The sequence below is a fragment of the Streptococcus parasanguinis genome, assembly GCF_016648855.1.
In the GTDB taxonomy this organism is placed as follows: Bacteria; Bacillota; Bacilli; order Lactobacillales; family Streptococcaceae; genus Streptococcus; species Streptococcus parasanguinis_L.
In genome coordinates this window covers 56217-137129 of the sequence record NZ_JACLQU010000004.1, presented here as the reverse complement: position 1 = coordinate 137129, position 80913 = coordinate 56217, and the positions used below count along the sequence as shown (strand labels likewise).

Below are 80913 nucleotides of genomic sequence, written 5' to 3'. Positions count from 1 at the left end.
AGCCCACTCAACCACTGCGTCTTGCTCGACAATCCAAAAATAATTGAGAGGCTAGGACTTTTGTCCCAGCCTCTTTTAGTCTGTTTTATTAGTAATTTGATGGAAAATCTTTTGCCAAGTTTCGTGGCGACGCCAGAGACTGGTATGGATTTGACCGTCTAGTTCATAGCGTATGAGTTTGGTTTTTTGACTGATGGACTCCAGTTCAAAGTTTTGGAATTGAACTTGGTCGCTTGCGAGAGCCTCTATTAATTCTGCCTTGTTGTGTTCGTGACCGGTATCGTCAATCAAGGTATAATTGTCCGCTAGCAATGTATCAAACTCTTGCTTAGCATAGAGGCGTTTTTCGTAGGTTAAGAGTTTCTTTTCAACGTTTTCGATCAACTCATCCTCAGGAATTGAGCTAGGTTCTACATGGACATCAATGTCAAAGACTCCAAATTCTTCTTTCAGGAGATCCTCGACTTCTTCTGTGATCGCATGGCTTTCATAGACGGAAAGATCGGGATTCATCTCCAAGACAACGTCCAGATAGATATTGCTTCCGTAGGTCCGTCCGCGTTGGTATTTCACACGCGCAATCTTAGGGAGTTTTAAAATAGCTTTTTCGTAATCTTCGAGGAGACTATCGTCAAAGCCATCTGAAAGACTAAAGGAAGATTCCATAAAGATATCGTAGGCTGTTTTGAGGATAAAGAAGGTGATGATGATGGCTACGATTTTATCGACAATTGGATAGTTAAAAGCACTAGCAGCGATCGCGATCGACGTTCCAAGAGATGTGACGACGTCTGAAAGATTGTCTTTTGCGGCTGCTTTTAAGGCTTTAGATTTGGCTCGTTTGGCTAAGCGAAGATTGTAGAAATAAACGCCTAGCATAACAAGGGCTGAAACCACTCCGACACCAGCGCCAAGTGGATCAATGCTAACTGTTTCATTGCTGAAGATCTTTTGGAGGGTATCGCGTAAGACATCAAAACCGACATAAAACATAATGATGGAGGTGACTAGACTAGCTAGATCCTCAATTTTCCAGTGACCAAACTTGTGATCACGGTCAGCTGGTTGGCGAGCGAGACGAATCCCGATGAGCAGGGCAGCATTGCTGATAATATCTGATAAGTTGTTAAATCCATCGGCTACCAAACTAGAGGAGTGAAGCAGATGACCAGTAGCTAATTTTGCTGAAGAAAGTAGTAAATAGGCTAAAATACTGATGACGGCACCACGTTCGGCCAGTTTTAAGTTACTGTATGGTTTTTCCAAAATTTCCTCCTACAACCTCGGATATGAACCTGTTTTCTTTAAGCTACTATTATATCGTTTTTGGAAGGGAAATTCAAATGAGTCCTTTTTTAAAAGAAGCTAGGCAGGTTTTTGTGGTATAATAGAACGATTGAATGAATGAGGAGTATGAGATGAATCCTTTATTGAATGGTATGAATGATCGCCAGGCAGAGGCGGTCCAAACGACAGAAGGTCCCCTTTTGATCATGGCGGGAGCTGGTTCTGGTAAGACACGTGTCCTGACCCACCGCATCGCTTACTTGATCGATGAAAAAATGGTCAATCCTTGGAATATTTTGGCCATTACCTTTACCAATAAAGCCGCTCGGGAGATGAAGGAGCGGGCTTATCAATTGAATTCAGCCACTCAAGATTGCTTAATTGCCACCTTCCACTCCATGTGTGTGCGTATCCTCCGTCGAGATGCGGATCACATTGGCTACAATCGGAATTTTACCATTGTCGATCCAGGTGAGCAACGGACCTTGATGAAGCGGATTTTGAAGTCCTTGAATTTGGATCCTAAGAAATGGAATGAACGGACCATTTTGGGGACCATTTCCAATGCCAAGAATGACTTGATCGATGAAGTGGCCTATGCTGCCCAGGCTGGAGATATGTATACCCAGATCGTCGCCAAGTGTTATGAGGCTTACCAAAAGGAACTGCGTCAGTCAGAAGCGGTAGACTTTGATGATTTGATCATGCTAACCTTGCGTCTTTTTGACCAGCATCCAGATGTGCTGACCTATTACCAGCAGAAGTTCCAATATATCCACGTGGATGAGTACCAAGATACCAACCATGCCCAATACCAATTGGTCAAACTCTTGGCTTCACGTTTTAAAAATATCTGTGTCGTTGGGGATGCGGACCAGTCTATTTATGGCTGGCGTGGAGCAGATATGCAGAATATCCTGGACTTTGAGAAGGATTATCCTGAAGCCAAGGTCGTTTTGTTGGAGGAAAATTATCGTTCCACTAAAACCATTCTGCAAGCTGCCAATGATGTCATTAAAAACAATCGCCACCGCCGTCCGAAGAATCTATGGACACAAAATGAAGATGGGGAAGAGATTGTCTATTATCGGGCTAATGACGAGCAGGATGAAGCAGTCTTTGTTGCTAAAACCATTGAAGAGCTTAGTCGCGAAGCTGGCTACAAACACCGTGATTTTGCCGTTCTCTACCGGACCAATGCTCAGTCACGGACCATTGAAGAAGCGCTACTCAAGTCTAACATTCCCTACACCATGGTAGGGGGCACCAAGTTCTACAGCCGGAAGGAAATTCGGGATGTCATTGCTTATCTGAACTTGATTGCCAACCTCAGTGACAATATCAGTTTTGAGCGCATTATCAATGAACCCAAGCGGGGAATCGGGCCAGGTACAGTGGATAAGATTCGCGACTTTGCCCAAATGCAAGAGTCCTCACTCCTGGATGCTTCAGCCAATATCATGCTCTCTGGCATCAAAGGAAAGGCAGCCCAAGCCATCTGGGACTTTGCCAATCTCATTCTTGATTTGAGAGAAAGATTGGACCAGCTGACCATTACAGAGTTGGTCGAAGAAGTCCTTGACAAGACAGGTTATATGACAGCCCTAACCAATCAGGGAAATTTGGAAAGTCAGGCCCGCATCGAGAATATCCAAGAGTTCCTGTCTGTTACCAAGAATTTTGATGAAAATGGAGAGACCGTCGACGACGAATCAGGTGTGGAGACCTTGAGTCGTTTCTTGAACGATTTGGCTTTGATTGCCGATACAGATGATGGGGCCCAAGAAACTTCAGAAGTGACCTTGATGACTCTTCATGCAGCCAAGGGATTGGAGTTCCCAGTCGTCTTCTTGATTGGGATGGAAGAAAATGTCTTTCCTCTTAGTCGTGCGGCAGAGGATCCAGATGAGTTGGAGGAAGAACGGCGCTTGGCTTATGTAGGGATCACGCGGGCAGAGAAGGTTCTCTTCTTGACCAATGCCAACTCACGTTTGCTCTTTGGACGGACCAGCTACAACCGGCCAACGCGTTTCATCAATGAAATTAGCTCGGATTTATTGACCTACCAAGGATTAGCCCGTCCAGTCAACACTAGCTTTAAGGCTTCGTATAGCAATGGAGGCGGAACGACCTTTGGAAAAGGCATGAGCCTGTCACAAGCCCTTCAAGAGCGCAAGAGACAAGCAGCTCCAAGTACTCTCACATCATCAAGTCTCCCCTTTGGCAATAGCAACCGTTCTAGCGCCAAAGAAAGCGTCGCATGGGCCATTGGCGACATTGCCATTCACAAGAAGTGGGGCGAAGGAACTGTCCTAGAAGTCTCTGGTAGTGGTAGTACCCAAGAACTCAAGATCAACTTCCCAGAAGTGGGGCTAAAGAAACTCTTAGCCAGTGTCGCGCCAATTGAGAAGAAATAAACTGAAACCAGTAAGCTTAGCTTGCTGGTTTTGTCCTTTTATCAACTTCCCTTAGGTGAGGACGGACGGTAGCGACTCCCTTTGGGATTCCATACCTTAGATTTGAGCCTTCCGTCTCAAATCTACCGAGCAGGAGAAACAAATCTGTTTCTCCTGCTTTTCTCACGGCGGGAAGTTTTAATGGTCATTGTTCTTCTTTCTCAAATTCTCTCATTTACTCTATTCACTGTCATAAACTAGGGAAATAGTAGGAGCAAGCCTCGTTTGCTGGTTTTGATTTTACTGGTGGCATGATATAATATACTAAGAATAGAGAAAGAGGCATGCTATGAACGAAATCAAGTGCCCCAACTGTGGGGAAGTCTTTACAGTCAATGAAAGTCAATACAGCGAACTCTTGTCACAGGTACGGACAGCAGAGTTTGACAAGGAAATTCATGAGCGAATTCGGCAAGAGTTGGCTTTGGCTGAGCAAAAGGCCCTTAATGAGCAACAAGAGAAGTTAGCCAAGAAGGATCAAGAAATTGCCCAGTTACAAAACCAGATTCAACAGTTTGATACTGAAAAAGAATTGGCTAAAAAAGAGGTGGAGCAAACCGCTAGCCAAAGCTTGCTAGAGAAAGAAAAAGAAGTGCAAGCGCTGGAAAATCAATTGGCCACCTTGCGCTTGGAGCATGAGAACCAACTGCAAAAGACGCTTTCTAATTTGGAGAAGGAGCGTGATCAGGTACAAAACCAATTGCTCCTTCAAGAGAAGGAAAATGAACTGTCCCTAGCTTCTGTTAAACAAAATTATGAAGCCCAGCTAAAGGCGGCCAATGAACAGGTCGAGTTCTACAAGAATTTCAAGGCCCAACAATCTACAAAAGCTATCGGTGAAAGTCTGGAGCAGTATGCGGAAAGTGAATTCAACAAGGTTCGCAGTTTTGCCTTCCCAAATGCCTATTTTGAAAAGGACAACAAGGTCTCTGCGCGTGGGTCTAAAGGCGACTTTATCTTCCGCGAGTGTGATGAAAATGGAGTGGAGATTATCTCCATTATGTTTGAGATGAAGAATGAAGCCGACGGGACCGAAAAGAAACACAAAAATGCGGATTTCTACAAAGAGTTGGACAAGGACCGTCGAGAAAAAAACTGTGAATATGCGGTTTTAGTGACCATGCTTGAAGCAGATAATGACTACTTCAACACAGGGATTGTCGATGTTAGCCACGAGTATGAGAAGATGTATGTGGTCCGTCCTCAGTTCTTTATCCAGATCATTGGGCTCTTGCGCAATGCGGCCCTCAATTCCCTTAAATACAAGCAGGAACTGGCGCTTGTTCGTGAACAAAATATCGACATCACCCACTTTGAAGAAGACCTGGATGCTTTCAAAGTTGCCTTTGCTAAGAACTACAACTCAGCTTCAGTCAACTTTGGCAAGGCCATCGATGAAATCGACAAGGCCATCAAGCGAATGGAAGAAGTCAAGAAATTCCTGACCACATCAGAAAATCAACTTCGTCTCGCTAACAACAAGTTGGATGATGTTTCCGTTAAAAAATTGACTCGGAAGAATCCAACCATGAAGGCTAAATTTGATGCTCTGAAAGGAGAATAATCTTTGTATTCAGCTAAGAACGCTACCTTGTCCATGAATGGGAAAACCATGGACTATGTGACATTTGGAAAAGGAAAGGACCCTCTAGTAATTATACCAGGCTTGGGGGATGGATTGCAGACCGTTAAAGGAAAGGCACAGCTCTTTTCTCTCTCGTATCGTCTACTTGCTAAGCGATATAAAATCTATGTTTTTTCTCGAATCAATGAGTTGAGACAGGGCTATACGACGCGGGATATGGCAGCAGATGTAGCAGAAGCAATGGAGACACTAAACATAGATACAGCCTATGTCATGGGGATTTCACAAGGTGGAATGATTGCCCAATGGTTGGTGGTAGATTTCCCTGAAAAGGTTCAAAAGCTCATCTTAGCCGTGACTACTGCAAAACCTAGTCAACTTGCTAGAGAGCGAATTGAGCATTGGCAAAAGCTTAGTCAATCTGGAACTTTTAGAGACCTCATGCTGGATATTGCAAAGCATTCTTACACGCAAAAGAGTTATCAAAAGTGGCGGTTGCTTTATAATATTATGGGTCGCTTGGGGCGAATCAAAGATGAAAATAGAATAGCCATTCAGTCTCAGTCTTGCCTGGAACATAATAGCCTTGAGGTCTTAAAAGAAATTCAGTGTCCAACCTTGGTCCTTGGTGCGCTTGAAGATGATGTGATTGGTGTGGACGGATCCAAGGAACTAGCAAAAGCGATTTCGGGTTGTCAACTCCTCATTCTTAAGCATTCTGGGCATGCTCTTTATGAAGAAAATAAAGTATTTCAAGAGGCTGTCTGTGAATTCTTAAACTAAAAAAAGCTGGAATATTTTCCAGCTTTTTTATTCTATTTAAATCGCAAAGAGATCATTTAGGTTTTCTGCCATGGTTGGGTGAGTAAAGATTTGTTTTGCGATGTAAGTATAAGGGATCTTGTTGTCCATGGCCATGGTGATCAGGTTGATGATTTCGCCTGCAGCTTCTCCAAAGAGCGTCACTCCAAGGATTTCTTTGGTTTCTGAGTTGACAACGGCTTTGAAGGCACCTCGAAGGTCTGCATTGACGTGACCGCGTGGCATAGCAGCAACTGGCAATTCTTTAACAGCAACTGGAAGTCCTTTGTCACGTGCTTCTTGCTCGGTCAAGCCGACTTGGGCAAGTGGAGGAGCAATAAAGAGTGTTGTCGCATAATTTCTACGAGTTTCGAGATTGTAGCTACCATCGCCTGTAAGGTAGTTGAAGACAATGCGGAAGTCATCGAGTGACATGTAAGTGAACTGAGGACCACCATTGACATCCCCAACTGCAAAGACACCAGGGACGCTGGTTTCCAAATGACGGTTGACTTGGATCGCTCCACGATCAGTGACTTGGATGTCTGTGTTTTCAAGACCAAGTCCAGCTGTGTTTGGCTTACGACCTGTTGCGTAGAGAAGGATATCAAACTCGAAGTCTCCCTTATCTGTGACAACCGTTAAGCTGTTTTGGCCATCTTTGATTTCTTGGGTATGAACGCCTTGCAAGAATTGAATACCGTCTTCTTCAAGGTAGCTTTTTGCAAGAGCTGCAATACTTGGCTCGATCCGTGGCAAAAATGTTTCAGAAGCATCCAGCACCGTTACTTGGCTGCCCAAGGTATTATAGAGATGAGCAAATTCCAATCCGATTGGTCCACCACCAAGGACGCCCAGGCGTTTAGGTAGTTTTTCCAAACGTTGAATACCGGTTGAATCCACTGCAAATTTACTTTCAGCCAAACCTGGAATCGGAAGGACATTTGGCACAGCACCAGTATTAATAATAATGGTTTCAGCTGTCAATTCTTCCTTTTCATCTCCAGCTTGAATTTCGATGACCTTGTTAGAAACGAAACGAGCCGTCGCATCGATAATGTCTACGCCGGTTCCAGCAATGGTTGCGTAGTTCTTGCCGTTGAGACGAGTAGTGACCGCATTTTTCTCATTCATGGCTTGGTCAAAATCCAAGCCTTTTTCTGCGGCAACAATCAAGGTCTTGGTTGGAATACAAGCGATATTGATACAAGTACCACCGTACATAGACTTGCTCTTTTCAATCAGAGCAACTTTTTTTCCTTGGCTTGATAATTTCGCTGCGAGTGTTTTACCAGCTTTACCAAATCCAATCACAATAACATCATACATTAACATATGTTACACCTTCTTTCGATTTCTATTGTATCAAACCCGTTTTAAAAAGTCTGAAATCTGCTACGGGATTTTTTAGGAGGTCATGGGAAGGGGGAAAGAGGGACAAAAAGTTTTGTTTCATGGTATAATGAAGGGTCGGTAGCCCGGATGGTCACACAAACAGTTAGAAAGAGCAAATCAGATGGACGGAATTATCAATGTAAAAAAAGAAGCAGGCATGACCTCACATGATGTGGTCTTTAAACTGCGAAAAATCTTAGGAACTAAGAAGATCGGCCATGGGGGAACGCTGGATCCAGATGTGGTGGGAGTACTTCCGATTGCAGTTGGAAAGGCGACCCGGATGGTCGAATTCATGCAAGATGAAGGCAAGGTCTATGAGGGAGAAATCACTCTGGGATTTTCTACCACGACGGAGGATGCCAGTGGGGAAGTCGTAGAGCGGACCCCAGTGGAAGCCCCTTTAGATGCAGGAGAGGTCGATCGTATGATTGCCCAGATGGTGGGAGAGATTGAGCAGGTACCGCCCATGTATTCAGCGGTCAAGGTCAATGGACGTAAACTCTATGAGTATGCACGGGCAGGAGAAGAAGTGGAACGGCCTGTCCGGCAGGTAACCATTTATGAATTCACGCGCACCAGTGAGATTAGCTATGAAGAAGGACTAGCCCGTTTTCGTTTCCGGGTCAAATGCAGTAAGGGCACCTATATCCGGACCTTGTCTGTGGACCTTGGTCAAAAACTGGGCTACGCAGCCCATATGTCTCATCTGACCCGAACCAGTGCTGCCGGTTTGTCACTAGAAGATGCCCTGACCTTGGAAGAAGTGGCTGAAAAAGTAGCCCAAGGAGATTTGAGCTTTCTTCATCCACTTGAAATTGGCACCGGGGATCTGGAAAAAGTAGATCTGACAGTAGAAGAGGTTGGCGAAGTCCAAGTGGGACGCTTTATTCCAGTTGAGAGTGACTCCAAAGAGTTAGCTGCTTTTTACCAAGGAAAATTGGTAGCCATTTTAGAAAAAAGAGAAGAACTTTACAAACCTCGAAAAGTCTTTCTAACAGAAAGTGTGTTACAATAAATTCATGAATATTCGTACGATTACTACTGCTAACCAGATCCATTTGGAGAATGAGACAGTTTTGGTTCTGGGCTACTTTGATGGCCTGCATCTGGGGCATCAAGAACTCTTTAAAAAGGCGCGTCAGATAGCGGATGAAAAAGGCTTGAAGGTCGCTTTGTTAACCTTCCCTGAATCTCCTAAGTTAGCCTTTGTTCGCTACCAACCAGAATTACTGCTTCATTTGCAGAGTCCTGAGGATCGGTTCCAAAAATTAAACGAACTAGGTGTGGATGAGCTCTTCCTCATTGATTTTACGACCGATTTTGCTTCTAAAACTGCCAAAGAATTTGTTGATCAATTTGTCAAAGCCTTGAGGGCCCGAGTTTTAATTGCTGGATTTGATTATAGTTTTGGCTCTGATAAGAAAACGGCCTCTGACTTAGCTGATTATTTTGATGGTCAAGTGGAAGTCATTTCCCCTGTATTGGATCAGGGTGAAAAGATTAGTTCGACCCGCATTCGTCAAGCTATCCTAGAAGGACGCGTCCACGAAGCTGCCCGTCTACTTGGTCACCCTTTATCCAGTCGGGGAATCGTGGTGCACGGGGATGCGCGTGGCCGCACCATTGGCTATCCTACTGCCAATCTAGCACCGATTGATCGGACCTATCTACCATCAGATGGGGTTTATGTAGTCGATGTCGATTTTAAAGGGCAGACCTACCGTGGGATGGCTTCTGTCGGGAAAAATGTCACCTTTGATGGAAAAGAGCTTCGTTTCGAAGTCAATCTCTTTGATTTTACAGGAGATATCTACGGTCATACCCTGACCATTCATTGGTTGGATAAGATTCGAGAAATGGTCAAATTCGATGGGATCGATCAACTAGTGGCTCAACTAGAAGAAGATGAAGCAGTTTCACGAAACTGGACCAAGAGGCTGGGACAAAAGTCCTAGCCTCTCAATTGTTTTTGGATTGTCGAGCAAGACGCAGTGGTTGAGTAGGCTCTACTACGCTGATTTCATCAGCTTTCACAGCCCTACTCAACTGTGCGGAGGTGGGACGACGAAATCGAATTCTAACGAATGACCGATTTCTGTCCCACTCTCTTTTTTCGGGCCTCTTCTTGGGAAAAATGAAAGGGATTTCTTTTTTCCACTGAAATTCAGAAAAATCGTCTAGAAATCAAAAAAGCGCTTTTCAAGCACCTATTTTTTTTGTATAATAGAGTCAGATAGTTATATATAAAAAAAGAAGTGAACCACATGATTACATTATTTTTATCACCGAGTTGTACATCATGTCGAAAAGCTCGGGCTTGGTTAAAAAAGCACGATGTTCCATTTAAAGAACACAATATTATGACAAGTCCTTTGAGCAAACAGGAGTTGACAAGTATATTGGCCTTGACCGAAAACGGAACAGACGACATTATTTCAACTCGTTCAAAAATTTTTCAAAAATTAGATGTTGATGTTGAAGATTTATCGATCTCAGCCTTGATTCATCTGATTGAGGAAAATCCAAGTCTCTTACGGAGACCGATTATTTTAGATAACAAGCGCATGCAAATCGGCTTTAACGAAGACGAAATTCGTGCCTTCTTGCCACGGAGTTATCGAAAACAAGAGTTACGCTCTGCCACTCTAAGAGCAGAAATAAACTAAGAAGTATGTCGAATGCAAAAAAATTATAGTTACCCACTGGACTTATCGTGGAGCACTGAAGAGCTTGCTTCAGTGCTTTCTTTTTTCAATAAAGTTGAAGAAGCCTATGAAAGTAAGGTAGAGGCCAAAGAATACATGGAAGCCTACCGCGCTTTTAAGAAGGTCGTACCTAGTATCGGAGAAGAAAAGCGTCTCGGACGAGAGTTTGAAGAAGTGAGCGGTTATTCTCTCTATCGCGCGACCCAGGCTGCAAAGCAAAAAGAGGAAGGATGGTTTTCTCTTGAAGAATAAATTAGAGTTTGCTAAACAAATCGTTTTAGAGGCTGGAGACTACTTGCGTCTTCATCTCCATGATGACTTGATGATCTCAAAAAAGACTGGGCCGACAGATTTAGTAACCCAGATGGACCAACAGGTTCAAAATGATTTGGTTGAAAAAATTACAAATCGCTACCCAGAAGATCGGATTTTTGCGGAGGAAGATGGCCTTCGATCCCCGATTTCAGAAGGATCCGTTTGGGTGATTGATCCTATTGATGGGACCAATAATTTTGTGACCCAAAAGGAAGATTTTGCGGTGATGGTGGCCTATTTTGAAGACGGAATTGGTCAGTTTGGCCTGATCTACGATGTGATGCGGGATCACCTTTTTTACGGGGGTGGAGAATTCCCTGTTTATCGCAATGAGGTTGAACTGACGCCCTTTGTGGACCAACCTCTGGAAAACCTTTTGATTGCTTCAAATGTCGGCATGCTTGAGAAAAATGACTGGGGCATGGCCGATCTTGGTATGGACTCTCTTGGCATTCGGGTCTACGGAAGTGCCGGTATTAGTTTTTCAAAAATTCTCTCAGGTGGGATTCTAGCTTATTTTAGCTATATCTGGCCTTGGGATTATGCCGCAGCTGCGATCATGGGGGAACAGTTGGGCTATACCGTTTTAAATCTAAATGGAGATAAACCTAATTACCAGTCAGTGGAACCCATTATGATGGTTCCAAAAGTGAAGTTAACAGAAATTCAAACCTATCTTAAGAAAGGGAGAAGTTAAATGAATTTTCCCAATGGTTTTAAAGAAAAATACCAGCATCTTCTAGGTGAGGATGCTGCTGCTTTTTTTGCGACCTTTGAGCAAGAAGCAGTATCGGCCTTTCGGACTAATCCTTTGAAAGAAACTCAAAAAGCATTTGATGATCCGATTCCCAATACCCCTTGGGGACATTATGGAAAGGTCTCAGGAAAATCCATCGAGCACGCAACGGGCTTGGTCTATTCGCAAGAGCCAGCAGCTCAGATAGTGGCCCAAGTCGCCCAGCCTAAGCCAGGAATGAAGGTCTTAGACTTGGCCGCAGCTCCTGGGGGAAAGACCACCCAACTCTTGTCTTATTTGGACAATCAGGGACTCTTGGTCTCCAATGAGATCCACAAGGGCCGCTCGAAAATTCTTGTAGAGAATGTCGAACGCTTTGGTGCGCGAAATGTGCTAGTAACCAATGAGTCTGCCGATCGTCTAGCAAAGGTTTTCTCAGGCTTTTTTGATCTGATTGTACTAGACGCCCCTTGTTCAGGTGAGGGGATGTTCCGCAAGCAACCAGATGCCATGGACTATTGGTCTGTCGATTACCCTCGAGAGTGCAGTCTCCTTCAAAGAGAGATTCTAGAGGATGCCCTCAAGATGTTGGTTCCAGGTGGTTCCTTGGTGTATTCAACCTGCACCTGGGCTCCTGAGGAAAATGAAGAGATCGTATCCTGGCTTGTGGAAAACTATAATCTGGAGCTGGAAACGATCGAGAAGATCAATGGTATGGCAGAAGGCATTGACTATCCAGAAACGGCGCGCATGTATCCTCATCTCTTTAAAGGGGAGGGACAATTTGTTGCTAAGTTCCGTTATCTAGGAGAGAATCGACCTGCCAAAATCCCTTCCAAAAAGGACCAATTATCTGCAGAACAAAAGAAATGGTGGCAGGAGTTTGCTAAGAAACACTTGAAGATCACTCTAGAAGGTGTCCTCGAAACCTTTGGGGACGAACTCTACTTGGTTCCACTTGGTTTACCAGATTTGCGAAAAGTAAAAATCGCCCGAAATGGCTTGCATCTAGGCACCTTCAAGAAAAATCGATTTGAACCTAGTTTTGCCCTTGGCCTTGCTCTAAAACCGAGTGAGGTCAAAGAGACCGTTTCGATCACGCCTGAAGACTTTGTTCATTATGTGGCGGGAGAGACGGTTCAATTAAAGGAAACGCATCCAAATGGATGGTACCAGGTCCTGGTTGAAGGCAATGGTTTGGGCTTTGCCAAAGTGACCGGACAGACCCTGAAAAATTTCTATCCAAAGGGGCTTCGTTTTAGGTAAAATGCTGGGCAAAGAACCCGTTCTATGATATAGTGGAAGTACAGGTTTTTTTGAAAAAAACTTGTCAAAATCATAAGTGAAATAGTGAAATATCAAGGAGACATGATTTGAAAAAGTCTAAAAAGCTGATCCTAGGACTAGCGACGATCGCATTAGCAGGAAGTTTATCTGCTTGTGCGTCTTGGATCAATCGCGGAGAATCCATCACTGCTGTCGGATCGACTGCCTTACAACCCTTGGTTGAAGGAGTAGTAGATCGCTACATTGAAGAACATCCTGGTAAGATTGTGAATGTACAAGGAGGAGGTTCTGGTACAGGACTTTCACAAGTTCAATCAGGCGCTGTTGATATCGGAAATAGTGACCTTTTTGCAGAGGAAAAATCTGGGATTGATGCTTCTAGTCTGGTCGATCACCAGGTAGCCGTAGCAGGGACAGCCATCATTGCCAATAAAAATATCTCAGTAGATAATTTGACAACAGAGCAATTGCGAAAGATCTTTACGGGTGAATATACCAACTGGAAGCAATTGGGAGGTCCAGATCTTGAAATCACGATTGTGAACCGAGCGGTTGGTTCTGGTAGCCGTGCTGTCTTTGATGCCATTATTATGGATGGCAAACAACCCAAGCAGGCTCAAGAGCAAGACTCTAATGGAATGGTGAAAAACATCGTTTCTCAGACGCCAGGAGCCATCTCTTATCTAGCCTTTACCTACTTGGATAGCAGTGTTAAAACCATGAAGCTTAATGGCTATCAACCAACTAAAGCCAATGTCGTCAACAATAACTGGCCAATCTGGTCTTACGAACACATGTATACTAAGGGAAAACCTAATGAGTTGTCTAAAAAATTCATTGACTACATGATGACCGATGAGGTTCAGCAAAAAGTTGTTGGCAAGATGGGTTATATCCCGATCAATGACATGAAAGTTACCCGTGATTTAAAAGGGAATGTGACAAAAAAATAAAAGAATTAGGTAAAAAATGAACGAAGTAGCAAAAAAAATGCTGACGAAATCAAAAAACTCCCGCCTAGAAAAATTTGGCAGAACCATTACTTTTCTATGCATGAGTTTGATTGTCGTGGTCGTTGCCATGATTTTGATTTTCGTGGCCCAAAAAGGTTTATCGACTTTCTTTGTCAATAAAGTCAATATCTTTAGTTTTCTATTTGGGAGCTCTTGGAATCCTGCTGCAAAGGAATTCGGAGCCCTACCAATGATTCTAGGTTCCTTTATTGTAACCTTGCTTTCTGCCCTTTTAGCAACGCCGTTTGCCATTGGTGCAGCAGTTTTCATGACAGAAGTCTCTCCTAAAGGAGCTCGTTTCTTGCAACCAGCCATTGAGCTCCTAGTGGGGATTCCTTCAGTTGTTTATGGATTCATTGGCCTTCAAGTGGTCGTCCCATTTACGCGTAGTCTCTTTGGAGGGACTGGTTTTGGGATTCTCTCAGGGGTCTTTGTCCTCTTTGTTATGATCCTGCCAACTGTCACCTTTATGACGACCGATAGCCTCCGAGCTGTGCCCCGTCATTACCGGGAAGCTAGTATGGCCATGGGGGCGACACGCTGGCAAACGATTTGGCATGTCACGCTCAAGGCAGCCCGCTCAGGAATCTTTACAGCGGTTGTCTTTGGAATGGCGCGTGCCTTCGGGGAAGCCTTGGCGATCCAGATGGTGGTCGGAAACTCGGCAGTGGTACCAACCTCGCTCACAACACCAGCTTCCACCCTCACCTCTATTTTGACCATGGGAATCGGAAATACCGTCATGGGTACGGTCAATAACAATGTTCTTTGGTCACTCGCCTTGGTATTGCTCCTCATGAGTCTTGCCTTTAACAGTGTGATTAAACTGATTACGAAAGAAAGAGGTAAGAAGAACTATGCACGCTAAACGAATGGATAAAATTGCAACAGGAGTGCTGTATGCTATTTCCGGGATCATCGTTGCGATTCTTGCCTCATTGATCCTTTATATCTTGGTCCGTGGCTTGCCCCATGTATCTTGGCACTTCTTGACTGGGAAATCTTCTTCTTACCAAGCAGGAGGAGGGATCGGAATTCAATTGTATAATTCCTTCTTTCTCTTAGTCATTACCTTGGTGATTTCCTTCCCACTTTCTCTTGGAGCTGGGATTTACCTCTCTGAGTACGCTAAAAAAGGTCGCTTGACCAATTTGGTTCGTACCTGTATTGAGATCTTGTCTTCTTTGCCATCTGTTGTTGTAGGTCTCTTTGGTTACCTGGTCTTCGTTGTCCAGTTCAAATATGGATTTTCGATCATTTCAGGGGCCTTGGCCTTGACCGTCTTTAACCTGCCACAGATGACCCGCAATATCGAAGATAGCTTGCAGCATGTCCACCATACGCAGCGCGAAGCAGGTCTAGCACTGGGCTTGTCTCGCTGGGAAACTGTGATCCATGTCGTGGTACCAGAAGCTCTTCCAAGTATTATCACTGGGGTTGTCTTGGCCTCAGGACGGATCTTTGGGGAAGCTGCTGCCTTGATCTATACTGCAGGTCAATCGGCTCCAGCCCTTGATTGGTCAAACTGGAATATCTTTAGTGTGACCAGTCCAATTTCGATCTTCCGTCAGGCTGAAACCTTGGCTGTCCATATCTGGAAGGTCAACAGTGAAGGAACCATTCCAGATTCGATCGAAGTCTCAGCCGGTTCTGCCGCCGTTCTTTTGATCTTTATCTTGATCTTTAACTTTGGAGCGCGCAAACTCGGAACTTACCTCCATAAAAAACTAACATCTGCTTAAAGGAGAAGAAATGTCAAAATACAATTGGGATGAGAGACACATCATTACTTTTCCTGAAGAAAAGGTAGTCCTATCGACCAAAGATTTACATGTCTATTATGGAACGAACGAGTCCATTAAAGGCGTCGACATGCAGTTTGAAAAGAATAAGATTACAGCCTTGATCGGTCCGTCAGGATCTGGAAAATCAACCTACCTTCGTAGTTTGAACCGGATGAATGATACCATCGATATTGCGCGTGTTACGGGTGAAATTTGGTATGAAGGAATCGATGTCAATCGTCCGGATATCAATGTTTATGAAATGCGCAAGCACATTGGGATGGTTTTCCAACGGCCCAATCCTTTTGCCAAATCGATTTACAAAAACATCACCTTCCCGCATGAACGTGCTGGGGTGAAAGACAAGAAGATCTTGGACGAATTGGTCGAAACTTCTTTGAAACAGGCGGCTCTATGGGATCAGGTTAAGGATGATCTTCATAAATCAGCCCTGACACTTTCAGGTGGGCAACAGCAACGACTTTGTATCGCGCGGGCTATCTCTGTGAAGCCAGATATCTTACTCATGGATGAGCCAGCATCAGCGCTTGATCCGATCGCGACAGCGCAATTAGAAGAAACCATGCTCGAGTTGAAGAAAGATTATACCATTGTCATCGTGACCCACAGCATGCAACAAGCAGCCCGTGCTAGTGATTATACTGGTTTCTTCTACCTTGGAAACCTCATTGAGTACGATAAGACTTCGAATATTTTCCAAAATGCGAAATTGCAATCGACCAACGATTATGTATCTGGTCACTTTGGATAAAGTAAAATGACAACAAAAAGGAAAATAGAATGACAGAACCAATTTTACAAGTCAAGGACTTGTCGGTTTATTACAATAAAAAGAAGGCTCTAAATAGCGTCTCCTTGGACTTTGCTCCAAAAGAGATTACAGCCTTGATTGGTCCTTCAGGATCAGGGAAATCTACCCTTTTAAAAGCCATTAACCGCATGGGTGACCTCAACCATGAGGTCACCACCACAGGAACCATCCTCTACAATGGACATAATATCTATGGACCACGGACCGATACGGTCGAATTGCGTAAGGAAATCGGAATGGTCTTCCAACAGCCCAATCCTTTTCCAATGTCCATTTACGATAATGTGACCTATGGATTGATGATTAATGGTGTCAAGGACAAGGCTGTCTTGGATGAAGCAGTTGAAACCTCTTTGAAACGCGCGTCCATCTGGGATGAGGTCAAGGATCGCCTGCATGATTCAGCGATCGGACTTTCCGGTGGTCAGCAACAACGGGTCTGTGTGGCGCGGGTCCTTGCGACCAGTCCAAAGGTTATCCTTTTGGATGAGCCAACTTCTGCACTAGACCCGATTTCAGCTGGGAAGATTGAAGAAACCTTGTATGGACTAAAAGACCGCTACACCATGCTTTTGGTGACACGCTCCATGCAACAAGCAAGTCGGATTTCCGATAAAACAGCCTTTTTCTTGGATGGGGATTTGATTGAGTACAATGACACCAATGAAATGTTCTTGAACCCAGCTAAGAAAGAAACAGAAGACTATGTCTCTGGTAAATTTGGATAGGAAGAAAATAAAATGTTACGAGTTCAATTTGAAGAAGATTTAGAGAAGTTGCATAACCAGTTTTATGCAATGGGAAATGAAGTGTTGAGTCAGATCAACCGTACGGTCCGCGCTTTCGTGACCCATGACCGTGAATTGGCCCGCCAAGTTATCGAAGATGATGCGGAGATCAACGACTACGAAGTGAAGTTAGAGCGCAAATCCTTTGAGATTATTGCCCTTCAACAGCCCGTTTCACAAGACCTTCGTGTCGTGATGACTGTCTTAAAAGCGGTCTCTGACTTAGAGCGGATGGGTGACCACGCAGTATCAATTGCCAAGGCAACCATTCGCATGAAAGGGGAAGTCCGCATCCAATCTGTTGAGGAAGAGATCAGCAAGATGGGCCGTGAAGTCAAAGATTTTGTCGAAGCGACACTAGATGTTTACCTCAAAGGCGATGTGGATTTGGCCTATGAAGTTGCGACACGAGACGAAGTCATCAACCATTACTTCGATAGCATCCAAGAATTAGCAACAGAAGAAATTCGGAAAAATCCAGAGTCCATCGTGACTGGACGGGATTATTTCCAAGTGATCAACTTCTTGGAACGTATCGGAGATTATGCAAAAAACATCTGTGAGTGGGTGGTTTACTTCGAAACAGGTAAAATTATCGAAATGTAAGATCATAAAGTCTTTTCGATATCAGACAGGCATTCTAATGCTTGTCTTTTCTTTTATCTTGACTTTGTGATAAAATAGTTTTATGAGGGCTTTTCATTGGAAAGCATGAAACATTTAAAGGAGGAAATTATGCAAGCAGTTGCACATTTTGTAGAAACATTCGTTCCAGAACATTACGAAGTGTTTTTGGATTTAAGTCGTAAAACCAAGACCTTTAGCGGTCGTGTGGTGATCACAGGTCAAGCCAAGGCGGACAAGATCTCGCTTCACCAAAAGGATTTGATCATCGAAACAGTAGAAGTAGCAGGTCAAGCCCGTCCATTTACGGTTGATAATGACAATGAAGCAGTCTATGTTGAATTGGAAGGAACAGGTCAAGTGACAGTTACTCTGACCTATTCTGGTAAGATCACAGACAATATGACAGGGATTTACCCATCTTACTACAGCATTGATGGCGTGAAGAAGGAAGTCCTCTCTACCCAGTTTGAGAGCCATTTTGCGCGTGAAGCTTTTCCAAGTGTGGACGAGCCTGAAGCCAAAGCAACTTTCGATCTTTCTGTGAAGTTTGACCAAGAAGAAGGAGAAATCGTTCTTTCTAACATGCCTGAAATCGATGTGGAAAACCGCAAAGAAACAGGTATTTGGAAGTTTGACACAACTCCTCGCATGTCTTCTTACCTCTTGGCCTTTGCGGCTGGAGACCTCCAAGGAGTGACAGCTAAGACTAAGAATGGAACCCTTGTCGGAGTCTACTCAACAAAAGCTCACCCATTAGAAAACTTGGACTTCTCATTGGATATTGCCGTTCGTGCTATTGAATTTTATGAAGACTACTATGGCGTGAGGTATCCAATCCCTCAATCCCTTCATATCGCCCTTCCAGACTTCTCTTCAGGAGCGATGGAAAACTGGGGCTTGGTAACCTACCGTGAAGTCTACCTTCTAGTAGATGAAAACTCTACGGCCCAAAGCCGTCAAACAGTAGCCTTGGTGGTGGCTCACGAATTGGCTCACCAATGGTTCGGAAACCTCGTGACCATGAAATGGTGGGATGATCTCTGGTTGAATGAAAGCTTTGCCAATATGATGGAATATGTCAGCTTGGATACCATTGAACCAAGCTGGAATATCTTTGAAGACTTCCAAACAACTGGAGTGCCTGCTGCCTTGAAACGCGATGCTACAGATGGCGTTCAATCCGTCCATGTGGAAGTCAAACACCCTGATGAGATCAACACCCTCTTTGACCCAGCAATCGTTTACGCCAAGGGTAGCCGTCTCATGCACATGCTTCGCCGCTGGTTAGGCGATAACGCCTTCCGTAAAGGGTTGAAGATCTACTTTGAAAAACACCAATACGGCAATACTATCGGTCGTGACCTTTGGGATGCTCTTGGGCAAGCTTCAGGTCGTGATGTCGCAGCCTTTATGGATTCTTGGTTGGAGCAACCAGGATACCCTGTTGTTTCAGCTTCTGTGGAAAACGATACCTTGATCATCCGTCAAGAGCAGTTCTTCATCGGAGAAAGAGAAGAAAAAGGACGCAAGTGGGTTGTTCCGTTAAATAGCAACTGGACGGGTATTCCAGATACCTTGGAAACAGAAGTTTTAGAAATTCCAAACTACAGTGCCTTGAAAGCAGCTAACAGCGGAGCTCTTCGCTTCAATACAGAAAATACAGCTCACTATATCAGTGACTACCGTGGGGAATTGTTGGAAGACATCCTTGCTGACCTTGCTAGCTTGGATAGCACTTCAAAATTACAAGTGGTTCAAGAACGTCGTCTTTTAGCTGAAAGTGGTCAAATTTCTTATGCAAGCCTCTTGCCAGTGATTGAACACTTGACAGAAGAAAGTTCCTACTTGGTTGTTTCAGCTGTTTCGAGCGTCTTAGCTGGAATCAGTCTCTTTGTGGATGAAGGAACTGAAACAGAAGCTGCCTTCCATGAGTTGTTGAAACGCTTGAACCGTTACAACTTTGAACGCTTGGGTCTAGAAGCTAAGCCTGGTGAAACAGAAGAAGACGAAAAAGTTCGTCAGCTAATGATTGCTAATATGATCAAGGCCAATGATGAAGCTGCAAAAGCTCAAGCGAGCGCTATCTTTGAAGCACATGCAGATGATTTGGAAAAACTTCCAGCTGCCATCCGCCTGCAAATCTTGGTCAACCAAATCAAGCACCAGGAAACCAAGGAACTTAGTCAACAATACCTGGATACTTATGTTAAGACGGTAGATGGAAACTTTAAACGCCAGTTGGCGGCTGCACTTTCTTATACCAAGGATGAGGAAACTTTGGAAGCTCTATTGAAGGAGTGGAAGAACAAGGATGTGGTGAAACCTCAGGACTTGGCTATGAGTTGGTACTACAACTTCTTACACGATGACTTTACCCAAGGAAGAACTTGGACTTGGGCGCGTGAAAACTGGGATTGGATCAAGAAAGCCCTTGGTGGTGATATGAGCTTTGATAAGTTTGTCATCTACCCAGCTAACTGTTTTAAGACCCGTGAACGCTTGAATGAATACAAGGCCTTCTTTGAGCCTCAATTGGATGATATGGCGATCAGCCGAAACATCAGCATGGGTATCAAGGAAATTGCAGCGCGTGTGGATTTGATCCAACGGGAAAAAGCATTAGTAGAAGCTGCTATCCTTGCTACGAAATAAATGAAATAAATTTATAAAAGATGCTACAGAATTCATTCTGTAGCATCTTTTGTTTTTCAATGAATCATTTGTATTGGATATCGAAGGAGAAGGATCATTAGTTTATTGGACTTGGTAAGAGAATCTCCGTTCGATAGTGGCCATTTTCTTTGAATCGCTTGATAGTTCCTTGGTATTCTTGTACTAGAGCATCAACGTTTCGTAAGCCCCAACCATCTCTTTGACGTGTTTTACGAGTCTCTTGTTCTTGTTCATTAAAGGTATTGTTGATCGAAATAAATAGGTTTTGTTGAAAATAACGTATATTTAGAGCCAATGTTCTCTCCGATTTATCAGTTAATCGAAGACAGGCTGAAATACTATTATCTAAACAATTTCCTAAAATAACAGCTAGAATATCAGGCTGAATAGATAATTCTTGAGGGACAAAGCAGTCAATTTCCAGTTCAATTTCATCTTCCACATCGTGCAGTTTTTGATTCAGTAAAAAATTAATTGTTGGATTTTTGGAGTAAAAGGTTTGTTTTCCTGAAATACTATCGGTTAACGAGTGAAGATACTCTCTAGCCTCATCTGGATTTTCTTCTAGAAGTGCCAATAGAGTTAAATGTTTATTTTTTAAGTCATGCCGAAGACTTTGCAATCGTTGGTATTCCTCTTGAGACTGTTGTGTTTCTCTTAATTGGAATTGAAGCTGTTCTTTATCTAATTTATTTTGATAATAAGCGTGCTGTTGTTGAGAAAGATGTAGGGTAAAATACAGCGAGGAAAACGACAATACAATAAGAGACAAGAGTGAAATGACAGAAAGATAATCTGGTCCAAATACTTGCCCTTGAATAGCTGATACAGTAAAGGCAAAAATAATCGATAAAATCGGCACGATAAATAGATACAGCCAATTTCTTTTAGATGTTGCCATGCCTAACTTTTGATGTGTTCGAAATAACTGTCGAAGAACAAGTGTTAAGACGGTTGAAAAAAGAAAACTAATGGCAAGGTAACCACTAATCAGTCCTAAATTTTTCGATACTTTTGACAGTGGAAGAAAAAGTTGGATAGTTTGATTGAGGACAGCTCCTGCTAATAATGTCAGGCTTGTCTGTATGAATATCCAAAAGGAAGAATCACGAAAGGAGTAGCCAAAATAGAGTCCTACAAGAGAGGATTCAACAATACTAAGGAGGAGATTGCTCACTAAAAAAACGCGACTTTCTAAAAAAATAAACACAAGAGCCACATGAAAAAGAAAGCAACAACAAAGGACTAAAAGTGTCTCTTTTGATTGTTTACTTTTGGATATTGGCCTAAAAAATAAAACACTTGCCAGAAATAAGTCGAACAAGATACTAATGATCCGCAATCCTATTAGCATTAGAAATTCCTTTCACTTAGGTAGTTATAGTATTTTTCTTTAAAAGAAGACTGGAACTTACGACTAATTGGAAGTGAATGCTCCTCGGTTCCATTTAGCAAAATAGTCACTGTTTTCGTATCAAAATCTTTGATATATTTAGGATTTACAATATAAGAAGCATGTATTTGAATAAAATAATCAGGTAGTTTATCTAGAATGTCTTGGGTTTTCAGTAAGGACTTATAGGTATCTGCTAGTGTGTAAATAAAAACGGAACGCTTATCTTTCTCAAAATAGGTAATGTCACTTAAAGGAATAGAGTAACTTTGTTTTCCAAATGAGAAGTTAAAGATGGTTTGTCCTAAATCTAAATAACGTAAAATTCTATCTACTACCTTATTTAGCCTTTGAGGTTCAATTGGTTTTACTAAGTAATCAAAAGTCTGTACTTCAAAAACTTGTTCCATATAATCACGATAGCTAGTCACAAAAATAATAGGGATAAAAGGATTGAACTGCCGAATTTCACGAGCAAGGTCAATTCCAGTAATTTGTGGCATATCAATATCCAAAAAGACACAATGAGTATCCTTTGTTAACTGCTCTAACATCTTTTGAGGATTGGTATATAGTTTTGTTTCTACAGGAACCTTGTCGTAAGAAAGTAAATACTGTTCTAACTGACTAGCATCTCTAGTTGAGTCATCACAAATAACGACGTTTAACATAAGTCCCCCTTATCAAATTGAGTTGGCTAATTATGACACTAAAATGGTAAATCATGACGTAAACCTTGGAAAGTCATATGTTTATTATACAATAATCTTATCAAAAATGAAGGAAGCTGGGAAAATCTTCTCAGTCTTGAGTGATGAGATGAAGACATTTGCGACACTGACTATTAGAGATTTGACAAAATCATTCGATAAGCAACATTTTGCTAATAATCATATTTCTTTAGAAATAGAAGCTGCTAAAATTACAGCTTTTTTAGGACACAATGGCGCTGGTAAGTCCACCCTCTTAAATCAAATGATTGGTTTTACCAAACCTGATCAAGGAGACGTTTGCTATGGAGATATTTCTTTTGTTCAAAATCGTAAACAAGCTCGCTCAATGATGAGCTATATGTCTCAACAGTATGCCCCACTTGAGAAATTGACGGTGGAACAAAACTTAGAAATTCTTGGAAGAATGAGAGGGTTAAACACCTTGGATTTGCAAAAAGAAATGGATCAGCTCTTAACCGAGTTGGAAATTAAGGAGTACCGGGCAAAACAAGGAAAGGACCTTTCAGGTGGTTTAAAGCGTCTGACCTCTTTTGCAATGGCTTTAATCGGATCTCCGACCATCATTCTTCTTGATGAGCCGACGAACGATGTTGATCCAATACGTCGTGAAAAACAATGGCAATTATTACAGAAGCTAGCGCATAAAGGTCATACCATTATTATTGTGACGCATAATCTCTTAGAAGTTGAAAAATATGCTGACAACTATGCCTTATTTAACCATGGGAAGTTAATCAAATCAGGACCAGTTCAGCAAATAACCTATCAAAAACAGTATCAAATATCTTTTGAGTTTAGGAATAAAGATAGCTTAGCTCTATTTCAAGATTACACCATTATCAACGGTTCAATTTGTCGTATTGAAATAGAAGAGAAGGAGTTAACGAGACTGCTACCAAAAATCACGCAGGAATTGGATAGAAAGAATATTTTAAATCTGTCACTTACTCAGAAAAACATATCCATTTCAGATCTTTATAGAGAGGAGTTGACAAACTGATATGACTCAATTTTTTTACTTACTTCGTTGGAACTATCTTCGTCAAAAAGATTTATTTTTACTCTTTACGCTAGCTCAAGTTCTGTTATCCATTTCACTTCTTTTTGGTTATCCACTAGTGATAGGTGAGATTGATACGACTGCTGCCTACTATCTCTCTTCTGGTTCAGTTCTGATAGGAATTATTTCTATTGGATGTACTATCTCATCACCTGTTATAGCAAATGCGAAGTCAGAAGGACATGTAGACTATGTACGAGCCCTTCCAATACCTCGAATTCTTATTTCCTTAGCAGATCTATGGATGTGGATGATTGCTATTTTACCTGGAGTATTCATTTCTGTTATACTGGGCTATTTTCGTTTTTCTGTCCGCTTAAATGTATCTATTCTGGCTGTTTTCATCCTATTTCTTATCTGTCTTACAATGATCAGTCTTGGATTTGCCATTGCGTATACTTTTTCTCCCAATATTGTCACGCTGATGTCTCAGTTGATTCTTATGATTGGTTTGATGTTTTCACCAATCATGTACCCTGCAAGTCGTCTTCCAGATTGGATAAACCATCTCTACCATGTTCTTCCATTTGTCCCTTCTGTCAACCTCTTACGAGCTTGTGTCTATGGCCATGACCGCATCTCATTGTTTGACTTCACTATTCTGATTATTTGGATTTTGCTAACACAGTTACTGATCTTGAGAGTTCTTTATAAGGAAAAATAAAGGAAGGAGGGTAGATAGAAGGTTCTTCTTCGAAACAGTAACCCATTTAAAAGTAGTTCAATTGAAGAGATATTCCTACAACAAAAAGCAACAACTGTGTTCAGATGTTGCTTATTTTAGTATGTTTGTACCCTTTGTATCTTATTTGAAATACCAGTGGTGTTTGAGGCTGGCAAAAATTGCCTTGCTGGTGATCGTGATGATGATCAGTTTGATGAGGTCGGCAAGGATAAAGGGAGCAACGACCAAAGCAAATGCTTTTTGGATATCGGTATGCGTGACCAACATAAAGCCGATAGCTCCAGCTACAAAGAGAAGAATACTACTGAACAAATTAGCAAGGAAAATGGTCAGCACGCTGGATTTAGCATTGGTAAATAGAGACGTGATCCATGCTCGGAATGGGAAGAAGAGGAGGAAACCAGCAGTAGGGCCAAGGAAATGCGAAGCGCCACTAGCACCACCTGCCAATACTGGGAAACCTAAGAAACCAAGAAGTAGGTAGAGGCAGACTGTGACAAAAGCATGACTGGGTTTATAGATGGTCCCGATAATCCCGATCATGAGCGTTTGCAGGGTTAAAGGAATTGGACCAAATGGAATGGTGAATTGAGATAGGACGGAGATCATGGCCACTCCAATGGAGATGAGAACTAAGGGAAAGATTTTTTTCATAACAGTTAACCTCTTGTTTGTTTTATGGTAACTATTCTACAATAAGGGGCTCAACCTGTCAATAGCCCACACTTGTTTTAGAATTTTTTAAGTAAAAATTTAGGCAAGCTTAAGACTCCTAAAGTATAATCGCCTTACTAAAGGATCGAGCTCCCTTTAAATTTTAAAAGGCAAGTACTTGTACAAAAAGATAAAAGGTAAAAAGATGAATCAAAAAGAAACAAAACAAGTAGTCGAAACGCAAGAGTCCAAAGAAAAAATGGTTGTCCTCAAACGAAGTCCTAAGTGGTGGATTGGCATGGCAGCAGTTGGTGGATTGTTGGTCGGTGCTGGAAGTGGCTTTGGTGTCGGTGTCATCGCCTCTCAATCCTCCAATAACCAACAATTTTCTCAACCGGTCCAAACGGCTCAGAACCAAGGATCCAATCAGCAACAAAATAGTCAAAATGGCCATGCTTCACAAGGAAACCAGCAAAATGGTGGCCCACAGGATGGTGGCCCACAGGATGGCGGTCCTCAAGGCGGTGGTCCACAAGGTGGTGGCCAAGGACAAGGTGGTGGCCAAGGACAAGGCGGCCCGCAAGGTGGCGGTCCGGGTCAGATGCCACAGGAAGGTAATGGTGGCCCACAAGGGAATGGTCCAGATAACGGCATGAACCAATCTGGCGGACAAGAAGGGAACCAGGGGTCCTCTAAAAAGTCCAATAAGAAGAATTCAAAAAATAAAAACAAGACGAGTGACAGTCAAAGTAACAAAGAAAACACGACAAACTCATAGAATTAGCCTTCCTCAGGCAGGCTGAATTTGATCATAAAACCAGGTTCTAAACTATAGGAAATGAAGGCAAGTCGTGTTATAATGGTTAAGAATAGATTAGAAAGACTCACTCACGAAAGAGAAGAGGATACGACGATGATTAAAATTCTAATGGTCGAAGATGACCTTGGTTTATCAAATTCAGTATTTGATTTTTTAGATGATTTTGCGGATGTCATGCAGGTCTTTGACGGAGAAGAAGGTCTTTACGAAGCAGAAAGCGGAATCTATGATTTGATTTTGCTGGACCTGATGCTTCCTGAAAAAGACGGTTTCCATGTCTTGAAAGAATTGCGTGAAAAAGGCGTGACAACCCCTGTTTTGATCATGACAGCTAAAGAAAGTCTGGATGACAAAGGGCACGGCTTTGAGCTAGGGGCAGACGATTACCTCACCAAGCCTTTCTACCTAGAAGAGCTTAAGATGCGGATTCAAGCTCTCTTGAAGCGCTCAGGAAAGGTCAATGAAAACACCCTTAATTATGGCAATTTGAAGGTCAATTTATCTACCAATTCGACTTATGTGGATGGGAAAGAAGTGGAACTTCTTGGGAAGGAATTTGATCTTTTGGTCTATTTCCTTCAAAACCAAAATGTCATCCTTCCAAAGACCCAGATCTTCGATCGTCTCTGGGGCTTTGATAGTGACACAACCATCTCAGTGGTTGAAGTCTATGTTTCAAAAATCCGTAAGAAATTAAAAGGTACTGATTTCGTTGAGAACTTGCAAACATTGCGCAGTGTGGGGTATATCTTAAAAGATGCTAACCAGAATTAAGAAAACCGTCGGGGAAGATGATTTTTCCTACTTCATCCGATATTTTGGGCTCTTTACTTTGATATTCTCAGCCATGACCCTGATAATCATCCAGGTCATGCGCTCGAGTCTCTATACAACGGTCGATGAGAATCTCAAGACTCTCAGCCAGGATCCCTACTCGCTTGTAGCGATTGCTTATCGAGACCAGCGACAGTCAAATACCAAAAGAGATGATAATGATCATGAGATGATGATCCCAGATCATGATAAATCAGAACCTAAAGGGGATGTCACATCCAATACCACTGTTGTTTTGCTCAATAAAAAATATGAAAACTTGACAACCGGTAATGGGTTTTTAAACTTCAAAACGGTGACGTTTGGTCGAAAGCTCCTCAACAAGGTTTCCCAGCTTCAAATTACAAATAGCTATGGGAAAAAAGAAAGTTACCGGGCCTATATGGCAGAGTTGAGTTTATCTGATGATGAAAGTGATAGTGATATCAAGTATGCGGTTGTCATGACCAATATCAGTCAGCTAGAGCAGACCAGTGAGGAGCACGAAAGCCAGATCGCCCTCGTCATGATTTGCTTCTGGGGAATCTCCTTGTTTGCGAGTCTCTTCCTTGCCCGTCTTAGCGTTAAGCCGCTGCTTGAGAGTATGCAAAAGCAAAAGGCTTTCGTGGAAAATGCTTCCCATGAGTTGCGGACGCCTTTAGCAGTTCTGCAAAATCGCCTCGAAACGCTTTTTAGAAAGCCTGAAGCGACCATTATGGAATCGAGTGAGAATATTGCATCCAGCTTGGATGAAGTTCGAAATATGAAGCTTTTGACTACCAACCTTCTCAATATCGCCCGAAGGGATGACGGCTTGAAGCCAGAGATGGAAGATATCGAACCAAGCTTTTTCGATCAGACCTTCTCGAATTTTGAGATCATTGCAGAAGAAAATGGCAAAATCTTTCGAGGAGACAATCAGGTGGACAAAGTCATTTGTTCTGATAGAACGCTCCTCAAGCAATTGATGACCATTCTCTATGACAATGCCTTGAAGTATACCGATGAAGATGGTGAGATCCAGTTTGAAGTTCAATTGAAGGATAAAAATCTTCTTTTGAGAGTGCTGGATAATGGTCCAGGGATTCGAGATGAGGATAAGAAACGGATCTTTGATCGTTTTTACCGGGTCGACAAGGCCAGAACCCGTCAAAAAGGTGGATTTGGCTTGGGGTTATCCCTCGCTAAGCAGATCGTAGAAGCCTTCAAAGGGACCATTCAAGTCAAAGATAATAAACCAAAAGGGACCATCTTTGAAGTGAAATTATCCATTAAGACGGAAAGTCGTAAAAAAAATCGTTCATAATCTTTTAAAAATAGAAAAGAGGAAAACCTATGAGTTCAAAAATGTTGCACACTTGCCTTCGTGTGGAAAACATAGAAAAATCAATCGCTTTTTACCAAGATGCTTTTGGTTTTGAAGAAAAACGTCGGAAAGATTTCCCAGACTATAAGTTTACGATTGTTTATTTGGCCTTGCCTGGAGATGACTATGAGTTGGAATTGACTTACAATTATGATCATGGTCCATATGTGATCGGAGATGGCTATGCTCACGTCGCCTTGAGTACTCCTGATCTAGAAGGTTTGAATGCGGAACACAAGGCTAAAGGCTATGAAGTGACGGAACCAAAAGGTCTTCCAGGAACACAACCGAATTATTATTTCGTTGTAGATCCGGATGGGTATAAAGTAGAAGTCATTCGCGAAAAATAAGAGGGATTAACAATAAGGGCCGCTGTCGGCTACGACAGTCGCCCTCTTTTTTATGAAATCATTTACAAAAAAGGAATGTTTTTTCGAGAGAAATTTGCTATAATAAAGTTATGAGATTCAAACACACGAAAACTATTTTATTAATCATTACAAATCTCCTTTTTCTGAGTCTTTTGTATATCGGCTATCAAAAGATTCAAAGGGTTCGTGAACAAAAAGCCTATCAGGATCAGTTTGCTAAGGTTACCCAACTTGAGAAAAGCTCTGAAAAAGGGAAAGATGTTCAAGTTCAGGAAGGGATTTTAGGAACTTCTTATGTGACGGCTTATTATCCTACTAAGGATGGACAGCCTGTTGAGATTGTGAAAGAGAAGATCCAAGAAGACCTTCAGCGTCTAGGATCCGATGAAAAAACCAAAGAACCAAAGCATTTGACCTTCTACCATAGTGAAGAAGCAGAAGCGCCTTTTGTTGGTTATCACCCGATCCAAATCAAACGGGCTGAATACCAGTACAAAAAAGGGAAATTCATCAAAGATGAGACGGTGAAGTTGCCCCTCTTTTACTTGGATGATGAGAACAATCCTCTGACCCTGAGCCAAGTTTTTGCGGATCCAGATGGAGCCAAGCAGATCTTTTTGGAGGAATTACGGGGAAATCTAGCCTTTCGTCAGCTGGACGAGGAAAGCATTGATCAAATGGTTGCCCACTTCTCAGAGTTGGATTTGAGCCAATGGGAATTCCAATATGAAAAAGGAAATTTCACCATTCCATTTCCAACCAAGGTTAAGGGAGATGATACCTTCACTGTTCCCTTGTCTAAATTCTATGACGTGATCGATTCAGAGCGCTTGCTTCCTGATGATCTAGCTTCTTACCAATCCTATATAGAAGAACGCCACCGTAAGATGATTGCCTTGACCTTTGATGATGGACCGGATCCAACGACGACTCCTCAGGCACTGGCTATCTTGAAGAAATACAATGCAAAAGCTACCTTCTTTATGGTCGGAAAAAATGTCAGTGCGAATCCTGATATTGCTAAGCAAGTCCGCAAAGAAGGTCATCAAATCGGGAACCATACCTGGGATCACCCTCAATTGCCAAAATTGAGCTTGGATAATGCCAAAAAAGAGATCTTGGATACCCAAGAAGCTATTCAAAAAGCGACAGGCGTTCAAACTAAGATCACGCGTCCTCCGTATGGAGCCATCAATAACGCCATCCAATACAGTGTAGACCAGTCCTTCATCATGTGGGATGTGGATAGCCTGGATTGGAAAACTCATAATACGACGGCTATTCTCAATGAAGTGAAAAAAGAAGTCAAACCGGGTTCGATTATCCTCATGCATGATATCCATCAAACCACGATTGATGCTCTTCCGACCGTCCTTGACTACCTTAAATCACAAGGTTATACCTTTGTAACGGTAGATGAATTGTTGGATTATCAACTTGAAAGTCATCGCATTTATTACAATGGAAATTAACTAAAAAATCCTCTGCAGTAAATTTACTAGCAGAGGATTTTCTTATTCATTTAAAAAGAGTTCTGAATTTTTTAAAACCAGTTCACGGACAGAAGCGTATTTTTTTAAGGATTTGAGTTCTTCTGGGTGGGTGATAAAGGTAATCACATAGCCATCATGCCCCATTCGTCCTGTACGACCGGCACGGTGGGTATAGGTCTCTACATCACGAGGAATATCGTAGTTAATCACACACTCAAGATGTTCAATATCGATGCCACGAGCGACTAAATCGGTGGCAAGTAAGAGGGTCAGCTGATGGTCTTTGAAGCGTTCCAGAATGACCTTGCGGTATTTTACATTGACATCGCTTGCGAGCGATACGGCCTCAACACCACGGTATTGTAGTTTTTCTTCAGCACTACCCAGATCAGACAGGCTATTGAAAAAAGCCAGACCACGAAAATCTTCGATGTAGGCGAGTTTGCGGAGCAATTCGACCTTGTCCCGCTTATCCACTTGCATATAAAAATGTTGGATATTTTCCAAAGAAACTCCATCAACCGTAATGCGAAGGGTATTTTCTTCTAGCTGGTCTGGATCGACCTTGGCTGTGGCACTCATATAGATATATTGGTGGTCGCGGGGAGCATAGTGGCTGATCTTGTCGACGAAGTGGTACTGAGAATCGCTCAGTAATTGGTCGAATTCATCTAAAATGATGGTTTCCACATTCATCATTTTGATCTTTTTCAGCTTGATCAGTTCAAAGATCCGACCAGGCGTCCCAACCAGGATTTCGGGTCCTTTTTTGAGGCGTTCGATTTGCCGTTTTTGACTAGATCCTGAAAGGAAGAGTTGTGTCTGGAGACCGAGAGGATCTGCCCATTGTTTGGTGACATCAAAAATTTGTCCTGCTAACTCTGTGTTAGGAGCCAAAATCAAGAGTTGTTGGGCCTTCTTCGGTTTGAGTTTGAGCAAGCTCGGAAAGAGGTAGGCAAGTGTCTTACCAGTACCGGTAGGACTGATCCCGAGGACATTTTCTCCTTCATAGATAGGGGAGAAGATCTGTTCCTGAATTTCAGTGAATGCATCAAATCCGAGTGTTTCTAACTGGTCTTTCCAGGTTTGTGGAAATTGTTCTTTCATTCTTTTTCATCCTTAAATTGTATTCCAGCGCTTTGACGCATATGGTAGAGGGTTTCATGGACCTGCTCAGCTGTTTGTAACCATTCAAGATAAGCAGCTGGCTTTTGATGAGCGATGGCAAGGGCAAAGGCTTCCGCCTCTTCTTGCATTTGGTGCGGGCAGGGCTGGATCGGAAGGTCGATAACTTCCCCAGAATGGCTGACGAAGCGAGCCTGGTTGATGGCTGCTACAGCATTGAGAGTCAGCGTTCCAGTCTTGGTGTAGATTTCAGCAGGTAGATGGCTGGTGATATTTTTCCCTGCCTGAATGGCAACCTGAAACTCTGGATAAATCAAGACACCTTGACCATAGAGATCAACCGAATTGGGTAATTGCTGAGCGGTGTAGTGACTGGAGATCGGTTCTCCAAAGAAGCCAATCGCCAAGTAGAGGCAGTAGACACCCAGATCCATCAAAGCTCCACCTGCATAGACATCTGAGAAAATATTGGGCATCTCACCTGCAAGAAGGGCTGGCAATTTGGAAGAATATTTGGCAAAGGTGAAGTTGGCGCCCAGTATTTCCTGATTAGAGAGGAAGTCTTTAACTACTTGAAAGGCTGCTTCTTGGTAATTTCTGGCAGCTTCAAAGAGATAGACCTGGTGCTCCTTAGCGAGCTTGACCAGCTCCTTCCATTCAGAAGGCTTGGTCACAGCCGGTTTTTCAATGATGACATGCTTCTTGGCCAGAATAGCAAGCTTGGCCTGAGCGAAATGAAGAGAATTGGGGCTAGCAATGTAAATCACATCCAGCTCACTGTCTAAGAAGTCGATGAAATCCGTGTAGCAAGAGACCGCCCCATAAGGCTCACAAAACTCTTGAGCTGTCTTCATCTTTCTCGAATACACAGCATGCAAGTGATAGTGGCCTGTCTGATGAGCAGCTGTAATAAATTCATGTGAAATCCAACTCGTACCAATAATTCCCAGCTTTAACATAAGGTGTCCTTCCGTAATCGATTCACTCTATTATACCATGAAAAGGGGGAGGGGCGGGGTGAAAAATATAGGACAACTTTTGAAATTATTCATAAAATATGGGATAATTGTATTAATTTTATTGAATGAGGAAAAAATAATGAAACAAAAGATTTTAGTAACGGGTGGCGCTGGCTTTATTGGTTCCCATACTATTATCGAATTGACCAAAGCAGGTCATGAAGTAGTGGTGGTAGATAACTTTGTGAATAGTAGTAAAAAAAGTATCCAAGAAGTTGAAAAGATTATTGGTAAATCTATTACATTATACGATATAGATGTTCGAGACAAAGAGAAGTTATTGGAAGTATTTGTAAAAGAACAACCTACAGGGGTGATTCACTTTGCTGCATTGAAAGCCGTTGGAGAATCGGTTCAAATCCCTCTCACATATTATGAAAACAATATAACCGGAACATTGACCTTGCTTCGAGTTATGGAAGAAGTCCAGTGTAAAAACATTATTTTTAGCTCGTCAGCGACTGTTTACGGTGATCCACATACTGTCCCTATCTTAGAGGATTTTCCGCTATCAGTAACCAATCCATATGGAAGAACAAAGTTGATGATTGAAGAGATGCTTCAAGATATATACAAGTCAGATTCTTCCTGGAATATCGTGCTGTTACGCTATTTCAACCCAATTGGTGCTCATGAAAGTGGGAATATTGGTGAAAATCCAAATGGAATCCCAAATAATCTTTTACCATATGTAACACAGGTAGCAGTTGGAAAGCTAGAATATGTTAATGTGTTTGGTAATGATTATCCAACTCCAGATGGAACTGGTGTCCGCGATTATATCCATGTGGTTGATTTAGCAAAAGGACATGTGGCGGCATTAAGGAAACTTGAAAAAGATTCAGGGTTAAATATTTATAACTTGGGTACTGGTAGAGGATACTCTGTTCTTGAAATCATTCAAAATATGGAAGATGTGGTAGGAAAAACAATTCCTTATAAAATTATTGAGAGACGTGCTGGAGATATTGCAACCTGTTATGCAGATCCATCGAAAGCAAGTGAGGAGTTAGGTTGGAAAGCTCAATATGATATTCATCGCATGTGCCAAGATGCCTGGAGATGGCAAAGCAAACATCCAAATGGATTTGAATAATAACTAAGTTTAAAGAATTGCTTGATATTTATAACTAATATCGAGCTTTTTTATGCTTACAACAATTGTTATTGTTGGTATAAAGTTCTGAGATTAGTGGATAAAATATTTTGGTTATTGTATAATGGATAAAAAAGAATTTTAATGGAGGAAGAAGGATATTGAAATCCTCAGATTTATTAATTATTATACCTGCATATAATGAGGAAGGTTCGATTCAGTCAGTTGTAAATAATATTATTCAAAATTATTCCCAGTATGATTATGTAATTATCAATGACGGTTCAAGAGATCAAACCTCAGAAATTTGTCATAACAATGGCTATAATATTATTGATTTACCAGTCAATCTTGGACTAGCTGGAGCATTTCAAACTGGATTATTGTATGCTTACCAATACGGTTATGAAAAAGCGGTGCAATTTGATGCAGATGGTCAGCATCTTCCAGAGTATATTGCTGCTTTAGAAGATGGAATTGATAAAGGAAATAAAATGGTCATAGGTTCTCGCTTTGTAACAGAGAAAAGACCAAATTCGTTTCGTATGTTAGGGAATACCCTTATAAGTTTTGCTATTAAATTGACCACTGGAAAAACGATTAATGATCCGACATCTGGAATGAGAATGTTTTCAAAAGATTTAATACAAGTTTTTGCAAAAAATATCAACTATGGTCCTGAACCAGATACTGTTTCTTATCTATTAAGAAATGGTGTTCCAATTTCAGAAGTTCAAGTTCGAATGGAAGAGAGACAAGCGGGAGAAAGTTATTTAACTTTTTCACGCTCTATTAAGTACATGATTCATATGTTCGTATCTATTCTATTCATTCAGAATTTTAGAGAGAGAGGAAAATAGAATGTCAATCTGGTTTCAAGTTGTATTAGTTGTTGTTTCATTGGGAACATGTGGGTTTATTCTCCAGAACATCAGAAAATCTCGTGTACAGATTAATGATGCCTTGTTTTGGATCTTCTTTTCATTAATTTTATTAGTTTTTAGTATTTTTCCAAAGTTAGCAGAGTTTATCGCAGCATCCTTAGGAATTGCATCTGCTGTTAATTTTATTTTTCTTTTTATTATTTTCTTGTTATTAATGAATCAGTTCCAATTAACTGTACGGTTGTCAAAGTTAGATACCAAGTTTAAAAATCTTGTCCAAGTTATCGCTTTAAACAAAAATGAGGAGAAAGATGAATAATACTCCTTCTCAAAAAAGTATTTACATATGGAACCTGCTAGGAAATTTTGCGGCAGCAGCAGTCTCGGTATTATATTTGTTAATTGTATCTAGAATGCAAACCAGTGAGGTGGCAGACCAATTTAGTCTAGCTACCTCAATTGGTAATTTATGGATTATTATCGGACAATTTCAAGTTCGAAACTATCAAGCCACTGATGTCAACTCAAGTCATCCTTTTTCAGCTTACTTTTTTACAAGATTGCTGACTGTTGTCCTGATGTTGATTACTTTATTTCCTTACTTGAGGATAATAAACTATGATTTTACTAATAGCTCTGTGATGATTATTACTTGGATTATTGTGTATCGTGTAGCAGATGCTTTTTCGGACCTATTCCAAGGTTATTTTCAGCAACATGGTCGTTTAGATATTGCAGGGAAGGCCATGGTTTATCGATATACTTTAAGTGTACTCGTTCTTTTATTCGGACTCTTGTTGTCTCATTCTATGGTTTTGACTCTGATAGTCCTAGCTTTCATCAATCTGTTTTTTGTATTTGTTTATGATTATGCACATTTCAAATTGTTTGACAGGGTGAGTTTTATTCATATTTTTTCAAGGGATATTTTTGATGAATCCTTAAAAATTATTAAAATTTGTTTCTCATTATTTATTTATGGGTTTTTATTGACACTTGTTTTTAATGAGGCGAAGTTATCAATTTCTGGTGCTTATGCTAAAGGTATAGTCGAGACTGGTGCTCAAAGGGATTACAATATCCTGTTTATGCCAGTGTTTTTTATGAGTCTTTGCATTTTGGTAGTAAGACCTCTCATTACTCAAATGGCTGAACTGTGGCAGAAGAAACAGTTTCAGATATTTTACAAAATGTTCTTCAAAATAGTGAATTTTACTCTCTTAATAGGGATAGTTATTACTTTTTTTGCTTATTTAATAGGTGTCAATGTTCTAAGTTTAATATTTGGAATAGATCTATTAAAATATAAGATAGAACTGACTATTCTCGTTTTTTCAGGTGTCTTGTATTCATTTTCGATTATACTCGAAAATATCTTAATTATCATGAGAAAACACTATTATTTATTATCCGTGTATACCCTAATGTTTATAGTTACTAAACTGATAACAAATGAGCTGGTTAATAAGTATCAGATTATGGGAGCCTCAATTAGTTTTTGCATTGCTATGTTAGTTTATGTAATGGGAAGTTTTACAATCTTTAGTATTATAAAATCAAGAAAGAAATAGGAAAATGACAAGAGATATTATTTTTGTCACTCACCATTTAGGTGGAATCGGTGGTGTTCAGCGTGTAGTTGATCAGCTCGCTACACGTTTTGCTGAAGATGGAAACAAAGTGACGGTTGTCGGCTGTGCTGTTCAATCACAAGAAAAGTATGAGAAGGTACAAAAGAATTATCATGAAATTCTTCTATATCAGGAGGATATTTTCTTTGAAAAGCCGTGGTTATTCTTAAAAGAAAAGTATTACTCAAAAAAATTAGAAAAAGAATTAACTGTACTTTTGTCACAATCAAAGAATCCAATGGTCATTTTAGCAAACCCAATTGTTTATCTTTTGATGGAAAAAAGTTTGAAGAAATTTTCTAATTGTGCTTTCTTCATTGGACAAATGCATTCTTCTGCTGATTTTGTATTGGAATGTAAGGGAATTTATAAAGTTTATCCATATATTATTAAAAATAAATATCCGAAATTGGATTGTATAATGTTCTTATCGGATTCTTATTCGGAAGTGATTAGCAATCATTACAATATTCCATTGGAAAAATTTGTTGCGATTACAAATCCACTACCAAGATATATAGGAGAATCAGAAAATGATTATCAAGAGAAGTCAAAAGTGATTTCTTTTGTAGGTCGGCTAGATCCGGTCAAGCAAATTGATCATCAAATTCAGGCCTTTGCACAAGTGGCAGATGAATTTCCTGATGTTGTTTTTAATATATACGGATCTGGTAATTTGAAGGAAAGTCTCCAGTCACTCATAGATAAATTAGGAATGACAAAACGTATTATCTTAAAAGGGAAAACAACCCAGGTTAAAGAAGTTTATCAGGAGTCATTGTTTACCTTATTAACTTCTAAATCTGAAGCTTTTGGTATGTCAGTTGTTGAGTCAATGGTTTTAGGTACTCCAGTATTAACTTATAATTGTTCACAAGGAGTTGCTGAACTTCAAACTGATACGCCTGAGATGCTCTTTGATCCAAGTATTGAGGAGTTAGCAACTAAAATGCGGTATTTTCTAACCAATCCTGCTTTTCTAGAGGACATTGGAAGAAGAGGACGTGAATATGTCATAGGGACTTATGCAGAGGATATTATCATTCAAAAGTGGTATGATCTGTTTCAGCAGTTAGAAGAAAAGAAAGGTGTTACATGACAAATCTACTTTTAAAAAATCGTTCTGATTTCTTTCACAATATTTGGCAAAAGAAATTTTATATTTTGCTTATCTGGTTTCTGATATTTGGAACGTATTTTTATTTCGATGGTCCATTTAATAATGCGCCAATTAAAACATTTGTTATTGTTGGAGGAATTTTCACCCTTCTATCACTAATAGATATTAAGTTATACAATAAAATTTTTTCAGTAGTTTTATTTACTGGACTAATTTTTTGTGTCTATACCCCGAATATGGATACACCAGATGAAAATTTTCATTATTCTAGAGCTCTTTATATTAGTGATGGACATTTATATTTGCCTTCATCAGTAGAAGAGATGAAAGTGTCATCGGATATATCTGAAGTTGAAGAAGAATTTAAGAAGCCTTTATTACAAACTGATTTGGAAGAGAAACAATTATCTGACAAACAGGTAGTATATTCTAATTTAGGTAATACCAATGGCTATTCATTTGTAAGTTATTTGCCCCAAACATTGGGAATTCTTATCGCGCGTCTCTTCCATTTAAGTGTATTCGGTTCAATTTTTCTAGGTAGATTTTTCAATTTACTAGTTTTTGCCTTACTTGTTAGATTTGCTATAAAAAAATCTGGTGATAAGCAATTAATTTTTTCTCTATTAACTATTATTCCTATCAATATTTATATTGCTGCATCATTTAATCAAGACGCTTTTGCCAATGGTCTTATCTTTTTAGTTGTTGGATTATTCCTGTCCTATTTTGAAAAAGAGAGAGTGAGTAATAGAGATTTATTAATCTATACTTTCTTATGTATTTTAATTGCTTTTTCAAAATTGCCTTATGTGTTACTAGTTTGTTTATTAGCATTTTTGCCCAAAGAGAAACTAAACAAAAAACAGTATCTTTTGATTGTTGGTTCTATTTTTATTGTCGCTTTAACCAGTGTGATTTGGTTGAAAGTGACAAGTGGGATAAATGCAACGGTTGTTCATCCGAATCCAGCTATTAATCCAATGAAAAAGATTTTTTTTACAATGCATCATTTCTCAGATTTTATTAGAATGATGATTAAAGAAGTTGTAAATTTTATTCCATTTAAACTGCAATCCTTGTTTACTTTTGGTTGGTTGACCTATGATACGAAAGCTTTTATGTGGTTCTATTTGATTTTCTTATCTGTTGCCCTATTTGTGCTTCCAAATGGGAAACCAATAAAACCATTTACAAAGTTTGGAGTAATACTTGTTTCGATGGGAATTATTTTCGGAATCCTAATGACAGCTTATCTAATGTGGGGTGAGGTTGCTGATATTTCCATTAAAGGGATTCAGGGTAGATATTTTTCAGGGATTTTTGTTCTCATTGGTTGTATAACGGATTTTTCAAGAAGACTGTTTTGGAATCAGAATAGAACAGAACCTATTGAATATGATAAGAATAAAGTAGAATTTAACTATACCTACATTGCTTCTTTGTTTATTCTTGTCTCAATTATTACAACCATTAGTCAATACTATTAAATTGTTGTTTTACCATGGAATTAAGTGATATACTAGGGGAAACCCTAGTTTTTTGTTACAATAGAGAGTGAATAAGTTAAGGAGTAAGTTATGACCATATCAGTTGTAGTCCCATGTTTTAATGAAGAAGAATCAATACCATTTTTTTACAGGGAGATGGAGCGTGTTCGGATGGAGATGGAAGAAAAGTTTGAATATATTTTTATAAACGACGGTTCGTTAGATCGAACACTATCTGTTCTTCGAAAATTGCATGTTGTAGATTCAAATGTGCATTATCTTTCTTTTTCTCGTAATTTTGGGAAAGAGGCGGCTTTGTATGCAGGACTTGAGCGTGCCAAGGGAGATTATGTGACTGTTATGGATGTAGACCTACAAGATCCGCCAGAGTTATTGATTGAAATGAAGCAGAAGTTGGAGGAAGATCCGGATTTAGACTGTGTCGGAACGAGACGCGTAACCCGTGATGGGGAACCACCGATTCGCTCTTTCTTTGCACGGATGTTTTATAAATTGATCAATCATATTAGCCAAGTGGAAATGGTCGATGGAGCGCGTGATTTCCGTTTGATGCGTCGCCCAATGGTCGATGCCATTATGGAGTTATCCGAGTACAATCGTTTTTCAAAAGGGATTTTTGCTTGGGTAGGATTTGAGACAGAATACCTCGAATATAAAAATGTAGAGCGCGTGGCAGGAGAGACGTCTTGGAATTTTTGGTCTCTCTTCAAATACTCGATTGAAGGGATCGTTAACTTCTCAGATGCCCCACTAAATATTGCCTTTATTGGTGGTCTTCTATCTTGGATCTTGGCCTTTATCATGGTGGTTCTAATTGTGATCCGTACACTAGTCTTTGGAGATCCGACTTCTGGTTGGCCATCTCTTATGACAGTGATTCTTTTCCTTGGGGGCTTCCAATTGCTAACTATTGGGATTTTGGGTAAATATATTGGCAAAATTTTCATGGAAACCAAGAAGCGTCCAGTTTATTTGATAAAAGAGAAAAGTGATGAAAAGACTATTAAAGATTAAAAAAGTATATTTTGGTTTATTTTTGGTTTTTGTTTCAGCTCTATTTGCTTATAGATTCTACCAGGCAAATAGTGTGTATCCTGTTGGAGATCAGACGGGGTTTATCGTTCATGCTCAACAAATAAATTTTAATTATCTATATTTCGCAATCTTTCGATATATGACTTGGAGTAGTAGATTGCTAATTGAATCTGCTACCATGTATTTTTCTTTACATGAATTAATATTTATATTTTCAGCATTTTTGGCAACACTTTTTTTATTGATATGTAGTCGAAAACTTTGTCCTAACTTTCCTTTGTTACCAGGTGTGTTGCTATTTTTGTTTTTTCCTAGGACACTATTTGTTAGCGCAGGTGCTATTCCTACCTATACGAATTATATTTTTCCGGCTTCTCTGCTAATTTTTTCTTTATATTATAGAACCTCAAAATACATTTTGGTCAAAGTTTAGAGTATGATATTTTTTGTCTTTTCAATTATGCAAGAGCAATTAGCTGTTTATTCTTTTTTGTGGCTTTTATTCGAATGTGTCAGAGATTTAAAAAATAAATCTTTAAAAAAGTTTGATATAGTTTATTTAAGTTTTAGCATTTTGGCTATTTTATCTGTTAAATTAAGCCCTGGCAATTCTATTCGAATAATGCAAGAGACTCAAAATTGGTTTCCAAATTTTAAAAATTTAAATATAATTCAAAAAATTTCATTGGGTATTCTAGAAACAGGCGAGAATTTATTAACAATATCAAAACCATATTTATTTATTTTATTTTTCTTAGTCTTAATTTTGATTATTTCATTATTAACTAAAAGAGTATTATCGTTTATATTGAGCATATTTGTTATTTTACTTTTGATTGCAAGTAAGTTAAAATTTAATTTATCCCTTTATAAAATATTTTTGATTAGTAAGAATGCAAATAAGACAGGGGTGTTTGTTAATAATATTGAGAATTATAGTGCAGTATTTATCTACTTACTAATATTTATTTTTATTCTTCTTTCGTTATATTTTGTTGTAGATAAAGAAAAGAGGATATGGTATGTTTATTTATTAACTATTGGAATGGTTGGAAGAATGTTAGTTTCATTTTCTCCAACGATCTATGCTTCAGGAGCAAGGACACATCTTCCTGTAATGATAAGTCTTTTTATTATTTCTTGCAATTTGTTAAGTGATATCATACCACTGTTAACTAGGAAAAGGTGTGTTGTTTAAAAGCAGAAAACTTCTGCTTTTTTTGCTATAATGATAAGGAAAAAGCATTCGAAAGGAACGTAACATGATTTTAATTACAGGAGCAAATGGGCAGCTTGGAACGGAGCTTCGCCATTTGTTAGATGAACGAAATGAAGAATATGTAGCTGTTGATGTAGCTGAAATGGACATCACAAATGCAGAGAAAGTAGACGAGGTATTTGAGGAAGTAAAACCAACCTTGGTATATCACTGTGCTGCTTACACAGCTGTGGATGCGGCAGAAGATGAAGGAAAAGAGTTGGACTATGCCATCAACGTGACTGGTACGGAAAATGTAGCAAAAGCGTCTGAAAAGCACGGCGCAACCCTAGTCTATATCTCAACGGACTACGTTTTTGATGGGAAAAAACCAGTGGGACAAGAATGGGAAGTAGACGATCAACCAGATCCTCAAACAGAGTACGGTCGTACCAAACGTATGGGGGAAGAATTGGTTGAGAAGCATGTGTCTAACTTCTATATTATCCGTACAGCTTGGGTCTTTGGAAACTACGGTAAGAACTTTGTCTTCACCATGCAAAATCTTGCGAAGACTCACAAAACACTTACAGTCGTCAACGACCAACATGGTCGTCCAACCTGGACCCGTACTCTTGCAGAGTTTATGACTTATTTGGCTGAAAACCGTAAGGAGTATGGTTATTACCACTTGTCAAATGATGCAGCAGAAGATACAACTTGGTATGACTTTGCAGTTGAAATCCTCAAAGATACGGATGTTGAAGTGAAGCCAGTGGATTCCAGCCAATTCCCAGCTAAAGCGAAACGCCCGCTTAACTCAACAATGAGTTTGGCTAAGGCTAAGGCTACAGGATTCGTTATTCCAACTTGGAAAGATGCTTTGAAAGAATTTTACAAACAAGAAGTGAAATAAGAACAAATAGAAGCGGCCCTCAAGGGTCGCTTTTCTGTTTGCATTAGGCAAAAAACCTAGAAAATGGTATAATTGAATAGACTGTGAATGATTTGAAAGGGAACTCTATGCAACATGTTTTTATTATCGGAAGTCGTGGGCTTCCGGCTCAATATGGCGGTTTTGAGACTTTTGTGGACCAATTGGTTTCGCATCAAGTGTCTCCAGATATCCAGTACCATGTTGCCTGCCTTTCTAATGATCAAGCTTATCAACATTTTGACTACAAGGGTGTGGATTGTTTTACCATTAAAGCCCCTAAGCTTGGGCCTGCGCGTGTCATCGCCTATGATATGATGGCCATCAACTACGCCTTGAAGCTTATTAAGAAACAAGGAATTGAACAGTCGATTTTTTACGTATTGGGCAATACAATCGGAGCCTTTGTGGCGCCCTTTGCGCGCAAGATCCATAAGATAGGCGGACGATTTTATATCAACCCAGATGGACTGGAGTGGAAGCGGGCCAAGTGGGCCAAGCCGATCCAAGCCTATCTCAAGTATTCTGAAAAGATCATGACGCGCCACGCAGATTTGGTGATTTCTGACAACCCTGGTATCGAGTCCTATATCAAGGAAGCCTACCCGTGGTCTAAAACGACCTATATTGCCTATGGGACGGACTTATCTCCGACCAGTCTGACCAATCAGGACAGGAAGGTCAGAGAACTCTATCAGAAGTGGCAGACACAGGAGAAAAACTATTACTTGATTTTGGGTCGCTTTGTTCCAGAAAATAATTACGAGACTGCCATTCGTGAATTTATGGCCTCTTCCTCCAAGCGGGATTTGGTGATCATTTGTAATCATGAAGGCAATCCTTATTTTGAGGAGCTCCGAGTTCGAACTGGATTTGATCAGGATCCACGCTTCAAGTTTGTAGGAACGGTCTATGATCAAGACCTCTTGAAATATATCCGTAAAGAAGCCTTTGCCTATATCCATGGTCATGAAGTGGGAGGAACAAATCCAGGTCTCCTAGAGGCTCTCGCTCAGACGGATCTGAATTTGGTTTTAGGCGTTTCCTTTAACCAAACGGTCGCAAAAGACACAGCCCAATATTGGACTAAAGAAACTGGGAATTTGGCGCATTTGATCAACCAGGTTGATTCTTTAAAAGATGTAACTGAATGGGGTCAATTAGCCAAAGCCAACATGAAACAAAACTTTACCTGGGAAAAAATTGTAGGTGAGTACGAGGAATTATTCTTATCATGAAAGTAAATATCTTGTTGTCCACCTACAATGGTGAGCAGTATCTAAAAGAGCAGGTCAAAAGTATCCAAGACCAGACCTATCAGGACTGGCAACTCTTGATTCGGGATGATGGGTCAAGAGATGGTACGGTAGAGATTATTCAAGAGCTAGTAGCTCAGGATGAGCGCATTCGCTTTATCAACCAAGGAGCTATCGAAAATCTTGGTGTTATCAAGAGCTTCCATGCCCTTCTGAAATATGAAAAAGCTGATCTTTATTGCTTCAGTGACCAAGATGATGTCTGGCTTCCTGAAAAGATTGCCCTTCAAGTAGCAGAAGCAGAGAAGCATCCTCAAGAAGTGCCTTTGCTGATCTACACAGATTTAAAAGTGGTCGATGAAAATTTGAATGTGCAGCATGAGAGTATGATTCGCACCCAGTCTGATCATGCCAATACAGAATTGATTCAAGAGTTGACGGAAAATACGGTAACTGGTGGGGTAGCCATGATTAACCACGCGCTGGCTGACTTATGGACGGGTCAAGAAAAACATGCACTTCTTATGCATGATTGGTATTTGGCCTTGTTGGCAACTGCATTTGGGAAGCTCATCTATATCGATCGGCCAACAGAATTGTACCGTCAGCACAGTAGCAATGTTCTGGGGGCTCGTACCCTTAGAAAACGGGTTAAAAATTGGGTTCGCCCTCATATTCTTTTTGCTAAATATTGGAATCTCATTGAGTCCAGTCAAGAACAAGCAAAAAATCTATTGGATCTGCCTGTCAGTTCCCAAACTAAAGAAATCATTGAAAACTTTGTCACCATTATGGATGTTCCACTAAAAGAACGTTTGAGACGGATTCGTCAGTATGGTTACCGGAAGAACCGAGCTTTTCATACGGTTGTGTTTACCAGCTTGATTCTGACAAAGTTTGCATATCGAGGTAAAAAATAATGTTTGACGTTTTTAGTCAGAAAAATCGAATTTTATTACGAGAATTAATCAAAACAGACTTTAAATTACGCTACCAAGGATCAGCGATCGGTTATCTTTGGTCCATTTTAAAGCCCCTGATGACCTTTACGATCATGTATATTGTCTTCATCCGATTTTTACGTTTGGGTGGAGATGTTCCCCATTTCCCAGTTGCCCTCTTGTTGGCCAATGTAATCTGGGGCTTCTTTTCAGAAGCCACATCTATGGGGATGGTGTCGATCGTTAGTCGAGGCGACCTGTTGCGGAAGTTGAACTTCTCCAAACATATCATTGTTTTGTCTGCGATTTCAGGAGCAGCCATCAATTTTGTTATTAACCTTGTAGTGGTCTTGATTTTTTCATTCTTTAATGGAGTGACATTTTCTTGGACAGCTTTGATGGTGATTCCGTTGTTCTTTGAGTTGTTCTTGATGGCGACAGGATGCGCATTGATCTTAGCGACATTTTTTGTTCGTTTCCGCGATCTTGGACAAGTCTGGGAAGTACTCTTGCAAGCAGGCTTGTATGCGACGCCAATTATCTATCCGATTACCTTTATCGCAGACCGCAATCCATGGGCTGCTAAGTTGGTCATGATGAATCCTTTGGCTCAAATGATTCAAGACATGCGTTACTTCTTGATCGATAAGGCCAATACCCCTGTCTGGCTTTTGGTGGAAAATAAGTTCTTGGTTCTGATTCCTTATGTCTTGCCAATTCTTATTTTTGTCGCTGGCTTTGCTTACTTTAACAAACATGCTAAGAAATTTGCGGAGATTCTCTAATGACAGATAAACAAATTGCAGTAAAAGTAGATCATGTCAGCAAGTACTTTAAGTTGCCAACAGAAGCAACCAATAGTCTTCGAACTGCCCTGGTCAATCGCTTTAAAGGCATTAAAGGCTATAAAGAACAACACGTCCTAAAGGATATTTCTTTTGAAGTAGAAAAAGGAGACTTTTTCGGGATCCTCGGAAGAAATGGTTCTGGGAAATCGACCCTTTTAAAAATTATTTCTGAAATCTATGTGCCGGAAAAAGGTACCGTCACTATTGATGGGAAACTGGTGTCCTTTATTGAGCTTGGAGTGGGCTTTAACCCAGAACTGACAGGTCGTGAAAATGTCTACATGAACGGGGCCATGCTGGGCTTCTCAACAGCTGAAATTGATGCCATGTATGATGACATCGTAGACTTTGCCGAGTTGCATGAATTCATGAACCAAAAGCTCAAGAACTACTCATCGGGGATGCAGGTTCGTCTAGCCTTTTCGGTTGCGATTAAGGCCCAAGGCGATATCTTGATTTTGGACGAGGTCCTAGCAGTAGGAGATGAGGCCTTCCAGCGCAAGTGTAACGATTACTTCCAAGAACGCAAGAAATCAGGGAAAACCACTATCCTAGTTACCCATGATATGGGAGCCGTTAAGAAATATTGTAACAAGGCTGTTTTGATTGAAAATGGTTTGGTGAAGGCATTGGGAGCCCCAGAAGATGTAGCAAATCAGTATAGTGTTGATAATGCGACTACAAGTAAACATCCTGAGAAAACTGACGATCGTAAGAATCATATTAGTGTAGTAAAAAATCTAAAAGTCAAAATGATTTCGGATCAAGTTATCCATCAGAACGATATGGTAGAATTTGAAGTTTCTTATGATTTAGAAGAAGATATAGTTACTTACTTAGTTTTCTCTATGACAGATATTGATAGAAATATTTGGATTTATAATGACAACACTTATGATTTTCCAACAACATCAAAGGGACACAAGATTTTTCGATATAAATGTAGTTTAAATGCAATCAATAATTTAAAATTAAAATTACAGGTCACTATTTTGGGAGAATCACGTGAAATGTTAGCTTTTGCAACAGAAGCTAACGCACCTCTAATTGTAATGAATCGAACGGATATAGCAAATGATGATTTTTCAGCTATGGACTCTTCTTCTGGGTTAATTCAGAGAAATGGGAAGTGGGATATTATCGAATAGGTGATTATTATGAAGGATTCAGTGGTAACAATAGTTTGTACGAGTTACAATTATAGTCAATATATTTCAATGGCTCTAGATAGTTTTTTGTGCCAAGAAACAGATTTTCCATATGATATTCTAGTTGTTGATGATTGCTCAACAGATAATTCAAGAGAGATATTATTAGATTATAGGGATCGATACCCAGATAAAATTTCTCTTGTATTTAATGATCGGAACAAAGGATTAACTAGAACTTGGATTGATATTTGTGATCAGGTAACAGCGAAGTATATTGCAAGATGTGACGCAGACGATTTTTGGATTGATTCAAAAAAATTACAAAAACAATTTGATTTATTAGAATCAAATGAAAACTCTAAGTGGTGTAATACAGAATTTAATATTGTGGATGAAGACAATAAGATTATCCACGAAAATGTTTTTAAAAATGGTCCTATTGCATATGCAAATACATATAGTAAAATGTTAGCCACGAAAGGTATGACATTACCTTCGTCGTGGATGATTGAAACTGAATTAATGCAAAAAGTAAATCACATGATAGCACCGGATTCTGTAGATGATGGTTTCCCAATGCAGTTGGAATTCTTTCATCTGACAGAACTTACATTTATTGAAGATGCAACTGTTGCGTATAGAATGTCAAGTAATTCAGATTCAAGACCAGTAGATCCTGTCAAAATGAAATATAGGATTGATGGTTTATTAAAAACACAATTAGAGTATCTAAATAAGTACCCTGAACAGGATATTTTAGACATTGCAAAAATACAAGCCGAACATGATGCAAAGCAAGAATGGCGGATTTTTGAAATGGGAAACTTAATCAATCATCTTCAAAAAGATTTAGAAATTTCAATAAATAAACTGGATGAATTATCTCAAAACGTACAAGAATTGATTCAAAAAAATGAAAAATTATCTCATGAATACAATTCCGTCATCCATTCTCGCCGTTGGACCATTCCAACAAAGATCTTGAAATTCTTAAGAATAAGGAAATAATATGCAACGTTTACTTTTATATGTCCACTTTAATAAATTTAACTTTATCAGTGGACATGTACTTTACCAATTAGAAAAAATTCGTCCCTTGTATTCACGGGTGGTCTTTATCTCCAATAGTCAGCTACCAGAAGATGTGAAGGCCCATTTGTCTTCGCAACAGTTGGTGGACGATATTCTCGAACGTCAAAATAGTGGTTTTGACTTTGCGGCTTGGCGGGATGGAATGAAGACAGTCGGCTTTGATCAACTGGCTCACTTTGATTCTGTTACCCTCATGAATGATACCTGCTTTGGACCTCTTTGGGATCTAAAACCAATCTACCAGCAGTTTGAAAATGATGATGAAGTGGATTTCTGGGGAATGACCAATTACCGGAAAGACAAGGATTTTAACGAGCATATTCAAAGTTATTATCTTAGCTTTAAAAAAAAGGTGCTAACATCGAGCGCCTTTCATGAATTTTGGCAGGGTGTTCAGGACTTCACAGATGTTCAAGATGTGATTGATAACTACGAGACCAAGGTCACAACGAACTTTTTGGATGCTGGTTTTCGCTATAAAACTGTTTTTGATACCATCCATGAAGACACAACAGGGATGCTCTATCCGGACTTTTCATACTACAACCCTACAGCGATTCTCAATCATAAGGTTCCTTTCATCAAAGTCAAAACCATTGCAAACAATGAAGGAATCATGCCTTATATTTTTGATGAATTGGAGCGTGTATCGGACTATCCATTGGATTTGATTCTTAACCACATGTCTATGATTGATCGTCCGGACTTTCCTTATCTCTTGTCTCGTAAGTACTTGAAAAATCAGGAATTAGCTGGAGAGTTTGGTAAAAAAGTTGGGGTTCATCTTCATGTCTTTTATGTGGACCTCTTGGAAGAATTTCTAGATGCTTTTCAAGCCTTTCATTTCGCTTATGACTTATGGATCACGACAGATGCAGAAGAGAAGAAGCAGGCTGTTGAGAAAATTCTTTCTCATCGAGCACAAGATGCCACGGTTGTGATGACTGGAAACATTGGTCGGGATGTGTTGCCAATGCTACTCTTAAAAGAGCAACTCTCCCACTATGATTATGTCGGTCATTTCCATACCAAGAAATCAAAAGAAGCAGATTTTTGGGCAGGTGAATCTTGGCGGAAAGAATTGATTGAGATGCTGGTCAAGCCAGCGGATCAAATCCTTGCCAACATGGAGGCCAATCCAAAAGTCGGAATCACCATCGCAGATATTCCAACTTTCTTCCGTTACAATCGAATAGTGGTTGCCTGGAATGAAGCCCTCATTTCGCCAGAGATGAACAAGCTATGGGAACGGATGGGAGCGACCAAGTCGATTGATTTCAAGAATCTCAATACCTTTGTCATGAGTTATGGAACCTTTGTTTGGTTTAAATATGATGCTTTGAAACCACTCTTTGATTTGAATTTGACAGCAGCAGATGTTCCAGCTGAACCTTTACCACAGAATTCAATCCTTCATGCGATTGAACGCTTGTTGATCTATATTGCTTGGGATCAAAAATATGACTTTAGGATCTCTCAAAACCCACATGTTCTGACACCGTTTATCGATAATAAGCAATTGAACAATCGTGAGGATCTCCAACCGCATACCTTTGTGGACTTTAATCAAATAGGAGGGATTAAAGGGGCCTTGAAGTATATTGTGATTGGACCAGCAAGAGCTGTGAAATATATACTAAAAAGAATGATAAAGAAAGTGAAATAATGAAACGGAAAAAAGAGTTTAATGTTAAAGAATTTATCCTCTCAGCATTATCGAAAGTCTCAAGAACTCAGTGGTATTATGGGGTTACTTTCGTTCTATTTTCTTTTTTTAATTTTTACCTAGCTCAGAATAATCTTGCAGTACATAATAAAGCAACGGGGACTGTCCTACAATATGTCAATTTTTTAGGAATTCTATTTGGAATTAGTTTCTTGCTATTAATTCCAATATTATCCCAGTTCAACTTTAAAAAATGGTTTCCTTTAAAGCTGATTGTCAGTTATTTGGTCTACAATACCCTTTCTTATTTGACAGAAATCACGATTTATTTGAATAATCCAAAATACAAGGTTTGGAATTTTGATCAGAATCCATTCTTTAGAACGGATTCCTTCCTTGTCATTTTCCTTCTGTTTGCTTCTACAGGTGGTTTGGTTCTATTGCGACAGCATTATGATAAGCTACCAAGTCGGAAAAAAGGAGGAGAAGAGATTGGCGAGAACTATCAGTATCTGGTCTTGTCGCAACTCTTGATCACCTTTATCGTAACAGACAAAAATTTTTCGACCCTGATTTACAGGACAGATAATTTTTTGTATAAGGCCTTTGAAATTGGCAAATACTCAGCTCAGCAATTTTGGTTAACAAATGAATTCTTATACATTCTCTTTCCATTGATTTCCTTACTTGGATTCTTGTATACAAAAGGGCAGCGAGATTTCGTCAAGAACAAACCGAGTTTCTCTTTAGTGTTCTTCTCTAGTACCACTATTGCAATTGTATTGAATTATTTTATCCAATTCAGTTTAGGTCGAACAGAACCCTTCTTAGGCGTTCATTACACGATTCCAGATGCCATCTTATTTCAAATTCTCATTCTGACAGCGATCCTTATCTTTGTTTACATTTGTATCAATCAATATTGGATTGCTACCTGTCTCATTTCCATTGTTTCCATTGCTTTTGTAGTTGCAAATTCCATCAAGTTTGGCATGAGGAATGAGCCGGTTTTACCAAGTGATTTAACTTGGTTGACCAAACCAATGACGCTTTTGAGCTTTGTGGACAAAGCGCAAATGTTTTACATATTTTTATTGATGGCTTTCCTGGTTTGTCTACTGATTGTCGGGAAAAAGTACCTCTTTAAAGGAAGAATTATTTCTTCATGGAAAATACAAATCGGAGCTATTGCAGTGATGCTCTTATGTTTTAAGAGTGTCAATGGGATATTCAGTGATAAAGAAAACGGGAAGATCAAGGCTAATGTACCAATTATAAGTACCCTGAACAATTACCAGGATATTAATTGGCTAGGGAATACGACCAATGCTCGTTATAAAGGATTGTCTTATGTTTGGATGAATCAATTGACGACGGAGGTTGTTCCAAAACCGGATGGTTATTCCAAAGAACGTCTTGAGAAAATAGCTCAAAAATATACCAACTTGTCGAATGAGATCAATGAGGAGAGAAGTAACTACTTAAACGATCAAACGGTCATTTATATTCTGAGTGAGAGTTTTTCCGATCCTAGAAAAGTCGAGGGGGTTGAGCTTACGCAAAATCCGATTCCAAATATTGAGAACATCATGAAGACCCACACGAGTGGGCAAATGCAATCGGATGGATATGGTGGCGGAACTGCAAATATGGAGTTTCAGACTCTGACAGGTTTACCATTCTATAATTTATCACAAACTGTATCTGTCTTGTATACGGAAGTTCTTCCTAAGATCCATGATGTGCCGTCTATCAGTAATGCATACTCAAAACAGAATAAGATTGCTGTTCACTTGGCAGGTAAATCAAATTATTCTCGGGATATTGTGTATTCGAGATTGGATTTCAAAGATTTTATTACGACCAATACAAAAGGGATCAAATATAGAAATGAAGGAATTAGTCCGAGTGATGAATCCACCTATAATATTGTTTTGGATAATTTAAACGACAAAACAGGACAATTCTTTTCTGTGATGACCATGCAAAATCATACTCCATGGTTAGAAGCAAATCCAGAAACCTTGGATGCCAAAGGTAAAGGTTTTAGTGATGAAGAAAATTCAAAACTGACTTTCTACAGTCGTTTACTTTCACAAACTGACACCGCCACCCAATCCTTCCTGGAAAGTCTTTCTAAAATCGATAAGAAGATTACAGTGGTATTTTATGGGGATCATTTGCCAGGACTTTATCCTGAGTCCGCCTTTAAGAATAATCCGGAGAGTCAGTATCAGACAGACTACTTCATTTGGAGTAATTTTGATGCACCGAAATTGAATTATCCTTTGGTCAATTCAAGTGATTTCTCTGCTATGGTCTTTGAACAGACCAATTCAAAAGTTTCGCCTTACTATGCTTTGTTGACGGAAGTGCTGAAAAAAGCAAGTGTCGATAAAAAGGCCCTAGAAGGAGAAGCGCAAGAAATTGCAGAGGATTTGAAAATGGTTGAATACGACTTGATTAGTGGGAAAGGTTACCTTTCTAAAGACTTCTTTAAAGTTCCAACTAATAAATCCAATTAAAAGGAGCGCTAGCAGGTAAAAATCTTTGTGATTTTGGCTGTCTGGCTCCCTTTTTTTTGTTTTTTATGCTAAACTATTAGATGGGGGTACGCTCATGATTAAGATATTTGGAAAGGTCCATTATCATTGGCAACCGGACTTATCTATTCTTGTGACTTATTGGTCCATTGCAGTGATTCCGGTCTTTATAGGACTGGCCTTGATGTATGAGAGCTCTAGTGTGCCAACGCTAGTTTTGTTTTCGTTCTTTTTATTTATGGTCTTGCTCGCGATTGGGGTCCATCGTTATTTCACGATCTATGAGGATGGGATCTTGCGGATTATTACAGCTAATCCTTTTACTCCAATCAAGGTGAAGATTGACTCGATTGAAAAGGTCGAAGTAAATAAGAAATCGATCAAGCTCATTTTTAATGATGGTTCGCGCAGTCGGACATTCTGTATGCGTAAATGGCCGAAAAAATACTTTATCAATGCGCTTGCCTTAAATCCTTATTTTAAGGGAGAAGTAATCTTGACGGACAATTTCATTCATGTGGATTACTACGAGATGTATTATGCAAACAAATAAAAAGCCCTCTTAATCTTTTAAGAGAGCACGAGTGGGGCATTCTTTAATAGCCTCGAGAACATCGTTTGTGACAGGAACCTCCTTTTCAAGGAGGTCGTCCTCTTCAGCAGCAAATTTAACGATGCCATTGTCATGGTAATCAAATAATTCAGAATAGGTCTGACAGAGACCGCAAGCGATGCAACGATCTGGAATTAACGTAACTTTCATACTTCTATTGTAATGATTTTTACGAGAAAAAACAAGGAGGAAGTCATGGCAAAAGAACCATGGGAAGAAGATATTTACGATGATGGAGAAGAAACATTGAAAAGAACGAGTAAGTTAAACGGAATCAAGGCAGATCGTCTATTGACGATTTTAGCCATTATTTTCTTTGTAGTAGTAGTGGCGATGGTCTGCTTGTTGATTTTCCTTTCAACAGGTGGCAGCAACAAATCAAAACAAATGTCTGGTTTCTACAATGGAGAGACTAAGGTTGAACAGAAATCATCAGCCCCTGCAGCACAAACTGACCAAGCGGCTAAAGACGATAGTTCAAAAGATGAGAACTCTGAAGAAGGCACGATCACTGTTCAAGCAGGTGAAGGGGAAGCAGCGATCGCTGCGCGTGCTGGTATTTCCATTGCTCAATTGGAACAGTTAAATCCTTCTCATATGTCTACAGGATCTTGGTATGCCAATCCTGGTGATGTCGTTAAGATTCAGTAGGAGTTGAGGACAGCATGAAACAAATTCAAATTGCCATTGATGGACCGGCTTCCAGTGGAAAATCCACGGTTGCAAAGATCATTGCCAAGGATCTAGACTATACGTATCTAGACACAGGAGCTATGTACCGTGCGGCGACTTATCTAGCTTTGCAAAATAATCTGACAGCTGAACAGGTTGATGACCTCTTAGCCCTTTTAGATCAGTATCCAATTAGTTTCGGTCGTTCAGAAGAAGGAGAGCAGCTTGTCTTTGTAGCAGACGTGGATATTACCCACCCAATTCGCGATAACCAAGTGACCAACAATGTTTCATGGGTTGCAGCGCTTGCGCCAGTCCGTGAAAAACTTGTCTCTCTACAGCAAGAAATTGCAGCAGAGGGGGGCATCGTTATGGATGGACGCGATATTGGGACAGTTGTCTTACCACATGCAGAGCTGAAGATTTTTTTGGTCGCTTCTGTTGAGGAGCGGGCAGAACGTCGCTACAAGGAAAATGTTGAAAAGGGCATCACAGCGGATCTTGAATTGTTAAAAAAAGAGATCGCTGAGCGGGACTATAAGGACAGCCACCGTGCCGTTTCTCCTTTGAAACCTGCAGCTGATGCCATTCATTTTGACACAACGGGTGTTGGAATTGCAGATGTTGTTGCCTTTATTGAAGAAAAAGCAAAAAAACTTCTTGACAAAGAATAAAAAACTTGATATCATATAAAAGTTGAGAAAAGCAGAAGTGAGAACTTCTCGCCTTGTGACGCAAGTTGCCTGGCCCCTACGGATCAAGTTTCAGTAATGAAATACATCATGTAGTTCGGGCCTGTATTGCAGGTCCGTTCTTTGTTTTTCTCGAATAATAAAAAAGAGGTGAAAACCATAGCAAAGCAAGACTTATTCATCAATGATGAAATTCGTGTACGTGAAGTTCGCTTAATCGGTCTTGAAGGTGAGCAATTGGGTATCAAACCACTTAGCGAAGCGCAAGCACTTGCAGACGACGCTAATGTTGACTTGGTTCTCATTCAACCTCAAGCTAAACCTCCTGTTGCGAAAATTATGGACTACGGTAAGTTCAAATTTGAGTACCAGAAGAAGCAAAAAGAACAACGCAAAAAACAAAGCGTTGTGACCGTGAAAGAAGTTCGATTGAGCCCAGTGATTGACAAGGGTGATTTCGATACAAAACTTCGCAATGCTCGCAAATTCCTTGAAAAAGGAAATAAAGTGAAGGTATCCATTCGCTTTAAGGGTCGTATGATTACCCACAAAGAGATTGGTGCTAAAGTTTTAGCCGACTTCGCTGAAGCGACACAAGATGTGGCGATCATCGAACAACGTGCTAAGATGGATGGACGTCAAATGTTCATGCAATTGGCGCCAGCAACTGACAAGAAATAATCTGTCAGAAAGTTAAAAAAAGGAGAAAATATCATGCCAAAACAAAAAACACACCGCGCATCAGCTAAACGTTTCAAACGTACAGGTTCTGGTGGACTTAAACGTTTCCGTGCTTACACTTCTCACCGTTTCCACGGAAAAACTAAGAAACAACGTCGTCATCTTCGTAAAGCATCTATGGTGCATTCAGGAGATTTCAAACGTATCAAAGCAATGCTTACTCGCTTGAAATAATTGCGTATTCGTAAGTAAAGAATTCTAGGAAATATTGGAGGAAATATAAATGGCACGTGTTAAAGGTGGCGTTGTATCACGCAAACGTCGTAAACGTATTCTTAAATTAGCTAAAGGTTACTATGGAGCTAAACATATCTTGTTCCGTACTGCAAAAGAACAAGTAATGAACTCTTACTACTATGCATACCGTGACCGTCGTCAAAAGAAACGTGACTTCCGTAAATTGTGGATCACACGTATCAATGCGGCAGCTCGTTTGAACGGACTTTCATACTCACAATTGATGCATGGTTTGAAATTGGCTGAGATCGAAGTGAACCGTAAAATGCTTGCTGACTTAGCTGTTAACGATGCAGCAGCTTTCACAGCTCTTGCAGATGCAGCTAAAGCAAAACTTGGTAAATAATGTTTATAATAGGCTGGGCAAAAGTTGTCCAGCCTTTGATGTATGATAGAAATAACTGTATGACGCAGTGGTTGATTGGTATCTTTATTCGCTTTTTAAGCTCTAAAGATGACCTAATCAACTGTGCGGGGGTGGGAAAACGAACTCTTTTTTACTAGTCAGAGTTCTTTCCCACTCCCTTTTTTTCTTGTTGATTTCATGCTATAATGAAAATAATCGTAACCGATATGAGGAGAGATGGAGGATATAAAGGTGATACACAATCGACTAGCATGGGACGAATATTTTGCAGCACAGGCCTTACTGATTTCGAATCGAGCGACATGTAATCGAGCGAAAGTAGGCGCTGTTCTGGTTAAGGATAATAAGGTCATTGCAACAGGGTATAATGGATCCGTTTCTGGGACAGATCATTGTCTAGAGGATGGCTGCCTCATGGTCGAGGGACATTGTGTCCGGACGATTCATGCGGAAGTCAATGCTATTTTGCAAGGAGCTGAACGTGGAATTCCAAAAGGCTTTACAGCTTATGTGACGCATTTTCCTTGCCTCAATTGCACCAAGCAGTTGCTTCAAGTTGGTTGCAAGCGGGTCGTTTATATCCATCAATACCGCATCGATGAATATGCCGAGTATCTTTACCGTGAAAAAGAAGTAGAACTGGTCAATTTACCAATTGAAGAAGTGAAAAGAGCTATTGCTGAGGCTGATTTTATTTAGGGAAGATTTCCAGCCTATTTCATGATATGTTAGCAATCTAATTGGAAACCTGTCCAAATTAATGTTTAAGAGATAGCATTGAATAGATGGCTATCATGAAAAGAATGATGGAATCAAGAATAATGGTGTTAAAGGAAAAACATAAAAATATAAGAAAGGAAGGAGAAAGTGATGACAAACCAAGAGAAACATTTTGAGGAAAATAAAGAGCATCGTAAGATCAGTGAAGATCATCCCAATTCTATATTTGTTCAGAATCCTCCAAAAGAAAATAGCTTACATTCTATTCTTCTTTCAGTTACCTTTTACTTATCCATTATCTATCTTGTATTGTTTGCCTTTTCCTTTAATATTTTGGGATTTTTCGTGTTGTTGATTTTTCTAACACCAAACTTCTTAGGTGTTGCTATTGGGACCATTTTACTTAGACTAGGGATGAAGAAGAGGAATAAAAGCCTTCTCTATGCGAGTTTCGGACTTTATCTGCTGTCTATCATCTTGGGTTATGATCTAGATTGGGAAATTTTTCGAATCGCTCCGTTACTGCTAGGTATTCTGGTTTTGATTGGAACACTCTTAGTTGAAGAAGAAAAAAGCTATTAATTAAAAATGGGTATAGTCAACTCTACTCAATAAAAAGTATTCGGGTCGATCAAAGAGATAGTTAAATCAGTTCATCCGCTCTATTTTTAAGCGCTATTATTTGAAAGAATAACAAAAAATGTTAGAAGAAAGTTATGACAGATCAACAAAAGAATCCTGAAGTAGATAAAGAAAATGAGTCATATGCTTCAGATGAAAGTCTTTTTCCGAACAATGAAATGAAGCCAGAGAAGAGAATTGGAAATTCTGTAATCCTTTCTATTGCTTTGTTCTTGGCCATTGTTTATATAGTTTTACTTTTATTAGGTCTCTTTTCAATGGGAGCGTGGGCTGGTGGCTTTTTGTACTTTTTGGGTATCCATATGATTAGCTTTGTGATTGCAACCATCCTGCTTTGGAATGGAATAGTGAATGGCAATAAAGCAACTCTTTTTATAGCAGTAGCTATTTATGTTTTTTCATTTATTGCTGCGGGTGATCCGGATTGGGTGATTAATCATATACCACCGCTTGTGGTAGGAATGCTGGTATTGATTGGAACTGTATTGTTAAAAAATGAAGAGTGATGATAGGGGGTAGGGTGTTCAATCATCCTATCTTTTTTATTTATTTAGTACTGATAACGTACTAAGGAAACGGTTACAAATTGTGTTATAATTTAAATAAATGAATCGTTAAATACTTTTCTTAGAAAGCGGAGGATTATCTATGTCTAGAAAAAAATGGTATGGTATTCTGCTAATTCTTGAAGCAATTCTTTATCTTGTTTCTTATGGTAGTAGTCTAGTAGAGAGCTATAATGTCCAAAATTTAAATGGAAATACACCACTGATCACTACCTCTAGTATTTTTTCTATATGGAATGGAATGATTATTTGCTGGGTAATTTGGAGAATTATGAAGCAACGTTTAAATGTTGAAGGATTGATAGCTGCTCTTCTCCTCTCAATTACCCAACTACTGATGTTTGTTTTACCCCCTTTTTCTCCAACAAATTTGATGAACATTTCCTTTTTGCTAAATATCATTTGTTTAATATGGATTTGCTTGCTTATAAAGAATGTAGAAATGAGGGAGCTTTTAAACAATTGGAAAAGTAAAGATGGTTGGAAATCATCGATAGCTTATTTAGTACTATTTGTTTCCTCTACAAATATTTCTCCACTATTTATATTGATTGGTATGGATAGAACGAGTGACATTTACGCTTTTACACTTCGATACAGTGTAATGGAGTTAATGTTTTTACTTCAGATTAATGTTATGATCACAAGTACAAGTGATAAACTTCAGAAAGTCTTTTCTATTTTGCTCATTTTATCTTCCCTTGTTGAGATAGGTATAGTATACTCTTTCATCTCTCGTATAAGCTTTTACGGTCTCTTTTATCTTCTCTTATCGATTTATATTGCTTGTCGTGTTTTTAGTTTACTTGAGAAAGTTGCAGTTAGCTGGGAGTCCAAGGTGAAAGTACAAGATCTATCATCTATTGACACTAAACCAGAGATGGCGGACTCTCAAGTAGAAGGAGACATAGATGTAAACGATCAGTTGAATGCTGATATACAATCAAACAATGATAAAGAAAATTCGCCAAAGAGGATCATTCTTCATTCGTCTTGGTTATGGAGCGCCCTTATAATAGCAGTCTGCCACCTTGGTATTATGATTTTTCCTTTATTTTTAGGAAACCCCATGTATCTACTGATCTTATATATTGGTGCCCTCCATTATATTTGTTTTATGATTGCGACTATATTACTTTTCATAGGTATGAGGAATGGAAATGTGGGTCTCTTAAATACATCAGCCGTCTTATTTATTGTTTCCATCATAGGTACGCTAGATCCTTATTGGACAGGTCCAAATATTTTATCCTTGGTTTTAGGAGTCCTGGTATTTATTGGAGGTATATTATTTAAAAATGGAGACTGATTAAAGTAGATAGGGTTGAAAATTTTTAAAGAACTGTTATCATTTAAGTAGGTGGTAGGTTTTCGAGTACCCATTGGTACGCGGACGCCTATCATTTTTGAAGATAAAAAAAGCACCGTGTGAGGGTGCTAGATCTTGCCTGCTGAACTCGTCAATTGATAGATACCCTACGGGGTATTTTTTGTGAATTTTTTAGGAACTTTGAGGACTGTTTAAGTCAGTTTAACTAGGTAGTGCATAGACCGAAAAAGCTGATTTAATGGGCTTTTTGAAAAATCATTTTCCATATCATATGTAATGTGTTATAATGAAGTGTTATATGGTCCCGATAAGGTGGTAGAAATCTTCTATCAGTACTTTGTAACTCTATAACAATATTTTTTAAGGGGGGACATTTTTATGTCAGAACGTAAACTTTTCACGTCTGAATCAGTATCTGAGGGGCATCCAGATAAGATTGCAGACCAAATTTCAGATGCTATTTTAGATGCTATTTTAGAGCAAGATCCAGAAGCTCACGTAGCTGCCGAAACAGCTGTTTATACTGGTTCCGTGCATGTCTTTGGTGAGATTTCAACGACTGCTTATGTGGATATTAACCGTGTGGTTCGTGATACCATTGCAGAGATTGGTTATACTAATACGGAATATGGATTCTCAGCTGAAACTGTAGGAGTACACCCATCTTTGGTGGAACAATCTCCTGATATTGCCCAAGGGGTTAATGAAGCCTTGGAAGTTCGTGGAAACGCAGATCAAGATCCACTTGATTTGATCGGAGCAGGAGACCAAGGTCTCATGTTTGGTTTTGCAGTGGATGAAACAGAAGAACTCATGCCATTACCGATTTCACTCAGCCACAAGTTGGTTCGTCGTTTGGCTGAACTTCGTAAGTCTGGGGAAATCAGCTATCTTCGTCCAGATGCCAAATCACAGGTCACTGTCGAGTACGATGAAAATGACCAGCCAGTGCGCGTGGATACGGTGGTTATTTCAACTCAACACGATCCAGATGTCAGCAATGAACAAATCCATGAAGATGTAATTAACAAGGTCATCAAAGAGGTGATTCCAGCTTCTTATCTAGATGCTGAGACCAAATTCTTCATCAACCCAACGGGTCGCTTTGTTATCGGTGGACCTCAAGGGGATTCCGGTTTGACAGGTCGTAAGATCATCGTGGATACTTATGGTGGTTATTCACGTCACGGTGGTGGTGCCTTCTCTGGTAAGGATGCCACTAAGGTAGACCGTTCGGCTTCTTATGCAGCTCGTTACATTGCCAAAAATATCGTAGCAGCAGGTCTTGCTAAGAAAGCAGAAGTGCAATTGGCTTATGCCATTGGGGTAGCTCAACCTGTCTCTGTTCGGATCGATACCTTTGGTACTGGAACAGTCGCTGAAAGTAAGCTTGAAAAAGCAGCACGTGAGCTCTTTGATCTTCGTCCTGCAGGGATTATTCAAATGCTGGATTTGAAACGTCCAATCTATCGTCAAACAGCGGCTTATGGCCATATGGGACGGACAGATATTGACCTTCCATGGGAACGTTTGGACAAGGTAGAAGCCTTGAAAGAAGCTGTAAAATAATTAGTTGAAATGGAAAAGTTAGGGTCAAGTTGATCCTAGCTTTTTTTCGTTTTGAAAATTCCTACAGATGGAAAAATAGGTCGATCTGTGGTATAATAGATGCAGTATTTTGAATACGTTGTCCCTTTTATTTCCGTTACAAAAAACGATAGTAAAAGGAAAAAGACTTGAAAGAGCTAATAAATTATTAAGATGAAAAAAATTGTAATAAATGGTGGTCGCCCTCTAAAAGGAGAGGTGACCATTAGTGGTGCAAAAAATAGTGTAGTAGCCCTGATTCCGGCGACCATTCTGGCGGATGATATCGTGACCCTTGATGGGGTACCGGATATCTCCGACGTGGCGAGTCTGATTGAAATCATGACCATCATGGGGGCTAAGATCGAGCGCAAAGAAGACAGTTTGGTCATTGATCCACGTGGGGTGAAGAATATGCCCATGCCATTTGGAAAGATCAATAGCTTGCGAGCTTCCTATTATTTCTATGGTAGCTTGTTAGGACGTTATGGTCAAGCAACTGTTGGACTACCTGGAGGGTGTGACCTTGGACCACGTCCGATCGATTTGCATTTGAAGGCCTTTGAAGCAATGGGAGCCGCTATGACCATGGATGGCTCTAGTATGAAACTTGCGACTGATGGCAAGCCTCTTCAAGGAGCAAACATCTACATGGATACTGTTAGTGTCGGTGCAACGATCAATACGATTTTGGCAGCGGTCAAGGCTGAAGGTCGGACAGTGATCGAAAATGCTGCGCGGGAACCTGAGATTATCGATGTGGTAACCTTGCTCAACAACATGGGAGCCCATATTCGGGGAGCAGGAACAGATATTATTATCATTGATGGTGTTCCACAATTGCATGGAACGAGACATCAGGTGATTCCAGATCGCATCGAAGCTGGAACCTATATTGCCCTTGCAGCTGCTATTGGAGAAGGTATCCAGATCAATAATGTCCTGTATGAGCATTTGGAGAGCTATATTGCCAAGTTAGAGGAAATGGGTGTGCGCATGACCATTTCTGAAGATAGCATCTTTGTAGAAAAGCAGACGGGCTTGAAGGCCATCCAGATCAAAACGTCTCCTTATCCTGGTTTTGCGACTGATTTGCAACAACCGATCACACCTTTGCTCTTAACGGCTGCAGGACGTGGGCGCATTGTTGATACGATTTATGAAAAACGGGTCAACCATGTGCCAGAATTGGCTAAAATGGGAGCCACCATTTCGACCTTAAACGACCACATTATCTATGAAGGGCCAAATCAATTGACAGGATCCAGTGTGAAAGCGACGGATCTTCGAGCTGGTGCGGCTTTAGTGATCGCCGGTCTCATGGCTTCTGGAACAACAGAAATTACAAATGTGGAATACATCCTTCGCGGGTATTCAGATATTATTCATAAATTGACCCAACTTGGAGCAGACATCCAGTTGGTAGAGGAATAGTGACAGAACTAGGGATCTGATAGTGGCGGCTGGATACACGAACAATGGAGTTTGAAATGAATATTTGGACGCACTTAGCTGCCTATTCACTAATTGAGACACAAAGGTTGTATTTACGATCTTTTCTCTTTGAGGATGCGGAAGATTTTTATAAAATTGCTTCTAATCCTGAAAATTTACAATTTATCTTTCCTGCACAAGCCGATCTTGCCGAAACCCAGTATGTACTAGCCAATTATTTCATGAAAAATCCTTTGGGGGTTTGGGCAATCTGTGATAAGGAAACTAATCAGATGATCGGCTCCATCAAATTTGAAAAGTTGGATGAAATCAAGGGTGAGGCTGAGTTAGGCTACTTTTTACGCAAAGATTTTTGGGGAAAGGGCTTCATGACTGAAGCGGTCAAAGAGTTGGTTTATCTCTCATTTGAGAAATTTCAACTGAGGGAGCTTAAGATTGTCACCCATGTTGAAAATGCAGGGAGTCAAAAGGTCGCTTTAAAGGCTGGCTTTCGTCTCTTTCGACAATTTAAAGGGAGTGACCGTTATACGCGTAAAATGCGCGATTATTATGATTTCCGCCTAGGTAGAGGGGACTTCTATGAGTAAACACCAAGAGATTTTAGACTATCTCGAAAAATTACCGATTGGAAAACGAGTCAGTGTTCGGAGTATTTCCAATTTTTTGAATGTCAGTGATGGGACGGCTTATCGTGCCATTAAAGAAGCTGAAAATCAAGGAATTGTAGAAACGCGTCCTAGAAGCGGGACTATCCGTGTCAAATCGAAAAAAGCTGTACTAGAGCACTTGACCTATCGGGAAATTTTAGAAATCACCGGTTCTGAAATATTAGCAGGTGAGGAAGGTCTCGAAAAAGAATTTAATAAATTTTACATCGGTGCCATGACGGAAAAGCACGTCCTAGACTATGTGTCTGAAGGGGGGCTTTTGATCGTGGGAGACCGCACTAGCATCCAACGATTGGCTCTTAAGCATGACAATGCGGTCTTAGTGACAGGTGGCTTTGAGGTCAGTGAGGATGTGATTGATTTGGCCAATCAGGTACAAATCCCAGTCATCCGAACTTCACACGATACCTATACCGTCGCGACCATGATCAATAAGGCCTTGTCTAACATGCAGATCAAGACGGATATCTTGACAGTCGAGCAGGTCTATCGGCCCTTCCATGAGTACGGCTATCTTTCTGAGACGGATACGGTCCGGGATTATTTAGATTTGGTTCGAAAGAATCGCTTTAGTCGTTTTCCGGTTGTCAATCAGCACCAGATGGTGGTGGGGGTCGTGACCATGAGAGATGCTGGAGATAAGGCACCTCAGACGACCCTTGATAAGGTGATGTCACGGACCATTTTTACCACTAATTTGTCCACCAGCATTGCGACGATTAGCCAACGGATGATCGCTGAAGATTATGAAATGATTCCTGTTGTTCGTAATAACCAGACCTTGCTGGGGGTTATTACGCGTCGGGATGTCATGGATCGGATTAGCAAGGTGCAGTTTTCGAGCCTACCAACCTTTAGTGAGCAAATTGGTCAAAAGATTCAAACAGAGAACGACCATTACCAATTCACAGTGGAGCCAAGTATGCTGGAGAAAAGCGGTGTTTTGGCCAATGGTGTCATGATCGAAGTGCTGATGAAGGTTATTCGCAAGATGATGCAACACAGTGGGCGTAGCTTGATTGTCGAACAGTTGATCATCAATTTTTTACAGGCTGTGCAGGTGGATGATGTGATCCGCATTGAACCCCAACTTGTTCGGCGAACTAGACGTTCGGCCTTGGTTGATTTTAGCTTGTATTTAGATCTGCAGCTAGTCGCGAAAGCAACCATTACGATTAAGATTAATTAAACAAAAAGAAATGAGGAGACAATGATTACATTAAAATCACAACGTGAAATTGAAGCCATGGATCGTGCAGGAGATTTCCTTGCCAGCATTCATATTGGATTACGTGACTTGATCAAGCCAGGGCTTGACCTATGGGAAGTAGAAGAATATGTCCGTCGTCGCTGTAAAGAAGCCAATGTCTTGCCGCTTCAGATCGGTGTAGAAGGTAGTCTCATGGACTATCCTTACGCGACTTGTTGCGGTTTAAATGATGAAGTTGCCCATGCCTTTCCCCGTCATGTTATCCTGAAAGATGGTGATCTCCTCAAGGTAGATATGGTCTTATCTGAGCCACTCGACAAGTCTGTTCTGGATGTTTCAAAATTAGATTTTGATAATGTAGCCCAAGTGAAGAAATACACGGAGTCCTATACTGGTGGCTTGGCGGACTCTTGCTGGGCTTATGCGGTTGGAAATGTTTCGCAAGAAGTCAAAGATTTGATGGACGTGACTAAAGAATGTCTTTACAAAGGAATTGAGAAAGCAGTCGTAGGCAATCGCTTGGGAGATATTGGCGCAGCGATTCAAGAGTATGCAGAAAGCAAAGGCTATGGCGTGGTGCGTGACTTGGTCGGCCACGGTGTCGGCCCTACCATGCATGAAGAACCAATGGTACCGCATTACGGTCGTGCTGGACGCGGTCTTCGTTTGCGTGAAGGGATGGTCTTGACGATTGAGCCAATGATCAATACCGGTACTTGGGAGATTGATACTGATATGGAAACTGGTTGGGCCCACAAGACCCTCGACGGTGGCCTTTCTTGTCAATACGAGCATCAATTTGTGATTACAAAAGATGGTCCAGTGATCCTAACTAGTCAAGGTGAAGAAGGAACTTACTAAAAGATTGAGAGGAAAGAATGGAGCTGAAGGCACGTGTCTGGTTTCGCTCTTTGCTCTTTTTTAGTAAAAATGGGGAGGTGACGAATGAAAAAGGTCCTACAAAAAGTACTGGCTCAGCCATTTATAAAGGGCTTCGTGCGGTTTTATCAGAGTGCAGAGTCTGATATCACCAGTATTGCAGTTGCCTATTATTTGCTGATCTCCATTTTCCCTTTGATGCTGATTGCAGCCAATATTTTACCCTACTTTCATATTCGTCCCACTCAGATTCTTTTAAGCTTACAGAAAGTTTTGCCAGCCTCCTTATATCGAATAGTGGCACAGATGATTTCGAGTGTCTTGACCAAACCTTCGACAGGCTTACTGAGTTTCTCGATTATTTCTGCTTTGTGGATCTTCTCTCAGAGCATTGCCTACCTCCAAAAAGCCTATAACAAGAGTTATGGGGTGGAAAAAGAGCGTGGTATTATCTGGGGGCGACTCTTTAGCTTCCTGATCAGTTTTGCCTTGCAGGGCTTGTTTGGACTCTCGCTGATCCTTTCCATGTTTGGGAAAATGATCGTTCGCTATCTCTATCGGACCTTTTCATTTGATCGGACGATTTATGTGCGCTTACTGAATTTGACAGAGCCGACCATCTATCTCTTGCTTTTTGTTAGTCTGGTCTTGCTCTATTACACCCTTCCAAATGTCAAAATTCCGAAATTTAGATATGTATTGCCAGGGGCGACCTTTGTTGTTGCTGTCCTGTATGCGATCTTGAATATCTTTTGGAAATATGTGGATCGTTATGTGAGTCATTTCTTAGATGCTCGTTTCTTCGGTTCGGTCGTCCTAGCGGTCATCATGTTCTGGTTTATCTTGGTGGCAAAAATCATGATTATTGGTTGTATTTTAAACGCCAGTATCCAATTTGCTAGAGAAGCAAAGTTCCAAACGCGCAGTGGAGAAATTGTCTCTAAGTTAAAATCAGAAGAAGTGGACTTTCGGCATAGAGAAGTTTCACAAAAATTAAAGCTTCGGTTACGCTTGATAAAAAAAGAAAAAAAGGAATAAGGGAGAGTGGGACAGAAATCGGTAATTCGTTAGAATTCGATTTCGTCGTCCCACCTCCGCACAGTTGAGTAGGGCTGTAAAAGCTGATGAAATCAGCGTAGTAGAGCCCACTCAACCACTGCGTCTTGCTCGACAATTCAAAAATAATTGAGAGGCTAGGACTTTTGTCCCAGCCTCTTTTTTTCTTATCTATTTTTATTGCATTTGCAATAAAAATGTGTTATGCTATTGTCAATAGGAAAGGAGGAGTAAGATGAGTATTTTGCGTGAGATTGGCATCATTGCGAGAGCACTGGATTCTATAGCAAATATTGAATTCCGAGATTTGGATCTGGCGCGTGGTCAATACCTCTACTTGGTTCGAATTGCCGAGCAACCTGGAATGATTCAGGAAGAACTCTCTGAAGTCTTGAAAGTAGATCGATCCACCGTTGCAAGGTCTGTAAAAAAACTAGAAGAACGAGGCTTGATTCAACAGCGTCCAAGGGGTGAAAATCTTAAAATCAAGGAATGGGAATTAACTGAAAAAGGTAAGCAGATTTACCCCTTCATTTTAGGGGAGCATCTTTACTCTGAAAAAACTGCCTTAAAAGGATTTTCCAAAGAAGAAGTCGCACAGCTAGAGGAGTATCTGATCCGAGTTCGTGAGAATATCACCTTGGATTGGGAGCTAGTCAAAAAAGGTCAAAAAAGAAATTATAGTGAGGTAAAGCAATGAAAGTGACAGTCGATCAAGCATTTTGGGATTTATTTCCAACAGCTAGAATTACAGTGATGTCCTTGTATGGTATTGATAATACAGTAGATGAAGCCAAGGATCCTTATTTCAAAGAATTGTTGGACAAGGATGCCAAGCGAGCATGGGAGTTTATCGATGAAGAAAACTATACCCAGAGTGAGTTCGTTCAAGAGTGGCGCCAAGCTTTTAGCAAGTTTAAAACAAAAAAAGGAGCCCGATCTTCAATCGAAGCACTCTTAAAACGGGTTCACCAGGGACGTGAATTCTATCCGATTAATCCTTTGGTGGATCTTTACAATAGCGTGTCGATGGCTTATGCCCTTCCTTGTGGGGGAGAAGATATGGATAAATTGGTGGGTGGACTCTCTCTAGGTCAAGCGAAAGGAGGCGAACCTTTCTTTCCATTAGGTGCTGAAGAAGATGCTCCAGCTTTGGAAGGGGAGATCATCTACTACGACCAAGAAGGCGCCGTTTGTCGTTGTTTGAATTGGCGTGAGGCTCAAAGAACCATGCTAACTGAAGATACCAAGGACGCTATTTTGGTCATTGAAGCCATCAACGAGGAGCAGGCCAAACGGGCACAAACAGCCATGCAGGAATTGAAAGATCTAGCTAAGGATTATTTTGGGGTTGAAGGCACCATCTATCAATTAAGTGCAGAGCAAGCAAGTATAGAAGTTTAAAAGAATAAGGCTTGAAACAATCGTTTCAAGCCTTGTTTTTATTTTTAAAGACAAAGAGTTTACTAAAGACGTAATTGAGGACCACAATGGCCACTTGTGCAAAGAGGGTTTCAATCAGATTGATCTGGCTCTTGTTATTGTGGACAAATTGCCCGATAATTCCTGGGAACTGCTTGACAAAAATCTCAGTCAAGGCCATATCTAGAATAAAGGTCCCAGAGCGCGCAATTGCAAATCGGATCAAGCGCTGAAACCAGCCCTTTCTTTCTTGTTTAAAGACAATGGTATCGTTGGTTGCAAAGGCAAAGAGGATCCCGGCAATGTTTCCAATTGCGGTCGCTAATCGTTCGTCACGAGACACATGATAGATGAAGAGGCGGGTTCCGACGGAAACAATGGTTGTGGCAACTCCAAAAAAGAGATAGGATAAAATCTCATTATCAAAAAATTTTTTAATTAGTGTTTTCATAAATTCAGTCTACCATAAAACCTCAAAATATGCTATACTTGAAAGGTTGAAGAAATCAAACCTTCAACCCTTGGTGCTTAAGATCCTTTCGCCAAGCATATTACACGCGGGAAAACCGCTAAAGGAGAATAGATGAAACAGTTAACTGCTCGTGATATGGCACAAATTGCCATTGTTGCTGCGATTTATATCGTATTGACCATTACCCCACCTCTCAACGCTATGGCCTACTATGGCTATCAATTCCGTGTTTCGGAAATGATGAATTTCTTAGCTTTTTACAATAAGAAGTACTTGATTGCGGTGACGCTTGGTTGTATGATTGCAAACTTATTTAGTTTTGGATGGATCGATGTCTTTGTCGGTGGAGGTTCAACCTTTGTCTTCTTAGGACTTGGACTCATTCTATTTGGTCGATTCAAAAACAAGTTCTTGTTTGACGGTCTTATTCGCTTGGACCATTTCTTGTTTGCGATTTTCTTTTCCATCTCCATGTTTACGATTGCCTTGGAACTATACTACCTTCAAGGCCAACCATTCTTCTATAACTGGTTTACTATGGGATTGGGTGAATTCGCATCCTTGATTTTTGGAGCGATTGTGATCAATCAACTTTCTAAACGGATCGATTTTACAAAATAAGAAGAGAGTGGGACAGAAATCGGTAATTCGTTAGAATTCGATTTCGTCGTCCCACCTCCGCACAGTTGAGTAGGGCTGTAAAAGCTGATGAAATCAGCGTAGTAGAGCCCACTCAACCGCTGCGTCTTGCTCGACAATCCAAAAATAATTGAGAGGCTAGGACTTTTGTCCCAGCCCCTTTTTTTAATGCTAAGAATGCAGTAAATTCAAGGCTAAATTAAGATTTTATGATAAAATAAGAACATGAAAACCAGAATGAAAGAATTAGTGGAATTACTCAATCGATATGCTTACGAGTATTACACAAAAGACGCTCCATCTGTTTCAGATAGTGAATATGATCAATTATATCGGGAGTTGGTGGAACTAGAAACCGCTCATCCTGATGAGATCTTACCAGAGAGTCCAACTCACCGTGTAGGTGGGGTGGTTTTAAAAGGCTTTACCAAATACCAGCATCAGTATCCCCTTTATAGTTTGCAGGATGCTTTTTCGCGTGAAGAATTAGAAGCCTTTGATCAGCGTGTCCGTAAGGAATTTCCTTCCATCAGCTATGTATGTGAGCTGAAGATCGATGGCTTGTCCATTTCCCTCACCTATGAAAATGGAGTCCTCGTAACGGGGGCAACACGTGGAGATGGTTCAGTCGGTGAGGATATTACAGAGAACCTCAAACGGGTCAAGGACATTCCGTTGGTGTTACCAGAGCCAGTGAACATCACGGTTCGAGGCGAGTGCTACATGCCACGGGCTTCCTTTGATCGGGTCAATCAGATCCGTCAAGAAAACGGTGAGCCGGAGTTTGCTAATCCGCGGAATGCTGCTGCAGGAACGCTTCGCCAATTGGATACGAAAATCGTGGCCAAGCGAAATCTCGCCACCTTCTTGTATCAAGAAGTGAGTCCGACCGATCAAAGTAGTCAGGAAGGCGTGCTTGAGAAATTAGCCCGCTTAGGGTTTGTTGTGAACCAAGAGCGAGTGCTGGCTGAAGATATGGAGCAAATTTGGGACTTTATCCAAAAAGTAGCTCAGCTTCGGGAGGATCTTCCCTACGATATCGATGGGATTGTCATCAAGGTCAATGATCTAGCTGTTCAAGAAGAACTAGGCTTTACCGTAAAAGCTCCTAAATGGGCTGTCGCCTATAAGTTTCCAGCTGAAGAAAAAGAAGCGAAAATCTTATCGGTGGATTGGACGGTTGGACGGACCGGTGTTGTGACGCCAACTGCCAATTTAACTCCAGTCCAGCTAGCAGGAACTACCGTTAGTCGGGCAACCTTGCACAATGTGGACTATATTGCTGAAAAGGATATTCATCAGGATGATACCGTCATCGTCTACAAGGCGGGTGATATCATTCCTGCGGTCTTGCGTGTTGTTAAAGATAAGCGAGTCTCTGATCAAGCATTAGCCATTCCAACTCATTGTCCAAGCTGCCAGAGTGAGTTGCTTCATTTCGAGGATGAGGTAGCCCTTCGCTGTATCAATCCGCTCTGTCCAGCACAGATTAAGGAAGGATTGAGCCACTTTGCCAGTCGGGATGCTATGAATATCACAGGCTTGGGTCCAGCTGTTGTAGAGAAACTCTTCGCCGCTCAGTTGGTAGAGGATGTAGCTGGGATCTATCGTCTGACAGTCGAGGATCTATTGACCTTAGAAGGCTTTAAAGAAAAATCTGCTGAAAAACTCTATGAAGCCATTCAAGCTTCAAAAGAGAATTCAGCTGAGAAATTACTCTTTGGTTTGGGGATCCGCCATGTCGGTAGCAAGGTTAGTCAAATCTTGCTCCAAGAATTCCATGACCTCGATCAATTGGCTACAGCTGATCCAGAACGAATTGCCAGCATTGACAGTCTCGGTATGGTCGTGGCTGAAAGCCTCAAGCGTTATTTCGCACAAGAAGGATCCAAGCGCCTATTGCAAGAGCTTAAAGAAGCTGGCGTCAATATGGACTATCTTGGTGAGAAAGTCGCTGCTGATGCGGCCCTATCAGGAATGACAGTCGTTTTGACTGGGAAGCTAGAGCGACTCACGCGTTCAGAAGCCAAGGCAAAATTAGAAAGTCTGGGCGCTAAGGTGACTGGATCGGTTTCCAAAAAAACAGATTTGGTCGTTGCTGGTAGTGACGCTGGTAGCAAGTTAACCAAAGCACAAGAATTAGGAATCCAGGTAGAAGATGAGGCCTGGCTTGAAAGTTTATAGAGGATCTTTATGGTAGAACGAATCAAAAAAGCCCGTTTAATTTATAATCCGACCTCTGGGCAAGAAATTATCAAGAAAAATATTGCGGAAGTCTTGGACGTACTCGAAGACGTGGGCTATGAAACCAGCGCTTATCAAACGACTCCAGAACCATTTTCTGCCCAAAATGAAGCAGAAAGAGCCGCAAAAGCAGGCTTTGATTTAATCATTGCTGCTGGTGGAGATGGTACGATTAACGAAGTGGTCAATGGGGTTGCAGGTCTGGAAAATCGTCCGCAGATGGCCTTTATCCCGACCGGTACCACCAATGACTATGCGCGTGCCTTGAAGATCCCGATGGGAGATCCTGTGGCAGCTGCCCGCATTATAGAAAAAAACCAAACCATTCAGATGGATATTGGTCGTGCCTATGGCAGCAAGTATTTCATCAACATTGCTGCAGCAGGAACCATGACAGAATTGACCTTCAGTGTTCCAAGTAGTGTTAAATCTCGCTTGGGTTACTTTGCCTATGTGGCAGAAGCTGCTAAAATGTTGCCGCGAAACAAGGCTCGTAAGGTGCGGATTGAGCATGACAATGATGTCTTTGAAGGGCCAGCGTCTATGATTTTCGTGGCCTTGACCAACTCCATTGCTGGTTTTGAAAGTGTCGCACCAGATGCTAAGCTCGATGATGGAAACTTCACCTTGATTATCGTAAAAACTGCTAAGCTCTTTAACATGTTGTCCTTGATGATTCAGGCCATTAATGGAGGCAAGCATGTGCACGATGAAAATGTAGAATATCTCAAGACCAAGAAGTTGTCGATCGAAATGTTAGGGAAAAATGCTCAACCATTCCGCATCAATCTAGATGGCGAATATGGGGGAGATACTCCAGTTGAATTGGAAGTCTTTCATAATCACTTGGAATTCTTTGCGAATATTGATGAAATCAACAACGATGCATTGGTTCATACATCTGAAGAATAAAAACAAATAGTTGGAACCATATACGTGTTTCACGAGCGAATGGTTCCTTCGGTATCAAATTGGAAATAGGAAAATGTTATGCGACAATACCATGTAAAGCTTCATTTTCATAAGCAAAAAGGAAATTATTTTGCCTATGATATGTGGCAATGGCAGGATCAAGTAGAAGGAAAATCAGTCTCTTTCTCCAAGTTGGATTATTTTGGAGTAGAGGGAAATCTGGTATACGAGAGTGAGGATGCCTTGAGCCGGGGTCATGTCTTGGTTAAAGAAGGAGATTGGCTCACCAAAACCCGTGATTTTGAAATCGAACTCTTACCAGAAGGGCATGTTCGAGAAGTGTGGATTCTTGATGGAGACGATACAGTCTATTATTCTTTGCAAGCTGCTTTGACGAGTCATGCATACAGCCATCGTCAGCCTCATGCCTACGATATGGCGATGCACCCTAGAGAGTTTGATGCTAAATGGGCGTATCAAGGATGGCTCGGTCATCGGGAGGAAGAAGGGGAGCATTGCTTTAAACTATGGGCACCTACTGCCAAGAAAGTTGAATTGTTGCTCTATCAATCAACCGAGCTGGATGCGCCTATCTGGAAGAGCATGCCGATGACGCGTGGCAAACAAGAGTCTAGCTACCACCCAGAAAACACCCAAGGTGTTTGGATTTTAGATTTTCTAGGAAATTTAAGTGGCATGGCTTATCAATATCGTGTGAATTTTGAACACCATACTCAAGTGACGAGCGATCCTTATAGCATTGCAACGACAGCGGACGGGATGCGCACTGCCATTCTTTCAAGAGCAGATCGTCAGTTTGATTGGGGTCCTAAAAAAGGAGCCGATGCGACTCCTTGGCGCTTGGACAATCCTTGTCAAGCAGTGATTTATGAGATGCACCTTCGAGATTTGACCAAATCACCGACTTCAGGTGTGGACGAGTCTTTGCGTGGAACCTATCTGGGCGCTTGCCAAGAAGGAACCGTCAATAGCCATGGTGATGCAACTGCCTTTGATTATATCCGTCAGTTAGGAGTCAATGTCGTGCAACTGCAGCCCATTTCTGATCGCTTTAAACAGTACGACGAAGAAGGCCGTGTGACCTACAATTGGGGTTACGACGTTCAGAATCATTCTGCACCAGAAACCAGTTTTTCAACGGATCCATCCAATCCCAAACAAACCATGAAAGAGCTCAAAACCATGATCCGGGCTTATCATGAGGCAGGAATTTCTGTGGTCATGGATGTGGTCTACAATCATATCTACTCGACCGAGCATGGTCCTTTCCAAAATACAGTACCCGATTATTATTACCGGATGGAGCCAGATGGTCGCTTCCAAAATGGGACAGGTGTCGGTAATGAAACAGCTAGTGAGCATGAAATGTACCGCAAGTACATGATTGATTCCCTCACACACTGGGTCAAGGAGTACCAGATCGATGGCTTCCGCTTTGATTTGATGGGCATTCATGATGTAAGGACGATGAATGCTATTCGGGAGGCTATGGATGCTCTAGATCCTCGCATTCTTCTTTACGGAGAAGGCTGGGACATGGGGACAGGTCTCGCACCAGAAGACAAGGCTAAGAAAGACAATGCAGCGCAATTGCCTCGAATTGGTTTCTTTAATGATACGGAGCGCGATGCCATTAAAGGGGCTGAGGTTTATGGTTCCATCAAACGTGGCTTCGTCAGTCGAAAATCGACGGAGAATATCGTTGCACGTGCTGCTTTAGGTAGTGCGGAGCTTGGCAATTATTTAAGTCCCAATCAGGTCTTGAATTATGTGGAAGCTCACGATAATTATAATCTTTATGACTTGCTTCAGACCCTTCATCCGAATGAAGAAGTAGCAGGCTTGGTCAAGCGCTCAGAGTTTGCTACAGCCATGAATCTGCTCTTCCAGGGCATGACCTTTATGCAATTGGGTCAAGAGTTCATGAGGACTAAATTGGTAGCGACAGGTCCTGATGGTGAGATCACCCCTTTGGATCGTGAACGGGCCATGAATTCCTACAATGCTCCAGATTTTGTGAATCAGGTCAATTGGGATCTGGTCAGTCAAAACAAGGAATCAATTGCCTATATCCGAAGCTTGATCAATTTGAAGACAAGTCTTCCTGTCTTAGAGCTTGAAAGCTATGATAAAATCTATCAACAAGTCTTTATCCAATCTGCAACTGATACCAGCGGTCTTGTCATCTATGAACTAACAGGAGACAAGAAGTACTTGGTCATCTTCAACGTCAGCGGGCTTCCATATTACCTCCAAAATTCAAATAAATTGACATTGATGGTTGGGAATAGTCGTCATAAACGACCATTCTACGTGGAGAATTTAACAGCTTCTGTTTTTGAAGTCCTAGACTAAGTTCTTTTTAAAGAAATCACAAAATCCCTGAGTTTGAAAACTCAGGGATTCTCTTTATTTAGAAGAACTGCTACTGGTCTCTGTTGAGGAAGAACTATCGTCTTCTGGGTGCAATTCTTTATAAGTTGGTGCCTTGAAGAGATCAACGGTGGACTGGTTGCCACGTTGGTTATAAAGGCTGGTTGATTTGTCACCTTTTTCCTTTTCAATCTTCTTCAATGCTTTGAAGGAATTGGTGTAGGAATAATCTTCTGGATCGACTTTTCCAAGATCATTGCCCTTGAAGAAGCGAAGGAGATCACCGGTCTGGATGCTATCGCTAATCTTCAATTGCAGGTTAGCAGCTTCCCTGATCTTGTCCAGTTCTTCCTTGGTTTTTTCGTCTGGGTTCGTGATTTCCTCACCTGTTTTGGTGTAATAGGTCCGGCCACTATAGCTCGTATACTCTGGAGTAACAAAGTAGTTAGCGGAGCGGAAGGCGACGATTTGATCATGTTCTGGTGAGAGCATATCTTGACCAACTTGGAGGAATTTGTTGGATTCAATACCTAACAAATGTTCCAAGGTTGGGAGCATATCAATTTCGCCACCATAGGTATCAATGATGCCACCCTTATCCATACCTGGAATGACTACCATATAAGGTACGCGTTGCAACATGGCATTATCATAGCTTGACCACGTTTCAGAGTTCTTACCAAGTAGAGGAGCAAGAGCTGGGTTGCGGGAGTTTGAAATTCCGTAGTGGTCCCCATAGAGAACGATGATGGAATTTTTGTAAAGACCAGATTCTTTCAGGTAATCAAAGAAGGCCTTGATCGAAGAATCTAGGTAGTTAGCGGTCGCAAAGTAGCCATTGATGGTTTCGTCCTGTGTTTTAGCTAGTGGGAATCCAAGATCATCTCCCGACAAGCTGGTCGTATAAGGATAGTGGTTGGAAACCGTAATGAACTTAGTATAGAAAGGCTGTTGCAATCTTTCTAGGTATTTGATGGAATCCTTGAGCATGTATTTGTCATTAAGACCATACTGGAAGGAATTGCTGCTGTTTTGTTTGGTGAAGTAGCTGGCATCAAAGAAGTAATTGTAGCCCCATTGTTTATAGGCGGTATTTCGGTTCCAGAAACTTCCAGCATTCCCGTGGAAAACAGCGCTCGAGTTGTAACCATTTTTTGAAAGAATAAATGGTGCAGCCTGTTGGGTATTGGTTCCACCATAGTTCACCATAAAGGAACCTTGGTTGAGTCCGAAGAGGCCTGTTTCAATCATGGTCTCAGCATCGGACGTTTTCCCTGCCTTGACTTGGTTAAAGACGTTTGAAAAGGCAAAGGTTTCCTTCGAGTGGTAAAGTGAGTTTAAGAAAGGTGTCACTTCATATTCTTTATCGTCTACTTTCAACTTGTAATCGATCAAGAATTGTTGGAAACTTTCCAAGTGAATGTAGATGACGTTACGGCCTTTGGCCATTCCAAAGTACTCAGGATTAGGCTTGGCATAATGCTGTTGGATATATTCTTCCACCGGTTTTAAATCTGCTTCGGAGGCTTTGGAACGTTCTTTGTTGGCAGCATAGGTCTGATTAGCGCTATACCCCAGAAAGGCTGGTAAGCCTAGGGCACGAACGACATAGTAGTTTGAGAACCCACGAGTCAAGAGCTCAGGTCGGTCAATTTCTGCAAGGAAAAGGTTGGCCGAAAAGAGCATAGCCGATAAAGAGGTAACCGCAAAACTAGCTCGTTTATTGAAGGGACGATTGTCCATTCGAATCCATTTCTTAAAGAAGAAGAAAGCTAGAATAGGGAAATCTAGAATGTAGATCACATCCCAAGGTCGGAACAATTCTAAAGCAGCAGCTCCGAGACCGGCAGAAACCTTGCTGGAAGCCAACATGGTATTGACCGTTACGAAGTCTGTAAACTCTCGATAATAGATGGAGTTGGAAATCAACCAAATAAATAAGAGAAGGTAGATCCCAAAGGCCAAACTATAAAAGAGCTTGGTTCGTTTGATATAAAGTGCAAGACCAATGAAGAGCAGACTGATCGGCAATGGGTTGATCACTGCTAGAAAAATCTGATACGGTCCCTGAATGTCTAAATTAAAATCAACTGAATAGGCCCACATGGTTTTGAACCAGTAGAGCAACAGAAGGGTCAAGACAAATCCTAGTCTGGTACTCATGAAATTGAGTATCGAATTCGTAATTTTTTTCACAAAATGTTACTTCCTTGTCTTATTTCCTAAAAATTTTCATATACAAGTATACCACAATTTTATGGAGAAAGAAAAAAATGACTGTAAAGGAGAGGAAAGAAATAGGAAAGATCCGGCATTTTATATCATTTGAAGCTAAATGATGAAAGCTAGGATAAAACGGTAAAAAAAGTTCCAGTAAATAAAGCCTCTCTTTGTGAAAACTGCAGACTTTTGCTATAATAGAGGATATGAAAAAACTCACAGTCAGTCGCCAAGTCGCAACAAAAATCAAACAAGGACAATCCCTTCTTGAAAAGCAAGATTTTGAGTCACTTCCTGCTTTGAATCAAGAGGTTCAATTGCTTTCAGGAGATGGAAAATCCCTAGGAGTCGGATACTTATCTGAACAAAATAAAGGGATTGGATGGTTTGTTTCACAAGAGTTGGTCGCTTTTGATCAAGACTTTTTTAAAAAGCTTTTCATCAAAGCCAAGCAATACCGTCGTTCTTATTATGCGGATGAAACGACGACGGCCTTTCGTCTCTTTAACCAAGATGGAGATGGTTTTGGTGGCTTTACGGTTGACTTATATGGTGAGTTTGTTGTTTTTTCTTGGTACAATCCCTTCGTATTTCAGATTAAGGAAACCATTCTAGCAGCCTTTCAAGAAGCTTTTTCAGAAGTCCGAGGTGGCTATGAAAAGATTCGCTTTAAAGGCTTGGACTATGAATCGGCTCATGTCTATGGAGAAGAAGCTCCGCAAGAATTTTTGATTCTTGAAAATGGGGTCTCTTACCAAGTCTTTCTCAATGATGGCTTGATGACGGGGATCTTTTTGGACCAGCATGAAGTCCGAGGAAGTTTAGTGGAGGGGCTCGCTGCTGGTAAGTCCTTGCTCAATATGTTCTCTTATACAGCTGCTTTTTCTGTTGCAGCTGCCATGGGCGGAGCAGTAGAGACGACTTCGGTCGATCTGGCTAAGAGAAGTAGAGAATTATCAGAAGCGCATTTTGTGGCAAATGGCTTGGCGCTAGATGCTCATCGTTTTGTCGTGATGGATGTCTTTGATTATTACAAATATGCCAAACGCCATGAGCTAAGCTATGATGTGATCGTACTCGATCCGCCTAGCTTTGCGCGGAATAAAAAACGGACCTTTTCAGTCGCTAAAGATTACCATCGATTGGTCAGCGAGGCCCTCGAGATTTTAAATCCAGGTGGGATCTTGATTCTCAGTACCAATGCGGCAAATGTGACCAAAGAAAAATTTAAAAAACAAATCGAAAAGGGATTTCAAGGCCGTAAGCATCGCTATCTAGCGGAATACGGACTTCCGGGAGATTTTCGATGGAACAAGAAAGAAGAAAGTAGTAATTACTTAAAAGTATTTACGATTAGGGTGGATGTATGAAATTAGTTGTTTCGATTATGCCTCGCTCCTTAGAAGAGGCGCAACAACTAGATAGTTCGCGTTACGAGGATGCAGATGTTATTGAGTGGCGTGCGGACTTTTTAGAAAAAAGCGAGATCTTAACCGTCGCTCCTGCAGTTTTTGAGAAATTTGCTGGACGCGAGATTTTATTCACCTTGCGGACTCGAGCTGAAGGTGGAGAGATGGAGCTGACTAATGAAGAATATGTTGGGATCCTGAAAGATATTCAATCCATCTATCATCCGGATTATATCGATTTCGAGTATTATAGTCACCGTGAAGTCTTTGAAGATATGTTGGAATTTTCAAATCTTGTTCTCAGCTACCATAACTTCCAAGAAACTCCGGAAAATATGATGGAGATCTTATCGGAATTGACCAGCTTTTCTCCAAAATTAGTCAAAGTATCTGTCATGGCCCACAATGAACAAGATGTCCTTGATTTGATGAATTATACGCGTGGTTTTAAGACACTCAATCCTGAGCAAGAATATGTAACGATTTCTATGGGTAAGGTCGGGAAGATTTCACGCTTGACAGCTGATTTGACAGGCTCTTCCTGGTCTTATGCTAGAGTCGGAGAAGGAAGTGCGCCTGGTCAAATCCCTCTTGAAAATATGCGAAGAATTCGGGAATTATTAAATGAAGATTGATGGCTACACTCGGATGGCAGCAGTCATTGCCCATCCTATCCGCCATAGTATCTCCCCCTTTATCCATAATCTTGCTTATGAACTAACAGCGACCAATGCTGCTTATCTAGCTTGGGATATTGCTGAAGAAGACTTAGAAAGCACCATCAGCCAAATTCGTAAGTTGGATATGATTGGGGCCAATATCTCCATGCCCTACAAGCAGAAGGTCTTTCCTTACTTAGATGAAGTGGATGAGATGGCCCGAAAGATCGGTTCTGTCAATACTATCGTTCACCGCGATGGTAAGCTTAAAGGCTATAATACAGATGGGATAGGTTTCTTTCGTAGTTTACCTCCTGCTTTCTCTATTAAGGGAAAAACAATGGTTCTCTTAGGTGCAGGTGGTGCAGCTTTAGCGATTATTGCACAGGCGATTCATCTAGGTGTGAAACGTATCCTTGTCTTTGTGAGAGAGGAGAGATTGGTTCATTATCGTTCAATCGTTCAGTTGATTGAAGATGGCTTTGATTTTTTGATAGAATTGTATGCGATTGAGAAAAATGAAGACGTTCAAAGCTCCTTTCATCAAGCCGATCTCATCTTAAATGCGACTGGTGTAGGCATGGATAGTGAGTCCCTTCCGATAGCGAGTCACTTGACCTTTCCCCCACATGCCTTAATCGTAGAGATGGCCTACTATCCAGCAGTGACCCCCTTTCTGCAATTAGCAGTGAATCAAGGAAACCAGAGGGTAAATGGGCTAGGAATGCTCTTTTATCAAGCTGAGGCAGCCTTTGAATTGATGACTGGGAAAGTATTTCCTACAGAGTCTGTATGGGAAGCATTGACAACAGAATATCAACAATTTGTATGTGATTAAGAGAGTTTGTTATCTTATCACGATTGAATAAGCCTTATGAGATTAGAAAAAGAACTGATTTTTAAAAAACAGTCTTGCTCTAGTCTCTTTTTCATTTTGTTTGAGACATGTGCCCTATTTCATGATAAGATAGAATGAAAGAATAACACGAAGGAGATTCCTATGAACGTATCGGTACCTATTCCAGGACATTCCTATGAGATTGTAATTGAAAGAGGTGGTCTCAATCAGGTTGGAGACTGGTTGCGCACACTTTGGGGCGATAAAAAAGTCGCGATCATTTCAGATAACCGCGTGGCTAAGCTATATGCAGCTATGGTAGAGAAGAGCCTTGAGAAAGCAGGTTTTCAAGTGGTGCGCTTTGAGTTTCTTCAAGGAGAAGCCAGTAAGAATCTTACGACTGTTTCGAAAGTCTACGAATTTTTGGCTACCCAGGGCATGACACGTAGTGATGGGATCGTTGCTCTTGGGGGTGGCGTAGTCGGTGATTTGGCTGGCTTTGCGGCCTCGACTTATATGCGGGGAATTTCCTTTGTTCAGATTCCGACTAGCTTGACCGCCCAGGTGGACTCTTCTATCGGTGGAAAGACTGGAGTCAACACAGCGTTTGCCAAAAACATGGTGGGCACCTTTGCCCAACCGGACGGTGTGTTCATTGATCCTGAAGTGTTGAGTACTTTGGGACACCGTGAATTAATCGAAGGAATGGGGGAAGTCATCAAGTACGGCCTCATCCAAGATACGGAACTTTGGCAAGAATTGGAAGCTATGGATGGCTCTGTCCAAAGTATTTTAGAGCATGCAGAGAGCATTATTTCTCATTCTTGTCTGGTGAAGCGAAACCATGTGGTGGCTGATGAGCTGGACAATGGTATTCGACTGTATCTCAATTTTGGGCATACCATTGGTCATGCCATTGAAGCGACAGCGGGTTATGGACAGGTCATGCATGGGGAAGCCGTTAGTATGGGCATGGTGCAGCTGTCACGAGTTGCAGAAGAAAAGGGCTTGATGCCAAAGGGAGTCAGCCAACAAATCGAAGAAATGTGTCGGAAATTTGGACTTCCGGTGGCCTATGAGAACTGGGATAAAGAAGCCCTTTATCAAGCCTTGACCCATGACAAAAAAGCGCGTGGGACTAGCTTGAAATTAGTGATTGTTCCAGAGTTGGGGCAAGCTGCGATTCATCAAATCCCTCTTCAAGAAATGAAGGACTTTTTAGAAAGAAAGGAATAAGGTCGTATGAGATATTTAACAGCAGGAGAGTCCCATGGTCCTCGATTAACAGCCATCATCGAGGGGGTCCCGGCAGGACTTCCTTTATCTGAAGAGGATATTAATAAAGAGCTCAAACGTCGACAAGGTGGATATGGTCGTGGGGCTCGGATGAAAATCGAGAGTGACCGTGTTGAGATCACATCAGGGGTCCGTCATGGCTTGACCATGGGAGGTCCGATTACTCTGAACGTGACCAATCTGGATCACCAAAAATGGCTGGAGATCATGAATGTAGCACCGGTCGAAGAGAAAAAGAAAGATCTGCGCAAGATCACCAAGCCACGTCCTGGCCATGCTGACCTAGTTGGAGGAATCAAATACCGTTTTGACGATCTCCGTAATTCGCTCGAACGTTCTTCTGCCCGTGAGACGACCATGCGTGTAGCTGTTGGTGCAGTTGCTAAACGGATTTTAGAAGAGATTGGCGTGGAAGTGGCCAGCCACATTGTCAATTTTGGGGGAATCGAGATTGCAATTCCCGAGAATCTAACCGTTTCAGAAATCAAGGAAAAGGCAACTAAGTCGGAAGTTTCGATTGTTGTCCCAGAACAAGAAGAAGCCGTTAAGGCTTACATTGACCAGGTGAAAAAAGATGGTGATACCATCGGGGGAATTGTGGAGACCTTGGTTGGCGGTGTGCCTGTTGGACTAGGATCCTACGTGCAATGGGACAAGAAATTGGATGCCAAAATCGCTCAAGGAGTGATCTCTATCAATGCCTTTAAGGGAGTGGAGTTCGGTCTTGGTTTTGAAGCAGGTCGCCTAAAAGGTAGTCAAGTCATGGATGAAATCATCTGGTCTGAAGAAGCTGGCTATACCCGTCGTACTAATAATCTTGGTGGTTTTGAAGGGGGCATAACCAACGGTGAGCCGATTCTGGTTCGTGGCGTCATGAAGCCTATTCCAACGCTTTACAAACCCTTGATGAGTGTGGATATCGAAACCCATGAGCCTTATAAGGCAACAGTTGAGCGTAGTGATCCAACGGCTCTACCGGCTGCAGGTGTCGTGATGGAAGCAGTGGTCGCAACGGTCCTTGCTACAGAAGTGCTTGAAAAATTCTCATCCGATAACTTGGAAGAATTGAAAGAGGCCGTTGCTAAGCACCGGGACTTTACTAAGAATTTTTAAGAGAAAGAGTTTTTCTTTGGAGAAGAAAGTTGTTTATATTGCAGGGCTGGGCTTGATTGGTGCTTCCCTCGCGCTAGGGATTAAGAGAGCTCACCCAAACGTGACCATTCTTGGTTACAATCGTAGTGAATCCTCTCGAACCATCGCCCTTGAAAGAGGAATGGTGGATCAGGTGACGGATGATTTCGCAGCCTTTGCCCCTTTAGCAGATATCATTATTTTGGCGCTTCCGATTAAGCAAACTAAGTCTTACTTAGAAACCTTAGCCGTCCTGAATTTGAAGGACCAGGTACTAGTGACAGATGCAGGCTCTACCAAGGCAGCAATTGTGGCACAAGCTGAAAAGGTGTTTAAAGACAAGGCTGTGCATTTTGTGGGAGGGCATCCCATGGCTGGTAGTCATAAGACAGGTGCTGCAGCAGCGGATGCGACCTTATTTGAGAACGCTTATTACATTTTTACCCCTTCCAGCTTGACCACAGGAAGTACCATGGAAGAGTTGAAAGAGCTTTTGAGTGGATTGGGATCCCGCTTTATTGAAATCGATGCCGAGGAACACGATCGGGTAACCTCCCAGATCAGCCATTTTCCTCATGTTTTAGCATCGACCTTGGTCGAGCAGGCCGCAGCTTATGGAGAAGAGCATGAAATGACCCGACGTTTTGCGGCTGGTGGCTTTCGCGATATGACACGGATTGCAGAAAGTGAGCCAGGCATGTGGACCTCTATTCTCTTGTCCAATCCTCAAGCGATAATAGAGCGGATTGAAGATTTCAAAGAACGTTTGGATCAGGTGGCCGAGACCATTCAAGCAGATAACGAAGAGGCCATTTGGTCCTTTTTCCAAGAAGGGCGCAAGCACCGAAAAGAAATGCAAATCCATCAGCGTGCTGGACGCGATAGTGCCTATGATCTCTTTATCGATGTCCCCGATCAGGAAGGTGTGATCCTCGAAATCTTACAACTCCTACAAGGGATTTCCTTGGTTAATATTCACATCAATGAAGAGAATCGGGAAGATATCCACGGGATTTTGCAGCTGACCTTTAAAAATGCAGAGGATCAGGAGCGGGCTCAAAAATTGATCAGCCAGGCGACGTCTTATACCGTTCTTGCTCGCTAGGTCTACAGAAG

77 protein-coding genes, 1 riboswitch and 1 other annotated feature are annotated in these 80913 nt (G+C 41.0%); of the genes, 67 read left to right on the top strand and 10 right to left on the bottom strand.

The genetic code is table 11. From position 1 onward, the window contains the following. Positions 1 to 75: 75 nt before the first annotated feature. Entirely contained in the window at positions 76 to 1266 is a 1191-nt protein-coding gene (locus H7T92_RS04320; RefSeq protein ID WP_201037175.1) for a cation diffusion facilitator family transporter, read from the bottom strand. Positions 1267 to 1418: 152 nt separating this feature from the next. Between H7T92_RS04320 and pcrA the strand changes: the two genes are divergently transcribed. The 3 genes from pcrA (at position 1419) to H7T92_RS04305 (ending at position 6111) form a co-directional block, all read left to right on the top strand. After that, positions 1419 to 3704, top strand: coding sequence for a DNA helicase PcrA (gene pcrA / locus H7T92_RS04315; RefSeq protein ID WP_201037174.1), 2286 nt, complete (start codon positions 1419 to 1421; stop codon positions 3702 to 3704). Positions 3705 to 4032: 328 nt separating this feature from the next. Further along, a complete protein-coding gene (locus tag H7T92_RS04310) occupies positions 4033 to 5307 on the top strand; it encodes a DUF2130 domain-containing protein (RefSeq protein WP_201037173.1) in 1275 nt (424 codons plus the stop codon). Between the two features lie 3 nt (positions 5308 to 5310). Next, the gene (locus tag H7T92_RS04305) at positions 5311 to 6111 is read left to right on the top strand and encodes an alpha/beta fold hydrolase (protein WP_049472261.1); all 801 of its coding nucleotides are present in this window, start codon (positions 5311 to 5313) and stop codon (positions 6109 to 6111) included. A 36-nt stretch (positions 6112 to 6147) separates the two neighbouring features. On the opposite strand, the gene H7T92_RS04300 is transcribed toward H7T92_RS04305, so the two are convergent. Further along, positions 6148 to 7464 (bottom strand): FAD-containing oxidoreductase, encoded by a 1317-nt coding sequence (locus H7T92_RS04300; RefSeq protein ID WP_201037172.1) that lies wholly within the window; start codon positions 7462 to 7464, stop codon positions 6148 to 6150. Between the two features lie 181 nt (positions 7465 to 7645). Between H7T92_RS04300 and truB the strand changes: the two genes are divergently transcribed. The 13 genes from truB (at position 7646) to H7T92_RS04235 (ending at position 20266) form a co-directional block, all read left to right on the top strand. After that, complete coding sequence (truB, locus tag H7T92_RS04295) at positions 7646 to 8542, top strand: tRNA pseudouridine(55) synthase TruB (RefSeq protein WP_049491399.1); 897 nt, start codon at positions 7646 to 7648, stop codon at positions 8540 to 8542. Between the two features lie 4 nt (positions 8543 to 8546). Then, complete coding sequence (locus H7T92_RS04290) at positions 8547 to 9482, top strand: bifunctional riboflavin kinase/FAD synthetase (protein WP_201037171.1); 936 nt, start codon at positions 8547 to 8549, stop codon at positions 9480 to 9482. 309 nt (positions 9483 to 9791) lie between these two features. Further along, positions 9792 to 10193: a Spx/MgsR family RNA polymerase-binding regulatory protein gene (locus H7T92_RS04285; protein ID WP_009732658.1), complete on the top strand. Its 402-nt coding sequence runs from the start codon at positions 9792 to 9794 to the stop codon at positions 10191 to 10193. 12 nt (positions 10194 to 10205) lie between these two features. After that, on the top strand, positions 10206 to 10484 hold the full coding sequence (locus tag H7T92_RS04280) for a UPF0223 family protein (protein ID WP_003003480.1): 279 nt from the start codon (positions 10206 to 10208) through the stop codon (positions 10482 to 10484). Further along, positions 10474 to 11244 (top strand): inositol monophosphatase family protein, encoded by a 771-nt coding sequence (locus H7T92_RS04275; RefSeq protein ID WP_070660263.1) that lies wholly within the window; start codon positions 10474 to 10476, stop codon positions 11242 to 11244. The genes H7T92_RS04280 and H7T92_RS04275 overlap by 11 nt, the downstream gene beginning before the upstream one ends. Next, positions 11245 to 12549, top strand: coding sequence for an RsmF rRNA methyltransferase first C-terminal domain-containing protein (locus H7T92_RS04270; protein ID WP_201037170.1), 1305 nt, complete (start codon positions 11245 to 11247; stop codon positions 12547 to 12549). It abuts the gene before it with no gap. 107 nt (positions 12550 to 12656) lie between these two features. Continuing rightward, positions 12657 to 13523, top strand: a complete 867-nt coding sequence (locus H7T92_RS04265; protein WP_049518365.1) for a phosphate ABC transporter substrate-binding protein PstS family protein — start codon at positions 12657 to 12659, stop codon at positions 13521 to 13523. Between the two features lie 16 nt (positions 13524 to 13539). Continuing rightward, entirely contained in the window at positions 13540 to 14451 is a 912-nt protein-coding gene (gene pstC, locus H7T92_RS04260; protein ID WP_049483388.1) for a phosphate ABC transporter permease subunit PstC, read from the top strand. Further along, on the top strand, positions 14441 to 15325 hold the full coding sequence (gene pstA, locus H7T92_RS04255; protein WP_070666130.1) for a phosphate ABC transporter permease PstA: 885 nt from the start codon (positions 14441 to 14443) through the stop codon (positions 15323 to 15325). Before pstC ends, pstA begins: the two co-directional genes overlap by 11 nt. 10 nt (positions 15326 to 15335) lie before the next feature. Beyond that, complete coding sequence (pstB, locus tag H7T92_RS04250; protein ID WP_003006600.1) at positions 15336 to 16139, top strand: phosphate ABC transporter ATP-binding protein PstB; 804 nt, start codon at positions 15336 to 15338, stop codon at positions 16137 to 16139. A gap of 29 nt (positions 16140 to 16168) precedes the next feature. Next, complete coding sequence (pstB, locus tag H7T92_RS04245) at positions 16169 to 16927, top strand: phosphate ABC transporter ATP-binding protein PstB (RefSeq protein WP_201037169.1); 759 nt, start codon at positions 16169 to 16171, stop codon at positions 16925 to 16927. 12 nt (positions 16928 to 16939) lie between these two features. Next, the gene (gene phoU, locus H7T92_RS04240) at positions 16940 to 17593 is read left to right on the top strand and encodes a phosphate signaling complex protein PhoU (RefSeq protein ID WP_003003266.1); all 654 of its coding nucleotides are present in this window, start codon (positions 16940 to 16942) and stop codon (positions 17591 to 17593) included. Between the two features lie 129 nt (positions 17594 to 17722). Continuing rightward, positions 17723 to 20266 (top strand): M1 family metallopeptidase, encoded by a 2544-nt coding sequence (locus H7T92_RS04235; RefSeq protein ID WP_201037168.1) that lies wholly within the window; start codon positions 17723 to 17725, stop codon positions 20264 to 20266. A gap of 97 nt (positions 20267 to 20363) precedes the next feature. Here H7T92_RS04235 and H7T92_RS04230 read toward each other — a convergent pair whose 3' ends face one another. Further along, a complete protein-coding gene (locus H7T92_RS04230) occupies positions 20364 to 21641 on the bottom strand; it encodes a sensor histidine kinase (RefSeq protein WP_201037167.1) in 1278 nt (425 codons plus the stop codon). Further along, positions 21641 to 22351 (bottom strand): LytR/AlgR family response regulator transcription factor, encoded by a 711-nt coding sequence (locus H7T92_RS04225; protein WP_201037166.1) that lies wholly within the window; start codon positions 22349 to 22351, stop codon positions 21641 to 21643. Before H7T92_RS04225 ends, H7T92_RS04230 begins: the two co-directional genes overlap by 1 nt. Before the next feature lie 106 nt (positions 22352 to 22457). Between H7T92_RS04225 and H7T92_RS04220 the strand changes: the two genes are divergently transcribed. Continuing rightward, on the top strand, positions 22458 to 23414 hold the full coding sequence (locus H7T92_RS04220; protein ID WP_201037180.1) for an ABC transporter ATP-binding protein: 957 nt from the start codon (positions 22458 to 22460) through the stop codon (positions 23412 to 23414). A gap of 1 nt (position 23415) precedes the next feature. Then, complete coding sequence (locus tag H7T92_RS04215) at positions 23416 to 24138, top strand: ABC transporter permease (protein WP_003003626.1); 723 nt, start codon at positions 23416 to 23418, stop codon at positions 24136 to 24138. 141 nt (positions 24139 to 24279) lie between these two features. Here the strand turns inward: H7T92_RS04215 and H7T92_RS04210 are convergent, their stop codons facing one another. Further along, on the bottom strand, positions 24280 to 24813 hold the full coding sequence (locus tag H7T92_RS04210; protein ID WP_201037165.1) for a biotin transporter BioY: 534 nt from the start codon (positions 24811 to 24813) through the stop codon (positions 24280 to 24282). A 205-nt stretch (positions 24814 to 25018) separates the two neighbouring features. Here H7T92_RS04210 and H7T92_RS04205 point away from each other — a divergent pair, with 205 nt between their 5' ends. From H7T92_RS04205 to H7T92_RS04185, 5 genes are all read left to right on the top strand, one after another. Then, complete coding sequence (locus H7T92_RS04205) at positions 25019 to 25591, top strand: hypothetical protein (protein WP_201037164.1); 573 nt, start codon at positions 25019 to 25021, stop codon at positions 25589 to 25591. A 135-nt stretch (positions 25592 to 25726) separates the two neighbouring features. Then, complete coding sequence (locus H7T92_RS04200) at positions 25727 to 26407, top strand: response regulator transcription factor (RefSeq protein WP_061455456.1); 681 nt, start codon at positions 25727 to 25729, stop codon at positions 26405 to 26407. Next, complete coding sequence (locus tag H7T92_RS04195) at positions 26391 to 27752, top strand: sensor histidine kinase (RefSeq protein ID WP_118228283.1); 1362 nt, start codon at positions 26391 to 26393, stop codon at positions 27750 to 27752. The genes H7T92_RS04200 and H7T92_RS04195 overlap by 17 nt, the downstream gene beginning before the upstream one ends. A 29-nt stretch (positions 27753 to 27781) precedes the next feature. Further along, the gene (gene gloA / locus H7T92_RS04190; protein WP_049474791.1) at positions 27782 to 28162 is read left to right on the top strand and encodes a lactoylglutathione lyase; all 381 of its coding nucleotides are present in this window, start codon (positions 27782 to 27784) and stop codon (positions 28160 to 28162) included. A 110-nt stretch (positions 28163 to 28272) separates the two neighbouring features. Further along, positions 28273 to 29655 carry a polysaccharide deacetylase family protein gene (locus tag H7T92_RS04185; protein ID WP_201037163.1) on the top strand — a complete coding sequence of 461 codons (1383 nt, stop codon included), beginning with the start codon at positions 28273 to 28275 and terminating at the stop codon, positions 29653 to 29655. Positions 29656 to 29697: 42 nt separating this feature from the next. Here H7T92_RS04185 and H7T92_RS04180 read toward each other — a convergent pair whose 3' ends face one another. Continuing rightward, the gene (locus tag H7T92_RS04180; RefSeq protein WP_201037162.1) at positions 29698 to 30783 is read right to left on the bottom strand and encodes a DEAD/DEAH box helicase; all 1086 of its coding nucleotides are present in this window, start codon (positions 30781 to 30783) and stop codon (positions 29698 to 29700) included. Then, complete coding sequence (locus tag H7T92_RS04175; protein WP_201037161.1) at positions 30780 to 31760, bottom strand: Gfo/Idh/MocA family protein; 981 nt, start codon at positions 31758 to 31760, stop codon at positions 30780 to 30782. Before H7T92_RS04175 ends, H7T92_RS04180 begins: the two co-directional genes overlap by 4 nt. Positions 31761 to 31899: 139 nt before the next feature. Between H7T92_RS04175 and galE the strand changes: the two genes are divergently transcribed. The 17 genes from galE to H7T92_RS04090 all read left to right on the top strand — a co-directional run bounded on the left by galE (position 31900) and on the right by H7T92_RS04090 (position 51279). After that, a complete protein-coding gene (gene galE / locus H7T92_RS04170) occupies positions 31900 to 32916 on the top strand; it encodes a UDP-glucose 4-epimerase GalE (protein WP_201037179.1) in 1017 nt (338 codons plus the stop codon). 161 nt (positions 32917 to 33077) lie between these two features. Continuing rightward, positions 33078 to 33776, top strand: a complete 699-nt coding sequence (locus H7T92_RS04165; protein ID WP_070589286.1) for a glycosyltransferase family 2 protein — start codon at positions 33078 to 33080, stop codon at positions 33774 to 33776. Between the two features lies 1 nt (position 33777). Continuing rightward, positions 33778 to 34119, top strand: coding sequence for a DUF2304 domain-containing protein (locus H7T92_RS04160; protein ID WP_070589284.1), 342 nt, complete (start codon positions 33778 to 33780; stop codon positions 34117 to 34119). Then, positions 34112 to 35371, top strand: a complete 1260-nt coding sequence (locus tag H7T92_RS04155) for a lipopolysaccharide biosynthesis protein (protein ID WP_201037160.1) — start codon at positions 34112 to 34114, stop codon at positions 35369 to 35371. The genes H7T92_RS04160 and H7T92_RS04155 overlap by 8 nt, the downstream gene beginning before the upstream one ends. Positions 35372 to 35375: 4 nt before the next feature. After that, complete coding sequence (locus H7T92_RS04150) at positions 35376 to 36530, top strand: glycosyltransferase (RefSeq protein ID WP_201037159.1); 1155 nt, start codon at positions 35376 to 35378, stop codon at positions 36528 to 36530. Beyond that, positions 36527 to 38041 carry a DUF2142 domain-containing protein gene (locus tag H7T92_RS04145; RefSeq protein WP_201037158.1) on the top strand — a complete coding sequence of 505 codons (1515 nt, stop codon included), beginning with the start codon at positions 36527 to 36529 and terminating at the stop codon, positions 38039 to 38041. Before H7T92_RS04150 ends, H7T92_RS04145 begins: the two co-directional genes overlap by 4 nt. Before the next feature lie 90 nt (positions 38042 to 38131). Beyond that, positions 38132 to 39076, top strand: coding sequence for a glycosyltransferase family 2 protein (locus tag H7T92_RS04140; protein WP_201037157.1), 945 nt, complete (start codon positions 38132 to 38134; stop codon positions 39074 to 39076). Between the two features lie 457 nt (positions 39077 to 39533). Continuing rightward, the gene (locus H7T92_RS10410; protein WP_260314272.1) at positions 39534 to 40295 is read left to right on the top strand and encodes a hypothetical protein; all 762 of its coding nucleotides are present in this window, start codon (positions 39534 to 39536) and stop codon (positions 40293 to 40295) included. 64 nt (positions 40296 to 40359) lie between these two features. Continuing rightward, the gene (gene rfbD, locus H7T92_RS04130; RefSeq protein WP_070589272.1) at positions 40360 to 41211 is read left to right on the top strand and encodes a dTDP-4-dehydrorhamnose reductase; all 852 of its coding nucleotides are present in this window, start codon (positions 40360 to 40362) and stop codon (positions 41209 to 41211) included. A gap of 107 nt (positions 41212 to 41318) precedes the next feature. Next, on the top strand, positions 41319 to 42467 hold the full coding sequence (cps2T, locus tag H7T92_RS04125; RefSeq protein WP_201037156.1) for a beta 1-4 rhamnosyltransferase Cps2T: 1149 nt from the start codon (positions 41319 to 41321) through the stop codon (positions 42465 to 42467). Further along, the gene (locus H7T92_RS04120; RefSeq protein WP_201037155.1) at positions 42464 to 43405 is read left to right on the top strand and encodes a glycosyltransferase family 2 protein; all 942 of its coding nucleotides are present in this window, start codon (positions 42464 to 42466) and stop codon (positions 43403 to 43405) included. The genes cps2T and H7T92_RS04120 overlap by 4 nt, the downstream gene beginning before the upstream one ends. Next, positions 43405 to 44211, top strand: a complete 807-nt coding sequence (locus H7T92_RS04115) for an ABC transporter permease (protein ID WP_201037154.1) — start codon at positions 43405 to 43407, stop codon at positions 44209 to 44211. Before H7T92_RS04120 ends, H7T92_RS04115 begins: the two co-directional genes overlap by 1 nt. Then, positions 44211 to 45422: an ABC transporter ATP-binding protein gene (locus H7T92_RS04110; RefSeq protein WP_070589264.1), complete on the top strand. Its 1212-nt coding sequence runs from the start codon at positions 44211 to 44213 to the stop codon at positions 45420 to 45422. Before H7T92_RS04115 ends, H7T92_RS04110 begins: the two co-directional genes overlap by 1 nt. A 9-nt stretch (positions 45423 to 45431) precedes the next feature. Then, positions 45432 to 46433 (top strand): glycosyltransferase, encoded by a 1002-nt coding sequence (locus H7T92_RS04105; protein WP_070589262.1) that lies wholly within the window; start codon positions 45432 to 45434, stop codon positions 46431 to 46433. Position 46434: 1 nt separating this feature from the next. Next, entirely contained in the window at positions 46435 to 48183 is a 1749-nt protein-coding gene (locus tag H7T92_RS04100) for a rhamnan synthesis F family protein (protein ID WP_201037153.1), read from the top strand. Continuing rightward, positions 48183 to 50708 carry an LTA synthase family protein gene (locus tag H7T92_RS04095; RefSeq protein ID WP_201037152.1) on the top strand — a complete coding sequence of 842 codons (2526 nt, stop codon included), beginning with the start codon at positions 48183 to 48185 and terminating at the stop codon, positions 50706 to 50708. Before H7T92_RS04100 ends, H7T92_RS04095 begins: the two co-directional genes overlap by 1 nt. 94 nt (positions 50709 to 50802) lie before the next feature. Next, positions 50803 to 51279: an EbsA family protein gene (locus tag H7T92_RS04090; protein WP_023917814.1), complete on the top strand. Its 477-nt coding sequence runs from the start codon at positions 50803 to 50805 to the stop codon at positions 51277 to 51279. Between the two features lie 9 nt (positions 51280 to 51288). Here the strand turns inward: H7T92_RS04090 and H7T92_RS04085 are convergent, their stop codons facing one another. Then, the gene (locus tag H7T92_RS04085) at positions 51289 to 51489 is read right to left on the bottom strand and encodes a ferredoxin (RefSeq protein ID WP_003003472.1); all 201 of its coding nucleotides are present in this window, start codon (positions 51487 to 51489) and stop codon (positions 51289 to 51291) included. A 45-nt stretch (positions 51490 to 51534) separates the two neighbouring features. Here H7T92_RS04085 and H7T92_RS04080 point away from each other — a divergent pair, with 45 nt between their 5' ends. The 17 genes from H7T92_RS04080 (at position 51535) to H7T92_RS04000 (ending at position 65565) form a co-directional block, all read left to right on the top strand. Beyond that, complete coding sequence (locus H7T92_RS04080; RefSeq protein WP_003006692.1) at positions 51535 to 51990, top strand: SAG1386/EF1546 family surface-associated protein; 456 nt, start codon at positions 51535 to 51537, stop codon at positions 51988 to 51990. A 14-nt stretch (positions 51991 to 52004) separates the two neighbouring features. Next, complete coding sequence (cmk, locus tag H7T92_RS04075; protein WP_049490929.1) at positions 52005 to 52685, top strand: (d)CMP kinase; 681 nt, start codon at positions 52005 to 52007, stop codon at positions 52683 to 52685. A gap of 23 nt (positions 52686 to 52708) precedes the next feature. After that, positions 52709 to 52837 (top strand) — a sequence feature (ribosomal protein L20 leader region). A 16-nt stretch (positions 52838 to 52853) separates the two neighbouring features. Continuing rightward, positions 52854 to 53384 (top strand): translation initiation factor IF-3, encoded by a 531-nt coding sequence (gene infC, locus H7T92_RS04070; RefSeq protein ID WP_003003721.1) that lies wholly within the window; start codon positions 52854 to 52856, stop codon positions 53382 to 53384. 33 nt (positions 53385 to 53417) lie between these two features. After that, entirely contained in the window at positions 53418 to 53618 is a 201-nt protein-coding gene (gene rpmI, locus H7T92_RS04065; protein ID WP_001125942.1) for a 50S ribosomal protein L35, read from the top strand. 49 nt (positions 53619 to 53667) lie between these two features. Beyond that, complete coding sequence (gene rplT, locus H7T92_RS04060) at positions 53668 to 54027, top strand: 50S ribosomal protein L20 (protein WP_000124830.1); 360 nt, start codon at positions 53668 to 53670, stop codon at positions 54025 to 54027. 252 nt (positions 54028 to 54279) lie between these two features. Next, entirely contained in the window at positions 54280 to 54747 is a 468-nt protein-coding gene (locus tag H7T92_RS04055; protein ID WP_152904517.1) for a deoxycytidylate deaminase, read from the top strand. A 171-nt stretch (positions 54748 to 54918) separates the two neighbouring features. Continuing rightward, positions 54919 to 55350 carry a hypothetical protein gene (locus tag H7T92_RS04050; RefSeq protein WP_201037151.1) on the top strand — a complete coding sequence of 144 codons (432 nt, stop codon included), beginning with the start codon at positions 54919 to 54921 and terminating at the stop codon, positions 55348 to 55350. Positions 55351 to 55484: 134 nt separating this feature from the next. Continuing rightward, positions 55485 to 55916 (top strand): hypothetical protein, encoded by a 432-nt coding sequence (locus H7T92_RS04045; RefSeq protein ID WP_201037150.1) that lies wholly within the window; start codon positions 55485 to 55487, stop codon positions 55914 to 55916. A 142-nt stretch (positions 55917 to 56058) separates the two neighbouring features. Continuing rightward, positions 56059 to 57285 carry an ABC transporter permease gene (locus H7T92_RS04040; protein ID WP_201037149.1) on the top strand — a complete coding sequence of 409 codons (1227 nt, stop codon included), beginning with the start codon at positions 56059 to 56061 and terminating at the stop codon, positions 57283 to 57285. Between the two features lie 399 nt (positions 57286 to 57684). Next, positions 57685 to 58875: a methionine adenosyltransferase gene (gene metK, locus H7T92_RS04035; protein ID WP_061590804.1), complete on the top strand. Its 1191-nt coding sequence runs from the start codon at positions 57685 to 57687 to the stop codon at positions 58873 to 58875. Positions 58876 to 59067: 192 nt separating this feature from the next. Continuing rightward, a complete protein-coding gene (locus tag H7T92_RS04030; RefSeq protein WP_201037148.1) occupies positions 59068 to 60327 on the top strand; it encodes a UDP-N-acetylglucosamine 1-carboxyvinyltransferase in 1260 nt (419 codons plus the stop codon). 56 nt (positions 60328 to 60383) lie between these two features. After that, on the top strand, positions 60384 to 60935 hold the full coding sequence (locus H7T92_RS04025) for a GNAT family N-acetyltransferase (protein ID WP_201037147.1): 552 nt from the start codon (positions 60384 to 60386) through the stop codon (positions 60933 to 60935). Further along, positions 60928 to 62205 (top strand): CBS-HotDog domain-containing transcription factor SpxR, encoded by a 1278-nt coding sequence (gene spxR, locus H7T92_RS04020; RefSeq protein ID WP_150905861.1) that lies wholly within the window; start codon positions 60928 to 60930, stop codon positions 62203 to 62205. The genes H7T92_RS04025 and spxR overlap by 8 nt, the downstream gene beginning before the upstream one ends. 21 nt (positions 62206 to 62226) lie before the next feature. After that, positions 62227 to 63087, top strand: coding sequence for a methionyl aminopeptidase (locus H7T92_RS04015; RefSeq protein ID WP_003015764.1), 861 nt, complete (start codon positions 62227 to 62229; stop codon positions 63085 to 63087). A gap of 84 nt (positions 63088 to 63171) precedes the next feature. Next, entirely contained in the window at positions 63172 to 64143 is a 972-nt protein-coding gene (locus tag H7T92_RS04010; protein WP_201037146.1) for a YihY/virulence factor BrkB family protein, read from the top strand. Positions 64144 to 64396: 253 nt separating this feature from the next. Further along, complete coding sequence (locus tag H7T92_RS04005) at positions 64397 to 64861, top strand: MarR family winged helix-turn-helix transcriptional regulator (RefSeq protein WP_070660317.1); 465 nt, start codon at positions 64397 to 64399, stop codon at positions 64859 to 64861. Next, positions 64858 to 65565 carry a B3/B4 domain-containing protein gene (locus tag H7T92_RS04000; RefSeq protein ID WP_201037145.1) on the top strand — a complete coding sequence of 236 codons (708 nt, stop codon included), beginning with the start codon at positions 64858 to 64860 and terminating at the stop codon, positions 65563 to 65565. The genes H7T92_RS04005 and H7T92_RS04000 overlap by 4 nt, the downstream gene beginning before the upstream one ends. Before the next feature lie 25 nt (positions 65566 to 65590). Here H7T92_RS04000 and H7T92_RS03995 read toward each other — a convergent pair whose 3' ends face one another. Beyond that, positions 65591 to 66034: a GtrA family protein gene (locus tag H7T92_RS03995; protein WP_021153029.1), complete on the bottom strand. Its 444-nt coding sequence runs from the start codon at positions 66032 to 66034 to the stop codon at positions 65591 to 65593. Between the two features lie 28 nt (positions 66035 to 66062). Beyond that, a riboswitch (PreQ1 riboswitch) is annotated at positions 66063 to 66169 on the top strand. On the opposite strand from H7T92_RS03995, the gene H7T92_RS03990 reads away from it, so the two are divergent. The 4 genes from H7T92_RS03990 (at position 66167) to pulA (ending at position 72226) form a co-directional block, all read left to right on the top strand. After that, a complete protein-coding gene (locus H7T92_RS03990; RefSeq protein WP_201037144.1) occupies positions 66167 to 66676 on the top strand; it encodes a QueT transporter family protein in 510 nt (169 codons plus the stop codon). Its footprint overlaps the riboswitch before it by 3 nt. 243 nt (positions 66677 to 66919) lie before the next feature. Further along, positions 66920 to 68878: an NAD-dependent DNA ligase LigA gene (ligA, locus tag H7T92_RS03985; RefSeq protein WP_201037143.1), complete on the top strand. Its 1959-nt coding sequence runs from the start codon at positions 66920 to 66922 to the stop codon at positions 68876 to 68878. A gap of 9 nt (positions 68879 to 68887) precedes the next feature. After that, positions 68888 to 69850, top strand: a complete 963-nt coding sequence (locus H7T92_RS03980) for a diacylglycerol kinase family lipid kinase (RefSeq protein WP_201037142.1) — start codon at positions 68888 to 68890, stop codon at positions 69848 to 69850. Positions 69851 to 69928: 78 nt separating this feature from the next. Further along, a complete protein-coding gene (pulA, locus tag H7T92_RS03975) occupies positions 69929 to 72226 on the top strand; it encodes a type I pullulanase (protein ID WP_201037141.1) in 2298 nt (765 codons plus the stop codon). A 54-nt stretch (positions 72227 to 72280) separates the two neighbouring features. Here pulA and H7T92_RS03970 read toward each other — a convergent pair whose 3' ends face one another. Then, entirely contained in the window at positions 72281 to 74440 is a 2160-nt protein-coding gene (locus H7T92_RS03970; RefSeq protein ID WP_024055522.1) for an LTA synthase family protein, read from the bottom strand. A gap of 230 nt (positions 74441 to 74670) precedes the next feature. On the opposite strand from H7T92_RS03970, the gene H7T92_RS03965 reads away from it, so the two are divergent. The 6 genes from H7T92_RS03965 to H7T92_RS03940 all read left to right on the top strand — a co-directional run bounded on the left by H7T92_RS03965 (position 74671) and on the right by H7T92_RS03940 (position 80902). Beyond that, on the top strand, positions 74671 to 75834 hold the full coding sequence (locus H7T92_RS03965) for a class I SAM-dependent rRNA methyltransferase (protein ID WP_201037140.1): 1164 nt from the start codon (positions 74671 to 74673) through the stop codon (positions 75832 to 75834). Then, on the top strand, positions 75831 to 76508 hold the full coding sequence (aroD, locus tag H7T92_RS03960) for a type I 3-dehydroquinate dehydratase (RefSeq protein WP_201037139.1): 678 nt from the start codon (positions 75831 to 75833) through the stop codon (positions 76506 to 76508). Before H7T92_RS03965 ends, aroD begins: the two co-directional genes overlap by 4 nt. Then, entirely contained in the window at positions 76498 to 77370 is an 873-nt protein-coding gene (gene aroE / locus H7T92_RS03955; RefSeq protein WP_201037138.1) for a shikimate dehydrogenase, read from the top strand. Before aroD ends, aroE begins: the two co-directional genes overlap by 11 nt. Positions 77371 to 77532: 162 nt before the next feature. After that, entirely contained in the window at positions 77533 to 78606 is a 1074-nt protein-coding gene (gene aroB, locus H7T92_RS03950; protein ID WP_201037137.1) for a 3-dehydroquinate synthase, read from the top strand. 6 nt (positions 78607 to 78612) lie between these two features. Then, positions 78613 to 79779 (top strand): chorismate synthase, encoded by a 1167-nt coding sequence (gene aroC / locus H7T92_RS03945; protein ID WP_201037136.1) that lies wholly within the window; start codon positions 78613 to 78615, stop codon positions 79777 to 79779. Between the two features lie 16 nt (positions 79780 to 79795). Beyond that, positions 79796 to 80902 (top strand): prephenate dehydrogenase, encoded by a 1107-nt coding sequence (locus tag H7T92_RS03940; protein WP_201037135.1) that lies wholly within the window; start codon positions 79796 to 79798, stop codon positions 80900 to 80902. The last annotated feature ends 11 nt before the right edge of the window (positions 80903 to 80913 follow it).

Bases quoted from the DNA above. Each gene is read 5' to 3' on its own strand.
- H7T92_RS04145 (WP_201037158.1), top strand. From the start codon at position 36,527: ATGACAAATCTACTTTTAAAAAATCGTTCTGATTTCTTTCACAATATT.
- H7T92_RS04290 (WP_201037171.1), top strand. From the start codon at position 8,547: ATGAATATTCGTACGATTACTACTGCTAACCAGATCCATTTGGAGAAT.
- aroC (WP_201037136.1), top strand. From the start codon at position 78,613: ATGAGATATTTAACAGCAGGAGAGTCCCATGGTCCTCGATTAACAGCC.
- H7T92_RS04300 (WP_201037172.1), bottom strand. From the start codon at position 7,464: ATGTTAATGTATGATGTTATTGTGATTGGATTTGGTAAAGCTGGTAAA.
- H7T92_RS04015 (WP_003015764.1), top strand. From the start codon at position 62,227: ATGATTACATTAAAATCACAACGTGAAATTGAAGCCATGGATCGTGCA.
- pstB (WP_201037169.1), top strand. From the start codon at position 16,169: ATGACAGAACCAATTTTACAAGTCAAGGACTTGTCGGTTTATTACAAT.
- H7T92_RS04220 (WP_201037180.1), top strand. From the start codon at position 22,458: ATGAAGGAAGCTGGGAAAATCTTCTCAGTCTTGAGTGATGAGATGAAG.
- H7T92_RS04120 (WP_201037155.1), top strand. From the start codon at position 42,464: ATGAAAGTAAATATCTTGTTGTCCACCTACAATGGTGAGCAGTATCTA.
- H7T92_RS04050 (WP_201037151.1), top strand. From the start codon at position 54,919: ATGACAAACCAAGAGAAACATTTTGAGGAAAATAAAGAGCATCGTAAG.
- cmk (WP_049490929.1), top strand. From the start codon at position 52,005: ATGAAACAAATTCAAATTGCCATTGATGGACCGGCTTCCAGTGGAAAA.
- pstA (WP_070666130.1), top strand. From the start codon at position 14,441: ATGCACGCTAAACGAATGGATAAAATTGCAACAGGAGTGCTGTATGCT.
- phoU (WP_003003266.1), top strand. From the start codon at position 16,940: ATGTTACGAGTTCAATTTGAAGAAGATTTAGAGAAGTTGCATAACCAG.
- H7T92_RS04000 (WP_201037145.1), top strand. From the start codon at position 64,858: ATGAAAGTGACAGTCGATCAAGCATTTTGGGATTTATTTCCAACAGCT.
- rfbD (WP_070589272.1), top strand. From the start codon at position 40,360: ATGATTTTAATTACAGGAGCAAATGGGCAGCTTGGAACGGAGCTTCGC.
- metK (WP_061590804.1), top strand. From the start codon at position 57,685: ATGTCAGAACGTAAACTTTTCACGTCTGAATCAGTATCTGAGGGGCAT.
- H7T92_RS04205 (WP_201037164.1), top strand. From the start codon at position 25,019: ATGAATCAAAAAGAAACAAAACAAGTAGTCGAAACGCAAGAGTCCAAA.
- H7T92_RS04100 (WP_201037153.1), top strand. From the start codon at position 46,435: ATGCAACGTTTACTTTTATATGTCCACTTTAATAAATTTAACTTTATC.
- H7T92_RS04090 (WP_023917814.1), top strand. From the start codon at position 50,803: ATGATTAAGATATTTGGAAAGGTCCATTATCATTGGCAACCGGACTTA.
- pstB (WP_003006600.1), top strand. From the start codon at position 15,336: ATGTCAAAATACAATTGGGATGAGAGACACATCATTACTTTTCCTGAA.
- H7T92_RS04045 (WP_201037150.1), top strand. From the start codon at position 55,485: ATGACAGATCAACAAAAGAATCCTGAAGTAGATAAAGAAAATGAGTCA.
- truB (WP_049491399.1), top strand. From the start codon at position 7,646: ATGGACGGAATTATCAATGTAAAAAAAGAAGCAGGCATGACCTCACAT.
- H7T92_RS04010 (WP_201037146.1), top strand. From the start codon at position 63,172: ATGAAAAAGGTCCTACAAAAAGTACTGGCTCAGCCATTTATAAAGGGC.
- pcrA (WP_201037174.1), top strand. From the start codon at position 1,419: ATGAATCCTTTATTGAATGGTATGAATGATCGCCAGGCAGAGGCGGTC.
- aroB (WP_201037137.1), top strand. From the start codon at position 77,533: ATGAACGTATCGGTACCTATTCCAGGACATTCCTATGAGATTGTAATT.
- pstC (WP_049483388.1), top strand. From the start codon at position 13,540: ATGAACGAAGTAGCAAAAAAAATGCTGACGAAATCAAAAAACTCCCGC.
- H7T92_RS10410 (WP_260314272.1), top strand. From the start codon at position 39,534: ATGATATTTTTTGTCTTTTCAATTATGCAAGAGCAATTAGCTGTTTAT.
- H7T92_RS04285 (WP_009732658.1), top strand. From the start codon at position 9,792: ATGATTACATTATTTTTATCACCGAGTTGTACATCATGTCGAAAAGCT.
- H7T92_RS04040 (WP_201037149.1), top strand. From the start codon at position 56,059: ATGTCTAGAAAAAAATGGTATGGTATTCTGCTAATTCTTGAAGCAATT.
- H7T92_RS04280 (WP_003003480.1), top strand. From the start codon at position 10,206: ATGCAAAAAAATTATAGTTACCCACTGGACTTATCGTGGAGCACTGAA.
- H7T92_RS04030 (WP_201037148.1), top strand. From the start codon at position 59,068: ATGAAAAAAATTGTAATAAATGGTGGTCGCCCTCTAAAAGGAGAGGTG.
- rpmI (WP_001125942.1), top strand. From the start codon at position 53,418: ATGCCAAAACAAAAAACACACCGCGCATCAGCTAAACGTTTCAAACGT.
- H7T92_RS04150 (WP_201037159.1), top strand. From the start codon at position 35,376: ATGACAAGAGATATTATTTTTGTCACTCACCATTTAGGTGGAATCGGT.
- H7T92_RS04225 (WP_201037166.1), bottom strand. From the start codon at position 22,351: ATGTTAAACGTCGTTATTTGTGATGACTCAACTAGAGATGCTAGTCAG.
- H7T92_RS04085 (WP_003003472.1), bottom strand. From the start codon at position 51,489: ATGAAAGTTACGTTAATTCCAGATCGTTGCATCGCTTGCGGTCTCTGT.
- H7T92_RS04180 (WP_201037162.1), bottom strand. From the start codon at position 30,783: ATGAAAGAACAATTTCCACAAACCTGGAAAGACCAGTTAGAAACACTC.
- aroE (WP_201037138.1), top strand. From the start codon at position 76,498: ATGAAGATTGATGGCTACACTCGGATGGCAGCAGTCATTGCCCATCCT.
- ligA (WP_201037143.1), top strand. From the start codon at position 66,920: ATGAAAACCAGAATGAAAGAATTAGTGGAATTACTCAATCGATATGCT.
- rplT (WP_000124830.1), top strand. From the start codon at position 53,668: ATGGCACGTGTTAAAGGTGGCGTTGTATCACGCAAACGTCGTAAACGT.
- H7T92_RS04270 (WP_201037170.1), top strand. From the start codon at position 11,245: ATGAATTTTCCCAATGGTTTTAAAGAAAAATACCAGCATCTTCTAGGT.
- spxR (WP_150905861.1), top strand. From the start codon at position 60,928: ATGAGTAAACACCAAGAGATTTTAGACTATCTCGAAAAATTACCGATT.
- aroD (WP_201037139.1), top strand. From the start codon at position 75,831: ATGAAATTAGTTGTTTCGATTATGCCTCGCTCCTTAGAAGAGGCGCAA.
- H7T92_RS03990 (WP_201037144.1), top strand. From the start codon at position 66,167: ATGAAACAGTTAACTGCTCGTGATATGGCACAAATTGCCATTGTTGCT.
- galE (WP_201037179.1), top strand. From the start codon at position 31,900: ATGAAACAAAAGATTTTAGTAACGGGTGGCGCTGGCTTTATTGGTTCC.
- H7T92_RS04215 (WP_003003626.1), top strand. From the start codon at position 23,416: ATGACTCAATTTTTTTACTTACTTCGTTGGAACTATCTTCGTCAAAAA.
- cps2T (WP_201037156.1), top strand. From the start codon at position 41,319: ATGCAACATGTTTTTATTATCGGAAGTCGTGGGCTTCCGGCTCAATAT.
- H7T92_RS04195 (WP_118228283.1), top strand. From the start codon at position 26,391: ATGCTAACCAGAATTAAGAAAACCGTCGGGGAAGATGATTTTTCCTAC.
- H7T92_RS04310 (WP_201037173.1), top strand. From the start codon at position 4,033: ATGAACGAAATCAAGTGCCCCAACTGTGGGGAAGTCTTTACAGTCAAT.
- H7T92_RS04155 (WP_201037160.1), top strand. From the start codon at position 34,112: ATGAATAATACTCCTTCTCAAAAAAGTATTTACATATGGAACCTGCTA.
- gloA (WP_049474791.1), top strand. From the start codon at position 27,782: ATGAGTTCAAAAATGTTGCACACTTGCCTTCGTGTGGAAAACATAGAA.
- H7T92_RS04160 (WP_070589284.1), top strand. From the start codon at position 33,778: ATGTCAATCTGGTTTCAAGTTGTATTAGTTGTTGTTTCATTGGGAACA.
- H7T92_RS03980 (WP_201037142.1), top strand. From the start codon at position 68,888: ATGGTAGAACGAATCAAAAAAGCCCGTTTAATTTATAATCCGACCTCT.
- H7T92_RS04080 (WP_003006692.1), top strand. From the start codon at position 51,535: ATGGCAAAAGAACCATGGGAAGAAGATATTTACGATGATGGAGAAGAA.
- H7T92_RS03995 (WP_021153029.1), bottom strand. From the start codon at position 66,034: ATGAAAACACTAATTAAAAAATTTTTTGATAATGAGATTTTATCCTAT.
- H7T92_RS04005 (WP_070660317.1), top strand. From the start codon at position 64,397: ATGAGTATTTTGCGTGAGATTGGCATCATTGCGAGAGCACTGGATTCT.
- H7T92_RS04235 (WP_201037168.1), top strand. From the start codon at position 17,723: ATGCAAGCAGTTGCACATTTTGTAGAAACATTCGTTCCAGAACATTAC.
- pulA (WP_201037141.1), top strand. From the start codon at position 69,929: ATGCGACAATACCATGTAAAGCTTCATTTTCATAAGCAAAAAGGAAAT.
- H7T92_RS04175 (WP_201037161.1), bottom strand. From the start codon at position 31,760: ATGTTAAAGCTGGGAATTATTGGTACGAGTTGGATTTCACATGAATTT.
- H7T92_RS04185 (WP_201037163.1), top strand. From the start codon at position 28,273: ATGAGATTCAAACACACGAAAACTATTTTATTAATCATTACAAATCTC.
- H7T92_RS04210 (WP_201037165.1), bottom strand. From the start codon at position 24,813: ATGAAAAAAATCTTTCCCTTAGTTCTCATCTCCATTGGAGTGGCCATG.
- H7T92_RS04110 (WP_070589264.1), top strand. From the start codon at position 44,211: ATGACAGATAAACAAATTGCAGTAAAAGTAGATCATGTCAGCAAGTAC.
- H7T92_RS04230 (WP_201037167.1), bottom strand. From the start codon at position 21,641: ATGCTAATAGGATTGCGGATCATTAGTATCTTGTTCGACTTATTTCTG.
- H7T92_RS04115 (WP_201037154.1), top strand. From the start codon at position 43,405: ATGTTTGACGTTTTTAGTCAGAAAAATCGAATTTTATTACGAGAATTA.
- H7T92_RS04200 (WP_061455456.1), top strand. From the start codon at position 25,727: ATGATTAAAATTCTAATGGTCGAAGATGACCTTGGTTTATCAAATTCA.
- H7T92_RS03965 (WP_201037140.1), top strand. From the start codon at position 74,671: ATGAAAAAACTCACAGTCAGTCGCCAAGTCGCAACAAAAATCAAACAA.
- H7T92_RS04105 (WP_070589262.1), top strand. From the start codon at position 45,432: ATGAAGGATTCAGTGGTAACAATAGTTTGTACGAGTTACAATTATAGT.
- H7T92_RS04140 (WP_201037157.1), top strand. From the start codon at position 38,132: ATGACCATATCAGTTGTAGTCCCATGTTTTAATGAAGAAGAATCAATA.
- H7T92_RS04095 (WP_201037152.1), top strand. From the start codon at position 48,183: ATGAAACGGAAAAAAGAGTTTAATGTTAAAGAATTTATCCTCTCAGCA.
- H7T92_RS04025 (WP_201037147.1), top strand. From the start codon at position 60,384: ATGAATATTTGGACGCACTTAGCTGCCTATTCACTAATTGAGACACAA.